The organism is Bacteroides sp. AF20-13LB (assembly GCF_003603065.1).
Taxonomy (GTDB): Bacteria; Bacteroidota; Bacteroidia; order Bacteroidales; family Bacteroidaceae; genus Bacteroides; species Bacteroides uniformis.
Window position 1 is genome coordinate 173,014 of record NZ_QTMH01000003.1, and the last position, 115,343, is coordinate 288,356.

The 115,343-nt window shown below is 45.3% G+C and carries 96 protein-coding genes and 1 tRNA gene (1 of these 97 running past the window's edge); 60 read left to right on the top strand and 37 right to left on the bottom strand.

Annotated elements, in window-relative coordinates:
• The 3 genes from DWX62_RS04295 to DWX62_RS04305 form a co-directional block, all read right to left on the bottom strand.
• Nucleotides 1-135 carry the 5' portion of a sulfatase-like hydrolase/transferase gene (locus DWX62_RS04295; protein WP_008662067.1) on the bottom strand. 1,719 nt of this gene lie to the left of the window's left edge, so the window shows 135 of its 1,854 coding nt (coding positions 1-135); its start codon is at nt 133-135; its stop codon lies beyond the left edge, outside the window.
• Between the two features lie 116 nt (nt 136-251).
• Nucleotides 252-1,295, bottom strand: coding sequence for a 4-phosphoerythronate dehydrogenase PdxB (gene pdxB / locus DWX62_RS04300; protein ID WP_005825977.1), 1,044 nt, complete (start codon nt 1,293-1,295; stop codon nt 252-254).
• A gap of 46 nt (nt 1,296-1,341) precedes the next feature.
• Entirely contained in the window at nt 1,342-1,557 is a 216-nt protein-coding gene (locus DWX62_RS04305; RefSeq protein WP_227201678.1) for a hypothetical protein, read from the bottom strand.
• A gap of 367 nt (nt 1,558-1,924) precedes the next feature.
• On the opposite strand from DWX62_RS04305, the gene DWX62_RS04315 reads away from it, so the two are divergent.
• Genes DWX62_RS04315 through DWX62_RS04330 form a run of 4 tightly spaced genes read left to right on the top strand, consistent with a single transcriptional unit; the run spans nt 1,925 to nt 5,684 of the window.
• Complete coding sequence (locus DWX62_RS04315) at nt 1,925-3,070, top strand: glycosyltransferase family 1 protein (RefSeq protein WP_005825968.1); 1,146 nt, start codon at nt 1,925-1,927, stop codon at nt 3,068-3,070.
• 3 nt (nt 3,071-3,073) lie between these two features.
• Nucleotides 3,074-4,111 (top strand): histidinol-phosphate transaminase, encoded by a 1,038-nt coding sequence (locus tag DWX62_RS04320; protein ID WP_005825966.1) that lies wholly within the window; start codon nt 3,074-3,076, stop codon nt 4,109-4,111.
• Nucleotides 4,108-4,839 (top strand): phosphocholine cytidylyltransferase family protein, encoded by a 732-nt coding sequence (locus tag DWX62_RS04325; RefSeq protein ID WP_005825963.1) that lies wholly within the window; start codon nt 4,108-4,110, stop codon nt 4,837-4,839. The genes DWX62_RS04320 and DWX62_RS04325 overlap by 4 nt, the downstream gene beginning before the upstream one ends.
• Before the next feature lie 17 nt (nt 4,840-4,856).
• Nucleotides 4,857-5,684: a LicD family protein gene (locus DWX62_RS04330; RefSeq protein ID WP_005833794.1), complete on the top strand. Its 828-nt coding sequence runs from the start codon at nt 4,857-4,859 to the stop codon at nt 5,682-5,684.
• A 21-nt stretch (nt 5,685-5,705) separates the two neighbouring features.
• Here the strand turns inward: DWX62_RS04330 and DWX62_RS04335 are convergent, their stop codons facing one another.
• Nucleotides 5,706-6,623 (bottom strand): glycosyltransferase family 2 protein, encoded by a 918-nt coding sequence (locus tag DWX62_RS04335; protein WP_120172610.1) that lies wholly within the window; start codon nt 6,621-6,623, stop codon nt 5,706-5,708.
• A 308-nt stretch (nt 6,624-6,931) separates the two neighbouring features.
• Between DWX62_RS04335 and DWX62_RS04340 the strand changes: the two genes are divergently transcribed.
• Entirely contained in the window at nt 6,932-7,930 is a 999-nt protein-coding gene (locus DWX62_RS04340) for a glycosyltransferase family 9 protein (protein WP_008662059.1), read from the top strand.
• Here DWX62_RS04340 and hldE read toward each other — a convergent pair.
• From hldE to DWX62_RS04365, 5 genes are all read right to left on the bottom strand, one after another.
• A complete protein-coding gene (gene hldE / locus DWX62_RS04345; RefSeq protein WP_008662058.1) occupies nt 7,911-9,341 on the bottom strand; it encodes a bifunctional D-glycero-beta-D-manno-heptose-7-phosphate kinase/D-glycero-beta-D-manno-heptose 1-phosphate adenylyltransferase HldE in 1,431 nt (476 codons plus the stop codon). The genes DWX62_RS04340 and hldE overlap by 20 nt on opposite strands.
• Nucleotides 9,338-9,826, bottom strand: a complete 489-nt coding sequence (locus DWX62_RS04350) for an HAD family hydrolase (protein WP_008662057.1) — start codon at nt 9,824-9,826, stop codon at nt 9,338-9,340. Before DWX62_RS04350 ends, hldE begins: the two co-directional genes overlap by 4 nt.
• On the bottom strand, nt 9,819-10,400 hold the full coding sequence (gene gmhA, locus DWX62_RS04355) for a D-sedoheptulose 7-phosphate isomerase (protein WP_008662056.1): 582 nt from the start codon (nt 10,398-10,400) through the stop codon (nt 9,819-9,821). The genes DWX62_RS04350 and gmhA overlap by 8 nt, the downstream gene beginning before the upstream one ends.
• A 36-nt stretch (nt 10,401-10,436) precedes the next feature.
• The gene (locus DWX62_RS04360) at nt 10,437-11,186 is read right to left on the bottom strand and encodes a lipopolysaccharide kinase InaA family protein (protein WP_005825949.1); all 750 of its coding nucleotides are present in this window, start codon (nt 11,184-11,186) and stop codon (nt 10,437-10,439) included.
• 83 nt (nt 11,187-11,269) lie between these two features.
• Nucleotides 11,270-13,084, bottom strand: coding sequence for an LTA synthase family protein (locus DWX62_RS04365; protein ID WP_008662055.1), 1,815 nt, complete (start codon nt 13,082-13,084; stop codon nt 11,270-11,272).
• A gap of 261 nt (nt 13,085-13,345) precedes the next feature.
• On the opposite strand from DWX62_RS04365, the gene DWX62_RS04370 reads away from it, so the two are divergent.
• From DWX62_RS04370 to DWX62_RS04410, 9 genes are read left to right on the top strand one after another with little or no spacing between them, the layout of a single operon-like run.
• A complete protein-coding gene (locus DWX62_RS04370; RefSeq protein WP_005825943.1) occupies nt 13,346-14,410 on the top strand; it encodes a CDP-glycerol glycerophosphotransferase family protein in 1,065 nt (354 codons plus the stop codon).
• Nucleotides 14,411-14,422: 12 nt separating this feature from the next.
• Entirely contained in the window at nt 14,423-15,433 is a 1,011-nt protein-coding gene (locus tag DWX62_RS04375; RefSeq protein WP_005825941.1) for a glycosyltransferase, read from the top strand.
• 19 nt (nt 15,434-15,452) lie between these two features.
• On the top strand, nt 15,453-16,529 hold the full coding sequence (locus tag DWX62_RS04380; RefSeq protein ID WP_005825939.1) for a glycoside hydrolase family 99-like domain-containing protein: 1,077 nt from the start codon (nt 15,453-15,455) through the stop codon (nt 16,527-16,529).
• Nucleotides 16,526-17,470, top strand: a complete 945-nt coding sequence (locus tag DWX62_RS04385) for a glycosyltransferase family 2 protein (protein WP_005825937.1) — start codon at nt 16,526-16,528, stop codon at nt 17,468-17,470. Before DWX62_RS04380 ends, DWX62_RS04385 begins: the two co-directional genes overlap by 4 nt.
• Nucleotides 17,470-18,753, top strand: coding sequence for a glycosyltransferase family 4 protein (locus DWX62_RS04390; RefSeq protein ID WP_005825933.1), 1,284 nt, complete (start codon nt 17,470-17,472; stop codon nt 18,751-18,753). The genes DWX62_RS04385 and DWX62_RS04390 overlap by 1 nt, the downstream gene beginning before the upstream one ends.
• A 12-nt stretch (nt 18,754-18,765) precedes the next feature.
• Nucleotides 18,766-19,641, top strand: coding sequence for a glycosyltransferase (locus DWX62_RS04395; RefSeq protein WP_005825931.1), 876 nt, complete (start codon nt 18,766-18,768; stop codon nt 19,639-19,641).
• Nucleotides 19,642-19,652: 11 nt separating this feature from the next.
• Nucleotides 19,653-20,792 carry a glycosyltransferase gene (locus DWX62_RS04400; protein WP_005825928.1) on the top strand — a complete coding sequence of 380 codons (1,140 nt, stop codon included), beginning with the start codon at nt 19,653-19,655 and terminating at the stop codon, nt 20,790-20,792.
• A gap of 15 nt (nt 20,793-20,807) precedes the next feature.
• A complete protein-coding gene (locus DWX62_RS04405; RefSeq protein ID WP_005825925.1) occupies nt 20,808-21,782 on the top strand; it encodes a glycosyltransferase in 975 nt (324 codons plus the stop codon).
• Nucleotides 21,783-21,786: 4 nt separating this feature from the next.
• Nucleotides 21,787-22,698 (top strand): alpha-1,2-fucosyltransferase, encoded by a 912-nt coding sequence (locus DWX62_RS04410; RefSeq protein ID WP_008662048.1) that lies wholly within the window; start codon nt 21,787-21,789, stop codon nt 22,696-22,698.
• Between the two features lie 130 nt (nt 22,699-22,828).
• Here the strand turns inward: DWX62_RS04410 and DWX62_RS04415 are convergent, their stop codons facing one another.
• The 4 genes from DWX62_RS04415 to DWX62_RS04430 all read right to left on the bottom strand — a co-directional run bounded on the left by DWX62_RS04415 (nt 22,829) and on the right by DWX62_RS04430 (nt 27,702).
• On the bottom strand, nt 22,829-23,452 hold the full coding sequence (locus DWX62_RS04415; RefSeq protein ID WP_120172611.1) for a porin family protein: 624 nt from the start codon (nt 23,450-23,452) through the stop codon (nt 22,829-22,831).
• 121 nt (nt 23,453-23,573) lie between these two features.
• Nucleotides 23,574-25,550, bottom strand: coding sequence for an MAC/perforin domain-containing protein (locus DWX62_RS04420; RefSeq protein ID WP_008662046.1), 1,977 nt, complete (start codon nt 25,548-25,550; stop codon nt 23,574-23,576).
• A 44-nt stretch (nt 25,551-25,594) separates the two neighbouring features.
• Nucleotides 25,595-25,993, bottom strand: coding sequence for a DUF3244 domain-containing protein (locus DWX62_RS04425; protein ID WP_005825909.1), 399 nt, complete (start codon nt 25,991-25,993; stop codon nt 25,595-25,597).
• A gap of 128 nt (nt 25,994-26,121) precedes the next feature.
• Complete coding sequence (locus DWX62_RS04430) at nt 26,122-27,702, bottom strand: hypothetical protein (protein ID WP_117588599.1); 1,581 nt, start codon at nt 27,700-27,702, stop codon at nt 26,122-26,124.
• 308 nt (nt 27,703-28,010) lie between these two features.
• On the opposite strand from DWX62_RS04430, the gene DWX62_RS04435 reads away from it, so the two are divergent.
• The 5 genes from DWX62_RS04435 to DWX62_RS04455 all read left to right on the top strand — a co-directional run bounded on the left by DWX62_RS04435 (nt 28,011) and on the right by DWX62_RS04455 (nt 34,778).
• Nucleotides 28,011-29,849, top strand: coding sequence for an ABC transporter ATP-binding protein (locus tag DWX62_RS04435; protein WP_009037389.1), 1,839 nt, complete (start codon nt 28,011-28,013; stop codon nt 29,847-29,849).
• Nucleotides 29,850-30,272: 423 nt separating this feature from the next.
• On the top strand, nt 30,273-31,352 hold the full coding sequence (locus DWX62_RS04440) for a Gfo/Idh/MocA family oxidoreductase (protein ID WP_009037388.1): 1,080 nt from the start codon (nt 30,273-30,275) through the stop codon (nt 31,350-31,352).
• Nucleotides 31,353-31,418: 66 nt separating this feature from the next.
• Nucleotides 31,419-32,906, top strand: a complete 1,488-nt coding sequence (locus tag DWX62_RS04445; RefSeq protein ID WP_005825899.1) for a Gfo/Idh/MocA family oxidoreductase — start codon at nt 31,419-31,421, stop codon at nt 32,904-32,906.
• Nucleotides 32,907-32,977: 71 nt separating this feature from the next.
• The gene (locus tag DWX62_RS04450) at nt 32,978-33,853 is read left to right on the top strand and encodes a DUF1080 domain-containing protein (RefSeq protein ID WP_005825897.1); all 876 of its coding nucleotides are present in this window, start codon (nt 32,978-32,980) and stop codon (nt 33,851-33,853) included.
• Nucleotides 33,854-33,875: 22 nt separating this feature from the next.
• Nucleotides 33,876-34,778, top strand: a complete 903-nt coding sequence (locus DWX62_RS04455; RefSeq protein WP_005825894.1) for a sugar phosphate isomerase/epimerase — start codon at nt 33,876-33,878, stop codon at nt 34,776-34,778.
• Between the two features lie 93 nt (nt 34,779-34,871).
• Here DWX62_RS04455 and DWX62_RS04460 read toward each other — a convergent pair whose 3' ends face one another.
• Nucleotides 34,872-35,507, bottom strand: a complete 636-nt coding sequence (locus DWX62_RS04460; protein ID WP_044468422.1) for a ribonuclease H family protein — start codon at nt 35,505-35,507, stop codon at nt 34,872-34,874.
• Between the two features lie 117 nt (nt 35,508-35,624).
• On the opposite strand from DWX62_RS04460, the gene DWX62_RS04465 reads away from it, so the two are divergent.
• The 9 genes from DWX62_RS04465 to DWX62_RS04505 all read left to right on the top strand — a co-directional run bounded on the left by DWX62_RS04465 (nt 35,625) and on the right by DWX62_RS04505 (nt 45,526).
• On the top strand, nt 35,625-36,227 hold the full coding sequence (locus DWX62_RS04465; RefSeq protein ID WP_005833749.1) for a nitroreductase family protein: 603 nt from the start codon (nt 35,625-35,627) through the stop codon (nt 36,225-36,227).
• A gap of 62 nt (nt 36,228-36,289) precedes the next feature.
• Nucleotides 36,290-36,817, top strand: coding sequence for a shikimate kinase (locus DWX62_RS04470; RefSeq protein WP_005825881.1), 528 nt, complete (start codon nt 36,290-36,292; stop codon nt 36,815-36,817).
• A 135-nt stretch (nt 36,818-36,952) separates the two neighbouring features.
• Nucleotides 36,953-38,845 carry a biosynthetic arginine decarboxylase gene (gene speA / locus DWX62_RS04475; protein ID WP_005825878.1) on the top strand — a complete coding sequence of 631 codons (1,893 nt, stop codon included), beginning with the start codon at nt 36,953-36,955 and terminating at the stop codon, nt 38,843-38,845.
• A gap of 1 nt (nt 38,846) precedes the next feature.
• A complete protein-coding gene (argB, locus tag DWX62_RS04480; protein WP_008662034.1) occupies nt 38,847-39,617 on the top strand; it encodes an acetylglutamate kinase in 771 nt (256 codons plus the stop codon).
• 60 nt (nt 39,618-39,677) lie between these two features.
• Entirely contained in the window at nt 39,678-40,187 is a 510-nt protein-coding gene (locus DWX62_RS04485; protein WP_008662032.1) for a sigma-70 family RNA polymerase sigma factor, read from the top strand.
• Complete coding sequence (locus DWX62_RS04490) at nt 40,177-40,659, top strand: hypothetical protein (RefSeq protein WP_057253887.1); 483 nt, start codon at nt 40,177-40,179, stop codon at nt 40,657-40,659. Before DWX62_RS04485 ends, DWX62_RS04490 begins: the two co-directional genes overlap by 11 nt.
• A 288-nt stretch (nt 40,660-40,947) precedes the next feature.
• A complete protein-coding gene (locus tag DWX62_RS04495; protein ID WP_009037383.1) occupies nt 40,948-42,618 on the top strand; it encodes a LuxR C-terminal-related transcriptional regulator in 1,671 nt (556 codons plus the stop codon).
• Between the two features lie 154 nt (nt 42,619-42,772).
• Nucleotides 42,773-43,177 (top strand): hypothetical protein, encoded by a 405-nt coding sequence (locus DWX62_RS04500; protein WP_005825870.1) that lies wholly within the window; start codon nt 42,773-42,775, stop codon nt 43,175-43,177.
• 12 nt (nt 43,178-43,189) lie between these two features.
• Nucleotides 43,190-45,526, top strand: a complete 2,337-nt coding sequence (locus DWX62_RS04505) for a carboxypeptidase-like regulatory domain-containing protein (protein ID WP_009037382.1) — start codon at nt 43,190-43,192, stop codon at nt 45,524-45,526.
• 148 nt (nt 45,527-45,674) lie between these two features.
• On the opposite strand, the gene DWX62_RS04510 is transcribed toward DWX62_RS04505, so the two are convergent.
• A complete protein-coding gene (locus DWX62_RS04510) occupies nt 45,675-46,535 on the bottom strand; it encodes a head GIN domain-containing protein (protein WP_009037381.1) in 861 nt (286 codons plus the stop codon).
• Between the two features lie 287 nt (nt 46,536-46,822).
• On the opposite strand from DWX62_RS04510, the gene DWX62_RS04515 reads away from it, so the two are divergent.
• Nucleotides 46,823-47,533 (top strand): SprT family zinc-dependent metalloprotease, encoded by a 711-nt coding sequence (locus tag DWX62_RS04515; protein WP_035447697.1) that lies wholly within the window; start codon nt 46,823-46,825, stop codon nt 47,531-47,533.
• Nucleotides 47,534-47,847: 314 nt separating this feature from the next.
• On the opposite strand, the gene DWX62_RS04520 is transcribed toward DWX62_RS04515, so the two are convergent.
• Nucleotides 47,848-48,246 (bottom strand): hypothetical protein, encoded by a 399-nt coding sequence (locus tag DWX62_RS04520; protein ID WP_005825862.1) that lies wholly within the window; start codon nt 48,244-48,246, stop codon nt 47,848-47,850.
• A 62-nt stretch (nt 48,247-48,308) separates the two neighbouring features.
• Nucleotides 48,309-52,361, bottom strand: a complete 4,053-nt coding sequence (locus DWX62_RS04525) for a hybrid sensor histidine kinase/response regulator transcription factor (protein ID WP_005825860.1) — start codon at nt 52,359-52,361, stop codon at nt 48,309-48,311.
• A 259-nt stretch (nt 52,362-52,620) separates the two neighbouring features.
• Between DWX62_RS04525 and DWX62_RS04530 the strand changes: the two genes are divergently transcribed.
• The 18 genes from DWX62_RS04530 (at nt 52,621) to DWX62_RS04615 (ending at nt 81,373) form a co-directional block, all read left to right on the top strand.
• A complete protein-coding gene (locus DWX62_RS04530; RefSeq protein WP_005825859.1) occupies nt 52,621-54,276 on the top strand; it encodes a carboxylesterase/lipase family protein in 1,656 nt (551 codons plus the stop codon).
• 49 nt (nt 54,277-54,325) lie between these two features.
• The gene (locus DWX62_RS04535) at nt 54,326-57,457 is read left to right on the top strand and encodes a TonB-dependent receptor (protein WP_005825858.1); all 3,132 of its coding nucleotides are present in this window, start codon (nt 54,326-54,328) and stop codon (nt 57,455-57,457) included.
• A 30-nt stretch (nt 57,458-57,487) separates the two neighbouring features.
• Nucleotides 57,488-59,059: a RagB/SusD family nutrient uptake outer membrane protein gene (locus DWX62_RS04540; RefSeq protein ID WP_035447699.1), complete on the top strand. Its 1,572-nt coding sequence runs from the start codon at nt 57,488-57,490 to the stop codon at nt 59,057-59,059.
• 153 nt (nt 59,060-59,212) lie between these two features.
• The gene (locus DWX62_RS04545; RefSeq protein ID WP_117922907.1) at nt 59,213-61,579 is read left to right on the top strand and encodes a glycoside hydrolase family 3 N-terminal domain-containing protein; all 2,367 of its coding nucleotides are present in this window, start codon (nt 59,213-59,215) and stop codon (nt 61,577-61,579) included.
• Nucleotides 61,580-61,666: 87 nt separating this feature from the next.
• Nucleotides 61,667-62,551, top strand: coding sequence for an alpha/beta hydrolase-fold protein (locus tag DWX62_RS04550; protein ID WP_008661995.1), 885 nt, complete (start codon nt 61,667-61,669; stop codon nt 62,549-62,551).
• A gap of 31 nt (nt 62,552-62,582) precedes the next feature.
• Nucleotides 62,583-63,788, top strand: a complete 1,206-nt coding sequence (locus DWX62_RS04555; protein WP_008661994.1) for an esterase — start codon at nt 62,583-62,585, stop codon at nt 63,786-63,788.
• Between the two features lie 45 nt (nt 63,789-63,833).
• Nucleotides 63,834-65,030, top strand: coding sequence for an esterase (locus DWX62_RS04560; protein WP_120172612.1), 1,197 nt, complete (start codon nt 63,834-63,836; stop codon nt 65,028-65,030).
• A gap of 4 nt (nt 65,031-65,034) precedes the next feature.
• Nucleotides 65,035-67,359: a glycoside hydrolase family 3 C-terminal domain-containing protein gene (locus tag DWX62_RS04565; protein WP_120172613.1), complete on the top strand. Its 2,325-nt coding sequence runs from the start codon at nt 65,035-65,037 to the stop codon at nt 67,357-67,359.
• Between the two features lie 136 nt (nt 67,360-67,495).
• A complete protein-coding gene (locus DWX62_RS04570; RefSeq protein WP_008661991.1) occupies nt 67,496-69,985 on the top strand; it encodes a glycoside hydrolase family 3 N-terminal domain-containing protein in 2,490 nt (829 codons plus the stop codon).
• 470 nt (nt 69,986-70,455) lie between these two features.
• Nucleotides 70,456-70,923 carry a ribosome assembly cofactor RimP gene (gene rimP, locus DWX62_RS04575; protein ID WP_005824352.1) on the top strand — a complete coding sequence of 156 codons (468 nt, stop codon included), beginning with the start codon at nt 70,456-70,458 and terminating at the stop codon, nt 70,921-70,923.
• Nucleotides 70,924-70,927: 4 nt separating this feature from the next.
• Nucleotides 70,928-72,193, top strand: coding sequence for a transcription termination factor NusA (gene nusA, locus DWX62_RS04580; RefSeq protein WP_005824354.1), 1,266 nt, complete (start codon nt 70,928-70,930; stop codon nt 72,191-72,193).
• A 123-nt stretch (nt 72,194-72,316) separates the two neighbouring features.
• Nucleotides 72,317-75,364, top strand: a complete 3,048-nt coding sequence (gene infB / locus DWX62_RS04585; RefSeq protein WP_057281899.1) for a translation initiation factor IF-2 — start codon at nt 72,317-72,319, stop codon at nt 75,362-75,364.
• A 153-nt stretch (nt 75,365-75,517) separates the two neighbouring features.
• Nucleotides 75,518-76,030: a CvpA family protein gene (locus tag DWX62_RS04590; RefSeq protein ID WP_055288449.1), complete on the top strand. Its 513-nt coding sequence runs from the start codon at nt 75,518-75,520 to the stop codon at nt 76,028-76,030.
• Nucleotides 76,031-76,078: 48 nt separating this feature from the next.
• Nucleotides 76,079-77,533 carry a Fe-S cluster assembly protein SufB gene (gene sufB / locus DWX62_RS04595; RefSeq protein WP_005824359.1) on the top strand — a complete coding sequence of 485 codons (1,455 nt, stop codon included), beginning with the start codon at nt 76,079-76,081 and terminating at the stop codon, nt 77,531-77,533.
• Nucleotides 77,534-77,577: 44 nt separating this feature from the next.
• Nucleotides 77,578-78,333: a Fe-S cluster assembly ATPase SufC gene (gene sufC / locus DWX62_RS04600; protein WP_005824362.1), complete on the top strand. Its 756-nt coding sequence runs from the start codon at nt 77,578-77,580 to the stop codon at nt 78,331-78,333.
• Between the two features lie 17 nt (nt 78,334-78,350).
• The gene (sufD, locus tag DWX62_RS04605) at nt 78,351-79,694 is read left to right on the top strand and encodes a Fe-S cluster assembly protein SufD (RefSeq protein ID WP_120172614.1); all 1,344 of its coding nucleotides are present in this window, start codon (nt 78,351-78,353) and stop codon (nt 79,692-79,694) included.
• A 67-nt stretch (nt 79,695-79,761) separates the two neighbouring features.
• Nucleotides 79,762-80,982, top strand: a complete 1,221-nt coding sequence (locus tag DWX62_RS04610; protein ID WP_050756854.1) for a cysteine desulfurase — start codon at nt 79,762-79,764, stop codon at nt 80,980-80,982.
• A gap of 70 nt (nt 80,983-81,052) precedes the next feature.
• Complete coding sequence (locus DWX62_RS04615) at nt 81,053-81,373, top strand: heavy metal-binding domain-containing protein (RefSeq protein ID WP_005824368.1); 321 nt, start codon at nt 81,053-81,055, stop codon at nt 81,371-81,373.
• 93 nt (nt 81,374-81,466) lie between these two features.
• Here DWX62_RS04615 and DWX62_RS04620 read toward each other — a convergent pair whose 3' ends face one another.
• The gene (locus DWX62_RS04620) at nt 81,467-83,548 is read right to left on the bottom strand and encodes an LruC domain-containing protein (protein ID WP_120172615.1); all 2,082 of its coding nucleotides are present in this window, start codon (nt 83,546-83,548) and stop codon (nt 81,467-81,469) included.
• Between the two features lie 66 nt (nt 83,549-83,614).
• On the opposite strand from DWX62_RS04620, the gene DWX62_RS04625 reads away from it, so the two are divergent.
• The gene (locus tag DWX62_RS04625; RefSeq protein ID WP_009037367.1) at nt 83,615-85,819 is read left to right on the top strand and encodes a sodium-translocating pyrophosphatase; all 2,205 of its coding nucleotides are present in this window, start codon (nt 83,615-83,617) and stop codon (nt 85,817-85,819) included.
• On the opposite strand, the gene DWX62_RS04630 is transcribed toward DWX62_RS04625, so the two are convergent.
• The 5 genes from DWX62_RS04630 to pnp form a co-directional block, all read right to left on the bottom strand.
• The gene (locus tag DWX62_RS04630) at nt 85,816-87,417 is read right to left on the bottom strand and encodes a SusD/RagB family nutrient-binding outer membrane lipoprotein (RefSeq protein WP_005824376.1); all 1,602 of its coding nucleotides are present in this window, start codon (nt 87,415-87,417) and stop codon (nt 85,816-85,818) included. The genes DWX62_RS04625 and DWX62_RS04630 overlap by 4 nt on opposite strands.
• A gap of 12 nt (nt 87,418-87,429) precedes the next feature.
• Nucleotides 87,430-90,777 (bottom strand): SusC/RagA family TonB-linked outer membrane protein, encoded by a 3,348-nt coding sequence (locus DWX62_RS04635; RefSeq protein ID WP_117680859.1) that lies wholly within the window; start codon nt 90,775-90,777, stop codon nt 87,430-87,432.
• A 165-nt stretch (nt 90,778-90,942) separates the two neighbouring features.
• Complete coding sequence (locus DWX62_RS04640; RefSeq protein WP_005824380.1) at nt 90,943-91,878, bottom strand: FecR family protein; 936 nt, start codon at nt 91,876-91,878, stop codon at nt 90,943-90,945.
• Nucleotides 91,879-91,974: 96 nt separating this feature from the next.
• Nucleotides 91,975-92,547 (bottom strand): RNA polymerase sigma-70 factor, encoded by a 573-nt coding sequence (locus DWX62_RS04645; protein ID WP_005833682.1) that lies wholly within the window; start codon nt 92,545-92,547, stop codon nt 91,975-91,977.
• 172 nt (nt 92,548-92,719) lie between these two features.
• Nucleotides 92,720-94,864: a polyribonucleotide nucleotidyltransferase gene (pnp, locus tag DWX62_RS04650; protein ID WP_005824386.1), complete on the bottom strand. Its 2,145-nt coding sequence runs from the start codon at nt 94,862-94,864 to the stop codon at nt 92,720-92,722.
• A gap of 207 nt (nt 94,865-95,071) precedes the next feature.
• Between pnp and DWX62_RS04655 the strand changes: the two genes are divergently transcribed.
• The 3 genes from DWX62_RS04655 to DWX62_RS04665 all read left to right on the top strand — a co-directional run bounded on the left by DWX62_RS04655 (nt 95,072) and on the right by DWX62_RS04665 (nt 97,320).
• The gene (locus DWX62_RS04655; protein ID WP_120172616.1) at nt 95,072-96,223 is read left to right on the top strand and encodes a thioredoxin-like domain-containing protein; all 1,152 of its coding nucleotides are present in this window, start codon (nt 95,072-95,074) and stop codon (nt 96,221-96,223) included.
• Between the two features lie 190 nt (nt 96,224-96,413).
• A complete protein-coding gene (gene greA, locus DWX62_RS04660) occupies nt 96,414-96,878 on the top strand; it encodes a transcription elongation factor GreA (protein WP_005824394.1) in 465 nt (154 codons plus the stop codon).
• Nucleotides 96,879-96,927: 49 nt separating this feature from the next.
• Nucleotides 96,928-97,320 carry an HIT family protein gene (locus DWX62_RS04665; RefSeq protein ID WP_005824396.1) on the top strand — a complete coding sequence of 131 codons (393 nt, stop codon included), beginning with the start codon at nt 96,928-96,930 and terminating at the stop codon, nt 97,318-97,320.
• A 100-nt stretch (nt 97,321-97,420) separates the two neighbouring features.
• Here the strand turns inward: DWX62_RS04665 and DWX62_RS04670 are convergent, their stop codons facing one another.
• Nucleotides 97,421-98,506 carry a mannose-1-phosphate guanylyltransferase gene (locus DWX62_RS04670; RefSeq protein ID WP_005824399.1) on the bottom strand — a complete coding sequence of 362 codons (1,086 nt, stop codon included), beginning with the start codon at nt 98,504-98,506 and terminating at the stop codon, nt 97,421-97,423.
• 157 nt (nt 98,507-98,663) lie between these two features.
• On the opposite strand from DWX62_RS04670, the gene DWX62_RS04675 reads away from it, so the two are divergent.
• The 8 genes from DWX62_RS04675 (at nt 98,664) to DWX62_RS04710 (ending at nt 104,653) form a co-directional block, all read left to right on the top strand.
• Nucleotides 98,664-98,747: transfer RNA gene (locus DWX62_RS04675), tRNA-Leu, on the top strand.
• A gap of 236 nt (nt 98,748-98,983) precedes the next feature.
• Entirely contained in the window at nt 98,984-99,892 is a 909-nt protein-coding gene (locus tag DWX62_RS04680) for a hypothetical protein (protein ID WP_007479974.1), read from the top strand.
• A gap of 124 nt (nt 99,893-100,016) precedes the next feature.
• On the top strand, nt 100,017-100,304 hold the full coding sequence (locus DWX62_RS04685) for a helix-turn-helix domain-containing protein (protein WP_005944327.1): 288 nt from the start codon (nt 100,017-100,019) through the stop codon (nt 100,302-100,304).
• Nucleotides 100,305-100,309: 5 nt separating this feature from the next.
• Complete coding sequence (locus DWX62_RS04690) at nt 100,310-101,383, top strand: AAA family ATPase (protein ID WP_004323659.1); 1,074 nt, start codon at nt 100,310-100,312, stop codon at nt 101,381-101,383.
• A gap of 163 nt (nt 101,384-101,546) precedes the next feature.
• Nucleotides 101,547-102,512: a toprim domain-containing protein gene (locus DWX62_RS04695; protein WP_005944329.1), complete on the top strand. Its 966-nt coding sequence runs from the start codon at nt 101,547-101,549 to the stop codon at nt 102,510-102,512.
• Nucleotides 102,513-102,659: 147 nt separating this feature from the next.
• The gene (locus tag DWX62_RS04700; protein WP_004310825.1) at nt 102,660-103,043 is read left to right on the top strand and encodes a MobC family plasmid mobilization relaxosome protein; all 384 of its coding nucleotides are present in this window, start codon (nt 102,660-102,662) and stop codon (nt 103,041-103,043) included.
• Nucleotides 103,009-103,929 carry a relaxase/mobilization nuclease domain-containing protein gene (locus DWX62_RS04705; RefSeq protein WP_008642636.1) on the top strand — a complete coding sequence of 307 codons (921 nt, stop codon included), beginning with the start codon at nt 103,009-103,011 and terminating at the stop codon, nt 103,927-103,929. The genes DWX62_RS04700 and DWX62_RS04705 overlap by 35 nt, the downstream gene beginning before the upstream one ends.
• A 4-nt stretch (nt 103,930-103,933) precedes the next feature.
• The gene (locus DWX62_RS04710) at nt 103,934-104,653 is read left to right on the top strand and encodes a hypothetical protein (RefSeq protein ID WP_005944331.1); all 720 of its coding nucleotides are present in this window, start codon (nt 103,934-103,936) and stop codon (nt 104,651-104,653) included.
• A 52-nt stretch (nt 104,654-104,705) separates the two neighbouring features.
• Here DWX62_RS04710 and DWX62_RS04715 read toward each other — a convergent pair whose 3' ends face one another.
• From DWX62_RS04715 to DWX62_RS04770, 12 genes are all read right to left on the bottom strand, one after another.
• Nucleotides 104,706-105,038 carry a helix-turn-helix domain-containing protein gene (locus DWX62_RS04715; RefSeq protein WP_004323655.1) on the bottom strand — a complete coding sequence of 111 codons (333 nt, stop codon included), beginning with the start codon at nt 105,036-105,038 and terminating at the stop codon, nt 104,706-104,708.
• A gap of 129 nt (nt 105,039-105,167) precedes the next feature.
• A complete protein-coding gene (locus DWX62_RS04720) occupies nt 105,168-105,587 on the bottom strand; it encodes a hypothetical protein (RefSeq protein ID WP_004323654.1) in 420 nt (139 codons plus the stop codon).
• On the bottom strand, nt 105,541-105,792 hold the full coding sequence (locus tag DWX62_RS04725) for a hypothetical protein (RefSeq protein ID WP_004323653.1): 252 nt from the start codon (nt 105,790-105,792) through the stop codon (nt 105,541-105,543). The genes DWX62_RS04720 and DWX62_RS04725 overlap by 47 nt, the downstream gene beginning before the upstream one ends.
• Before the next feature lie 86 nt (nt 105,793-105,878).
• Nucleotides 105,879-106,169 (bottom strand): hypothetical protein, encoded by a 291-nt coding sequence (locus DWX62_RS04730; protein WP_004323652.1) that lies wholly within the window; start codon nt 106,167-106,169, stop codon nt 105,879-105,881.
• Between the two features lie 14 nt (nt 106,170-106,183).
• On the bottom strand, nt 106,184-106,606 hold the full coding sequence (locus DWX62_RS04735) for a hypothetical protein (RefSeq protein WP_005944333.1): 423 nt from the start codon (nt 106,604-106,606) through the stop codon (nt 106,184-106,186).
• A gap of 16 nt (nt 106,607-106,622) precedes the next feature.
• Nucleotides 106,623-107,036: a hypothetical protein gene (locus DWX62_RS04740; RefSeq protein ID WP_005944336.1), complete on the bottom strand. Its 414-nt coding sequence runs from the start codon at nt 107,034-107,036 to the stop codon at nt 106,623-106,625.
• Nucleotides 107,037-107,066: 30 nt separating this feature from the next.
• The gene (locus tag DWX62_RS04745; protein WP_005944338.1) at nt 107,067-107,498 is read right to left on the bottom strand and encodes a GNAT family N-acetyltransferase; all 432 of its coding nucleotides are present in this window, start codon (nt 107,496-107,498) and stop codon (nt 107,067-107,069) included.
• A 100-nt stretch (nt 107,499-107,598) separates the two neighbouring features.
• A complete protein-coding gene (locus DWX62_RS04750) occupies nt 107,599-108,162 on the bottom strand; it encodes a Crp/Fnr family transcriptional regulator (RefSeq protein ID WP_005944341.1) in 564 nt (187 codons plus the stop codon).
• 9 nt (nt 108,163-108,171) lie between these two features.
• Nucleotides 108,172-108,744, bottom strand: coding sequence for a Crp/Fnr family transcriptional regulator (locus DWX62_RS04755; RefSeq protein ID WP_005944344.1), 573 nt, complete (start codon nt 108,742-108,744; stop codon nt 108,172-108,174).
• Nucleotides 108,745-108,977: 233 nt separating this feature from the next.
• Entirely contained in the window at nt 108,978-110,132 is a 1,155-nt protein-coding gene (locus tag DWX62_RS04760) for a PDDEXK nuclease domain-containing protein (RefSeq protein WP_005944347.1), read from the bottom strand.
• Between the two features lie 25 nt (nt 110,133-110,157).
• On the bottom strand, nt 110,158-111,381 hold the full coding sequence (locus DWX62_RS04765; protein ID WP_005944350.1) for a site-specific integrase: 1,224 nt from the start codon (nt 111,379-111,381) through the stop codon (nt 110,158-110,160).
• A 370-nt stretch (nt 111,382-111,751) separates the two neighbouring features.
• The gene (locus DWX62_RS04770) at nt 111,752-112,414 is read right to left on the bottom strand and encodes an Abi family protein (RefSeq protein WP_117682179.1); all 663 of its coding nucleotides are present in this window, start codon (nt 112,412-112,414) and stop codon (nt 111,752-111,754) included.
• A 187-nt stretch (nt 112,415-112,601) separates the two neighbouring features.
• Here DWX62_RS04770 and DWX62_RS22215 point away from each other — a divergent pair, with 187 nt between their 5' ends.
• Nucleotides 112,602-113,438 carry a hypothetical protein gene (locus DWX62_RS22215; RefSeq protein WP_233519591.1) on the top strand — a complete coding sequence of 279 codons (837 nt, stop codon included), beginning with the start codon at nt 112,602-112,604 and terminating at the stop codon, nt 113,436-113,438.
• Nucleotides 113,439-113,758: 320 nt separating this feature from the next.
• Here DWX62_RS22215 and DWX62_RS04780 read toward each other — a convergent pair whose 3' ends face one another.
• Nucleotides 113,759-115,162: a mobilization protein gene (locus tag DWX62_RS04780; RefSeq protein WP_117682178.1), complete on the bottom strand. Its 1,404-nt coding sequence runs from the start codon at nt 115,160-115,162 to the stop codon at nt 113,759-113,761.
• Nucleotides 115,163-115,343 lie beyond the last annotated feature (181 nt).

Below are 115,343 nucleotides of genomic sequence, written 5' to 3' on the forward strand. Positions count from 1 at the left end.
GCCTCCCACGTCCATCATGGCGAGCCGGGGACTGTGAATCAGATAAAACAGAAATTGTATGGCAATCGTCAGAGTTGAAATTGCATAAAAAATAAATCCTTCACTGAGTGATTTCTCTAACTGTATTTTTTGCATTGATATTGTAATGTTTTGCCTATAGTTTCCTCTGATTCGGCATTGATAGTAAAGGCGTGAGGAGCTTATATAGTGACGTCTTTTGTATTATCGGGCTGTATCTCTAAATGTATGTGCTACTTTGGGATATAAGTGTAAGCATCTTTTTCTCTTCGTAGCGGGTAGTCTCCCCGCAATTTTTCAAATTGTTCGGGATGTGTTTTCAGTGTTTCGCTGTCCCTTCTCGGGTCATACATTTGCAGATATGCTTCTGCCAGGCTGTCGGCGGTAATAATCGGGTTCCGGGGTTGGGGGGGAGCGATGCGGTAGTCGGCTTTGATGTGAAAGAAACGGCAAAGGGCATCCAGGGACATACGGGTGGCATTGGCTTTTCCGTCGGCTGAATAACCGGCTATATGGGGAGTTCCAAGGAACACTCTATTTAATAAGGTAAGATTGATATCAGGCTCGTTCTCCCATACATCAATGATGGCATCGGAAATCAGTCCGTCTTCTAAGGCATTCAGGAGCGCATTGGTTTCAATCACCTCTCCACGTGAGGTATTGATAATGACGGGACAGCGTTTTAATGACCGGAAGAAAGTATGGTCTGCCAAATGGAATGTTTTGTATGGCCCTTCCTTATATAAAGGTACGTGGAAGGTGAGGATATCACATTCTGCTGCGAGTGCTTGCAAGGAACTGAAATCTCTCTCTCCTTCCTTGTCTTGCCGGGGCAGGTCATTCTTCAGGACACGCATGCCTAGTTCTTGCCCTACTTGGGCTATTTTGCTACCCACATTGCCTACGCCGATGATGCCTAATGTCAATTCGGACAGTTGTACTCCTTTGAGTTGTTGCAATAATAGTAAGGCTGATTGCACGTATTGGGCTACGGATGCTGAATTGCATCCGGGGGCATTGGTCCAAGCGATGCCTGCTTCACGGCAATATTCCGTATCTATATGGTCGAAGCCTATGGTGGCGGTAGCAATGAAGCGGACTTTACTGCCTTCCAGCAATTCCTTGTTGCAGCGGGTGCGGGTACGTATAATCAGTGCATCGGCATCTTTTACCAACTCCGGAGTGAAGTCTCTGCCGGGAGTATAAATCACGCTGTCGGCTATTTTTTCGATGGCTTCTTTAATGAAAGGTATTTTGTTGTCAACAATGACTCTCATAATGCTGCTGTTCTTTTCGACGATTTTCCATCGTGCGAAGATACGACTAATCCGTCAAAGTGGCTAAGTAATGCCCGGAAAATAATTTGACTCTTTCCGTTTTTAAGTTTGCATTTCTGCCCTCACCGCTCTCACTCTTTTCTTCAACTTCCCTATTCAACGGCATTGCAGGGGTGGGTGAGAGCAATCGAAAAGGGTGAGGGTAAATTTTGCTCTCACCCGTGTTTTCTTCCGTTCCGCATCCTTCTTTCTTCTGTTGCATCCTTTTCATTCTTTCGTTTTACTTTTGGATTCTTCAGCAGCCCACGTTAGTGAGCCGTGATGTTCACTTGAGTGAACTAAACAGCTCACTAGTGTGGTTGAATTGGTTCATAACAGTGGGCCGATGATGAATAAAGTAGTTTTCGGGAAGGAGATAAGGTGTTTGAAGGATAAAACAATGGGCCAGTACGGATTGAACAATGGGGATGTGCCCGATTCCGTACTTGGTTTTTGTAACAGACAGCAAGTGATTGCTCATCTCTATCTTATGTTTTATAGGTGAATTTGTGTTTTTGTCAAAAAAGGAAAGCGAAATAGACTGCTATATGAGGATTATCTTGTACATTTGCAGCTGAAACTTTTTAGAGATGAGAATAGGATACGACGGAAAACGGGCTGTGCAGAATTTTACGGGATTGGGCAATTACAGCCGGTATGTGGTGCAGTCATTGTCAGCCTTTGCTCCGGAAAACGAGTATTGGTTGTATGCTCCGGTACACCGTGAAAATCAGCAACTCTCGTCGATGGTGGCCGAAAGCCGGGGAACGGTATCGGTACATTATCCATCTTATTGGCTCTGGAGAGGAATGACTTCGTTGTGGCGCGTGGGAGGTATACGCAGGACTTTGAAACGGGACAACATACGGCTGTTCCACGGATTGAGTAACGAACTTCCCCTGACCATCCATCGGGTACGGGAAGTAAAGAGTGTGGTGACTGTTCACGACCTTATTTTCCTGAGACTTTCACATTGTTTTTCGTTGGTCGACCGCTTGATTTATAACTACAAATGCCGCTATGCATGCAAGCATGCAGACCACATCATTGCTGTGAGTGAGTGTACCAAGCGTGACATCATACATTATTATGGAATTCCTGCGGATAAAATTTCCGTTATTTACCAAGGGTGTAGTTCTCTGTATGCCTGTCGTGTCGGTAAGGATAAGCGCAAGGAGGTGATGCGGAGTTATCGGTTGCCCGAACGCTATATCTTGTCGGTGGGCACCATTGAGGAGCGTAAAAATGCGCTGGCCATTGTGAAGGCTTTGGAGTATCTGCCCGATGAACTGCATTTTGTTCTGGTAGGGAGACCCACAGCCTATATCCATCAGCTGAAAGAGTTTATGACAAAAGCCGGATTGCAAGACAGAGTACATTTTCTGCATGGTATCCCTTCGGACGATTTACCTGCCATTTATCAGTCGGCCGAGACTTTTGTATACCCATCCGTTTACGAAGGTTTTGGCATCCCTATTCTTGAGGCTTTGCATTCCGGCATTCCGGTGGTAGCAGCAACCGGCTCTTGTCTTGAAGAAGCGGGGGGGGAGCATTCATTGTATGTGCGTCCCTATGATGTGGAGGGATTGGCGGCAGCGATTGCCCGTACACAAGAGCCTTCTTTGCGTGCCACCATGATTGAGGAGGGGCTGAAGTGGGCACAGCGTTTCACGGAGGAGCAGATGGCGCGTGAGACGATGGAGTGTTATCGGAAAGTATTAACAAAAGAAACCTAAGATATGAATTATTTGGACCGCAATGAGTTTAACTACGCACCTTCGCAAGAGGTGGTGGAGGCTCTAAAGAATTTTGATATAAACAAACTCTGTTTCTATACCCGTATCTACGACGAAGGCAAGAAGAGTATTCTGTCTGTTTATCTATCTGAATCTTACGGAATTGATGAACCGCAGGTACTGTTGGGTTATGGTGGAGAAGATATATTGAAACAAGCAGTCCACTATTTCCTGACCCAAGAGGATGGGAACAAGACGATGCTCATTCCTAAATTCTCGTGGTGGTACTATAAATCCATTGCTGATGAAGTGGACGGGCATACGTTGCAGTATCCATTGTATGAGGATGGCAATACCTTTAAATATGATTTCGCTGCCATGAAAGAGATGGTACAGCGTGAGAATCCCAAGGTCTTATTAATCGCTTCGCCCAATAATCCCACCGGTAACGGTCTGACCCCCGCAGAATTGGACGCTTTGTTGGCTGAGTTGCCCGTAACAACCATCGTTTTGGTGGACGAAGCCTATGCCTCTTTCGTATCTACTGATACGGACTATATTAAAATGCTGGTTGATAAATATCCCAACCTGATTATTTCACGCACGCTTTCCAAGTTCTACGGATTGCCCGGATTGCGCATGGGGTTTGGGTTTATGAGTAAGGAGTTGGCCAGCTTTGGCAAATACAGCAACAAATATCTGGGTTATAACCGTATCTCTGAGGATATTGCTATTGCCGCACTGAAATCGGATGCGCATTACCGGAATATAGCACGGCTGATGAATGAGAGTCGCGCCTGCTTTGAAGCGGAGATAGGGACGTTGCCTGGTTTCAAGGTATATGAGTCGGTGGCGAACTTTGTCCTTATAAAATATCCGATTGTCTTGAAAGAACGCTTACAGAAAGCTTTTGCCGACGAGGATTATAAGGTGAAGTTCATGAATGAACCAGACATCAATACCCATTTGCGTATTACCTTGGGGCGTCCTGAACAGAACCGTATTGTCATTGACACCATTAAAAAAATTGCATTACAATGAAAGCGGTTATATTGGCTGCAGGGATAGCTTCGCGTTTGCGTCCGTTGACTGATACCACTCCAAAATGTCTGTTGAAAGTTGGAGAGCGTTGTTTGCTGCAAAGAGCCTTTGATGCATTGCTGCAGAATGGCTTTCGGGAGTTTGTCATTGTCACCGGTTATAGACAGCAGCAGATTGTGAACTTTCTGGAAGCTCATTATCCGGCATTGGAGGTTACGTTTATCTATAATGAGAAATATGCTTCTACCAATAATATCTACTCTTTATGGCTTACACGGCCTTATGTAGATAAAGAGGACATTCTGTTGCTGGACAGCGATATCCTTTTTGACCCGCAGATTGTAGCCAAGTTGCTTGGATATGGTCAAGCGGATGCGTTGGCTCTGAACCATCATACATTGGGGGAAGAGGAAATCAAGGTAATAGCGGACAATGATGGCAAGGTGTTGGAAATCAGTAAGACGTGCTCCATATCCCGAGCTATTGGCGAGTCTATTGGCATCGAGAAGATGTCTGCCGCTTATACAGAAGCGCTTTTCCGGGAATTGGAGGTTATGATTACCAAAGAAGGTTTGGATAATATCTTCTATGAACGTGCTTTTGAGCGTCTCATACCGCAAGGACACTCTTTCTATGCGCTTGACACTACCGAATATTTTTCTGTGGAGCTTGATACGGTGAATGACTTTGAACAAGCACAGCGGTTGATTCCTTCACAACTTTATTAATTAATGGGCTGATTTTTATGGCAGATTATGATATACGTCCTTTGCAGCTTCGTATTTTGAAGATATTGCTTGCTGTGGATAAAGTTTGTAAAGAACATGGTTTGCGCTATTATATAATGGCCGGTACTATGCTTGGTGCAGTCCGTCATAAGGGATTTATCCCTTGGGACGATGATTTGGATATCGGTATGCCGAGGGCTGATTATGATTTGTTGATGTCTCATTCCAAGGAATGGCTTCCCAAGCCTTATGAGGCTGTCTGCGCAGAAAATGATCCGAATTATCCATTACCTTTTGCCAAGATACAAGATGCGGATACGACTCTTATCGAGCGTATGCATTTGAAATACTTGGGAGGTATCTACTTGGACGTATTTCCATTGGACGGTGTACCGCAAAGCAACCTGAAACAGAGGATTCATTTTGCCCGGTATGAATTTTACAAGCGGGTGCTCTATTTTATCTACCGCGACCCTTATAAACATGGAAAAGGTCCCGGCTCATGGTTGCCGCTGCTGTGCCGGAGACTTTTTACTACTGCCGGCGTACAGAGGAGTATCAGAAATGTGATGACCACCTATGACTTTGACAAGTCTTCTTTAGTCTGTGATTATGACGACGGTATGCGCGGTATTATGCCCAAGGCAGAGCTGGGAGCTCCGACTCCCGTTTCGTTTGAGGGCGAAACAGTGTGGGGAGTACAAGATTATGACGCCTATCTGACCCGAAAATATGGAGACTACATGGTTATACCGAAACAAAGCGGGCAGAGACAGCATAATTTCCACTATTTGGATTTGGATAAGCCCTATTCTTCACAAGAAAGTTCCAATTCTATTTTATAATTTTGCTCTTTTAGGGAAATGTTAGACAAATGTTTTTTTCCAAAATTTCCATAAGGGACCGAAATCTTTGGTTAATAAATAAAATATGGCTTTTAGGCGGCCGCGTATTAGGCTTATTTTGAATCTATTTCCTGTTTTGAAAGTTCCTATCTTTTGGGATTTGAAATCTTTTCCTTTGTAAGTGAAAACTTTGCGGAATGTGGATGAAGTCATGCCCCATTTTAATAGAAATTGCATTTGACCACAATTCTTGCGTATGCGGGTAGTTGATTTTGTTTCAAAATGATAGATGCGACTGGCTTGTAGCCCTTTCATGAATCTGACTCCACACATATATAATTTTGCGGTGAAATCTGGGTCGCTGTACATTCCGGGTGAGTATTCTATACTATAACCGCCTACTAAATCCCAAATGTCCCGGTGTACGATATTGGGAGGAATGGTAGCTCCCATCCAGTCGTTTATTTTGTAGTTCATGTATTCTTTCAGTAATTTATATTCTTGAAAAGTTTCGATACTGTCTCCATAATTGGCTAAGATGGTTGATGCGCTTTGTGTATGTGGTTGTATTGATGTAGCTGAAAGAAAGAAATAATTGTCAGACAGTTTTTCTATTTCGTCATAGAGAACCTTGTCCCAAAAAGGGAGTACATACATATCATCATTCAAAAATAGAATATAATCAGTTTTGACTTTAGTGCGCATCATATTCATAGCAAAACATACTCCGATATTCTGCTCAGAATGTGTGTAATCAATACCTGCTTTTTTTATCCACTCTAAGGTTCCGTCACTTCCATCGTTTACGTGTACAATGATTTGGTGATTGTAGTAAGAGTTTCTTTGGATACTTTGTATGCATAGTTTTAGGAAAGCAAGGTTATTCCATGTAGGTATAACGATTGAAAATAATCTGTTTTGAGATTTTATAGCTGTCATCTTTTGCTAATTGAGAAAATAAGTACAAAGATATTTATATAAATGGAGTTTTTGATTATAATTACTTGAAAACATTTATATTTTATAATATGCAAAAACAATATTGGTGTGAAATATACTGTTTTATGAGTGATATATAATACCTCTAGATTTCTTGTAGACAATAGTTTGGACTTGGATTGAATTTTTATGTTTGTGTTTTGTGTAGGCTGATGTTCTATATTGTATGATTAGCCTATATCGCTATTTGCGAAACTTGAATTAAGTTATTACTTTTGTGCCGAATCAGCAATTCTAATAAATTTGTTATGACCAAATTCTTAATTATCCGTTTCAGTTCGATAGGGGATATTATCCAGTGTATGGGAATTATCGGTGGAATACGTGAACGGTTTGCAGATGTGGAAATTCATTGGATTACCCGGAAAGATATGGTGGGGACCTTGTCGATGGATGGCAGGATTGATAAAATCTGGGCGTTTGACAAGGAGACCGGACTTGCCGGGTTGTTGAAAATGGCGGCTGATTTGAGAAAAGAGCATTTCGACTACATTTATGACGCTCATAGTAATATCCGTTCCAACATATTGAAGCTGATAGTATCTCCATTGCCTTTTGTGAAACCTTACGTTGCTTTGCGGAGCAAAGAGAGAGGCAAACGCTTTTTGTTGTTTAAACTGGGAATCAATCATTTCGACAAGCCTTTCAGGGGGATGGTGTCTTTTCAGAAACCATTGAAGAAATGGGGAATTACGCATTTTCCGGACAACTATCACGACTGGCATTTCCCGGATGAAATACGTAGCAAGTATGAGAACTTTGTAACCAAAGATATGATTACGCTGGTGCCGTCTGCCAACTGGGAAATGAAACGCTGGCCCGTTTCCTATTGGAAAGAATTGGTTGCCCTTCTTCCTGAGTATAAATTTGTTATTCTGGCTGGTCCGAAGGATACTTTCTGTGAGGAAATCAGAAGTGCTGCACCGGAACGGGTAGTTAACCTTGCGGGACAAACCTCATTGATGGAATCTTCTTACATAGTGTTGCGTTCCAATCTGGTAATCAGCGCTGATACGGGTTTTATGCATGCCGCTGATTTGTTCCGTGTTCCTGCTTTTGCCTTGATGGGACCTACGGCCTTCGGTTTCCCTACGGGACCTACGGTGGAAATACTCGAAACAGCCCTGCCTTGCCGTCCGTGCACCAAAGACGGACGGGGTAAATGCAGGCTAGCTGTTTATCAGAAGTGTATGGTGGATATTACCCCCCAACAAGTCGCTGAAAAGATTATTGCTTCTCTTGGTTGATGGCGCCTATCGTCTTTGTAGTGGAATAACCGTCTACGAAGGGGATAGTTACTGTTTCTTGGGCGTACTCCCTGCCTACAATGTTTTCTATGGCATAGTCGCCACCTTTTACCAACACGTCCGGCGCTACTGTCCTGATGAGGTTCAGCGGGGTGTCTTCCGTAAAAATCACTACGTAGTCCACTGCTTCCAAGGCTGCCAGGACTGTGGAGCGGGCGCTTTCATCATTGATGGGGCGCGATTCCCCTTTCAAACGTTTTACTGAGCTGTCCGAATTCAATCCTACGATAAGTACGTCCCCCAGTCTTTTGGCCTTTTCCAGATAGCACACGTGTCCTTTGTGCAGAATGTCGAAGCAGCCGTTTGTGAATATGATTTTGCGCTCCTGCGCACGCAGTTGTTTTATAGTATCTGCAAGTTGGGGAATAGGAATAAGTTTGCTGGCCGGTTTCCCGATTTGTAGCTCGTCCTGCAACTCTTTGAACAGAATGGGGCTGGTGCCTATTTTCCCGACTACAATGCCGGCCGCTTTATTGGCAAGATAAATGGCATCTGCAATAGGGATACCGGCTGCCAGCGCAGCTGCTAAAGTTGCCACGACAGTATCGCCTGCACCTGAAACGTCATATACTTCCCTCGCTTCGGTAGGAATGTCCTGCGAGGCATCGGGAGCTATGTATGACATGCCTTTTTCGGAACGTGTCACTAATAGAGAAGTAAGGTTATACTCCTTCAGTATCCGGTCTGCTGCGCTATGGATTTCTTTATCCTCATTTCTCACATCCACTCCCGAAACAGCCGAAAGCTCTTTCAGGTTGGGGGTGATGATGGTTGCGGAACGGTATTTCTCCCAATTTGTCCCTTTGGGGTCTATAATGACCTTCTTCCCTTGCCCGGCAGAGGCGGATATAACCTGCTGGCATACTGTATCATTGCATACTCCCTTGCCATAATCCGAAATCACGACAATGTCCACTTCGGGGAGTGCACGCTTCACGGCATCCAGCAGTTTCTGCTCAGTCTCTTCGTTCAGGCATTCATTTTCTGTTTCAAAGTCCAGCCGTACTACTTGCTGGCTGTTGCCTATTACGCGGGTTTTGGTGATGGTTGGGTGTTCTGTATGAAACAGTTCGTTTCTGATACCCAAATCAGCGAACATCTCCTGCATTGTGTTTCCGTTGTGGTCGTTGCCAAGCAGGCTGACGACATACGGCGAGCAACCCAGTCCCAACAGATTTCTTGCAACATTGGCCGCTCCTCCCAATACATTGTAGGTACGGGTGACACGGACCACTGGTACGGGGGCTTCGGGAGAAATCCTTTTCACGTCCCCTATGTGGTAAGTATCCAGCATCACGTCTCCGATGACAAGCACCTTCTTTCCCTTTATACTGTTTAATTCTGCGTTCATAATAGGTTGTTTTTTAATTGGTTTGCCCAGTATATAAGCGGATGTTCCTCTGTGACCCGGAAAGACTTGACACCGCTTCGTTCGCCGCATTCCGTATCCGACTTCTTGTCTCCGAACATATAGGATTGGGACGGGTCGATGTCATACTTCTTCATCGCTTCCGTCACCATGAAAGGAGAAGGCTTACGGCATTCGCAATGTTCTTCCGGAGCGTGAGGGCAAGTATAGAAATCGTTCAGTATAACTCCATGTTTTTCCAGCTCTTGGGCGAGTGCCCGGTTGAACTGTTCGGCGTCCTCCAGTGTAAAGTAGCCACGTCCAATACCGGATTGGTTCGTGATGACAATCAGCAGATAACCCAATTCCTGAAAAATGCGGAGTGCTTCGGCTACACCGGGCAATAATTCAAGCTCTTGGGTCTTGTAAACGTAGCCGAAATCAACATTGATGGTACCGTCCCGATCAAGGAAAATCGCTTTATTCATGGGAGAACAGTTTATTGTCAACGATGCCGCACAAGATATGTCCGATGGTAATGTGCACTTCTTGAATCCTGGCAGATTCGGCGTGCTGTATAATCAACGGGTAATTGCAAAGTTCCTTGCACCTTCCTCCATCCCTTCCCAGGAGCCCTATGGTGGTGATGCCCATAGATTGTGCCTTCTGCAAGGCATGCTCTACGTTGGGAGAGTTGCCGCTGGTAGAAAGGCCTATCAGAATATCACCTTTCGTTCCCAAGGCTGCTGTCTGCCGTTCGAAGACGCGGTCGAAGCCATAATCATTGCTGACTGCGGTCAGGATGGAAGTGTCGGTTGTCATGGCGATGGCGGGCAGGCCTTCCCGTTCGGTCACGAAACGTCCGACGAGTTCGGCGGCGATATGCTGGGCATCGGCTGCACTGCCGCCGTTACCGCAAAGCAAGACTTTGTGCCCTTGTCGAAGGGCTTGTACTATCAGATTGCCGACAGTTTCGATGTCGGCAAGCATTTGCCGGTTGTTCAGGATATTTTCTTTGAGCCTGATACCTTCTTGGATGGACTGGGTGATATAATCTTGCATAATTTTCTAATCTCGTTGGTACAAAGATACGACATTTCAGAAATGAAGCTTGCTTTTGACGAAATTTTTAAATTGTCTTTGCTTTCTCCATTTCAGTCTGCTGAAGAGAGTGAAGAATATGCATTCTTCAATATCGAATCCTCTTTGCTCGGCATATAGAGGTATTATTTTCATGAAGTCATCGGCGGGAATACCCAGTTGGCTGAAGGCATTCATGGACATTCTGATACCGGGTACTTTACCGAGCTTCAGGCGGTTGATGTCAATGAGGGCGAAGTGATATTTGCCGTTTGTCTTCCGGTAAAATATATTCTTGGGATTATAGTCCAGTGGCAAGACCTTGTTCAGATGTAATTGGAGAGTGAAGTCTACGAGGTCATGTCTTAGCCGTTTTTTCTCTTCTTCCTCCATTTCCGTACCGAACATATCCGTAACAAGCGGGTAGGGGAGGTATTCGGAAATAAAGTATCCGGTGTGGAAGAAACCATTCTTTTTGATTTCTATATAAGCTACCGGAGGGGCGGTCTCTATTCCCCGTTGCAGAAAAAGTTCTGCATATTCAAAGGCGCGCTGCGCTTTGCTTTTGCGGAACCAAGTGTAAATGAGGCAGTTTATGAGGGCAGGTCTTTTGTATTTCTTGATTACGAAGTCCTTGTCTCCGAACCGCACTCTTTCGACTGTGTTCCTTCGGTTACAATAAACCTCTTCCCGTTCATATTCTTCCGATGGGATGGCTCGGATATAACTCTCGTAGGCGGCATAGTGCGGATGAATATGTACCTTCATTGCTTTTATTTACATTTTACTTCTTTTGAACGGTGCAAAGATAGTGCAAACCGAAAGCAGAACAAAATGAACTTGTTCATTTTTTATTTTGAGGTGCCGCCTATCTTCGCTTTTGAGCAAAGATAATCAAAATGTATCATCTGGTCGGAAATATCGTATGCTTTTTTAGCGAACTCGGCTTCTGCCGGGGTGGGCTCTTCACCTACCACCTCCATTTGGGGGCTGATGGCGAATCCTTTCTTGCATGGGTCGAGGATGCTTTGGCCCAATCCGCTCCAGTAGTAATCATCCAGTTGGAGCAGGTTCAGTAAGGTGGGGTACATATCGATTTGTCCCATCACTTTATCATAACGCATGCCTACCGGAGAGTTTACTATGATGAAAGGGGTGAATGTCTTGTCGGATACGATACCCTTGCCACCGGGGGCGTTACACAATTCTTCACGGTAGGTAGCCAGTCCTTCGTGGTCACCGGTGATGACGATAAGGGTCTCGTCGTATTGTGGGAGTGTTTTCAAGTACTCCACGAATTTTCCTATCGCCTTGTCCGTATAGCGTGCAGTGGTCATATAGTCATTCATTTTCTGTGGAATGGCCGGAGAGAAATGAATCTCTTTCAATTCTTCAGGCAATTTGAAGGGAGCATGGCCGGAGTAGGTCACCAGCTGCATGTAAACATTCTCCCCCTTCTTCCAGATTTCCCCCTTCTCTATTTTTTGGCGGCATTGCGCCAGGAAGGAGCCGTCTCCGGTACGTTTGTGCGTGCCAAAGGCCTCTGTCAGTTCAAAGTCATGATAAGCAATGATGGTGTCGGTCCCGAAACTGTAGGCTATGACGCCTTGGTTCCAGGTCGATACTTTATCAATGGTCAGGAGGTAGTTGCGCGAGTTCTTCTGCTGATGCATGGCTTTTTGCAGGGTTCCGTAGGTGTGGTCAGGATATTGGCTGCTGTATGTGCCGCTGTTGATAGGCAGCATACCGGCGCAAAGCAACAGCTGTGCATCAATGGAACGTCCTCCTTTCACTTGCGTCAGTACGTGGGGAGCGTATAAGGTGGTGGAGTCTTGCAGCAGTTTGTTGAGATATGGAGTAATCTCTTGCCTTTCCACTTCCCTTTCGAGTACCCAGCTTTCCAAAGATTCTGCCAGGATGACGATGCAGTTGTTGCGGATTCCGATACGTCCGGCCAAAGGGTGATGTCCGGGTTTCTGGCTCAGCCACTCCTTTATCTCTTGCTGTATCTGTGGGGTGGCCTCCTGCTTCTGGTTGATGAGGTCATAGCATAGGCTTCCGAAGACGGTATACATGGAAGTGGTGCTTGCACACAGATAGGCTTTCTGGCGGACGGTGTTGTATGCTTCCTTGAATCCTCCTTTGGCCAGGGTGGTGATGGTAAACAGCAGAATACCGATTCCCAAAGCTCCTCCGTAATACTTGTATGATGTTCTTCCGGCGGTATTTCTTTTGTAATGCCAATAAAGGGGGATACTGGCAATGGTAGATAGAGGGAAGAAGATGTCGTACCAGCGGAAGGAGTCGTAAACGCTTCCGGTGAAATCGGCGAGGTTTCCAGAAAGTCCATAGCTGTTAAGTGGGATGGCAGTATAGTAGGTGCGGAAATACATCAGGTTGACAATCAGTAGTATATCCAGCAAAAGCATGATGACTATCTCTGTTTTCCAGAGCCGGAAGAACTTATAGGGGACGAGAAGTACGAGGGTGGCTATTATTTTGGTCGCATAAAATTCGATGGTAGAGAATGAAGCGAATGTGGTGGGTATGCTCCAGATGAAATCGAATAGCAGGAATTTGAAAAAAATGGTGATTCCGAACAAAAGAGTCACTTTATCTGTTGCCCCTTGTTGGCTGTTGGAGCAATGAAAAAGATTTCTTCTCATAAAATAGTATTTTTAAAATATTGGGGTGCAAAGATAGATATTTTAGAGAAGAAAAAGCTTCATAAACAGCAACTTTTGGAGAAAAGTTGATAAAAGTCATTTTTTTTTCTGGATTGATGCAGTATATGCAGAATTCTTGTATTTACTTTGCAGACGTTTAAAGCAAAGAAAGCAAAACTGTTACAAACTAAGGGCTGGATTTTATTGTTCTATTGGTAATTTGAGGTGACGATTGTGTCGTTGCCGTGATATTTTGAGTGTATGAAGAAGCATTATTTATTTTTCGTTTCGGTAGCCTATTCCTATCCTATACTTCGCCCGCTTCAGGACGAAATCAGGCGTAGAGGGGATGAGGTCGCATGGTTTGTTGAACCAGACTGCCCGGTTCTGTTGGATCAAGATGAGAGGTGGCTTCAATCTGTTCAGGAAGTGATGGATTATCAGCCTATTGCCGTGTTTGCGCCGGGCAACTATATTTATGATTTCTTCCCGGGAGTGAAAGTTTCCCTTTTTCATGGCTACCCCATCAATAAGCGTGGCGATGAAAAGGACGACCATTTTTCTGTCCGCGGATGGTTCGATGTCTATTGCACGCAAGGAGAAACGAGCACTCTTCCTTTCAAGGAGCTTGAGAGGAAATACGGCTTCTTTAAGGTATACGAAACTGGCTGGTGCAAGGCGGATACTTTCGTGAAGGAACGTGCACATACTCCTCATAATGCACGTCCGGTAGTTTTGTACTCTTCTACGTTTACAAAAAATATAACTTCTGCTCCTCATCTGTTTGATACCATCAAGAGACTGGTGCGCGAGAAGAACTGGGATTGGATTATTTCGTTCCATCCGAAATTTTCGGATATGGAAGTCCTCAAGAAATACAAGGAACTGGCCGCTTCCTGTCCCAACATTACTTTCCACGAGGGTGGACTTGTTGATGCCAAGCTGCTAAACAGTGCAGATGTGTTGTTGTCCGATGCTTCGTCTGTGATTGTTGAGGCGATGATGTTGGACAAGCCGGTTGTGACCTATTGTAACACCATGCCAGGGGATCATTTGCTGAATGTCACTGAGACGGATGCTGTAGAAGGAGCTATTGAAAAGGCCATTTCCCGTCCGGCAGAACTGATGGAGCGGATGCGTGCTTATGTGCACAAGCATGAAGCCCATCTGGACGGTGAGTCCTCTTCACGGGTACTGGATGCCGTAAACAACTACATCTGGTATTTTCAGGGTAAGACCAGAACCAAGCCCTGGAATCTGGTGCGTAAGTTTAAATTGCGATGGCGGGTGGGCTATCCGTTGATGGCCACTTTGCGGTTGTGGTAATTGTCATAGCTTATGGAGAACACTGAGACACTACCTCTGATAAGTATTATTGTACCGGTCTATAATGTAAAGAATTACTTGGAGAAATGCCTGCAATCCATTTGCGGGCAGACTTATAAGAATCTGGAAATAATATTGATTGACGACGGCTCTTCCGATGGTTCGGGAGAGCTTTGTGATTTATTTGCCCAAAGGGATGGGCGGATAAAGGTTATCCACCAGACGAATGCAGGTCAGAGTGCAGCCAGAAACAGAGGTTTGGCGGTAGCTCAAGGTGAACTCCTTGGTTTCGTGGATAGCGACGACTGGATTGAACCGGATATGTACGAATTCTTGTATCACTTACTGAAAGAGAATGGGGCGGATATATCCATTTGCTCGCATTATATAGAAACTGCCGTAAAGACCAGAGTGAAGCACTCTTCTGGGCAATTCTCCAGCTTTTCTCGTGAAGAAGCTATCCGAACATTGGTAGAAGATAAGCGTATAAGAAATTATATGTGGGATAAGTTGTATAAGCGTCAATTATTTGCTGGAATATATTTTCCGGTAAATAGAGTTTTTGAAGATATTGCAGTTTCTTATCAGATATTTTATAAAACGCAGAAAGTCGTTATGCAAGACTGTCCTAAATATCATTATTTGAAACGTGAAGGAAGTACTACTCAAGGTAAATTGTATAATTACGAAAAGGAATATCTGCTCTTTCAAACTGTCTATGAACAAGTGAAATTTGTGCGAGAAAAAGAAATATGGGATAAAGCTCCTTATTGTGTACATGAACGGGGAATTCATTTGATTGACCATTTGATGATGCTTCCTCAATCTTCTTTGATAGATGATGTTATCAATGATGTATTAGCCAGAATGCAGGAGTTTGATAATGTGTCGTGGCCGCAATTGGATGTTATGCATATATTTAAGCGCCGTATGATGTATTGTCATCTAAAGGTTTATAGATGTATTTACCGTTTAGTGAGGACATTCTTCAAATCTAAACGGTATAAATTCCAAACATTATAACTTTAATTGAATCTCAATAATGAATAAAGCAAGGGTTATAGCTTTTTATCTACCTCAATTTCATCCAATACCAGAAAACGACAGATGGTGGATGAAAGGTTTTACGGAATGGACTAATGTAGGAAAAGCACGTCCATTGTTTCCAGGACATTATCAGCCTAAGGTGCCGGCAGATTTGGGATATTATGATTTGCGAGTGCCGGAAACACGTAAGGCGCAAGCTGACATGGCAAAAGAATATGGTATCGAAGGCTTTTGTTACTGGCATTATTGGTTTGGAAATGGAAAGAGACTCTTAGAGCGCCCGTTTAATGAAGTATTGTCTTCTGATGAACCGGATTTTCCTTTTTGTCTGGCTTGGGCTAATGAGTCATGGAGGGGCTTTTATCACGGCATAAAGAGCAAAGATACTTTGATAAATCAGCTTTATCCGGGAGAACAAGATTATATAGCTCATTTCCACGAGGTATTACCTGCTTTTAAAGACCATCGCTATATTACAGTGGATGAGAAACCGTTGTTTATGGTTTATCATCCTTTGGATCATCCGGAGATGAAAGAGTTCATTGAACTCTGGCGTACTTTAGCTGTGCAGAATGGCTTGAAGGGGGTTTATTTCATAGGACAAACCTATCATTTGAAAGAAGAAAAAGAGAGACTTATGAAAATGGGGTTTGATGCTATTAATGTTGTACGCTTGTTTGACTTTGAGAAGAAAGCTGCTCTGACTTATAAATATGCGAAATGGAAACATAAAATATTTCGTATTCCTAAGGTTGTGGAGTATAAGAAGGCCAGTTCTTTCTTTGTAGGTGATGAAGAATATGAAGAGAATATTATACCTACCATTATTCCTAACTGGGATCATTCTCCACGTTCCCGTGGTAAATCGTTGGTCTTGAATCACGCTGAACCTTCTTATTTTGCCCGACATATGAAAGAAGCGATAAAGCGTATTGAGAATAAGCCTTTAGACCATCGGCTTGCATTTGTAAAATCATGGAATGAATGGGCTGAAGGGAACTATCTGGAACCGGATTTACATTATGGAAAACGTTATCTGGAAGTGATAAAAAAGAATGTTGTAGAGGGATGATTTCTATGGAAGAAAAGATAGCAATTGTTATTCCGGCATATAAGTGCCGCTTCCTCCGACAGACATTGGATTCTATTGTCGTACAGACTTGTCGGAGTTTTACTGTTTACATAGGTGATGATGCAAGTCCTCAGAATCTGAAGGAAATTGTTTCTGATTATGCGGATAAAATGAATATTGTCTATCGACGTTTTGATACTAATCTGGGTGGAGTGGATTTGCCGGGGCATTGGGACCGTTGTATAGCACTTGCAAAAGAACCGGTTGTTTGGTTCTTTTCAGATGATGATTTGATGCCGCAGGACGGGGTAGAGCGTATTATAAAAGCATTAGAATGCTATGGTACGAGGCATGGGATGTTCCGTTTTCCCCTTGCTGTGATAGATGAAAATGGCAAGATAATACATAAAAATCCTTCATTGCAGGAATATCCGGTTTCGGGCTATCAGTTTTTGTTGGATAAATTGGAAGGAAGAATTTATTCGGCTGCTTGTGAATATGTTTTTACTCGTGATATATATGAACGGATAGGCGGTTTTGTGAAGTTTCCATTGGCGTGGTGTTCAGACGATGCAACGTGGACAAGCATAGGTGAAAATGCAGGTGGAATGATTCCTTTGCCGGGTAAGCCGGTTTGTTGGCGAAATGTGATGGGCGAGAATATAAGTTGTTCCTTCAATTATGATGAAGAGAAGATAGTAGCTACAAGGCAATTTATAAAATGGGTTTCAGTTTTTTACTCGGACAGACTTCAAGATAGAAAACTACAGCATGCGATAAAGAAATATGCCCATACGATATTGCATTATAGTTTGCAAGATCGTTATAAATTACATGATCTTATGGGTATTTGTCGTAGTTTATGGTATATTTGCCCTTCTGTATCATTAAGTGTGGCATTCCGCATGTGTAAGTTGAAACTTAGAAATCGAAAGAGATAATGAAGAAAATTCTTTTTATACTTCCTTGTGTGCCTTATCCGTTGACTGCTGGAGGTAATCAGGCCTTTTTCAATATGGTGGAATATATCCGGCACAAAATGTCTGTGTCTTTGTTGCTTTCTCCGGAAAATAAGGAGATGAATGATGTCGAAAGTTTAAGGGCTTTATGGACAAATGTTGATTTCTATCTTTTTAGGGAAGAAGATGCAGAACCTAAGACTCGTTGCCCCCGATATTACCGTTGGTTAAAAAAGATGTCTGAATCCATTTCCCGCAAGATGCAACGGCAACTGTATTCTTTTCAGCAAGAGCGTCCGTATAAGAATATGACGTTGAAGAATTCTTGTTTTAAACCTTTTCCCAAGGCATACGTAGAGTATGTGTCTGACATCTCACGTCGTGGATTTGATATTATTCAGGTTGAGTTCTATCCATTGATAACATTGGGGTATCTATTGCCAAAAGATGTACAAACAGTGTTTGTGCATCATGAACTGAGGTATATACGTAATGAAAATGAAATGGAATGCCTTACTCATGTAACAGATGAAGACAAGATGCTCTATGGCATTGCTAAGGATATGGAGAAAGCCGCTTTACGTCAATATAAGCATGTAATTGCATTGACGGATATTGACCGTTTATTGTTGGCAGACTTGGTTGGACAAGAATGCAAAATTTATGTTTCTCCGGCAGTGGTACAGATAGAGTCTGCTTATGACAGAATTGTGAAGCCGGCCTCTGTTCGTCTGACATTTGTTGGAAGTGAAAATCATTACCCGAACCAGGATGCAGTAGATTGGTTTTGTCATGAAGTAGCCCCTTGTTTGCGTGTTCAGGGTTTTAAATTTGTTTTTCAAGTGATTGGGACATGGAAGAGCCGTTACGTGAAAAGTCTTCAGGCAGTATGTCCGGAAATGGAGTTAGTGGGTTATGTGGAGGATTTGCGGGAATACTTGAATGGGAGTATCGTTCTGGTGCCAATTCGTATTGGTAGTGGTATGAGGATGAAAATATTGGATGCGGTTTCCTCTATGGCTTCTTTTGTAACTACGACAAAAGGAGTTGAGGGAATTGACCTACGTCACAATGAAGAGTGTTTGATTGCTGATAGCGCAACTGATTTTGCAGCAGCAGTCATTCGTTTGGAAGCGGATAAAAAATTGCAAGTCAGGCTGGCGACGCAAGCATTGAAGCGTTTGCGTGAACTTTATAATCCTCAGGAAATGTTGGAGAGAAGACTGGCTGTTTATGATGAGATATTGCAAAATAATACAAACTAATAGCATCAGATTATGCTTTCAATCATAATTTGTTCGGTATCTCCCGAACGTTTGGAGCAAGTAACCCGGAATATTCATGATACTATTGGTGTTGATTATGAAATCATTGCTATTGATAATCGTGAAAAACAATGGCCGATAGCGCGTGCGTATAATGAGGGAGCTTCTCGGGCACATTATCCCTTTCTGTTTTTTGTCCATGAGGATGTAAAGTTTCATTCGGTAGGCTGGGGAAAGTGCATTGAGAAGAAACTTAAGGAACCGGATTGTGGGGTGATAGGTTTTGCCGGTAGTAAGGTGAAATTGAAATGCTATTCGGGATGGGGAGATGTGTATAAGTGGGATGTTATATTCTATTATCAGAGCGTTGGAACTGAAACCCAATTTCGTGTAGCATCGGTTACTATGGAGCATCCTTTTAAGGAAGTGCTGGTATTGGATGGCTTTGCCATGTTTGTGCGTAAGGATGTATGGGCTAAATATCCTTTTGATGAGGAATTGTTGACGGGTTTCCATTGTTATGACTTGGATTTTACATTGCAAATAGCTGCGGATCGTTGTTATAAAAATTATGTATGTTGTTCTTCTGAGGTCTTGATAGAGCATTCTTCACAAGGGAATTTTAATCAAAGTTGGTATCAAGATACGATTAAAATGCACAAATTGAAGTGGAATAAGATGCTTCCAATGAAAATAGAGGGATTTGAATTGGGAGAAAAAGAAATGAGGAAGCAGGAAGAATATACCTTCAGTGTCTTTTTGCGTAAGTTATTGAAAGCGGGATATCCTGAGGCGAAGGTGGTGCTGAAGGACTTTTTAGCTTACCCTTATTCATGGAAACATTTACAGCACTGTATTAAATATGTGTACAAATATCTTGTAAGCTAATTGTGGTTGCTATGAAATTGGTTTTTTTATCACATGTTAGTGATTGTGCCGGAGGAGCACAAAGATGTTTATTGGATCTATTGCGGGGGCTTAAGCATATTCACCCTGATTGGCAACTCTATATGGTTCTTCCTGGTCCGGGAGATTTGCTTGATGCCTGCTCCCCTTATATTGATGGCTATAGGTTCTTACAAATGGAATGGTGGCTTGTAGGTAAGGACATGGATATCGGCACGAGAGAGAAGCTTTCTTATATTCGTAAACTATCGAAGTATTCCATTAAATTAACCCGTTACTTGAGAAGGATAAAGCCGGACTATGGAATGACAAATACTGTGGTTTTTCCTCATTTGGCAATATCATGTAAGATGTTAGGGATAAAGCACTGTTGGTTTATCCATGAGATACCTGATGTGACTTGGCTGAATCTTAATCCTGTTTTTGAATTTCGTTTTATCTTTAGAGCGATTGATAAATTATCAAATAAGATATTGGTAACTTCCAGATATGCAGAGTTTCATTATCAAAAGGTGATGACAAGCGCAAAAATAAGCAGCATCACCCAAGCTGTAGAATTGCCGATGACGGTTGGAGTGGATGTGAAATGTGATAGACATACGCGGTATACTATCTTGTTGGTCGGCGCTTTTGACTCTAATAAGGGACAGATGGAACTTTTGCAGGCGGTAAAGAGAATAGTGGCTGAAGGGAAGGATATTCTTTGTTATCTGGTTGGCCCGGATGTTGGCTTTATGCCCAAATGCCAAAAATATATTCAAGATAATGGTCTGGATAACAATGTAAAAATTGTCTCTTACACGCAACAGGTGGTTTCTTATTATGCTTTGGCTGACGTTGTGTTGGTTTGTTCCACTTTTGAAACTTTTGGTAGGGTTGCTGTAGAAGCTCAGAAATGCGGGTTGCCATTAATCCTTTCTGATGTGGGGGCAAATCCGGAACGCATTGAGGATGGAGTGAATGGGCTCCTTTACCAGAAAGGAAATATTGCGGAATTAGCAGAAAAGATAGAAATATTGCGGGATGAAAACGTTAGAAAAATGCTCTCCAAAAACATCGATTCCATTGCAATAGAGGAAAAGTATGGTATTGATAACTTTGCATCAAGTTTCTGTACTTTGTTGGGCTTGTAGAATGTAATTGTAAATATGATGAACGATACCCTTTCTCCCTTAGTCTCTATTATAATTTGTGTCTATAATGGTGAGAAATATTTAGAGAGATGCCTTCAAAGTGCTATGTCCCAATCCTACAAGAATATAGAGATCATCGTGGTCAATGATGGAAGTATGGATAATACTCCGGTCATTATAGAAAATTATGTAAAGTTGGATTGTCGTATTATTGTTATAAGCAAACAGAATGGAGGAATATCCGAAGCGAGAAGAATAGGTGTGAATCGGGCACGGGGGAAATATATACAGTATTTGGATTGTGATGATGTTTTGATGAGCAATGCGATAGGATGTTTGGTGAACCGTGCTGAGGAGACTCAAGCCGATGTTGTTGTTGCTCCTTTCTTTTTTTGTGAAGATGGCGGAAGAAAGGAATCGGACAGCATGGAGTTTGAACAAATGTCCGGGATTGAATATTTAAAATGTATCCTCTGTTCAAGGGCATATTGGGCTATGTGGACCAAGTTTCATTTACGTTCTTTATATGATGAGGGGATTGAAAGGCTCGGCATCTCGTTTGGAGAAGATGTTGCTTTGTCTACGCAGATTTTAGTTCGTTCGGGAAAAGTTGTTTCTATAAATACTCCGATTCTTGATTATTATGTTTATTCCTCTTCGGTATCTCACGATTTGGGAGAGAGAGCATATCTTGATTTCAATGTTTATGTGCGCTGGTTTGATGACTATATAGAACGGAACGGATTGCATGAGGAATTTGCAAGAGAATTAGCTTTGTTCCATATAAAGAATACTCAAGCGCGGCTCCATTGGAAAAAGGTAAAGGATGTTAATAAAGAAATGAATCGGTTGATGATAGGGCTTGGGGATTATCCGGAATTTTGGAAATTACTGTCACGCCGTGAGAAGAAGATAGTTACTACTTATAGGTTATCATCGTTGTTGGGATATTGGAGACTGTATTATTATAATTGGAAAAATAAATTATAGAGAAATGAAAATCATAGAAAGGTGGAAGAAAAGCCTGTATAGAAAGGCTGTAAAACATAGACTGATAGCCCCTCAAGTGATAGTACTTATGGATGGCGGAGTTTGTTCTCAGATGCACCAATATCTGCTGGGTAGAATTTTTGAAAATGGAGGACATAAAGTGCTCTATGATTTGTCTTTCTATGAAGAGTGGGGAACAGATATGGATTACCAGTTTGTACGTAACTTCGATTTGTTGAAGGCTTTTCCTTACTTAAAAGTGAAGTCCGCTTCTAAACTGGCTTTGTCTGTCTATAAGAAGAAATATTTTAATTTGGGTAATAATACTTATGGTAGGCAGGATGACTTCTCTTTTCTACAAAAGAAGCCTCCGGTCTATTTAGGTGGTTATTATCATGTTCCGGCTGATATTTGGCTTCCGGTATTCCGGTCGCTTTTTAGAGTAATGCCCGAGGTGCTGGATGCACAGAATAAATTGCTGTATTCAGAGATTGATTCACGTCCTTGTTCCGTAGCTGTTCACGTAAGGCGTGGGGACTTGAAAGTAGAAATTCCGGCTTACGGCAAACCTGCTTCATTGGAGTATTTCAAGTCGGCAGTGACTTATATGCAGGATAGGGATATGTCTTCTTTCTTCTATTTCTTTTCAGATGAGCCGGATTGGGTGAGGGATGAACTTATTCCGCAACTTTATCTTACGGAAGGTAATTGTAAGATTGTTGATATAAACGGTTCTGATAAGGGGTATATGGACTTGTTTCTGATAGCTCGTTGCAAGCATCAGATTACCAGTAAAGGGACTTTAGGTAAATATGGTGCTCTTTTAGGAGATAATTCAGAGAAAATGGTGGTGCTTTGTAATGATGAAGTGGAATATCCATGGAAAGAATTACTTCAAAATGCCATATTTTTATAGATTCGGCTCAGTGGTTGTCTCTGTTTTCGTAAGTAGTGATTTTATTTCTATGTTGAACAGTTTGTTTCTTGTATATCGGCAATAAAAAGTGTGGAGAGGGTTTTCGTGCCCTTTTCCACACTATTAAATCTTAGAAGAAATACCCCACGGAGAGCATCAAGTTGCGGTTTTTGTTTCCGCTATCTTCTATATTGTCCAGTAATCCCCAGTCATATCCGATAGAGACTTGATATTTTTGAAAGAATTCGACTCCTGCTTTGAGTCCGAGACCAAAGTCGAAACGTTTCATGGCATTGCTTCCGAATACTTTGGCAGAATCATGAATGCTTGTCAATCCTTCCACTTCATCAATCAAATATCCCGTTGCCTTCATTTTACCGAAGAGACCGACTGCAAAGTAAGGACCGAAATTGCCAAAGATACAAAAATTGTCATTGATGGCATATTTGTAGCCCATGTGTATAGGTATTTCTAAATAGTAGGGATTGAATTTCAGAGATGCATCATTCCCATTTATTTGTGTACCTTTTAAGGACAGCAGTGCAGCCATGTCGAGATAAACACCTTGGGCTATCTGGGGCAAGTCTTTCTCGGCCTTGATGCCGACATGGAAACCTACCTTGCTGTCAAAACCATTGGTGGAGAACTTGCTGGAATTCATACCTGCCATCGCTCCCCATTTGAGTCCTTCTTGCGCGTGGATGCCCATAACGCCGGTCATCAGTAATGCGAATAAAACTAAAATCTTTTTCATGTTGTTTTAATTTATATTGATATAAACATAATATATAGACCTGACATACTTCAATGCTTTTGAATAAATTACATGCAGAGAGTGGGTAATATAAACTCATATACAATAATTGGGTATTAAGTTATCTCCAACACATTGGTACACCTTGTTTATTCAAATTATGTCCTGTTACATATTTCCATGAGTTACTTTTCCCTTTAATATTTTCAATAGCAACAAAAATGGCATCTAAGAAACCATTATTGTCTAAATCATAAAGACAACATGCTGCTCCTTGTCCAGTGTCACACGGTGATAAAGAGTCAGGGAAACGAGGGGTATATATAGGTTTTGCATAAGAGTTACCATACTTATCTATATCAGGTAGTATTTCATATACGAATTTATCTTTACCAGAGGGAGCATCTAATGCCATAAATAGGATATCCAATGTACCATTATTGTCAATATCACCAACTGCAACTCCTGCTCCATCTCCATCATGACCTAATCCTGGAACTTCATATACGGGTGATAGACTCAAATAGTTGCCATTTGATTGTAGGTCGAAAGCAATTTGATATCGAAATGAATTTTCTCCTTCTGGGGCATCATAGACCATCATTAATAAATCAGGAGTTCCATTTTTATTTATGTCACATATATCAATACCTGCTCCATCGTAAAAAAATCCGAGTTCATCTAATGTATTTAGCGAAGATAATGAGTTATAGTGGCCATCAGGTTTGAGGTCATAAGCTACGTAATACCATCGGTAGGCACGACCTGCTGTAGTGGGCTTGTCTGTGCATAAAAGAACCATATCTAATATTCCATTATTATTCAAATCACAGAGGGCGATATCACCTCCAGAATTTTCCCAACCCTCAGCAGAAATTGAAAGAATAGATGATTCTTTTGAATAGTATCCATTTTCATCAATATCATATAAGACTTTATACCAAAAATTATTCTTTCCTTTAGGATTATCTATTCCCATCAATATCATATCAGGCCTTCCATTTTTATCAATATCACCGATAGCAACTCCTGCCCCTTGATTAATATGTCCTAGTCCGCTGACTTGACGTGTACCAGTAGTTGATGGATATAGGCTTATAGAACATACTTCTTTACTCTTTATGTAGTTGTCTATATATGCTTTGAGAGTTTGCTTTTTTGTGGGGTCTGTAACTAATTCATAAATGGGGATAAATGATTGTGAATTATTGTCGACATCAATAAATTTCGGTGTGGAAGATTTTACTGATGCCATCCATTTACCTATATCTATTGATGGTGAATTTTCTGGATTTAAAGAACCTTGCACTCCTACGGCGGGGTCACCTCCTATTGTGAAATAATATAAGGACTGCTCTTTATTAGTTATAGCTAAAGATTCATCATATTGGAATTTTCCATCCATCTTGAAAAGGCTAAAGAGTGAAGCGCCTAACCCAGCGTTTATACTTTCTTTTTTTGATGATGAGGTTGATTTAGCCATATAATACACTTCGAATTTTGCTCCTAAATATATATCCTTTAACACATGAGTTCCATACTCTTCAACAATTTGTTCTGGTGTATATGTAGAGAGTCTTTCAATAAACTGTTTTGTGAGACATGTCTTTAAAACATTAATGTCAGCTTCTGAAATTCGATACCTGCTATCTATATATTGCTGAGTACAGTATGCAAAAGAGTAGTCAGAATTATAATGAGAATTACCTCCGAATGCTATATTTAAAGAGGCGCCACCTATGACTTTTAGGATGCCGGGGGTGCTCATTTGTAATGAAGATGACATGTTGGTGGTAAAATCAATGACATCTTTCCCTGAAGAGTAACGGAACCGAGATTCTTCTAGTTTGTAGGGGGTAATCAGTCCTTTTTCTAATAGTTTATTAGTATCAAATACTATTGCACGACTGGACTTAGTATCTAAATATGGCCCAGTTATATCATAGCCGTACCCTAAAATATCATATACACCATCTCCTGCAGATCGGGTATTTACACTTTGTGGAAATGACGGGGAATTACGTTCGATGATATCTTCATCGGCACAACCGGATAATATAAGCATTACCCAACTCATAAATAGGAATAACTTTTTCATGGCTCTCTATCTTTTTAAATAATGTATTGTTTGTTGTATGATTGTTATAATGAGAAATAACCATATAAAAGAACTTCATCAGACTCTATTTTAATCAAATAGTTACCACTACTGTATCCTTCATCCAAAGTGATGTCAATGTTTGTGGGTTCATTGTATGCTTCTGAATGAATGAGTTTACTAGTTGATTCATTGATGAGGGTTATGGTGACGTTAGGTAATACCTCGTTGAAGTCGACACATACTGTGTTATTATATAAGTAGGCGTTGGCGGTTTGAATGATACTACGAGATATAGGGGTATCTCCTTTACTAATCGGATCTTTTCTTTTTGCTTGGGTTAGGGCAATTTCTGTAAAAGGATTGTTTTCTTTTTGTGCGTATGTCACAATATTGCTTAAAAAGAATGTCGCAATTAAGATAGACAATAGTTTTTTCATCATTATACACTTTTTTGATTATTGATGCCGCAAAGGTCGGTTTAATACGGCAGGATAAGTGTATAATATTGTATAATTTCGGTGTATAATGGCGTATAATATTGTATAATTGTTGTACTTGCTAATGATTGTTATGATTGGCTAGATGATTGGAGATTCTTTTTTAAAGCTTCCTTAAGAGATATCTCTTTGTGTGCAAAGCCCATTTTGTTTTCTAATATGCGGTCTGCCTTTTTGTAAATAGTATCCCGTTCGCAGCTCAATATATGGCAAAAGTGGCTTATCGGGAGGTTTGTCAGGTACAGACAACATAAGTAGATTTCGTCTTCTGTCAGGTGATATTTTGATTGTAGTTCCCGGGCAATATTATTCCAACATTTGTTGGTTTCTGCAATTAGTTGTAGCCAGTCACCTTGATGCATTATTTCTGATTCTGCCTTTTCTTTATGAGAGCGGATGATTAGAGTCATCTTGTTGTATACCTCAGATTGTTCGAACAGAACAAGTCCTGCCTTATACAGCATTTCTTTTTCGGTTCGGTTATTGGGCTTTTGCTTTCTTTTCTTATAGGATAGGATGATTACAGCTACAATGAGGGTTAATGTGATTATTGATATACTTATGATAGAGTAATGGGTGTGTTTGCTGATTATGTTTTGCTTGTTGCTTGGCATCCCTTGTTCTGCGCAGACAATGGCATCGGGCTGTCTGGACTTCTGCATGCTGTCCAAATAGGCAGAGTAGTTGCGTTCCATCTCTAAGGAAGTAGCTAAGTCTCCTTGCTCTTTGGCTATGTCTGCTAGATACATGTAAGCCCCGGCTTTGGTGGCATAGTCTGTTGTGAAAAGGGATTTTTGTAGGTAGTGGCGGGCAGAATCATATTGCAATATTAGGTAATATGCGCTTCCAAGTAGTTCGAAAGCTTTGTAGCATGTTGTGCGGTCTTTCTGTACGCCAAGATTCTGTTTGGCGAATTCTATAGCTTTCTCTCCGTTTTCCATCCAGTTGTATAGTTGGCATAGTGAGGAGAACACATTTTCTTTTAATTGTATGTTGGACTGTTTTTGGACGATAGCGAGTGCCTTCAACATCATTTTTTCGGCTTCGGGATAGAATTCCTCTCCTTTTTCCATTCGGATGAGTCCTCGTCGTGACAGAACTTCTGCTTGAAGAACAGAGTCCTTTAGCTGAATACCTATTTGTTGTGCCAATTGATAGCTGGAATCGGCTTGTGTATTTAGGTTTTGTGAATAGTATAGATAACCTATATTCAGGTAGATAAGACTTAATAGACGTCTTTCTCCTGCTTTTTCAGCCAAGGGCTTTGCTATGAGGTATTGAGTCATAGATTCTGTTCTTCTCTGTGAATCCCGGTAGACGCAGCCGGAATAGTAATGGGCCCTTGCCCGCTTTTCTATGTCGTTTGTGCCGTTGTAGTAGGTCAGGGCCGATTGTATCAGGGAATCATTGGTTTGGATAATGTAGTTCTTATCTCTTGCTTCTGTCATTAATAGGCCATAATAAGCACTGTCAGCTTGGGTCTGCAGGCTGTTTGTCGGGAATGCTTCGAGCATAGATAGGGCAGTGTCCGGTTGCTGAACGATGAGCGAGTCAATTGCAATCAGGTACTTATTATAGTTCACTCGGGTATTGCAAGCAATGGACAGAAGTACGATTAGGACAGATAGGGTTGTGATAATAGCTTTTCTCATGTGGTGAACAAAGTTCTCAGTTAAGTCGGGTGCAAAGGTACATCTTTTTCATTATTTACTCATATAATTGCTTGGGCATATTGAAGTTTGAAGAAAATTGTGTGGAAGTTAGGAGTAAAGATGGAAAATAAATGAGCCGGCTATTATTAAGATGACAATGTATGAGTGTACATGGTGCTGGAGAAGTATGCAAGGACACAAAAGAAAGTAGAGAATGTGGGCATTTAGGCAGAAATAACCTGAAACCCTTTTCCATTCCCTCGTTTTCTTGTATCTTTGCGACCTCATAATTCACTTAACTACAAGCAATGAAGGAATTCCTACAACTGATGCGGCGCTTTGTGTCGCCTTACAAGAGATATATCGGTTGGGCAATCGTGCTCAATGTGCTGTCCGCTATATTCAATGTCTTTTCATTCACACTGCTCATTCCTATTCTCAATATCCTTTTCAAGACGGGGGAGAACACCCAAGTGTATCACTTCATGGAGTGGGGAAGCGGTAGCTTGAAGGAAGTGGCGGTGAACAATTTCTATTATTACGTCACTCAGATGATTGAGACACACGGGCCACAGATGACATTGCTGTTCATGGGGCTTTTCCTTGCTTTCATGACCATGCTGAAGACTTCCTGCTATTTCGGTTCTTCCGCCATTATGATTCCCCTTCGTACGGGAGTGGTACGCGATATCCGCGTGATGGTTTATTCCAAAGTGATGCACTTGCCGCTCGGCTTTTTCTCTGAAGAAAGGAAAGGGGACATCATTGCACGTATGAGTGGTGACGTAGGCGAAATTGAAAACTCCATTACCAGCTCACTGGATATGCTGCTCAAGAATCCTATCCTGATTCTGCTTTATTTTTCCACTCTGATTGTAACCAGCTGGCAGCTGACTCTGTTTACTGTCCTGGTATTGCCGGGTATGGGCTGGCTGATGGGAAAAGTCGGCAAGAAACTGAAGCGTAAGTCGTTGGAAGCCCAAGGGAAATGGAGTGATACCATGTCGCAACTGGAAGAGACGCTTGGCGGACTGCGTATAATCAAGGCTTTTATAGCAGAAGACAAGATGGTGGACCGTTTTAAGCAATGCAGCGACGAGCTGCGTGATGCAACCAACAAGGTAGCCATCCGTCAGTCGTTGGCACATCCGATGAGTGAATTCCTCGGTACGCTGCTCATTGTATTGGTACTGTGGTTCGGTGGTCTGCTTATTCTGGGCGACGGCACTTCCATGGAAGCATCAACGTTCATCTTCTATATGGTGATTCTGTACAGTATCATCAATCCGTTGAAAGACTTTGCAAAGGCAGGATACAACATTCCAAAGGGTCTGGCATCCATGGAACGTGTGGACAAAATACTGAAAGCCGAGAACCCCATTAAGGAACCGGTAAACCCGTTGCCGCTGCACGGGATGAATGACCGGATTGAATTTAAGGACCTCTCCTTCAGTTACGACGGCAAGCGCGAAGTGTTGAAGCACGTCAATCTGATGGTGCCCAAAGGACAAACCATTGCACTTGTCGGCCAGTCCGGCTCCGGCAAATCTACATTGGTGGATTTGCTGCCGCGCTATCACGATGTGCAGTTAGGTGAGATTACAATTGACGGTGTGAATATTAAGAATTTTCGCATCCACGACCTGCGTGCGTTGATAGGAAACGTGAACCAGGAGGCCATCCTGTTCAATGACACCTTCTTCAACAACATTGCCTTCGGTGTGGAAAATGCAACTATGGAGCAGGTGATCGAAGCGGCAAAGATTGCCAATGCCCACGACTTCATCATGGAGACCGAACTCGGTTATCAGACCAACATTGGCGACCGTGGCGGCAAGCTTTCCGGCGGACAGCGCCAGCGTATCAGTATTGCCCGTGCCATCTTGAAGAATCCGCCTATCCTGATACTCGATGAGGCCACTTCAGCACTCGATACCGAAAGCGAACGACTGGTGCAGGAGGCTCTGGAACGGCTAATGAAGACCCGTACCACGATTGCCATCGCCCACCGCCTTTCCACCATCAAGAATGCGGATGAGATTTGTGTACTCTATGAAGGTGAAATCGTGGAACGTGGTAAGCACGAGGAACTTCTCGAGAAGAACGGCTATTATAAGAGACTGAATGATATGCAGTCTCTCTCATAGAAATAAAATTCTGCGTACTTTGCTTCCACCCGCTTGTGCTAGGCTGTTATGACTAAATAGGAAGTTAATTTCCTGCAAACAGCCTATTAATTCTTCTTTCTCTTCTATATTTCTTACGCAGAATCTATGATGCAGGTGGGTGTTGACGGCTGCCGGCAGAGTGTTTCACGGCTGTTAGGCGATGATGAATAAAGGGCGTTCTTTTGTCTTTTACGCTTTTTTAATATCTGCTTGCTTCCATTCTATCACTAATTATCCTATTTTTGCAAAGAACACATACATAAACATTGCAAATATCATGAAAAAATTATATCCAACGTCTACGACGACAGCTACTATGACTATCAGTCCAAGTACTCTTAATCATGTAATTCAATCGACCCCGATAATACTATAACTGTAAATATTTAATATTCGCCTACCATGAAAATAAAAGTTGGTTTGATAGGGTTCGGCAGAATGGGGCAAATGTATTGGGAGGAAATGCAGAAAAGCGGTCGATGGGACATCGCATATATCTGCGATACCGATCCGGCCTCCCGAGAATTGGCAAGAAACCTTTCCCCTTCATCCAGAATCATATCCGATGAACAAGAAATCTTTGATGACCAGAGTGTAGAAGCTGTTGGTCTTTTTGCATTGGCAAATTCCAGAAAAGAACAAATAGAGAAAGCTGTCCGGAGCAATAAGCATATCCTGACGGAGAAACCCATTGCCGATACCATTGATAAGGAATGGGAAATTGTGGACCTGATTGAAAAGTATGATCGCATTGCCGCTGTCAACCTTTATCTGCGGAACTCCTGGTATCACCAGGCTATGAAGCAGTTTATCGATGAAGGCGAGATTGGTGAACTGGCTATCTTGCGCATCTGCCACATGACTCCGGGATTGGCGCCGGGCGAGGGACACGAATATGAGGGTCCCGCCTACCACGACTGCGGCATGCACTACATAGACATCGCCCGCTGGTATGCCGACAGTGAATACAAGACCTGGCATGCCCAAGGCATGCGGATGTGGGACTACAAGGACCCTTGGTGGGTACAGTGCCACGGTACGTTCGAGAACGGCATCGCCTTCGATGTCACACAAGGCTTCGTCTACGGACAACTCTCCAGAAACCAGACTCATAATGCATATACGGACATTATCGGTACAAAAGGTATCGTGCGCATGACGCATGATTTCCGGACTGCCGTAGTGGAACTTCACGGCGTGAACCGTACGCTTCGCCTGGAGAAACCGTTTGGCGGAAAGAACCTGGACAAGCTCTGCAACATTATGGCAGACTCCATCGAGAGCGGGAAACGCGATCCGAGATTGCCGCAGATGCGAGACTCGGCCATTGCTTCCCAATACGGATGGACCTTCCTGGAGGATGCGCGCCGCCACGACCTGCCCGGCATAGGCGACTTGCAGACGCTGGAGGAAATCAAGGAGCGCCGGAGGCATATGAAAGAAGGTTACGGACTGCTCCGTCCGAAGAAAACGGTAGTCTGATGCCTACTGTAATTAAGGATTGTTTTAAAACTCATTATATTAACCGATTTTAAAATCTAAAGAACCATGTCGAAATTTACAAGAAGAGAATTTCTTAAGACCGGAGGTTTAGCTTTGGCGGGTCTTACCATTGCTCCAAGCAGCATTTTGGGTAAGAGCCACGGACACGTGCCTCCCAGTGACCGTTTGAACATTGCTGCCGTAGGTATCGGCGGTATGGGACACACCAACATCAACCATGTGAAGGCTACGGAAAATATCGTGGCGCTTTGTGACGTAGACTGGCGCTACGCGAAAGGTGTGTTCGATGAGCTTCCCAATGCGAAGAAGTATTGGGACTATCGTAAGATGTACGATGAGATGGGTAAGGACATCGATGCCGTTATCATCGCTACTGCCGACCATACACATGCCATCATTACTGCTGATGCCATGACGATGGGCAAACATGTATATTGCCAGAAACCGTTGACGCACTCCGTATATGAGTCCCGTCTGCTTACCCGCCTGGCCGCTTCTACGGGAGTAGTTACCCAGATGGGTAACCAGGGTTCTTCGGACGAGGGTACCGACTTGGTATGCGAGTGGATATGGAACGGCGAAATCGGTGACGTGACGAAGGTGGAATGTGCTACCGACCGTCCCATCTGGCCGCAAGGATTGAATGTTCCCGAAAAGGAAGACCGCATTCCCAAAACCCTGAACTGGGATTTGTTTACCGGTCCTGCCAAGATGAATCCATATAACGAAATCTATCATCCCTGGAACTGGCGCGGATGGTGGGATTATGGTACGGGTGCTTTGGGCGATATGGCTTGCCACATCCTGCACCAGCCGTTCAGAGCTTTGAAGTTGCTGTATCCTACCAAGGTAGAAGGTTCATCTACATTGTTGCTCAATGCCTGCGCTCCGCAAGCACAGCATGTGAAGCTGACTTTCCCCGCACGTGAGAATATGCCGAAGGTGGCTATGCCCGAAGTGGAAGTTCACTGGTATGATGGTGGCATGATGCCCGACCGTCCGAAAGGCTTCCCCGAAGGAAAGCAACTGATGCAGAGCGGTGGCGGTCTGACTATCTTCCACGGAACGAAGGATACGCTGATTTGCGGTTGCTACGGACAGAACCCGTGGTTACTTTCTGGCCGCGTGCCCAATGCACCGAAGGTTTGCCGCCGTGTGCCGAAGGCTATGAATGGCGGTCATGAGATGGATTGGGTACGTGCTTGTAAGGAAAGTCCTTCCAGCCGCGTGATGCCTAAGTCTGATTTCTCCGAAGCGGGACCGATGAACGAAATGGTGGCAATGGGTGTATTGGCCATCCGTCTGCAGGGCCTGAACAAGACACTGGAATGGGACGGAGCCAACATGCGCTTCACCAATATCGGCGACGACGAGACATTGCGTACAGTCATCAAGGACGGCTTCAAGATACACAACGGCCATCCGAGCTTCGACAAGACATGGACAGATCCGGTAAATGCCAAGGCTTTTGCAGAAGAGCTCATCAAGCATAACTACCGTGAAGGCTGGAAGTTGCCCGATATGCCCAGATAAACATTAAAAAGAGTATCGGAACCAGGTTCCGATGCTCATAAACGAATACTAATCATTTAATTTTTCAGATTATGAAGAAAATATATTATTCTTTGGCTTGTTGCCTTATCGGAGGTATGCTCGCCTCTTGCGGTGGCGGTGCAAAGAAATCGAACGCTACGGAGGAAGCTGCAGCTCCTACTACTACTGCGGTGTCTTATTCCAAGTCTCTGAAAGCGCCTGAAACGGACAGCTTGAACCTGCCGATTGATGCGGACGGTTATATCACTATCTTTGATGGAAAGAGCCTGGACGGATGGCGTGGATACGGTAAGGACAAAGTGCCTTCCAGATGGATTATTGAGGATGGTTGCCTCAAATTCTGTGGAACCGGTACCGGCGAAGGACAGACCGGTGAGGGCGGTGACTTGATTTTCGCCCATAAGTTCAAGAACTTTGAGCTGGAACTGGAATGGAAGATTTCCAAAGGTGGTAACTCCGGTATCTTCTATCTGGCTCAGGAAGTTACTTCAAAGGACAAGGACGGCAACGAAGTGTTGGAACCCATCTATATCTCTGCTCCCGAGTTCCAGGTGCTGGATAACGCCAATCATCCGGATGCCAAACTGGGTAAGGACAACAACCGTCAGGCTGCTTCCTTGTACGACATGATACCGGCTGTTCCGCAGAACGCCAAACCTTTCGGCGAATGGAACAAGGCAAAGATTATGGTATACAAAGGTACTGTAGTTCACGGACAGAACGATGAAAACGTACTGGAATATCACTTGTGGACTAAGCAATGGACTGAAATGTTGCAGGCAAGCAAGTTCAGCGAAGAGAAGTGGCCCTTGGCTTTCGAACTGTTGAACAACTGTGGCGGCGAAAACCACGAAGGCTTTATCGGTGTGCAGGATCATGGCGACGATGTTTGGTACCGCAACATCCGTGTAAAGGTTCTCGACTAATTCCTTCTAAAAAGATAGTACTATGAGAATCAAACATATGATGATTTTGTCAGCACTGTGCTTATCCATGATGGCCACAAGCTGCAGCAGCCACAGCACGGAAACGGCGCCGGAAACGACGAAAAAGGAAGTAGCCATCCAGCTCTACTCTGTAAGAGACTTGGTGAAGGACGGCAGTAACCTCGACCAGATTCTGAAGGATTTGGCTGATATGGGCTATACCAGTGTGGAGGCCGCCAACTACAATGACGGTAAGTTCTACGGCAAGACTCCCCAGGAGTTCAAACAGATGGTGGAAAAGAGCGGTATGACCGTGCTTTCTTCGCACACTACCCACGGGTTGTCGGACGAGGAACTGGCTTCGGGCGACTTTACGGAAGCCTTGAAATGGTGGGATCAGTGCATTGCTGCCCATAAGGAGGCCGGTATGGAGTATATCGTGACTCCGTATCTCTCCGTTCCCAAGACATTGAAAGACTTGCAGACCTACTGCGACTATTACAATGAAGTGGGCAAGCGCTGCCAGGCTGCCGGTTTGAAATACGGTTACCACAATCATGCCCATGAATTCCAGAAAGTGGAAGACAAGGAGCTGATGCTGGACTACATGCTGCAACACACCAATCCCGAATATGTATTCTTCCAGATGGACGTTTACTGGGTAGTGCGCGGCCAGAACAGCCCGGTGGATTACTTCAACAAGTATCCCGGACGCTTCACCATGCTCCATATCAAGGATCACCGCGAGATTGGGCAGAGTGGTATGGTAGGTTATGATGCTATCTTCAAGAATACGGATACTGCTGGCGTGCGCCACATCGTAGCTGAGATTGAGAAATACAGCTGCCCCGTAGAAGAGAGTGTGAAGCAGAGTCTTGACTACTTGCTTGATGCTCCTTTCGTGAAGGCATCGTATAGCAAATAAAACATGATGGCGGCTATTCATTCATAAGCTCGGCCGCATCATTTTCTTGACGCGGGCACAACCGGATGAAGAATCCGGGGTGCCCGCGTTTTTTTACTTCCTTCCGAAGTCGGCCGGAATTTCCCCCCATTGCTTTGTCTCCCATTTTAGGATGCGGGTGGTGTAGGTGTTTTCGCGCAACCACTTCTCCGCACGTTCTATTAGGTGGAAAAGCTCTTCGGTCTTGGCGTCGCGCGGCAGTTTGGTCTTGCATTTTTTCTGTTTTATCCAGTTGATGGCGTTCACGCTGTCACTGTAGATGGGCATGTCGAAACCTTTCTGTTTCAACAAGGCAAGTCCGTGGACAATGGCGAGGAATTCGCCGATATTGTTGGTTCCATACATCGGCCCGAAGTGAAAGATTTCCTGACGGCTGGCGACGTGTACTCCCCGGTACTCCATGGCACCGGGATTTCCGCTGCAGGCTGCGTCTACGGCAAGGCTGTTTTCCGCGACGGCGGTGGGAAGGGGAGCGTCGGCGCCGGGAATAGTCTTGGCAGGAGAGGGAGCCGACCGCTTGATGTACGTGTACGGCGAAGAGGCAAAGGCTTTTTCCGCTTCCTCGCGTGATTCGAATGACTTGTATTTTGCTCCTTCGTAGCCTTTGGTCTGCAGTTGGCAGTCTGTCCAGGAAGTGTAGATACCCGGGCTGACTCCCGCCCATACGACGTAATATTTTTCTTTCTTCATAACTGCGGACAAAGGTAAAAAAGAAAATCCGAACAACTTAACTCTTTCATTTGTTTCTTTGTATGGCGGATATAAAATAAAGAAGAGAAGTCTCAATAAAAAAAGAAAGGACAAAAAATGAAGAGAACATTTGCAGAAGCCATGGCGCATCGCCGTAGTTATTACTCTATCGGCAGCGATTCGCCAGTACTGGATGAAGAAATAGTACACATTATTCGTGAAGCCGTAAAGAATGTGCCGTCAGCTTTCAATTCACAGTCTACAAGAATTGTATTGTTGCTGGGCGACGAACATAAGAAATTGTGGAACATTGTGAAGGAAACCCTGAAAGCACGCATCTCTGCCGAGGCTTTTGCCAAGACGGAAGCCAAGATTGACGGCTGTTTTGCCAGCGGACACGGTACTGTGCTCTATTTTGAAGATACTTCTGTAGTCAAGAAGCTGCAGGAAACATTCCCTTCCTATAAGGATAATTTCCCCACTTGGTCACAGCACACCTCCGCTATGCACCAGTTTGCCATCTGGACTATGCTGGAAGATATGGGGTTGGGCGCCTCCCTGCAACACTATAACCCCTTGATTGACGACGAGGTACGTCGCACCTGGAACCTGCCCGACAACTGGATGATGATTGCACAGATGCCCTTCGGTACACCCACTGGTGAACCGGGAGAAAAGGAATTCGAAGATTTAAGCAAGCGTATCAAAATTTTTCTCTGATACAGAGGCGTTTTCAGCTTGGAATTGCTACCTTTGCAGGAAACCTGTAACTCGTAGCAGATATGATACGTATTTTCTTGACCGGCTACATGGGAGCCGGTAAAACTACTTTAGGAAAGGCTTTTGCCCGCGAAATGAATGTGCCGTTCATTGATTTGGACTGGTACATCGAAGAACGTTTTCACAAATCAATCCGTGAATTGTTCACCGAGCGGGGAGAAGCCTCTTTTCGTGAATTGGAGCGAAACATGCTGCATGAAGTAGGGGAATTTGAGGATGTCGTGGTCTCTACCGGTGGCGGTACTCCTTGTTTTTTTGACAATATGGAGTATATGAACGGTTGCGGGCAGACGGTGTTTCTGGATGTACACCCCGATATTCTGTTCCGCCGGCTCCGGGTGGCGAAGCAGCAACGCCCCATCCTGCAAGGCAAGACGGACGAAGATTTGCGCACCTTCATTGTGGAGGCGCTGGATAAGCGTGAGCCTTTCTACTCGCAGGCCCGTTATCGCTTTGATGCCGGTTATCTGGAAAGCCGCAGCCAGATTAGCGAATCCGTGCAACGGTTACGCCAACTTTTAGGACTTTAATCCCTTGTAAATGTGTATTTTTCAGTCCGAGGAGCTGGATATATTAGATTTATGTGTATTTTTGTCGCCCCCTTTATAAGACACACTATAGTGGGAAAATAGTAAATTGTAAATAGTCTAATAGTAAATGTACTGATGAGAAAATGGCGTATTGAAGATTCAGAAGAGCTGTACAACGTAACTGGTTGGGGCACTTCGTACTTTGGTATCAATGACAAAGGTCATGTTGTGGTGACACCGCGTAAGGATGGGGTTGCCGTCGATTTAAAAGAGTTGGTGGACGAGTTGCAGTTGCGCGATGTAGCGGCTCCGGTATTGGTGCGTTTTCCCGATATTCTGGACAACCGCATCGAGAAGGTGTCCTGCTGCTTCAGACAGGCAGCCGACGAGTACGGGTATAAAGGAGAGAACTTTATTATCTATCCCATTAAAGTGAATCAGATGCGTCCCGTGGTAGAAGAGATGATTAACCATGGGAAGAAGTTCAATCTGGGGCTGGAAGCGGGTTCAAAGCCGGAGTTGCATGCTGTGATAGGGGTCAATACAGACCCGGGTTCCCTCGTGGTTTGTAACGGATATAAGGACGAGAGCTTCATTGAACTGGCACTGTTGGCACAGAAAATGGGCAAACGCATTTTTCTTGTTGTAGAGAAACTTAATGAGTTGAATCTTATTGCCAAGATGGCGAAGCAATTGAAGGTGAAACCTAATATCGGCATTCGCATTAAATTGGCTTCCAGTGGAAGTGGCAAATGGGAAGAAAGCGGAGGAGATGCCAGCAAGTTCGGACTGACATCCAGTGAACTGCTCGAAGCGCTGGACTTCTTGGAGAAAAAAGATATGAAGGACTGTCTGAAGCTGATACATTTCCATATCGGCAGTCAGATAACCAAGATACGCCGCATCAAGAATGCCTTGCGTGAAGCTTCGCAATTCTTTGTGCAGCTGAACAAGATGGGCTTCAACATCGAATTCGTGGATACCGGTGGCGGTATGGGAGTTGATTATGACGGTACACGCTCTTCAAGTAGCGAAAGCTCCGTCAACTATTCCATCCAGGAATATGTCAACGATGTGGTGTCGACTTTCGTCGATGTTGCCGACAAACACGGGTTCCCTCATCCCAATATCATTACCGAAACGGGACGCAGCCTGACTGCCCATCACTCCGTGCTTATCTTCGAAGTGCTGGAAACGGCTTCCCTGCCCGAAATGGACGACGACTGGGAACCGGGAGAGGATGCTCACGAACTGGTGAAGGAACTGTATGACATCTGGGATAATCTGAGCCAGCGCAGTATGCTGGAACCTTGGCACGATGCGCAGCAGATACGCGAAGAGGCACTCGACCTTTTCAGCCATGGCATCGTCGACCTGAATACGCGTGCACAAATAGAGAAACTCTACTGGAGTATCTGCCGCGAAATCAACTCCATTGCCAGCGGCATGAAGCACTGCCCCGAGGAATTCCGCAAGTTGAGCAAGCTGCTTGCCGACAAGTATTTCTGTAACTTCTCGCTGTTCCAGTCATTGCCCGATTCCTGGGCCATCGACCAGATGTTCCCCATCATGCCCATACAACGGCTGGATGAAAGACCCGACCGCGAGGCTACCTTGCAGGATATGACTTGCGACTCGGACGGCAAAATTGCCAATTTCGTCAGCTCGCGTGCCGATACGACCACCCTGCCGCTGCACTCGTTGCGCGACAAGGAACACTACTATCTGGCGGTTTTTCTGGTCGGAGCTTATCAAGAGATTCTGGGAGATATGCACAATCTGTTTGGTGATACGAATGCCGTGCATGTGTCTGTCAATTCCAAAGGCTACACCATCGACCAACTGATTGACGGCGAGACGGTGGCTGAGGTGTTGGACTACGTGCAATATAATCCTAAAAAACTGGTACGTACGCTGGAAACTTGGGTGACGCAGTCCGTCAAGGAAGGGCGTATCTCTGTGGAAGAAGGGAAGGAATTCTTGTCTAATTACCGTTCCGGACTGTACGGATATACTTATTTGGAATAAAATGGAGAAACTGACTGTAATAAAGGTGGGTGGCAAGATTGTAGAAGAGGAAGCCACCCTCTATAAGTTATTGGATGACTTTGCAGCCATCGAAGGCTACAAGGTCTTGGTACACGGAGGCGGACGCTCGGCCACGAAGCTCGCTGCCCAACTGGGTATTGAAAGTAAAATGGTGAATGGCCGCCGCATCACTGATGCCGAAACGCTGAAGGTGGTGACCATGGTGTATGGCGGACTGGTGAATAAGAATATCGTTGCCGGCTTGCAGGCGCGTGGTGTCAATGCACTGGGCTTGACGGGAGCCGATATGGATGTAATCCGTTCGGTAAAGCGTCCCGTGAAGGAGGTGGATTATGGGTTTGTGGGCGATGTGAAGCAGCTGAATGATGCTTTCTTGGCAGACCTCATTCATAAGGGTGTGGTTCCCGTGATGGCTCCGTTGACACACGATGGAGACGGGCACATGCTGAATACGAATGCCGACACTATTGCCGGAGAGACCGCCAAGGCTTTGGCGGGTTTGTTCGATGTAACTTTGGTGTTCTGCTTTGAGAAGAAAGGGGTGCTGCGTGACGAGAACGACGATGATAGCGTGATTCCACAGATAACGCCGGAGGAATTCAAGCAATATGTGGCAGATGGTGTGATTCAAGGTGGCATGATTCCAAAATTGGAGAACTCTTTCGAGGCGTTGGATGCCGGTGTATCCGAAGTCGTAATCACTTTAGCATCAGCCATCAACGGGAACGGTGGAACCCGTATTAGAAAATAATTCAAAAAAAACGGCAATAGGCTGTAACTTTCTGAATACTTAACCGTCAATTTATTAGAGATGCAAGAACTCAGCTTTCGCAATGACATTCTCCCGCTGAAGGATAAGCTCTTTCGGTTAGCCCTAAGAATTACGTTCGATAGGGCAGAGGCAGAGGATGTTGTGCAGGAAACGCTGATAAGGGTTTGGAACAAGCGTGACGAGTGGTCGCAGTTTGGTTCTATCGAGGCCTATTGCTTGACAGTGGCAAGGAATTTGGCAATAGACCGTAGCGAGCGAAAAGACTCCCGCACCGTGGAGTTGACCCTTGAAATGGAGCAGGCCTCCGATGCATCGAGCCCTTACGAAAAGCTGGTGAACAAGGAACGAATGACGTTGATACACCGGCTGATGAACAAGCTTCCCGAAAAACAACGGTTGATTATGCTGCTTAGGGATGTGGAAGGTAAGAGCTATAAAGAAATAGCAGCAGTCCTGAACTTGACCGAGGAGCAGGTAAAAGTGAACCTCTTCAGGGCGCGGCAAAAAGTGAAACAAACGTTTATTGATATAGAAGGTTATGGACTCTAAATATATAGAACAACTCTTGGAACGCTACTGGCAGTGCGAAACTTCTTTGGAAGAGGAGGCTGAATTGCGTGCTTTCTTTAGCGGAAGCGATGTGCCCAAGCACTTGCTTCGCTACAAGGATTTGTTCGTATATCAGCAGCTTCAGCAGGAAGTGCATCTGGGTGAGGATTTTGATGCCCGGGTGCTTGCCGAAGTGGAAGTTCCGGTGGTCAAGGCAAAGCGCCTGACATTGACTGCACGCTTCATGCCGCTGTTCAAAGCCGCCGCAGTAGTAGCAGTGGTCCTTTCGATGGGAAATGTGATGCAGCATTCATTCTTTTCGGATGTAGAGGAAGTAGCCGCAACCGATACTATCGGTAAACAGATTTCCGCACCGTCGGTAGCTCTTTCGGGAGATGTGCCCGTGTCTCATGAGAAGCAGGTGATGGACAGCCTGCGCCGGGTGAACAAGGAGCTGGAAATCAAGGAATAGATATTTTCATTTGCTTTTAAAATAACATTTTTATTTGCTTTAAACATAATAATAGTTAGTGTGCTTTATTAAAACAACTTGAGGCTGTGAAGTTTCAATTCTCTCAAAATCTTATAAAAACTAACTAAAATAGAAGGGACGCCGCGTGATGCAGCGTCCCTTTGTTGTTCTTGCCTGTGGGTTACAAGGCTTTTTATTTAAGGGAGTTATTATTTACAGTATATATAGTTTGGAGTCTGCCGTTTTTTTTCTCAACTTTACTCACTGCAAATATATACAATGGAGAAGATGAGAAACATACTATACATCTGTATTATGCTTTTAGGCATTATGTGCTTTGTAGGCTGTAATGACTGTCATGGCAACAAAAAACTTTTGGCGCAGACCGACTCTTTGTTGCAGAGCCGTCCGGACAGTGCGCTGAAGTTGCTTAATTCCATAGAAAAGGATGTCGGGTTTTCAGAAGCGGAGTGGATGCAGTTCGTTTGGAACTGTGCGCAGGCCCGCTACCGTATGGGTATGTCATTGGCGGAAGATTCGCTGCTTCCTGAAGCGATACACTACTATCGTGAGCGGAAAGACTCTTCCCGTATGCTTGATGGCTACCTGCTTGAAGCCTCCTATTATAAATGGATGAAGCAGGAGGAACGCATGGATGAAGCGATTGAGAATGGCTTGGACTATGCCATAGCCCGGAAAGACACCTTCTGGCTTCTTCTTTTTTATCGGGGAAAGGCAGAGATAGCTTATCTGAGAAATGACCACTCCCAGGCGATAGAGTTGATGGAAAAGATATTGCAATATGCTGATAAGCTATCTGTCCGGGAACATTGCTCCATACTCTATGACCTGGGACTCAATATGGCGCTTGCCAACCACCCTTCTTCTTCGGATTACCTGGAACAGAGTATTGACATGGCATTGGCGGCAGCCGATACAGCTTCGGCCTGTCACTATCTGAGGAATTATGCCGCTTTTCTTGCCAACAGCCATGAATATACCAAGTCCAATGAACTGCTTCACCGGGTTAGACGGCTGATGCCTATGACCGACAACTATCCCATTCTGCAGGTAATCTTTGCTGAAAACTTCCTGAACCTTCATCAGTTGGATTCTGCCCGTTACTATTGGGAGCAGGCGTGGAACAATGAATTGAAGCAGGAAGAAAAGAGAGCCGAGGGCTTTTCTGTACGCAGTGCGCTGGCACAGTTGAAAACAATTCTGGACTATACTTCCGGGGCACCTTTGGACATTGTCACTTTCGGTAGGTTTGCTGATTCTGTCAGGAATGAGATGAGGGACCAGAATAGCGTGATAGAGCAACAGCTGGTGACCAGGAACAAGCTTCAACAGTTGAACTATGAGTTGATAATCAAACGGCAGAAGACACGGATGTATTCGATGCTGGTTGTTGTTGTGTTTGTCGGGGTACTTGTTTCCCTTACCTTTTATATCCGTAACAGACGGAAGCGCCTTGCCGAAGCCGAGGAACGTATTGATGCACTGACCCGCCTGCTGGAAGATGCCCAGAAGGTATCGGACAATCAGGAAGAGAATAGCGGTGCTTTCTTCAAGAAGCTGCTTCTTCAGCAGCTGGGTATCATACGGCTTGTTGCCAATACGCCTACCTCACAGAACCAGGCGTTGCTGAAACTTATTTCGGGCATCGGCAATAAGGAGATTCCGGTGGAAGGACTTCTTGCCTGGGCAGACCTTTATCCGGTAATTGATAAACTATACGATGGCTTTTATTCCCGCATGATGGAAAAGTTCGGACAGGTATTGTCTGATAAGGAAGTGCAGATATGCTGTCTGCTCTGTGCCGGTTTCTCCACGAAAGAAATCGGTGTGGTCACCCAACAGACAAGTGCAACCATCTACGTGCGTAAGACTTCCATCCGAAAGAAGATAAATGCAGGCGAAAAACAGGATATTGTGGAGTGCATAAGAGGCATTTAGACCGGAAGAGGCCGGATTAAGACTTTTATAATATGTCATTGTTGATAATCAGTGCTTTATGTGCTAAGTATTAAGACTTTTAATAGTGCGATTTAGTAGGAGTTAAGAGACTTCTTGCCTTAACTTTGCATCAAATCAAAAAACAGAAAGTCTTATGAAAAGTACATTCAGAACAATGGCAATCGCAGCGTGTTTCGCACTTGTATCTCTTACTTCATGTTACTTCCCCGGAAGCGACCAGTATAAAATAAAGTCGGCAACTAAGGAATATGTTAAGTCGCAGTTAGGCGAAGGTGAGAAATTCCGTTACGGATACCTGGAGCGTAAATGTGGTCGTAACGTAGACGGCAAATTTTGCAAGTATGCCGAAGTGCACTATGAGGTAATAAGCGCGTCGGGCGAAACTTCAGAGAAAATGCTCTTTCTGCTGATGTCGGAACATTGCGATTCCGTATTGGATATCTCGGAGGAGAGAGACAAGGAGTGGACCAATAAAGAAACTCTTTCGTCAGAAGAGATAAAGGCAATCATCGAGTCAGCTTTAAAAGACAAACTCTAAACACCGGCATTTATGAAAAAGATTCTTGTTATAGCTATCGTATGCCTGTTGGGTAGCTTTGCCGCAGCGGCACAAACAGTGAAAGTAAACGGTACAATTGTAGATGAACAGAACCGTCCGGTGGAATTTGTCAATGTAGCCCTGATTTCCTTGCCCGACTCTTCATTCGTTACGGAAAGCACCACTGATGGCAAAGGTAAATTTGCTTTGAGAGCCACTGCCGGTTCGGATTTCCTGTTAAGACTCTCTTATATCGGTTACGTCGGCGAACAGATTGTCATCAGGACTCCCCAAGGCACTGTGCAGATGGGAGACATTATCTTGAAAGAACAGTCGGTAGCACTGGACGAGGTGGTAATATCGGGCAGCAATATCACGCAGAAGGTAGACCGCATGGTTGTAGTACCCACCGCTACTGCCATGAAGAATTCCTATAATCCCTACGACCTGATGCTGAACCTTGCCATTCCGCACTTGAAGGTGGATGCTCTTGGTAAAGGCCTGGAAGCCAATGGCGGCAGCGTACAGACACGTATCAACGGTATTGTGGCTACCTCCACCGAAGTGGCAGCCCTCCTGCCCAAGGAGATTGTAAGAATAGAATTCATCGAAAATCCGGGAGAACGCTATGGCGACAGCAGCCTGGGCGCTGTGGTGGACATCATTGTCCGCCGCCGCGAAACGGGTGGACTGGTCAATATACAAGCCACTAATGCTCCCCACATGTTGTTTAGCGAGGACAATGTGGTGGCAAAGTTCAATCATAACAAGTCACAATGGGGATTGTTCTATAACTTGTCTGCCCGTAACTTCAAAAAAACATATACGGATATAGACGAGACATATGTGTTGGAAAATAAGACGATACATCGTGTGCAGGAGGGGCTTCACGACCAAAACAAGCACTTTACCCACAATATCGACCTCTCTTACAATCTGACGGAGCAGGATAAGTACGTATTCAACGTCGTGTTCCGCAACAGTGTCTATGATGCCCCTTGCCTGAACCAGTCGAACAAGTTGTATGATGCTGCGGATGCCGATAACTATATCTTCTCCAGACTGAAGAACAAGCAGTCCAGCTACACTCCTTCGCTCGACCTTTATTACCAGCGTACATTACCGAAGAATCAGATGCTTACGATGAGCGTGACCGGTACGCTGATGCACACCGACAATAATAGGCTCTACCACGAATATACGCCTCAAGCCGAAGACCTGGCGATGATTGAAACAGATGTGACGGGGAATAAGCGTTCCATTATCGGTGAAGCCATCTACGACAAGCGTTTCAAGTTCCTCGTATTCAGCGCCGGATTGCGCCACTACCAGATGTATGCCAGGAACGAGTATGCAGGCTCTTCACCCGTCGTATCGGAAATGAACCAGGCAAAGACAGCGGCGTTTGCCGAGGTGCAGGGTAATATCAGGAAAGTGAGCTATGGTGTGAGTGCCGGACTGACCCGCTCTTATTTCAAGGAAGGAGGGGAGGAACATACCTACTATACCTTTACTCCCACTGTCCGTCTGAACTTCTCTCCGCACAAGAACGGCAACATCAACTATCGGTTCAATGTCGAACCCAAGATTCCTTCGCTCAGTGCATTGACCAATGTGGAGCAGGCGATAGATACCATCCAGATAGTACGCGGTAACCCGGCATTGGAGACTTACAGCGTTTTCAACAATACGTTGAACTATTCCTATATGAAGAAGAAGTTCGTCTTCATGCTGAATGTGACACATGGCTATCACAAGAATATCATCATGGAGAGTGTGTTTGCCGAGGGAGACAAGTTGGTTTCGATGAACGAGAACCAGCGTTCTGCACAGTTTCTGCGCTTTGGCCCTTCTTTCACATTCCGCGGACTGAACATTGGTAGTCTGAAGAATTTCCTGACGCTGAGTATAGATGGTGGATTTACACGTTACTGGTCTAACGGCAATACCTATACCCATACGTATAATGATTTCTATTACAACCTGGGTGCCGTGTTCAATTATAAGCAGTTCTCTCTGTTGGGACAATTCAGTAAAAGGGCGAACGAGCTGATGGGCGAAACGATTTATAAGGGTGAAAACCAGGCTGCTGTTTTAGCCACTTATACCCACAAGCGGCTGCAATTAGGAGCAGGGATGATGTTCCCGTTCACCAACAACTACAAGACGGGCAAGGAACGGGTGAGCAAAGTGGCGCCCTATACCTCGTGGAGTCATGCGAAAGAAATAGGACAGATGGCGGTTATCAAGCTGAGTTATAACTTCGAGTTTGGTAAGCGTTACAAATCATCCGGCAGACGCATCAATAACAGCGACAATGAATCGGGCATTCTGAATATAGATAAATGACAACTGTTCCCGTGCTTCGGAGGTGTGGGGTGATAAAAGAACGAAGGGCTTCCTCGCGGGAGTCCTTCGTTCTTTTTGCAGGTAATTATTTGAGAGAGAATTTAGTTTAGGTTTATAGTCATCAATCTGAGAATCTATGTTTTCTATGTTAGAGTTTATACAGTCCTTTCTTGGGATAGTCCAGTTCCGGATTACCCTTGTAGCCTACACTGCCGCTTCCGCTGGTGCGTACTTTCAGGAAATCTGTGGCATGGCACTTGATGTCGCCTGAACCGGCAACACTGGCAGATGCTTTCTTGGCAACGAAATCGGAAGCAAGCAAATCACCCGAACCTGCCACGCTGTATTCAGCTTCTTGGGTACTGCCGCTCAGGATGGCGGTACCCGAACCGGCAACGGATGCTCTGGTGAAGTTGGCGGTTACGTTATTCAGCTTCATGTCACCTGAACCTGCAACGGATACTTGGAGGTCATTGCAAGTGATGTTGCTGCTATTGATGTCTCCCGAGCCTGCGATGGAAATATCGAGGTCTGTGCAGGAGATGTTGTTTCCACTGATGTCACCCGAACCAGCCACAGAGATTTTGATGTCATCCGTCTTCAGTCCGTTTTTCAGTTCCACGTCTCCCGAACCTGCCACGGCAATGCCGTTCAGCTTTTCTGCGGACACACGTACTTCCAGTTTATTATAGGATACGCTGACGTTCTTCTTGAAGCCGATGTAGAGGGTATTGTCCTTGACACGGATATCCAGTAAGTCTACAATGTTGTCCGAGGTGTATACTTCCACTGTCGGTTTGCCGGACTTCTGCGTGTAGGTCACGTCGGGGCTGCCGGCTACACTCAGCTTGGTGAAGTTGTCCACTTTTATGTCTTTGGTTACATAATTCTTGCTTGCCTTGACCGTCTTGCTGCCGAAGCCTCCGGAACGGTATGTGTGTTGTTGTGAACAAGCGGTTGTACTGAATGCCAATAAGGCGATTGCGATAAATGTTGTTAGAGCTTTCATATTCTTTTGTTTTTTGTGATTCAGTATTTATTAGTTAGACGTGATCTGCCTTGAAAAAGTTGCATATAAAAATGCTTTTTTCAAAGGACGCTCGGTCATCATACTTTAATCAATTATTGTGCCATAAGTGTAAAATGTTGATTATTAAAGGATAGTCGCTTTTGTGTAGTGTTCATTATCGGACACTCCGTCCGCTTTTGTCAGGTATTTGCTTGCGTTTTTGGACGATTCTTTGTTCATTTGCAAAGCCTCTTCCCGCCCCTTTCCTATGGGAGAGGCTTTGATTTATGACAGTAAACCGCATTATAGAAGATAAAGAGCTTGGTCCTTTGTTTGTCCGGGTCAATGCCCGGGCACGGCGCCTCACTTTCCGTACAAAGGAGGACGGAATTTACGTGACTGTGCCTCCCCGGACTTCCCTTGCCGAGATAGAGAATGCCATCGAGCAGCTTCGTCCGCGTCTGAAGGCTGCCATACAGAAGCAGGTCAGAAAGCTGATTGATTTGGATTACCGCATTGATACGGAGTTCTTTAAACTGACATTGGTCAGCGGACAACGGGAACGGTTCTTGTCCCGTTCGGAATTGGGGGAAATGCAGATAATCTGTCCTCCTGATGCCGATTTCTCGGATGAGAAGCTGCAGGCTTGGCTGCGCAATGTAATTGAGGAAGCTTTACGGCGAAATGCGAAAATTGTTCTTCCGCCCCGTCTGTATATGCTTTCCATGCAGCACAACCTTCCTTACAAGAGTGTGAAGATAAATTCCAGCAGCGGGCGTTGGGGAAGCTGTTCGGCACAAGGCAATATCAACCTTTCCTATTATCTGGTACTTCTTCCCAAGCATCTGATAGACTACGTGCTACTGCACGAACTGGCACATACCCGCGAGATGAATCACGGGGAGCGTTTCTGGGATTTGCTCGACCGGATGACTGATGGAAAGGCACAAGCATTGAGAGCGGAGCTTCGGAAATATCAAACGAAAATAAATGGTTAGAGATTAGTATGGACGGTAAGTAGTTCCTTGTTTTACAGACAGTGATACTGCAAAACTACTGCATACCTCTTGCACTGTCACTGCACTCCTTTTGCAGTGCTGCTGCAACACCTTTGCAGTGACACTGCAACTGTTTTGCAGTAACGCTGCAAAAGGAGTGCAGTATCGCTGCAGTGTCACTGCAGGAGTTGTGTAATGTCTTTGCAGTAGCACTGCAAAAGTTATGTGATGTCTTTGTAGTGGCTGTTGGTAAGCCAGGAAAAAGCTTGTTGACTCCGAAATATGAGAGCAAAATGCTTCACAACTTTTTATCCCTAATTTTTTGCCAGCTGCTTCACCTCTTCCCCTTCCTTCTCGAACCGGTATTCGCCCCCTTTTTCGCTTAGCTCAAATAAGGAAAGCTTTTCAGTTGCATTGTTTACAATCATGAGTGCGTTTTGCTCGGCAAAGCGTTTCACTTCGATGGTGAAAGGTTCTTCTGCAATGGTGCGGTTCACCAGCAGGCTGTCGTTGATGAATATGGAAGTGGAATCTCCGGCAAATCCTTTCGTCAGTGTGATGGTGTATGTCTCGATGAAGTTGCGTTCTCCTTCTTTCCGTTGTTGCAGCCTCATGCTCATGTAGACAAAGATGACAACTACAAAAATCACGGCGAAAGCAAGGATGCCGTTGCCTATCATAAACTGCTTGTTGGTATTCAGTCGGTGTGCCATGGATAAAAAGTTTTTTTAAGAATGGTACAAATGTAATGAATAAATTTGAACCGACTGGTTTTTTACTTGCTGTATTCGCTCGGCGTCGCCCCGAATTGTTTCTTGAAGCTGGTCGAGAAATGGGACAGTGTACTGAATCCCGTCATGTCCGCTATCTCTGAGATGGTATATTTCCCTTCCTTTATCAATTTGGCGGCACGGTTCAGCTTGTAGGTCTTGAAGAATACGCTGGGGTTCTCACCCGTCAGCCCCTTTACCTTGTAATAGAATTTGGTGCGGGAGATTTTCAGCAACTCGGTCATGCGCGCCACGTCCAGTTCCGGATTGGAGAGTTCGTTTTCCATCAGGTGGTAAAGTTCGGTCATGAAGGTGTTGTCTTGCGGGGAGAGCACGTTCTCCTCAATCTCATCCGTTTGGGTGGAACGGCTCAGGAGACTGCGCACTTTCTCACGGTTCTTCAGCTGGGATTTGATAAGCGCCAGCAGGTAGTTGGGCTCGAAAGGTTTCGTTACGTAGGCATCTGCACCGGTATTCAGACCTTCCACCTGGTTCTCTACAGTAGCTTTGGCTGTTACCAGTATCACGGGGATGTGGCATAGTTGCAAGTCTTCCTTTATCTGTCGGCAGAGGTCGTAACCGTTTCTTCCGGGCATCACTACATCGCTCAGTACGAGGTCGGGAGCTTCTTCGCTCATGGCTTTGAAGGCGCTGTCGGCATCGAAGCGGCAGACAACGTTGTAGACGGGAGAAAGCAGGGCCTTCAGGTAGTGGGCCACTTCCGTATCATCGTCTACCACCAGCAGGGTTTGCTTTTGTTGCCGGATGCTCTCTGTGTTTTCCAGTTGATACTGTTCTTCCGTTTGTATCGGAAACGCCTTGTTCTGTTCTTCTTCGGGGAGGGTACATTCTTCGGGGGTATAGGAGAGGTCATTCACCGGCAGCAGCAGGGTGAAGACGGCTCCGCTTCCTTCGGTACGGTTACCGGCTTTCAGGTAGCCGTGATGCAGCAGCGCCAGGCTGCGGGCGTAGTACAAGCCGATGCCGGTTCCCCAGTTATAGGTGCCTTTGGATTGATTGTCCAGTTGGTAGTAGCGTTCGAATACCTTCTCCAACTGTTCCTCGGGGATTCCGTTCCCGCTGTCGGCCACGGCAACTTTGACGTATTGCGTGTCGATGTCTTTGTCGGTCAGCGTAAAGAGACGCGCAGCCTCTTCGCGGGTAATGACGTCGAAGCACAGTTCCACTTTCCCACCGTTCGGAGTGAACTTCAAGGCGTTTGAAAGCAGGTTTCCTACAATCTTGTCCAGCTTGTCCACGTCCAGCCACATGAGGAAAGTATCCTCCAGGCCATAAGTGTTCAGTGCGATGCCTTTCTCGTTGGCGTTGATGCGGAAAATATCTACAAAGCGTTGCAGTTGCGAGATGATGTCAGTCCGTTTCACTCGCAGCTTCAGGGTGTCATTCTCCAGTTTGTTGAAGTCCATCAGCTGGTTCACCAGACGGAGCATGCGCCCCACACTGCGTTGTACGATGTAAAGCAGTTGTTTGTTTTCTCCCTCTATCTTGGGACTTTCGCAAAGTTGTGTCACCGGGCCCGAAATCATGGTGAGCGGGGTGCGGAACTCGTGCGAGATGTTGGCAAAGAAACTCATGTTCATGCGGTTCACCCGTTGTTCCTGCTCCTTCTCAAGTTTGGCACGCCGGGTGGTTTCTTTTTCCTGCTTGATACGTAGCCAGGCACGGATGAAGATACCGATGATGGCGGCGGCAATAAGCAGATAGATACACCATGCCCACCACGTTTGCCAAGGGGCGGGCTTTACGATGACGCGTATGGAATTCTCCCTTTCTACAATGCTCTTGTCGTTATTGGTTATTTTAACTTTGAAGGTGTAGGTACCGGCAGGCAGATTGGCATAGTAGGCCTCGCGGTTGTTGCGGGCATCAATCCAATATTTGTCGAAACCGTCCATCTTGTAATAATAATGTACGCGTTCATATTCGCAGTAGTCCAGTGCGGCAAAGGAGATGCTGAAACCATTCTGATTGTGGTCCAGGCAGATGTCCGGTCGGTAGGAGAGGTGCTTGTCTATACTTTCGCTGTCTTGTGGGCGTGCCAACCGGTTGTGTATCTTCAAATCCTCGAAGAGCAGTGGAATTTCCCGTTTGGTACTTACGTCCATAGGGTTGAAGAAAGTCAGCCCGTGCGTACCGCCAAAAACAAGTGTCCCGTCGGGCAGGCGGCATGAAGAACGGTCGTAAAACTGATTGCCGCCTATGCCGTCGGCGGCATAGTAGTTGGTAAATTTCCCTACGGTGCGGTCATATTTGCCCAGCCCGTATTGTGTGCCTGCCCATATATTGCCTTGTGCATCTTCCTCAATGCAAGAGATGTCCCGGCAGGGTGTACCCTCTATGGTCTCGATTTTTCCGGTGGCGGCAGAATAGTGCAGCAGTCCGTTGCTGACGGTCCCAATCCATACATCTCCACGACTGTCTTCGAAGATGTCGGTAGGGATGAATACTGAACGTTGGATACAAGCTTGCCAGTCGGTGTTCTCGAATGGTACTTCAGCGCTTTCCCAATTGTCGGGATTGATTTGCATGACTGGGTTCATGAAGGCAGTGGTCCACATCTTTCCGTTGTTGCGTGGAAGGAGTCCGGGTATGAAGGTTCCCGTCCAGGAAAATACTTTTGTTTGGACAAATTCTTTTTCTTTACGCTTTTTGGCATAAAGTTTAGGGCTGTATGTACCCACCCAAATTGTTCCACAACGATCTTGTGCAAACGACAGTGGTAGGAAGATGTCATGAATAGACTCTGTCTTCAGTATGCCGTTTTTATAGCTGCATTTCATCACCTTGCTCGCATAGAGGGCCGCCAGCCAGATGTAGCCCTCATCATCTACGAATACGCGTGTGATGTCCGGTTTGTCGGTAGCGCTTTTTCCCGGAAGTCCAGCCGAGTCCACTTCTTTCACTTCGTGGCTGTCCATGTTGTAAACGTACAGCCCGTCTATCATGGTGGCCATCCAGAGATTTCGCTCCTTGTCCACTGCCACGGACAGCACTGACTTTCGGTTCAGGTATGAGCTGAGATGATTATTGGTGTTGAAACGTTCTTTATAGTTGTAACGCACGACATAGCCTTGGTCTACAGAGCCTATCCACAGGTTTTTCTGTGAGTCGGTAAACATGGTGCTTATCTTGAAGTGAGGCACTTCGAAGGGAAAACCGTTTTCGCTCTGATGTATCACGTATCCTTCCACGTAGTTGTAGAGAAACATTCCTTGTTGGTCGGTATTCAGCAGCAGGCTGTTGCTGCCGTAAGGGTGGATGTAGTTGACGTTGGCATGCAGCAGCAACGGATGGCTCCGAAGGGCTTGGGGTGTTTCCTTGAATTTGTGCGTATGTGTGTCGAACAATGTTATCTGGCGGTTTCCCGCCAGCCATAGGATTCCGTTGGTGTGCATGAAGAAGTGGGTGGGAAAAATGCCTTGCATTGGAATGGAGTCTTCCAGCGCTAGTGTGGAGGAGTTGTAGCGGCGCAGAGACAGTGGGGTCACTGCCCACAGTTTGTTGCTCTGGTCTATGAAGCAGCGGTTGTTGAAGGTATAGTTTGGGTCAAATATCTTGATGGGTACGTCAAATTTGTGTGTTTGTGGATTATATACGGCAAGGTTGTGCATCATGTTCAGAAAAATCTTTCCGTCTTTGTTCTCGAGTATTTGGATGCCGTTTTTATTGGGGAAGTCCAGTGGGATATTTTGGAAATTATCTTTGTCTGTGTATAGGCTGGTTCCATTTACGGTGACTACCCACAACCGGCCTTGTGAATCACGGAAGAGGTCGTTGATTTGATTATCGGGTATATCCAGCGAGTCATCCGTACAGTAATACTGATGATATTCGTGTACATTATATTTGTTTACCCCTCGTGAAGTTCCTATCCAAATGTGTCCTTGTGCATCTTCGGCAAAGGCGGTGACCTTCTGATTGGAGAGGTCATTGGTGATGACGGGGCTTTCGATGCTGCCTTCCGGTGTGGGCTTTGTGTCCGACGGATTGCACGCGGTGATTAAACACAATAGAAGTAAGTATTTAATGTATTTCATAATATATAGTGTAGACTAAAAGCATTGGCATGTCATCCATTTGTTTTGTTCAACGAATCTCTGCATTACGATGCGAAAATACTCATAAAAATTGAGAGAGAGACTGCCGGAGAGCATGTTTTGAACAAATCTGCAAACATTTGAACATTGGAGAAAGCTGTTTTGAACATCGGGGAAAGCCGTTTGGATAACGTAGAAAATCCTTCTGGGGAGAATGTGCTAATATTGCAATCATAAAAACATAAAACTAATACATAATATGAAAAAGCAATTCTTGTCAGTGTTAGCATTCTCCGCCATCCTACTTTCCTCGTGCGGAGGGACAGCTAAAATAGAGAAAGCATCTGCTTGTGGGCAGGAGGGGGAGATTACGGCTTCTTCGGCAACCGCCATTGCCGAGACCGAATCAGGAAAAGTAGCCGGATATGTGGAAAATGGTATCTATATATATAAAGGTATCCCATATGCCAAAGCCGAACGTTTTATGCCGCCCGTGGCCGCTGATAAATGGGAAGGCGTCCGCAGCAGCCGTGCCTATGGCCCTACTTGTCCGCAAGGCAAGCGCATGGGATGGTACAGCGACGAGCAGGCGTTTGCCTTCAACTGGGATGACGGTTATCCTGACGAGAATTGTCTGCGGGTGAATATCTGGACACCGGGACTGAAAGACGGGAAGAAACGCCCCGTCATGGTGTGGCTGCATGGTGGAGGTTATTCCGCCGGCAGTGGTCAGGAGCTTCCCTCGTATGACGGAACAAATCTGGCAAAGAAAGGGGATGCAGTGGTTGTGACGCTGAATCATCGTCTCAACGTCCTGGGTTTTCTCGACCTTTCCGCCTATGGCGATAAATATGCAAAATCGGGCAATGCCGGACTGCTTGATCTGGTGGCGGCACTGCAATGGGTGAATAAGAATATAGAATCCTTCGGTGGAGATGCTCGGAATGTTACCATTTTCGGTCAATCCGGTGGAGGAGGCAAGGTCTCTACGCTACTTGCCACGCCATCGGCGAGAGGCTTGTTCCATAAAGCCATTGTACAAAGCGGATCTATGCTTCGCACGATGGAGCAAAAGTATTCTCGTCGCATTGGCAGTGCCGTGATGGAAGAACTTGGTCTGAAGGCTTCGCAGATAGACGAACTCTGCAAGATGCCGTATGACAAGGTGCTTGCCGCCGGTGACAAGGCGATAGCCAAAGTGCGTGCAGAGGCAGAGAAGGAGGGGGTGTCTTCCTTCATTTTTGGCTGGGCGCCTACGGTGGACGGCGATGTACTGCCCGTACAGCCTTTCGACCCTCAAGCTCCAGCACAAAGCAAGGGCATTCCGGTAATGATTGGCACTACTCTGCACGAATTTACCATGAGTACTTATGTCCCCGCTTTTCGTACCATTACCAAAGAAAAAGCGGTGGAATTCCTGCAAAAGAAATACGGCGAACGTACGGACGAGTTCCTTACCGCTTTCGAGAAAGCCTACCCCGGCTATCAGCCTAAAGATTTGGTGGATGTGGACTTCGTGTTCCGTCCCGGTGCTGTGGAGCAGGCTAAACTGAAAGCTGCGCAGCAGGGTGCTCCGGTCTATATGTACATGTTCGCGTGGGAATCGCCCGTACTTGACGGCATGTTTCGCAGCACGCACTGCATGGACATTCCCTTTGCCTTCAACAATGTAGTGCGCCACGCTTCCATGACCGGGGGTGGCGCTGAAGCACAAGCTTTGGGCGAAAAGATGAGCAGCGCGTGGTTGAACTTTGCCCGTACGGGCAATCCCAATGCCGAAGGGTTACCCGAGTGGGAACCTTATACCGCAGAAAAGGGAGCAACGATGATTTTCAATAACGATTGCCAAGTGAAGTATAACCATGACAAGGAACTGCTGGAGGTAGTGATGGCATTTCCTACACGTGGGTTCTGACACTTTCTTAAGAAACCTTTTATTATTAACATAAATCTAATTTAATCAAATGAAACAAAATCTGAAGCAAACAGCTCGGAAGAGACTTGCAGCTATGGCACTCTTCCTATTGATCTGTCTTCCTTTCAGTCTGGCACAAGCCCAGACTATAAAGGTGAACGGTAGGGTTACTGACGACCTGAATGAACCGATGATTGGCGTGAGTATCTTTGAGAAAGGCACTACCAACGGTGTCATTACGGATATGGACGGCAACTACTCTTTGTCTGTGAAAGAAGGAGCGACGATTGTCTATTCCTACATCGGCTACCTGACACAAGAAAAGAAAGCAGTGGCAGGAGTAATGAATGTGATATTGAAAGAAGACACTAAAACGCTGGATGAAGTGGTGGTGGTAGGTTATGGCGTGCAGAAGAAAAGTTCACTGACCGGTGCCGTATCTTCGGTAAAATCAGAAGATATGGAAGCACGTACCATTACCCGTGCTGAGCAGGCATTGCAGGGTAAAACTGCTGGTGTGCAAGTGCTCAGTGCATCTGCTAAACCGGGTGCTTCTCCACAGGTGCGTATCCGTGGAATAAGTTCTAACGGCTCTTGCGATCCGCTGTATGTAGTGGATGGACGTATTGCCAGCGATATTGGTGGTATTGACCCTAATGACATTGAGTCTATGGAAGTTTTGAAGGATGGTGCTTCTGCAGCTATCTATGGCGCTGCTGCCGGTAACGGTGTAGTATTGATTACTACAAAGAAAGGAAAAGGAAACGGTAAAATCACATACGATTTTCAATATACTTCACAGAGTTTGGGTAAAGTACCCGAAGTAATGAATGCTGCGCAGTATAAGGAATTCTTCTTGGAAAACAAGAAGCTTACCCAGAGTGCTTTTGATACCTATTGGGATGGAAAAACCGATACGGATTGGGTCGATGAGGCTTTTGAAAACAGTTCGATGGTACGTCATAATGTGACTTTCCAAGGTGGTAGCGACAGAGGTTCTTTCTATCTGTCATTGTCCCACCTTGATAACGACGGTATGATTGTCGGCAATGCCGATACTTATGAACGACTCACGGGAATGGTAAATGCCAGCTGGAAAATCAAACCTTGGCTGGAGGTAGGTACCAATAATCAGATTGAGCACTACAAAACTCAGTCCGTAGCCGAGGGCAATGAGTATGGTAGCATGATGCTTTCTGTATTACAATTAGACCCTCTGACCAAGCCTCTTTATCCTATTGATGACTTGCCGTTGAATATGGCTACCATCTATAAGGATCATAAGAATATGTTGGGCGATGGAAACGGCAACCTTTATGGTGTATCAGCTTTCACTGGCAATGCCGAAGCTATCAATCCTTTTGCCATGCGTGACAACTCTTATACCAAGAACAGAGGCTTTAATATCAATGGTTCTACTTATTTGAATTTTATGCCTATCAAGGGGCTTACCGTTACTTCTCGTCTTTCTTATCGTTTGGCTTCAACTTCCTCTTATGGCGTGGGGCAATCTTATTACTATACTGACAAGGCTAAACGTGATTGGGTGGAGGTTTCGGCTTCGGATTATAGCCCAACCTATTATCAGTGGGAGAACTTTTTGAACTACACCCGTTCTTTTGGCAAACACAACGCAACATTGATGTTGGGAACTTCTTATAGTCAGAGCCGTTCTTATGGCGTTAGCGGAAGTAAGAAGGGATATAATGAAGATACTACAGATATGTGGGGAAATGTGATTAACAGAGTTTCGCATTTGGGTTTCTTGCAGAATGATCCTAATTTCTTCTACTTTGCCTATGCTACATCTGATGCTGTAAAGGATGTAAGTGGTGGTGAGCCTACCTATACTCGTAAATTATCTTACTTCGGACGTTTGAATTATGACTATGCCGGAAAGTACATGGCTCAGTTCTCACTGCGTGCCGATGCTGCTGACCTCTCTGTGTTGCCAAAGAACAAACGTTGGGGCTATTTCCCGGCAGTTTCTTTGGGTTGGGTTCTTTCGGAGGAAAATTTTATGAAAGGAACTGAAGACTGGCTGTCACAATTAAAGCTCCGTGCCAGTTGGGGACAGAATGGTTCTACTGCATCATTGGGCGGTTATAAATGGAATGTATCAATTGGTGCTACCGGGCATTTGGCTGTAGGTGATAATAATAATTTCTCTTACATCAATGGTTATGCTCCCTCTGCTACCGGTAATGACGGACTTAAATGGGAAACTTCTGAACAAACCAATATAGGTATTGATGCCCGTTTCTTGAATAGCCGTTTGACTGTTACAGCCGATTATTTCCATAAAAAGACAAAAGACCTGATTGTTTCGGGCATTAAGGCTTCAACTGTAGTAGGTAACAGTTTCTCGCCAGTTAATGCCGGTAATATTACGAACAAGGGGTTTGAATTGGAACTGGGATGGCAAGATCGTATTGGTGACTTTGCTTATGGTGTCCGTGCCAACGTTGCTACATTGAAGAATAAAGTGACCAAGATGCATGAGTCTTTATCAAGTATTGATGGGGCTACTTATGTGACTTATGGAGCCATTACCCGTTTTGAGGTAGGTAAGCCCGCGTGGTATTTTTATGGTTATGATTTCATGGGTGTGGATTCAAAAACCGGTGAGCCAATCTTTAGAGATATTGATGGTGTAGAAGGTATTACGGATAATGATAAGACAGAAATTGGTAAGGGAATTGCCGACTATACTTATGGTATTACCTTGAATGCAGCTTGGAAGGGATTTGATTTTATCTTGTTTGGTACGGGTTCTCAAGGTAACGATGTGTTCTGTGGCTTGAACCGTGTGGATTACAATTTGAATCAGCTGACTTATTTTACAAAAAACCGTTGGACAGAAAGCAATCGCAATGGGAAGACTCCTGCATCAGGCGCTACAGATTATACCAAGTATCTGACTTCTTCCGGTTGTGTATTTGACGGTTCTTATTTTAAAATTAAACAGATTCAGTTAGGTTATTCTTTCCCGAAGCAACTGATTAAGAAGGTAGCAATTGAAAATCTACGTATATATGGCTCACTTGAGGACTTCTTTACTTTTACAGACTATCCTGGTTTTGACCCTGAAGTTACCGGTGTCGGAAATTCATTAGGTGTGGATAAAGGTAGTTATCCTAATTCAAAGAAGGTTGTTCTTGGTTTGAGTGTGACATTCTGATTTTTATGAACTTATTAAAATGAAAAACATATGAAATTAAGATATTCTTTAATGCTCGGAGCGCTCCTTATATTGGCTGGCACTTCGTGTGAAGACAAATTGGATATACCTCAAAAAGGTGTATTGGACTTTTCCACTTATTATAAAACTGACGAACAAGCTCAAGCAGCAGCTGATGCGCTTTATATACAACTCAAGGGTACATACTATAACTATACGATGATGAAGAATGCCCTTTCGGACGATGTTTGGGCAGGTGGTGGTGGTCGTAATGACAATGCAGAGCTGGAAGGCTGTAATGAATATTCATTTGGCTCAGACCAAAGTTTTATCGGAGGCGTATGGGAAAGCTACTATCAGCTTATTTATAAGGCGAATGTGATTCTGGGACGTGTTGAGCCTGATACTGATTTGAAGAAGAAGGCTTGTGCTGAAGCCAAGTTTTTCCGTGCTTTTGCTTATTTTGATTTAGTTTCTATGTGGGGTGATGTACCATTGGTAGACCATGAGCTTGATAAATCCGAATATCAGTTGGCTCGTTCGCCTAAGGCTGATATTTGGGCGTTGATAGAGCAGGACCTGACTGAAGCTATCAACTCAGGACTCTTGGAGGAAAAGAAGAGTGTAGATGATAAAACGACATGGCGTGTTACCAAGCAGTTGGCACAAGCTATATTGGGTAAAGCTTATTTATGGCAAGAAAAATTCCATGAAGCTGCTGTTGTCTTGAATGAAGTTAGAGCTAGCGGTAAGTATAAACTTTATGATGGAAATTATGAGGATATCTTGACCTACAAGGCTGAGTATAATTGTGAAAGTATGCTCGAAAGTAACCGTATTTTTGATGCAAGTAATTCCATGGATGAGTTCAGTTTCTTTGAGGTGATGAATCATTGGCGCACTGATAAGTTGGATATGTCTGGCTCTAACAATCAGTTTAATGGTACCGGATGGGGATTTATGGTTCCTCAGAAAAAGTTGTATGATGCATTTGTTCAGGAAGAGGGTGTAGATGGTTATCGGTTGAATCAGACAATGAAAACCTATGACCAAATTTCTCAATTGGGTGTCAAGGTTGCCAAAGGGCAGAGTTTGATTAATGAAGGTTATTTCATGTGGAAGCGTCGCTTCTCGAATGTAGAATCTCCTGCTGGGTTCTGGTGTTCATATAATAACTATCGTTGGATGCGTTATGCTGAAGTCTTGTTACTGGCAGCTGAAGCAAACCTGAAGGATGGCAATCAATCCGAAGCTGATGCTTGCTTGAATGAGGTGCGTCAGCGTGCAAGATTGGATGCAAAGACGGCTACCTTGGATGCCATTAAATTGGAAAAGAGACTGGAACTCTGTTCTGAATATACCCGTTATCAGGATATTATCCGTTGGAAAGATGCGGAGGCTTTGCTTAAGGATCAGGGTGAAAGAACACCTATCTTGTCAAATAAGGCAGGAAAAGATGAGCCGGATAATGTAGCGGTAGAATACATTCAGTATAACAAGGATAAAACGCGTTATGGTTTCAAGGAAAGACATTATTTGTTGCCTATTCCGGCAAAGGAAATCCGCTTGAATCCGAATATGGAACAAAATGCAGGTTGGTAAAGCGCATAAAGAATCAAAATCTAACTTCGTCATCTGATGCAGATAGACAAAATTAGATTTTTCTAACTGATTAATTGTTTGTAGAAGAAGTCCCCCGTGGAAATCATCTAATTGTACGGGGGCTTCTTTTGTGGCTTTTTAAATATAATATATATGAGAAGATTGTCAATTACTTTATTTTCACTCTGTCTGGCATCTGCCTTGACTGCACAGACGACCGGTTCGAATCAGTCAGTCAGACTGCGTGCCGATAATATCGACGAAGTAGTCAGTGCCATGACCCTCGAAGAGAAGGTACACCTCGTCATCGGTTGTGGGATGTCGATGGGAAGTGATACCAAGTTTCCCGGAACAGCGGGACGTACTTACGACATTCCCCGACTGGGTATCCCTTCCGCCTATCTTGCCGACGGACCGCACCGGTTGGCGATGGCTGCCAAGCGGGAATTCGACAGCCGTACTTATCATGCTACGGAATTTCCTTCCAGCACCACGGTGGCAGCAACTTTCAATCCGGATGCAGCCCACAAGGTGGGACGTACTTTGGGTACGGAGGTGAAGGATTATGGTTTGGATGTGTTGCTGGCACCGGGTGTCAACCTGATGCGAAATGTGCTCTGCGGACGTAACCATGAATATTATTCGGAAGATCCGGTGCTGACCGGCAAAATGGCTGCTGCTTATATCAACGGAATCCAGAGCCGGGGGACAGGTACCTGCCTGAAACACTTTGCCGTAAACAACCAGGAGACCAACCGCAATAACAACGACTCTCGCCTGACACAACGCCCCTTGCGCGAGCTGTATTTGAAGTGCTTTGAGATTGCTGTCAAAGAGTCTCAGCCCTGGAGCGTGATGACCGCCTACAATAAGGTGAACGGCAAATATACCTGCGAGGACCGCGAACTGACAGAGGACATCCTCCGCGACGAATGGGGATTCAAGGGACTGGTGATGTCCGACTGGAATGCCGGAAAAGATGCCGTGACCTCCATCGTAGCAGGAAACGATATGCTTCAACCGGGGCAGGACCGCCAGTATAAAGCTATTTTGAAAGCCGTAGAGAGTGGTACACTGGATTTGGCACTCCTCGACCGCAGCGTGAAGCGTGTGCTGGAGTTTGTGGTCAAGAGCCATACCTTTGCCGGCTACGAGTATCCCAATAAAACCGACTTGGAGGCTCATGCGCAAGTAGACCGTGAGATAGGTGCGGAAGGTATCGTGCTGCTGGATAACAAGCAGGCGCTACCCATGGCTGCCGGCATCAAAAAAGTGGCCCTTTATGGAACTACTTCCTATGACATGGTTCCTGCCGGCATGGGCTTTGGCAGTACGGGCATCGGTTATTACACGGTTTCTATGGTAGAAGGTTTGCGCAATGCGGGCTACACCGTGGACAAAGAATTGCTGAACCGCTACAAGAAGCATATGGCCGACGAGCAGAAACGGCTTTTTCCTCACGGAAAACCGCCTTTCGCCTTTACTCCGCTGCCCCGTGCCGAGGAGTTCCTGCCCACTGCCGAGGAACTGGCTGCACAAGTGAAAGCCAACGACATTGCCGTGCTTACGCTGGGGCGTGTCAGTGGCGAGGGCTGTGACCGCCGTGTGGAAGATTTCCTCCTGAAGGAGAACGAATTGGCTCTGATTAAGCAAGTGTCTGCCGCTTATCGTGCTGCAGGCAAGAAACTGGTGGTGGTTCTCAACATCTGCAGCCCGGTGGAGACTGCTTCTTGGAAGGGACTGGCAGATGCAGTGGTTTGTGCCTTCCAGCCGGGACAAGAGGTGGGTAATTGTATCACGGACATCCTGACCGGAAAGGTGAATCCTTCGGGCAAGTTACCCATGACGTTTGCCGTGAAATATGGCGATGCGCCGTCGGATGCTAACTTCCCTTTTGATTACGAGTTCAAGATGCTGTCGTTTGCTATGGGTACCGGCATGAACTTCAAGTCCGAAAAGAAAGAGGAGAAACCGAAGGAACCGGAGAAAAATGTGGATTTCACCAACTATGAAGAGGGAATCTATGTGGGTTATCGCTATTTCGACACTTTCGGTAAAGAGGTTTCCTATCCGTTCGGTCATGGTTTGAGCTATACTGCTTTTGACTATGCGGTAGAGAACGCCAAAATGGATGCCGACCGCTGTGAGTTGAAAGTGAGCGTGAAGAACATCGGCAAGGTGGCAGGGCGTGAAGCTGTACAACTCTATGTGAAAGCTCCGAATGGGGGACTTGACAAGCCTGCCAAGGAGTTGAAGGCCTTCGGCAAAACTGCCTTGCTCCAGCCGGGCGAGAGCCAGACACTGATTCTGACTTGGAACGTGATGGACATGGCTTCCTTTAATGAGAAAAACAGCTCTTGGGAGTTGGCTAAGGGTGAATATCAGTGGATGGTTGCCGCATCTTCGGCCGATGTGCGTTGTACAGCGGTACAGAGGGTGACAAAGGCACGCAAGCAGAAAGTGCATGATGCCATGCGGGCGCAAGTGCCTGTGGCTGTGTATCCGATGGTGAAGAGATGAGGGGGATATGCGTGAAAAAACTGATATATATCAATTAGTTTTAGAATGGAAAACGCTTATTTTGTAGTACATTTTTAAATCGATACCATGAAAAGATTGATACTCTCTCTTTTAGCCGTCTGCTTGCTGTGGATGGCAAATGCACAAAATCCTGCATGGGGACCGCAAAGCAAGGTAGTGACCGACAGCATCTACAGCCAGGTATTGAAAGCACACCGTGCCTACACCATCTATCTGCCGCAAAGCTATAGCAATGAAACGGATAGGAAATATCCTATCCTCTATTTGCTGCACGGCATGTCGGGGGTGAATACCAGTTGGTTTACAGACCAACGTGTGAAGGACGTGATGGACCAGTTGGTGGCATCGGGCGAGGCTTGCGAGATGATTATCGTCAGCCCCAATGCAGGAGGCAATCCGGCTACTTGCTGGAACGGCTACTTCAACATGCCGGGCTGGGCTTACGAAGATTTCTTCTATAAGGAGTTCCTTCCTTATATAGAGAAGACTTACCGGGTGAAAGGTGATAAGCGGCATCGTGCCATTGCCGGACTTTCTATGGGCGGAGGTGGAACGGCAAGCTATGCACAGCGCTATCCGGATATGTATTGTGCTGCTTATGCTATGAGTGCTTTGATGAACATCCCCGTTAGTGGTGAGGAGGTGGGAAGAGACCCCGACCCCACAAACAAGATGGCTGTACTGACGCGTTCTGTGCAGGAGCATAGTTGCATCAGGTATGTGGCTGAGGCAGATGTTGCGCGTAAGGCACAGCTTCGTACTGTACAGTGGTTTGTGGATTGCGGAGACGATGACTTTCTGCTGGACCGTAATATAGAGTTTTTCCAGGCGATGCGTAATGCCGGTATCCCTTGCCAGTTCCGTGTGCGGGATGGCGGACATACCAGCGAATATTGGCATTCGGCACTTTATATGTGCCTGCCTTTTGTAAGTCGCTGCTTTGCTAAATAACAAGAAGCTAATTCATTTAATATAAGAAATTATGAAAAGATTATTAAGTTTGGCAGCGATGCTGCTGGTCTGCTGTGTCACCCTTTTTGCACAGCAAGCTCTTTGGGGAGGTGCGGCAGTTGTCTCTCCTGATATTCATGACGACAACACGGTTACTTTTCGCTTGAAAGCTCCTAAGGCTGTAAGGGTGCAGATTACCGGTGATTTTCTGCCTCCACAAACTATTAAGACTCCTCGTGGCGATTATGATGCACCGGGCATTGCCGATTTGACAGAGGGGAAGGATGGCGTTTGGGAATTTACTACTCCCGAACCATTGAAGCCGGAACTTTATGGATACTCCTTTATTGTGGACGGATTGAGAATGATGGACCCGAGCAATGTTTACATGATTCGGGATGTGGCTACCGTGACCAATGTATTTATCATCGGTGGTGACCGTGCCGATTTGTATAAAGTGAATAAGGTACCCCATGGAACGGTAAGTCGCATGTGGTACAATAGTCCTTCGCTGGGAATGGACCGCCGTCTGACGATTTACACTCCGGCTGGTTATGAAACCAGCGGCAAGCGTTATCCGGTATTTTATCTGCTTCATGGTGCAGGTGGTGATGAGGAAGCTTGGATTGCTCTTGGCCGTACTTCGCAGATATTGGATAATCTCATTGCACAAGGCAAGGCTAAACCTATGATTGTGGTGATGACTAACGGCAATGCTTGGCAAGATGCTGCTGCAGGTGAATCTCCCAAGGGTTTTGTTGCCCCCTCCATGCGTCCCGACGAAAGAGCGAAGGTGGCGGAAGGTGCTTTTGAACTCTCGTTCCCCGAAATCGTGAAGTTCGTGGAGAAGAATTTCCGCACTCTTGCCAATAAGAAGAACCGTGCCATTGCCGGGCTTTCTATGGGTAGTTTCCACTCTTGCAATATTTCCAAGTATTACCCGGACATGTTCGACTATGTAGGTCTTTTCTCCGGTGCAAGTACCGGAAACGATAAATCGACTTGTCCGGTCTATACCGACTTCGAAGGTAAGCTGAAGACTCAGTTTGCCAAGAAACCGGCTCTTTACTTCATCGCATGCGGCAAGACGGACTTTGTTTATAAAGGTGTGGCCGATTTTCGCAAGTTGCTTGACGACAATGGTTATAAGTACGAGTATCTTGAAACGGGCGAGGGACATATCTGGAGGAACTGGCGAATCTATCTGACGGAGTTCGCGCCGAAGTTGTTCAAATAAGAGGATTTGGTATAACTAATTTAATAACAAAATAACATACGTATCATGAAAAGAATTTCTATTTTGTCAGCTCTGTTGCTGATGTGTGCGATGACTTTCGCGCAACAAGCTCTCTGGGGAGGCGCTCCCGTGGTCTCACCTGAGATACACGACAACAATACAGTAACTTTCCGCTTGAAGGCGCCGAAAGCCGTAAAGGTGCAAGTAACCGGCGACTTCCTGCCTACGCAGAAAATCAAGACTCCTTTTGGTGAGTTTGATGGTCCGGGTGTGGCAGATTTGAAAGAGAACAAGGACGGTGTGTGGGAATTCACTACTCCCGAACCGCTGAAACCAGAACTCTACAGCTACACTTTCCTGGTAGACGGACTGAAGATTAACGACCCTGCCAACGTCTATATGATTCGAGACGTGGCAAGCGTGACGAATGTATTCATCATCGGTGGTGACGAGCGCATCGATCTCTACAAAGTGAATAAGGTTCCTCATGGAACGGTATCTAAGGTATGGTACAACAGCCCTACGCTGGGTATGGACCGCCGCCTGACTGTCTATACGCCTGCCGGATATGAGACAAGCGGCAAGCGCTACCCCGTCTTCTACCTGCTACACGGCATGGGTGGCGACGAGAACGCATGGAGCGAACTGGGACGTACGGCACAGATTCTGGATAACCTCATCGCCCAAGGCAAGGCCAAGCCGATGATTGTAGTAATGACCAACGGTAACGCTGCGTTGGAGGCTGCTCCGGGTGAATCGTCACTGGGTTTTGCCGCTCCCAGCATGAATCTGCCCAAGACGATGGAAGGCTCTTTCGAGACTGCTTTCCCCGACGTGGTGAAGTTCATTGATAAGACTTACCGTACGCAGGCTAACAAGCGGGGTCGTGCCATTGCCGGATTGTCTATGGGCGGTTACCACTCCATGCACATCTCCAAGCAATATCCGGATATGTTCGACTATGTAGGTCTGTTCTCGGCAGCCATCATGCCCAACAAAGATGTGAAGTCTCCGATTTATGACAACCTTGAAGCCAAACTGAAAACCCAGTTTGCCAAGAAACCGGCACTCTATTACATCGCTATCGGTAATAAAGACTTCTTGTTCCAAGCCAACAGCGACTACCGCAAGATGTTGGACGAGAAGGGTTACAAATATGAATATTATGAAACCGGAGAAGGTCATATCTGGAAGAACTGGCGTATTTACCTGACAGAATTCGCACCGAAGATATTTAAATAAGATTATGAAGAAGAATATCATATCCATGGCAGCAGCAATGGCTGTTTTGTCAGCTTGCGGACCGGGTGTGCCGCAGCTTGGAAAGTCCTCTCTGGATGAGGTGATTGGCGCCATGACCTTGGAAGAAAAGGCGCATCTGGTAGTGGGTACCGGTATGGCAGGCTTCTCGGGTGACAGTGCCGTAATCGGTGCAACGAGAAAGCTGGTGCCGGGTGCGGCAGGAACCACATACCCGATTGAACGCCTCGGTATTCCCGCTGTGGTGCTGGCTGATGGTCCTGCCGGACTGCGTATCGACCCCAAGCGTGAGGGGGATTCGGCTACGTACTATTGTACTCATTTCCCTATCGGAACTTTGCTCGCCTCTACCTGGGACCAGGAACTGGTGGAAAGTGTAGGTCAGTCCATCGGTAACGAAGTGCTGGAATACGGTGCGGACGTGCTGTTGGCTCCGGCGCTGAACATTCACCGTAACCCGCTTTGCGGACGTAACTTCGAGTATTATTCCGAAGACCCGTTGGTGTCGGGTAAGATTGCCGCCGCCTACGTACGTGGTGTGCAGAGCAACGGTGTGGGTACCAGTATCAAGCACTTTGCTGTGAACAACCAGGAAACCAACCGTATGGCTACGGATGCGCATGTATCTCCACGCGCCTTGCGCGAAATCTACTTGAAAGGGTTCGAGATTGCCGTGAAGGAATCCGCTCCTTGGACCGTGATGTCCTCATACAACTACCTGAACGGTGTCTACACTTCGGAAAACAAGGAGTTGCAGACAACCATGTTGCGCGACGAATGGGGCTTCAAAGGCATGGTGATGACCGACTGGTTTGGCGGCAAGGATGCCGTGGCACAGATGGTGGCAGGCAACGACATGTTGCAGCCCGGTCTGCCCAAGCAGTACGAAGCCATCGTGAAGGGTGTGCAGGACGGAGCGTTAGATGAAGCCATCCTCAATCAGAATGTGAAGCGTATTCTGGAGATGATTCTCCAGACTCCCCACTTCAAGGGATATAAATACTCCAACAAGCCTGATTTGAAGGCGCATGCTGCCGTAACCCGCCAGTCGGCAACGGAAGGCATGGTATTGCTGAAGAACGATAACGGTGCTCTGCCGCTGGCTGCCGACGTGAAGAACGTGGCACTCTTCGGTTGCACTTCCTACGATTTCATTGCAGGCGGTACAGGTTCGGGCAACGTGAACCGCGCTTATACCGTTTCGCTATTGGACGGCTTGAAGAATGCCGGCTATGTGGTGGATGAAGCGCTGAAGAATAGCTATGAAGCTTACCTGAAAGCCGAGAAAGAACGTCTGTCCAAAGATAAGAAAGAGTGGTTCATGCCCGATACCCGTCCGGCTGAGATGGCTGTTTCCGCACAAGTCATCCGCGAGCAGGCTGCCAAGGCCGATGTGGCACTGGTGACGCTGGGACGTACCTCCGGTGAGTTCCTTGACCGTATGGTAGCCGACTTCAACCTCACCAAAGAGGAACAGAACATGTTGAAAGCTGTGTCCGATGCTTTCCACGCTGCCGGAAAGAAGGTAGTGGTAGTGCTCAATATCGGTGGTGTGATTGAAACTGCTTCTTGGAAATCTGCTCCCGATGCCATTCTTTGTGCATGGCAGGCAGGCCAGGAGGGAGGAAACAGTGTGGCTGACGTGCTGAGTGGCAAGGCTTCTCCTTCGGGCAAGCTGACAATGACTTTCCCGGTGAAGTTTGAAGATGCCGCTTCTTCCGACAACTTCCCGATAGACATGCGTGTGAGCACCGACCTCATGAACAAAGGCGGGAAGAAGAACGACGTGAAGAACGTGGACTATACCAATTACGAAGAGGACATTTACGTGGGTTACCGTTACTTCGACACCTTTGGCAAGCAGGTTTCCTATCCTTTCGGTTACGGTCTTTCCTATACCACTTTTGCTTACGACAAGGCTGCTGTCAAGGCAGACAACGGTGTCTATACCGTGTCTGTAGAAGTGAAGAACACCGGTAAGGTAGCAGGCAAGGAAGTGGTTCAGCTTTATGTATCCGCTCCCGATGTTGCTGCCAACAAGCCCGAAAAGGAACTGAAGGCTTTTGCCAAGACCAAGGAGCTGAAACCGGGCGAAGCGGTTGTGGTGACGCTGAAAGTGAATGCTGATGACCTGGCTTCCTACGATGAGGCTGCATCGGCATGGGTGGTAACTCCCGGAAACTACAAGTTCCTCGTCGGGGCTTCCTCACGCGACATCAAGGCTACGCTGGAGGCTGAAGTAGCTGCCGCAACGCAGAAGACGAACAACATCCTGAAACTTCAGGAACCGATGAGCCTCTTGAAGAGATGAGAGTTGGATTGTCTGAAAAAATAACAAATCATACCCTAAAAAACATCCTGTTGTACCCTTTGGTATGGCAGGATGTTCTTATCTTTGTGCCTCGTATAAACAGATAGTGCAACTATTATAAACCAATATCACAACCATGAGTAAAAAGTTAATCTTATCTTTAGCCCTATCAGGGTTAGTACTTACTTCTACGGCGCAGACCACTGTTGCGCCTGCCATTCCAAGAGACGAGAAAATAGAACAGCAGATTGAGACTTTGCTGAAGAAGATGACGCTTGACGAGAAAGTCGGTCAGATGTGCGAACTCACCATAGACCTCCTGCAGAAACGCGCCAATCCTTTTGCCGGTCTCAATCCGAAAGATATAACTGTAGATGATTTGAAGAAAATCGTCAAGAGGTATAAGTTAGAGAAAGAGTTCAAGCTGGGTAAGGAGATGCCTTCGCAAGAAGTGATGATGCAGCTCTATATGCGTATCCAGGGTATTGAGAATGCCAAGGGCTTCCAGTTGGACGAGGCGATGCTCGACTCTGTCATCGGAAAATACAAAGTAGGCTCCATCTTGAACGTGCCTAACGGTGTGGCACAAAGCGTGGAGAAGTGGCAGGAAATCATCAAACGCATTCAGGAGAAATCCATGGAGGTGATGGGTATTCCTTGTGTGTACGGTGTAGACCAGATACACGGAACTACCTATACGCTGGGTGGTACTTTCTTCCCGCAAGGCGTCAATATGGGAGCTACCTTCAACCGTGAACTGACACGTGAAGGTGCACGCATCTCCGCTTATGAAACAAAGGCGGGAAGCATTCCCTGGACGTATGCCCCGGTGACCGACCTCGGACGTGACCCGCGCTGGCCTCGTATGTGGGAAAATTATGGTGAAGACGCCTACGTCAATGCCGAAATGGGACGTGAAGCAGTTATCGGTTTCCAGGGCGAGAACCCCAACCTGATTGGCGAGAACAACGTTGCCGCTTGTATGAAGCACTATATGGGTTATGGTGTTCCCGTTTCCGGTAAGGACCGTACGCCGTCTTCCATCACCGAGCAGGATATGCGTGAGAAGCATTTCGCTCCTTATCTGGAAATGGTGAAAGCAGGTGCCCTCTCCGTGATGGTGAACTCCGCCATGAACAACGGTCTGCCTTTCCATGCCAACTATGAGCTGCTGACCAAGTGGCTGAAAGAAGACCTCAACTGGGACGGTATGATTGTGACTGACTGGGCGGACATCAACAACCTTTATAGCCGCGACCACATAGCCAAGGATAAGAAGGAAGCCATCAAGCTCGCCATCAATGCCGGCATCGACATGTCGATGGACCCGTACGACTGGAAGTTCTGCACACTCCTGAAGGAGCTGGTGGAAGAAGGCGAAGTCCCCATGAGCCGCATTGACGATGCGGTGCGCCGCGTATTGCGCCTGAAGTACCGCCTCAATCTGTTTGAGAAACCCTATTATGATTTGAAAGACTTCCCGCTGTTCGGCAGTGCGGAACATGCCGCCGCCGCACTCCAGGCTGCCGAAGAGTCTTTGGTACTCCTGAAGAACACAGACGGCATACTGCCGCTGGCAAAAGGCAAGAAACTGCTGGTTACCGGTCCGAATGCCAACTCCATGCGTTGCCTCAACGGCGGCTGGTCCTACTCTTGGCAGGGTGACAAGGCAGACGAGCATGCAGGCCAATATAATACCATCCTCGAGGCTTTCACCAATAAATTCGGTGCGGACAACATCATCTACGAAGCCGGTGTCACTTATAAGCAAGGTGGCAACTGGTGGGAAGAGAATGCTCCTGAGATAGAGAAAGCCGTAGCTGCCGCTGCCGGTGCCGACTACATCGTTGCCTGCATCGGTGAGAACTCTTACTGCGAGACTCCGGGTAACCTGACGAACCTCTTCCTCTCACAGAACCAGCTCGACCTGGTGAAGGCTCTTGCCAAGACCGGCAAGCCCGTCATTCTGGTGCTGAACGAGGGCCGTCCACGCCTGATAGCCGACATCGAGCCTTTGGCAAAGGCTGTGGTCAACACCATGCTTCCGGGCAACTACGGCGGCGATGCGTTGGCAAACCTCATTGCCGGCGACGCCAACTTCAGCGGAAAGATGCCTTTCACTTATCCGAAGGAAATCAACTCGCTGATTACGTACGACTACAAACCGTGCGAACACATCGGCAAGCAGATGGAAGGCGCTTATAACTACGACGCGCAGGTGTCCGTACAGTGGGCGTTCGGCTACGGTTTGAGCTATACCACCTTTGCGTACAGCAACCTCAAGGTGGATAAGTCGGACTTTACCGCTGATGATGTGCTTACTTTCACCGTTGATGTGAAGAATACCGGTGACCGTGTCGGCAAGGAGAGCGTGTTGCTCTTCAGCAGTGACCTCGTTGCCTCCCTTACTCCCGATACCCGCCGTCTTCGCGCTTTCGAGAAAGTGGAACTGAAACCGGGCGAGACAAAGACCGTGACTCTGAAACTGAAAGGCTCCGACCTTGCTTTCGTAGGCTATGATGGCAAGTGGATTTTGGAGAAAGGTGACTTCCGCATCCAGACGGGTGACCAAACGGTGAACGTGGTTTGTACGGATACCAAGAAGTGGGAGACTCCGAATAAGTGATACGACAAGGTCTTTTAGACCTTTAGAACCATAGTAAAAGGGCCGATAGCATGAAACAAGCTATCGGCCTTTTATTTTTCCGCGTTGTCTTTCAACAGTATCTTCTTTCCGTTTGTATCTCCTTACTTCTTTTCCTGAAACAATAGAGATTGTATGCTTGAGATGTACATCTCATGTTGTCCGAGATGCACATCTCGTTGTGCTTGACATGTGCATCTCATGCAGTATGGAACGTGATAATTCATTTCATAAAGTATAAGCTTCTGTCTCATAAGATTATATGTTTTACCCCTTATCTTGAAGTGTTGAAAGGGTGTGTTTGTAATATAATTCCCGTTTGAACCGTTAAATCAATCTTTTTTTCTCTAATATTTTGTAGTCGAACAGATTATTTATATCTTTGCAACCGAAAACGGATGAAAGGTGGAGGGGCGATTAAGCTCCTCTTTTTTGTTCCTAATGGTTAATCTATGATAGAAAAGAAAACTGTTTGTCAGATTGTTGACGAGTGGCTGGCAGGAAAGGACTACTTCCTTGTGGAGGTGACAATCAGCCCGGATGACAAGATTTTGGTGGAAATAGACCACAAAGAAGGTGTTTGGATTGAGGACTGCGTAGAGCTGAGCCGCTACATCGAGTCCAAGTTGAACCGTGAGGATGAGGATTATGAGTTGGAAGTCGGTTCGGCCGGCATCGGACAGCCCTTCAAGGTACTGCAGCAGTACATTAACCACATCGGCAAGGAAGTGGAAGTGCTGGCAAAGGACGGCCGCAAGCTCAGCGGCGTGTTGAAGGAAGCCGACGAACAGCATTTCGTCGTGACCATTCAGAAGAAAGTGAAAGAGGAAGGTGCCAAGCGTCCCAAGCTGGTGGACGAGGACTTGACCTTTACGTATGAAGAGATAAAATACACTAAATACTTAATCAGTTTTAAATAAGACTATGGCCAAAAAAGTAGAAACTGTCAGCTTGATAGATACATTTTCGGAATTTAAGGAACTGAAGAATATCGACAGAACCACGATGGTAAGCGTACTCGAGGAGTCGTTCCGTAGTGTGATTGCGAAAATGTTCGGTACCGATGAGAATTACGACGTAATTGTAAACCCGGACAAGGGTGACTTCGAAATATGGCGTAACCGTGAGGTAGTGGCAGACGAGGATTTGGAAAACCCGAACCTGCAGATTGCATTGTCCGAAGCACAAAAGATTGATGCTTCTTATGAAGTGGGCGAGGAAGTGACGGATGAAGTTATCTTCGCGAACTTCGGTCGCCGTGCCATCTTGAACTTGCGCCAGACACTGGCCTCCAAGATATTGGAACTGGAGAAAGATAGTATTTACAACAAATACATTGATAAAGTGGGTACCATCATCAATGCGGAAGTCTACCAGATTTGGAAGAAAGAGATGCTGCTGCTCGATGATGAAGGCAACGAACTGTTGCTGCCCAAGACCGAACAGATACCGAGTGACTTCTACCGCAAGGGCGAGACCGCCCGCGCCGTAGTGGCACGTGTGGACAACAAGAATAATAATCCGAAGATTATCCTAAGCCGTACGTCGCCCGTCTTCCTGCAACGTCTGTTCGAAATGGAAGTACCCGAAATCAATGACGGACTGATTACCATCAAGAAGATTGCCCGCATCCCCGGCGAGCGTGCCAAGATTGCCGTTGAGAGCTACGATGACCGTATCGACCCGGTAGGTGCCTGCGTGGGTGTGAAGGGTAGCCGTATTCATGGTATTGTCCGCGAGCTTCGCAACGAGAATATCGACGTTATCAACTATACGTCCAATATCCAGTTGTTTATACAGCGTGCCTTGAGCCCTGCCAAAATTTCTTCCATCCGCTTGAACGAGGAAGAACGCAAGGCTGAAGTGTTCTTGAAACCCGAAGAGGTGTCGCTGGCTATCGGTAAAGGCGGTTTGAATATCAAGCTTGCCAGTATGTTGACTGAGTACACCATCGACGTGTTCCGTGAGTTGGATGAGGCCATAGAGGATGAAGACATCTACTTGGACGAATTCCGTGATGAAATAGACGGTTGGGTTATCGATGCCATCAAGGCTATCGGTATCGATACGGCTAAGGCTGTGTTGAACGCTCCCCGTGAGATGTTGATTGAGAAGACGGACCTCGAAGAAGAGACGGTGGACGAGGTATTGCGCATTTTGAAACAGGAGTTTGAAGAGGAGGAGCAGTAATGTGGTAATGTGGGTAATATGCTAATGTGCCAATGCAGATAGCATATCGGATGAAGTGCACACTCCTTTTTTCTCAGCCAATTAGCACATTAGCATATTGGCACATTAATTCATTAAATTAGTATGACGATAAGGTTAAACAAAGTAACAAGAGATTTAAATGTAGGGATTACGACGGCTGTCGAGTTCCTGCAAAAGAAGGGATTTACCGTTGAGGCAAATCCGAACACAAAAATTACGGATGAACAGTTCGAACTGCTCAAAAAGGAGTTTAGTACAGATAAGGACCTTAAGATAAAGTCGGAGCGTTTCAGCCAGGAACGTCAGAGCAAGGACCGCAACAAGGCGTCCGTGTCTATTGACGGCTATAGGGAAACGCAGGAGAAAGCGAAGCCCGAGGAGATTAAGACGGTTGTTCCGGAAGACGCACGTCCGAAGTTCAAGCCGGTAGGCAAGATTGATTTGGACAAACTGAACCGTAGACCTGCTCCTGCTCAGGAAAAAGAGAAAGAAGCGGAAAAAGCGGTAGAGGAGAAGAAGGTGGAGGAACCGGCAGTTGTAGAAACGCCGAAACCGGAACCTGCTCCTGCTCCCCAACCGGAACCACAGTCGCAACCGGAGGTACAGCCGGCATCTGAGCCCGAGCCGCAGCCCGTTTCGGAACCGCAGCCACAACCCGTTGTCAAGGAAGAGCCTGCTCCGGTTGTAGAGGCTCAACAAGAATCTAAAAAGGAAGAAATGATAGAAGCGCCTGCTCCCGCACCGGCAGCTGAAGAAGCACCGGTTGAAAAAGAGGGGAAAGAAGAAGGAGAAGAAATCTTCAAGATACATCAGCCTGAGTTTGTTTCGAAGATTAATGTTATCGGACAGATAGACTTGGCGGCCCTGAACCAATCCACACGCCCAAAGAAGAAATCGAAAGAGGAGAAACGCAAGGAGCGTGAAGAGAAGGAAAAGATTCGCCAGGATCAGAAGAAGCAGATGAAGGAAGCTATCATCAAGGAAATCCGCCGTGATGACAGCAAGTTGAAGGATACCGCTGCCGGCGATGCCAACGGCAAGAAGAAACGTGTCCGTATCAATAAGGAGAAAGTGGACATCAACAATGCTTCCAACTTCCAGCGTGGTGGCAACGACCGTGGACACGCAGGTGCCCAGCAAGGTCAGGGTGCCCGCCCGCAAGGTGGAAACCAGCCTGGTGGAAACAATGCCAATAATAACCGCAACCGCAATAAGGACCGCTTCAAGAAGCCGGTCATCAAGCAGGAGGTTAGCGAGGAAGATGTAGCAAAGCAGGTAAAGGAAACTTTGGCACGCCTCACTTCCAAAGGAAAGAACAAAGGTGCCAAGTATCGTAAGGAAAAACGTGACATGGCTTCCAGCCGTATGCAGGAATTGGAAGACATGGAAATGGCAGAAAGCAAGGTACTGAAGATTACGGAATTCGTGACGGCCAACGAGTTGGCAAGCATGATGGATGTTTCTGTTACTCAGGTCATCGCCACTTGTATGAGCATTGGTATGATGGTATCCATCAACCAGCGTCTGGATGCCGAGACCATCAACTTGGTGGCTGAGGAATTCGGCTTCAAGACAGAATATGTAAGCGCAGAAGTGGCGCAGGCCATCGTAGAGGAAGAGGATGATGAGGAAGATTTGGAACCTCGCGCTCCGATTGTAACGGTGATGGGTCACGTAGACCACGGTAAGACTTCATTGCTCGACTATATCCGTAAGGCGAATGTGATTGCCGGTGAAGCGGGTGGTATCACACAGCACATCGGTGCCTACCACGTGTCGCTGGACGACGGACGTAAGATTACATTCCTCGATACTCCGGGCCACGAGGCGTTTACCGCCATGCGTGCCCGTGGTGCCAAAGCTACGGATATTGCCATCATCATTGTGGCTGCTGACGACAACGTGATGCCGCAGACAAAGGAAGCCATCAACCATGCCATGGCTGCGGGTGTTCCTATTGTATTTGCAATCAATAAGATTGATAAACCGACTGCCAACCCCGACAAGATTAAGGAAGAGCTGGCTGCCATGAACTTCTTGGTGGAAGAGTGGGGCGGTAAGTATCAGTCGCAAGATATCTCTGCCAAAAAGGGTATCGGTGTACCCGAGTTGATGGAGAAAGTGCTGCTCGAAGCAGAAATGCTGGAGCTGAAAGCAAACCCGAACCGCCGTGCTACCGGTTCCATTATCGAGTCCTCATTGGATAAGGGTCGTGGCTATGTGGCTACGGTACTCGTTTCCAACGGTACCTTGAAAATGGGCGACATCGTGCTGGCGGGTACCAGCTACGGTAAGGTGAAGGCTATGTTCAATGAGCGTAACCAACGCATGCAGGAGGCTGGTCCTTCTACACCTGCCCTGATATTGGGCTTGAACGGTGCACCTGCTGCTGGCGACACGTTCCACGTAATCGAAACGGAGCAGGAAGCACGCGAGATTGCCAACAAACGCGAACAGTTGCAGCGTGAACAAGGTTTGCGTACGCAGAAGATGCTGACGCTCGACGAAGTGGGCCGCCGTCTGGCGCTGGGTGACTTCCATGAGCTGAACGTGATTGTGAAGGGTGACGTGGACGGTTCTGTGGAAGCGTTGAGCGACTCTTTAATCAAGCTGTCTACGGAGCAGGTGCAGGTAAACGTAATCCACAAGGGTGTCGGTCAGATTTCCGAATCGGATGTCTCGCTGGCTGCCGCTTCGGATGCGATTATCGTCGGTTTCCAGGTACGTCCTTCGGGTGCTGCCGCCAAGATGGCAGAGCAGGAGGGTGTGGATATCCGCAAGTACTCCGTCATCTACGATGCCATCGAAGAGGTGAAGGCTGCCATGGAAGGTATGCTGGCACCGACATTGAAGGAGCAGATAACGGCAACCATCGAGGTGCGCGAAGTGTTCAACATCACGAAGGTGGGACTGGTGGCAGGTGCCATGGTCAAGACCGGAAAGGTGAAACGCAGCGACAAGGCCCGTTTGATACGCGACGGTATCGTAATCTTTACGGGTGCCATCAATGCCCTGAAGCGCTTCAAGGACGACGTGAAGGAGGTAGGTACCAATTTCGAGTGCGGTATCAGCCTGACAAACTGCAACGACATCAAGGTGGGCGATATTATCGAATCTTACGAAGAAATAGAAGTGAAGCAAACATTATAATTGAATAATGTGCAAATATGCTAATGTGCCAATTGGCTGCGCGTACAGAAAATGCCGCAGGGCAATTGGCACATTTTGCATATTAGTTATTTGCTCATTGACCCATTAGCATATTGGCACATTAGCATATTGTCACATTGGTACATTAATTTTATGGCAATTATAGATATCATCATATTGGCTGCTTTCGGCTTGGGCGCAATCATCGGCTTCATGAAAGGTTTCGTGAAGCAATTGGCCTCTCTGCTGGGGCTGATTGTCGGTCTGCTGGCGGCAAGGGCTTTGTATGCCTCGTTGGCAGTGAAGCTGTGCCCCACGTTGACAGACTCTATGACAGTGGCGCAAGTACTGGCATTTGTCCTCATCTGGCTGGCTGTTCCTTTGCTCTTCTCCCTGGTGGCTTCTCTGCTGACCCGGGCAATGGAGGCCGTCTCGCTGGGCTGGCTCAATCATTGGTTGGGGGCTGGTCTAGGGGCTTTGAAGTACCTCCTGCTGACGAGCCTGCTGATTGGTGTCATCGAATTTATAGACGGAGACAATACGCTGATTAGCAAAACAAAAAAGAAAGAATCAGTGTTATATTATCCTATGGAAGAGTTTGCCGGGATATTCTTTCCCGCGGCAAAGGCGGTTACGGAGCAGATTGTAAACGGAGACTTTGACTGATACCGTGAACCGTGATTTTGTAATTCATAATTTGTAATTATAGAAGTGATGCAACAAGAAGAACCCAATAAATATGTAAAGGAACTCACTCAGGAGAAGTATAAGTACGGTTTCACGACCGACGTGCATACAGACATCATTGAGCGCGGGCTGAATGAAGATGTAGTGCGGCTTATCTCTGAGAAGAAGGGAGAACCGGAATGGTTGCTGGAGTTCCGCCTGAAGGCATATCGCCACTGGCTGACATTGGAGATGCCTACATGGGCACATCTCCGCATTCCCGAAATAGATTATCAGGCCATATCCTACTATGCCGACCCTACGAAGAAGAAGGAAGGACCGAAAAGTATGGATGAGGTGGACCCTGAGTTGATAAAGACTTTCAATAAGCTGGGCATTCCGCTGGAAGAGCAGATGGCGTTAAGCGGTATGGCTGTGGATGCCGTTATGGACTCGGTGTCTGTAAAGACTACCTTCAAGGAGACGCTGATGGAGAAAGGAATCATCTTCTGCTCATTCAGCGAGGCTGTACGCGAGCATCCCGACTTGGTACAGAAATATCTCGGTTCGGTGGTGCCTTATCGTGACAACTTCTTTGCGGCACTGAACTCGGCGGTGTTCTCCGACGGTTCTTTTGTCTATATCCCGAAGGGGGTACGCTGTCCGATGGAGTTGTCCACCTATTTCCGCATCAATGCCCGCAATACGGGGCAGTTCGAAAGAACCTTGATTGTGGCGGATGATGATTCGTACGTTTCTTATCTGGAAGGGTGTACGGCTCCGATGCGTGACGAGAACCAGTTGCACGCGGCCATTGTGGAAATTGTGGTGCACGACCGTGCAGAAGTGAAATACAGCACCGTGCAGAACTGGTATCCCGGTGATGCCGAGGGCCGGGGTGGTGTCTATAACTTTGTGACGAAGCGTGGCCATTGTAAAGGGGTGGACAGTAAACTGTCTTGGACACAAGTGGAAACAGGTTCGGCCATTACCTGGAAGTATCCGTCTTGCATCCTTTCCGGCGACAATTCGACAGCGGAGTTCTATAGTGTGGCAGTAACCAATAACCATCAGCAGGCAGACACGGGAACAAAGATGATTCATCTGGGCAAGAATACCCGGAGCACCATTGTGAGCAAAGGCATTTCTGCCGGAAAGAGCGAAAACTCTTACCGCGGCTTGGTGCGCGTGGCACAGAAAGCGGACAATGCTCGTAATTACAGCCAGTGCGACTCCTTGCTACTTGGTGACAAATGCGGCGCGCATACTTTCCCCTACATGGATATTCACAATGAAACGGCCATCGTGGAGCATGAGGCCACTACCAGCAAAATCAGTGAGGACCAGATATTCTACTGCAATCAGCGCGGTATTTCTACGGAAGATGCCGTGGGGCTGATTGTGAACGGTTATGCCAAAGAAGTTTTGAATAAACTTCCGATGGAGTTTGCCGTAGAAGCGCAGAAATTGCTTGCCATTTCGCTGGAAGGAAGCGTGGGGTGATTTATAAATAGTAAATTGTAAATAGTCAAATAGTAAATATAAAGATGTTAGAGATAAAAGACCTGCATGCCAGCATCAATGGCAAAGAAATATTGAAAGGCATCAACTTGACCATACGTGATGGAGAAGTACATGCACTGATGGGACAGAACGGTGCTGGTAAAAGTACGTTGAGTAATGTGTTGGTTGGCCATCCTGCTTACGAAGTGACGCGCGGCTCAATTACCTTTAATGGCAAGGACTTGCTTGCCATGAGTCCTGAGGACCGTGCACATGAAGGAATCTTTCTTTCTTTCCAGGCTCCGGTAGAGATTCCGGGCGTGTCGATGGTGAACTTCATGCGTGCGGCTGTGAATGAGCAACGCAAGTACCGCCATCTGCCTGCTTTGTCGGCCAGTGAGTTCCTGAAGCTGATGCGCGAGAAGCGTGCCATTGTGGAGTTGGACAACAAGCTGGCCAACCGTAGCGTGAACGAAGGTTTCAGCGGCGGTGAAAAGAAGCGTAACGAGATATTCCAGATGGCGATGTTGGAACCGACTTTTGCTATTTTGGACGAGACGGATTCCGGATTGGATGTGGATGCTTTGCGTATTGTGGCCGACGGTTTCAACAAACTCAAGACTGCGGAAACCAGTGCTATGGTCATTACCCACTACCAGCGGTTGTTGGACTATATCAAACCCGATACGGTACATGTACTGCTGGGTGGACGTATCGTAAAGACCGGTGGACCGGAATTGGCGAAGGAGATTGAAACACGTGGCTTCGATTGGATAAGGAAAGAAGCAGGTGAATTATAAACTCATAATCTGAAAACATGAGTGTAGAGCAACAATACATAGACCTTTTCTCCCAAACGGAGGCGATGATATGCCGGCATAGTGCCGAGGTGCTGAATGCGCCGCGTGCCGTTGCTTTTGCTGACTTTGAGCGCTTGGGCTTTCCCACCCGTAAGGAGGAGAAATACAAATATACGGATATCAGCAAGTTCTTTGAGCCGGATTATGGCTTGAACTTGAACCGGTTGGAAATTCCGGTGAACCCTTATGAAGTGTTCAAGTGCGATGTTCCCAATATGAGCACTGCTCTTTATTTTGTGGTGAACGATGCTTTTTATGGCAGGGCTTTGCCCAAGTCCCATCTGCCTGAAGGGGTTATCTTCGACAGCCTGAAGGAGGTGGCCGGGAAACATCCCGATTTGGTGAAGAAATATTATGGCAAGTTGGCTGATACGGCAGAGGATGGGGTGACGGCGTTCAACACCGCTTTTGCACAAGACGGCGTTCTGTTTTATGTTCCTAAGAACGTGGTGGTAGAGAAACCTATTCAGCTGGTGAATATCCTGCGTGGTGACGTCAATTTTATGGTGAACCGCCGTGTGCTGATTATTCTGGAGGAGGGTGCACAAGCCCGCTTGTTGGTGTGTGATCATGCGATGGACGGCGTGAACTTCCTGGCAACGCAGGTGATAGAAATCTTTGCCGGTGAGAATGCCATTTTCGATTTTTATGAACTCGAAGAGACACACACCAGTACGGTACGTATCAGCAATATGTATGTAAAGCAGGAAGCCAATAGTAATGTATTGCTGAATGGTATGACCTTGCACAACGGAACTACACGGAATACAACCCGTGTGACGCTTGTCGGTGAACATGCGGAGCTGAATCTGTGCGGTATGGCCATTGCAGACAAGAATCAGCATGTGGACAATCATACGACAATCGACCATGCCGTGCCCAACTGTACCAGCAATGAGCTTTATAAGTATGTCCTTGACGAGCAGGCTGTAGGTGCCTTTGCCGGTCTGGTTTTAGTGCGCCCTGACGCACAGCACACCAGTTCGCAACAGACCAACCGCAATCTTTGTGCCACCCGAGATGCACATATGTACACCCAGCCTCAGCTGGAGATTTATGCAGATGACGTGAAGTGCAGTCACGGCGCTACGGTGGGGCAGCTCGATGAAAGCGCTCTCTTCTATATGCGGCAGCGTGGTATCCCGGTGCGCGAGGCGCGCCTGTTGCTGATGTTCGCTTTTGTCAACGAAGTTATCGACACCATCCGTTTGGATGCTTTGAAAGACCGTCTGCATCTGCTGGTAGAGAAGCGTTTCCGGGGGGAACTGAACAAATGCCAGGGGTGCGCCATCTGCAAGTGATAGCTTATAATTTCGATTCATTATGAACAACGATATAAATAAGAGTAGTATCTTGGCTCCCCTCCCTATGGGAGAGGGGCTGGGGGAGAGGCTTCGAGCTGATTTCCCTATCCTTTCCCGTGAGGTATATGGCAAGCCGTTGGTCTATCTGGACAACGGCGCGACTACGCAGAAACCTCGCCAGGTAGTAAATGCCATTACGGACGAATATTATTCGGTGAATGCCAATGTGCATCGCGGAGTGCACTTCCTGTCGCAGCAGGCTACAGAGCTGCACGAGGCCTCGCGTGAGACGGTGAGACGTTTCATCAATGCTCGCAGCACGAATGAGATTGTCTTCACCCGTGGTACGACGGAGAGTATCAACCTGCTTGTCTCCAGCTTTGGTGAGGAATTTATGCAGGAGGGGGATGAGGTGATTCTTTCTGTGATGGAACACCATAGCAACATTGTTCCCTGGCAGCTGCTTGCCGCCAAGCGTGGAATTACCATCAAGGTGATTCCGATGAATGACAAGGGCGAACTCTTATTGGACGAATATAGGCAGTTGTTCTCCGAACGTACCAGGATTGTCAGTGTGGCGCATGTTTCCAATGTGCTGGGTACGGTCAATCCCGTCAAGGAGATGATTGCTTTTGCCCATGAGCAGGGTGTTCCGGTGCTTGTGGACGGTGCCCAGTCCATTCCCCACATGCCGGTAGATGTGCAGGATCTGGATGCCGATTTCTTCGTTTTCTCTGCGCACAAGGTGTATGGTCCTACGGGGGTAGGGGTGCTTTATGGTAAAGAGGAGTGGCTGGATAGAATACCTCCCTATCAGGGCGGTGGAGAGATGATTCAGCATGTATCTTTTGAAAAGACTACCTTCAATGAATTGCCCTTCAAGTTTGAAGCCGGTACGCCGGATTATATCGGTACTACCGGACTTGCCAAAGCTTTGGACTACGTTTCGCTGGTTGGGATGGACAAGATTGCCGCCTATGAACACGAATTGACCCAGTATGCCATGCAACGGCTGAAAGAGATTCCCGGTATGCGTATCTTCGGCGAGGCAGAAGACAAGGGTAGTGTCATATCGTTTCTGGTAGGTGATATCCATCATTTTGATATGGGTACATTGCTCGACCGTCTTGGCATTGCCGTACGCACGGGACATCACTGTGCCCAACCATTGATGCAGCGTCTTGGCATCGAAGGAACAGTGCGTGCATCTTTCGGGCTTTACAATACCCGGGAGGAGATAGATGTGCTGGTGGCAGGTATAGTTCGTGTCAGCCGGATGTTCTGACCAAAGCAAAGCTTTGCAACCTTTCTTTCATTCCTTGCGTCTAATATGTCAACAACTAAAAAAATGAATTATGTTAGTAACAACAACCCCGACTATTGAGGGTGGACGTATCACCCGCTATTATGGCATCGTTTCCGGTGAAACGATTATCGGTGCCAATGTATTCCGCGATTTCTTTGCCAGCATCCGCGACGTGGTGGGTGGGCGAAGTGGCTCTTATGAAGAAGTGCTGCGCGAAGCTAAAGATATAGCCTTGCGCGAGATGCAAGAACATGCCCGTGCTATGGGTGCCAATGCCGTGATTGGTGTAGACTTGGACTATGAAACGGTAGGAGGCAGTGGCAGCATGTTGATGGTTACGGCATGCGGTACGGCTGTAACGGTGGAATAAGTTCGCTCTACTATATTACAACATAGGAAGATATAAGAAATGGCAACCCTGTGAATGGTTGCCATTTTCTTTATAAGGAGTATCTTTTATCGGTTATTTGTACCAATCCTTATAATCTGTTCCATTGGAATTGACCCAATCCATAAAATGTTCAAAGCTCTTGTCTATCGGGTGGGTTTCAGGAGTATTGAAGTTTGTGGCTCCACTTAGATGAATGGCAAAAGGATAGTTGCCATTGGCTACATAATAGCTTGTCGGTACAGAGGACAAATCCTCTTCGGTATGGAATAGAGCCATGTCTGCCTTTTCAGTAGGAGGATAGTTGACCAAATGCACTTCGATGCGTGATTCTTTCAATTCGTCATGTACCATGATGAATGGATTATAAGGGGGAATTCCAAGCGTTTCGTGTGATAGTGGAGTCTTGAAGGTGTTCTTTATCTTATATGTAGCGGTTTTTGTATTTCTCTCTGTTACATCGAGCGCACTTAGAAATACATTGACGGTAGCTTTGGAAAGGTCTGTATCCAGTCCTTGTCCGTTGAAAGTTGTGGGGGCTTCCAATATTTCAGTTGACATATTGCTGCGTTCTGTATTCAGTTGGTAAGCGAAACCATTTTTGAAAGTGGCACCGGACCAAAGCAACTCATAGGTGTCTTCTGTAGAAAGGGCCTGATTGGCATCATTGAAGTTCAATACGGACTGGTATTTTACAATAACATCATTCAAGTCATAGTCACCCTTTCTGGGCCAATTATCTTCGAAAGCGATGATTCCTTTGTATTCCAGACTGTATTTCTTATCCTCGTTGCCACCGTCAGGTTTGATATCAGGAATATCCGGATTGATGATGGCTTCGATGGGGTTGGACCATACGTTGAATTGTATATCATTATAGTCTTGGTCTGTCCAATCTTCAAAGGACAATACGACAAAATCATCGATGCGGAATGCGGCTGTATGTGTACGGCCGTCCCCATTCAGCTTTGTAGTAGAGTAGAAAGGCTTATTGTTTCCGCCATAGAAGCTGTCATTCAATAGGAACCATCCGATTTTTACTCCATTGGGAAATACGGTGCCTTGGTCCACTCCGTCGGGGTCTATGTAATGAAGCTTTACACTTTCACCGCCTTGTAGTCCGGAAGCCTTTTTATTATAATAATTATCCATCAGAGTGTTTGGAAAAACAATGCATTTGGGGGCTTTTTTAATTTCACTTAAAGATGCGTCTGCCCTATAGCAATAATAGCCAAAGGCGCTCGCTGCACCGCTGGTTCCTCCAATTATCCGGATGGATACTTCCGCATTGCGCCCTTCCGGATCATTGATTTCAAAATCTATGGCTTGTCGGTATTGCTTAGGGCATGTGCCTCCTTCCTTCAAGGTCGTATTGATGATTGTCAATACATCACCGGGAATTGTGATTTTGTTGTCTGTGTCTAAATAATGAGGATATCCTTTGGAGCTCCATGTTCCTAATACATGGTATCCTTTGGGTGCCTGCCATCCCTCCGCCCGTGTTTGCGGATTATCATCGGTGGAATCCCATTTGATGTCGGCAGTAATGGCATCTCCTGCAATAACTGTTTTGAAGAGGGTGGGGACCCCTATATAAGAAGTATAGATATATGCTTCGTCCCCATGGTCCGAATTGATGATTTCCTTGCCGCTATATGCACCGTTACCGTCTGTCATGCGTCTGATGACCGGTTCCAGGTCTGTGCGTTTTATAATCTGGCCATCTTTGTCAATCGTGAACGGGTCTTCAAGATAGATTTCAAAAAGTACTTTATAGCCTTCGGGGACATCATACTTTACGTTTACTTGGATGGAAGATGTCGTAGAAAAATCAAAAGAGTTGTGAGTCTTCTCATCGTCTTTTCCATTATCGGGATTGTAGACGTCATGTTCGCATCCTATGGATAGGAATGCCAGCATAATGCTGCATAATGTCAAAGCCAGCATCTTGCATGTCAGGTTAGAATAGATTGGTTTCATAATGCCTTTGTTTTTAGCTTGTTTACTTGTTGCAAAGGTACTATAAAAGTTGTAATATATATCTATATGTGCTCTGTTCTTCTCATTAAATACAAAAAATAGGTAAAAAAGGGTACTGCTTGTTGTTTTATTCGCCAGTATAAATACATGCTTGCTTGGATTTCTTTTCTTTTTCATTTGCTTATTTCGTTTCAAATCAATATTTTTAGGCTTTCGTTCAACCTTTTAATACGAATAAATGCTATGGACCAAATCCTATTCTGGCTGGTTCCAGCCGCTTCTATTATGGCACTTTGTTTTGCCTGGTATTTCCATCGTCAGATGATGAAAGAGAGTGAGGGTACGCCTCAGATGATTAAGATTGCCGCTGCTGTGCGCAAAGGTGCTATGTCTTACCTTCGCCAACAATACAAGATTGTGGGCTGGGTATTTCTGGGGCTGGTTATCCTTTTCTCCATTATGGCATACGGTTTCGGAGTGCAGAACTCCTGGGTGCCGATTGCTTTCCTTACCGGAGGATTCTTTTCCGGACTTTCCGGCTTTTTGGGTATGAAGACGGCCACCTACGCATCGGCTCGCACTGCCAATGCGGCACGCACATCGCTGAATGCCGGACTACGCGTGGCTTTCCGTAGCGGTGCGGTGATGGGACTGGTAGTGGTTGGCCTTGGCTTGCTTGATATATCTTTCTGGTATCTGTTGCTGAATGCTGTAATTCCGGAAGATGTAATGACTCCCACCCATAAACTCTGCATCATTACCACTACCATGCTGACTTTCGGTATGGGCGCTTCCACGCAGGCATTGTTTGCACGCGTAGGTGGCGGTATCTATACAAAAGCTGCCGATGTAGGTGCCGACCTTGTGGGAAAGGTGGAAGCCGGTATTCCCGAAGACGACCCGCGTAATCCTGCCACGATTGCGGATAATGTAGGCGACAATGTAGGCGACGTGGCAGGTATGGGGGCTGATTTGTACGAAAGTTATTGCGGTTCTATCCTTGCTACGGCTGCCCTCGGTGCTGCGGCTTTTATCCACTCGGGTGATACGCTGATGCAGTTCAAGGCCGTAATCGCCCCGATGCTGATTGCAGCCGTCGGAATATTGCTTTCCATTATCGGTATCTTCTCCGTGCGTACCAAAGAGAATGCGAAGATGAAGGACTTGCTGAACTCACTGGCTTTCGGTACTAATCTCAGCTCTATTTTGATAGTTGTCGCCACTTTCTTTATCCTGTGGCTGCTGAAGTTGGACAACTGGCTGTGGATTTCCTGCTCCGTGATAGTGGGTTTGATAGTAGGTATCATCATCGGGCGGTCTACGGAGTACTATACTTCCCAATCCTACCGTCCTACCCAAAAGCTGAGTGAAAGCGGAAAGACCGGTCCGGCGACAGTCATAATTTCCGGTATAGGCTTGGGAATGCTTTCTACGGCTATTCCGGTGATTGCCGTGGTGATAGGTATCATTGCTTCTTATCTCTTTGCTTCGGGCTTCGACTTCTCTAATGTGGGTCTGGGGCTCTATGGTATTGGCATTGCCGCAGTAGGTATGCTTTCTACATTGGGCATCACGCTTGCTACAGATGCTTACGGACCGATAGCTGACAACGCGGGTGGCAATGCGGAAATGTCCGGTCTGGGTGAAGAGGTGCGTAAGCGTACCGATGCGCTTGACTCCTTGGGCAATACTACAGCCGCTACGGGCAAAGGCTTTGCCATCGGTTCCGCCGCTTTGACGGGATTGGCTTTGCTGGCCTCTTATGTCGAGGAAATCCGTATCGGGCTGACCCGCCTCGGGACTACCGAACTGTCGCTTCCTCATGGCGATGCCGTGGCTCTTCAAGATGCCACTTTCTTCGACTTTATGCATCACTACGATGTGACGCTGATGAATCCGAAAGTTCTTTCCGGTATGTTTCTGGGCTCGATGATGGCATTTCTTTTCTGTGGATTGACGATGAATGCGGTAGGGCGTGCAGCGGCCCATATGGTAGACGAAGTGCGCCGCCAGTTCCGCGAAATCAAGGGAATCCTTACGGGAGAAACGGAGCCTGATTATGAGCGTTGTGTGGCAATCTCGACGAAAGGGGCGCAACGCGAGATGGTGATTCCGTCACTGATAGCTATCATTGCTCCGATTGCGACGGGACTTATTTTCGGTGTTCCCGGTGTGCTCGGCCTGCTGATTGGCGGATTGAGCAGTGGTTTCGTGCTTGCCATCTTCATGGCAAATGCCGGTGGTGCATGGGATAATGCCAAAAAGTATGTGGAAGAAGGCAACTTTGGCGGCAAAGGCAGTGAAGTCCACAAGGCTACAGTCGTGGGTGACACCGTAGGAGACCCGTTCAAGGACACATCCGGTCCGAGCTTGAATATCCTAATCAAGCTGATGAGCATGGTAGCCATTGTGATGGCAGGGCTTACGGTTGCGTGGAGTCTGTTCTAGAAAGAGTTTTTCCCCGTATCCCACCAAAGGCGGGTGGCGCCGTTATCTGCGCCACCCAGTTTTTCCGTGAGGGTGGCGTATTGTGCCGGGTCGGCAGTGGCAGCGTCCGTCGAGAACGGAAGGCGGCGGATCATGATATCCGTATCAATCACTTTTCCGGTGTTGTTTTGGACCTTGAAAAGTTTGGGGTATCCGGTACGGCGTTGCTCAGCCCATGCCTCATAACTTTCGGGCCAGCATGCCAGCCACTTCTGGGTAATAATCTTTTCGAGTTTCGTCTCTATGTCTGCATCTTCTTCCCATTTGGGGGATATGGTAATCAAGGCTTTCATGTCCTTGCCTACCTTGCCGCCCGAGACTACATCTTTATAATCGGCAGGGGTTTTGTCGCTTTCCAGATATTCGGAGGCACCAGCACAGTCCCACTGTGTAAATGAAGTACTTACCCCGTATTCATAGCATGTGCGGGGATTCTCTTTGGTATAGCCACGGAGGGCTGCTTCGGCCCTGAGCAGCCAGACTTCTGCCGCACTCATCAATACGGCTCCGGTCTTTTCGCCGATGGTACTTGTGTTGAGGGAAGAGCAAAAACTGTAAATGTTGGCGTCACCGTCTTTCATGGGTAACCCGATGGGAATGCCTAACAACTGTTTTTGATAACCTTCGAGAAGGGCGGTGTTATACCATTTCTTGCCACGCGGGTCCTCATAACCGTTGACAATGGATTCCATCGAGGCATTCATGTAGACTTCACCCCAACCGGCAACGGCACACAAAGGATTGATATAGTTCTTGCCCATTACAGCGATGGTTTCCCTTGCACCTTCCAGTACACCTTGATTGTCATTCAGTGCTTTGGTTGCTTGGTCTTTGGCAAGTGTTGCATCTACATTGGAGATGCGCATGGCAAGGCGCAAACGTAGTGAGTTGGCAAACTTTAACCACTCCTTCAAGGTCTTGCCGTTGGTCAGCATATCATACTCTTTGAATTTGTTGTTGTCACCGCCCTCGTCCAGGTATTCCCTTATCAATTGCTGCCCTTCGTCCAGGTCTGCAAAGAAGCGTGTATAGGCTTCTTGCTGTCCGTAAACCCGGGGTGTCTCACCCAGTTGATGGTAGACCAGCGGACCGTATGTATCGGCAATGCGGTGCATCAGTTCCACTTTCAAAATTTCGGTAATGCCGAGGTAGCCTTTCAAGTTGTCATTGCCATAAAAGTTCTTTTCTGCCTTCTGCACCTCCGTGTAGACATATCCGTAAGTACATTGCCATGCGGCATTGGTCCAGCCTGAGTTCAGGTTGTAGCAGGCGTTGGATTTCATGAATTTAGGAATAGGGTCCATGAAGTAGCCGGAGAACATGTCATGGTTCAGGGATTGTGTCATCTGCCATACCCAATTTAAGCCAACAGAACCTATATTGAAGTAGATACCCGACTGTATGGGTTCGAATGGAGCAGTTAGGTTCTGGAAATCTATTTCCTTTTTGTCGTCCGAGAAACCTCCCTTGATTTCGTTGTCGTTCTCAAAACCGCCGGTGCAAGCTGCAAGCAGCAATATGCTATGGCAGAAAAGGAATATGATGCACTTGTTTTTCATAAGGTATTCATTTTAAAAGGTTAATCTTAGGTTAAAGCCGATATTCCGGGTAGTAGGCATGCCAAACACGTCTACTCCTTGATTGTTGTTGCCTACGGACATTACTGCATCGGGGTCGAACGGTGCTTCCTTCTTTAAGAAACACAAGTTGCGCGCTGCCAATGATACGTCGATTCCCTTTATGAATCTACTGTTTTCCAGTATCGTTTTCGGGAAAGAATAGCTCAGTGATACTTCACGGAGTCTGATGCAGGTTGCGTCGTACATATAATATTCGGAGATGGCATTTCTGCCGCCTACTGCGCTGTAAAATGCTCTCGGGTCGTTGAACTTCTGTCCCTGGTATTCTACATATCCCCGGGTGCGGGCATCTTCGGTGACTTTGGTCACGCCGTTGGCATCCAACTCAGACTGTGTCAGTGACATGACTTCGCCGCCAAAGCGGAAATCTATCAGGAAATAGAGCTCCAGGTTCTTGTAGGTAAGTGTGTTGCTCCATCCCATGGTGAAGTCTGGATTGGCATTCCCAAGCAAATCCTTGTTTCCGGTATTTCCTAAAGGCCTTTTGCTGGTTTCATCAACCATGATGCTGCCATCCTCGTTACGGCGGAAAGCATTTCCATAAATATCCCCCAGGCTGCCTCCTTCTTTGACGCGCATCTGATAGCCTGCGTTGAAACCTTCTTCGTAGTAGGAAAATTCTGGATAGTCAGGATGCAGGGTCACTACTTTGTTCTTGTTGGCGGACATGTTGATGAGACTCTTCCACGAAAAGTTTCTGTATAGTAGCGGAGTGGCGTCTACCGTCAGCTCAAAACCCTGGTTACGTATTTTTCCGGCATTGACATACCGGTATTTATAGGTGGAGCCCGTAGGATTGTCCATTCTCAACAACTGGTTCTTGGTATTGGTCTGATACCAAGTGAAGTCTATCCCGAAGCGGTGATGGAAGAAGCGCCATTCTGTACCGAATTCGATGGAGCTGCTGATTTCCGGTTTTAGGTCACCGCGCTGTTCTACGGTATTTACATTGATACTGCCGCCTACCATGATGATGTCTACCGGATTGGTGATTCCTATCGGGAGGTCATTACCGACTTCCGCCCATGAAGCGCGCACTTTTGCAAAACTTATCCATTTGGGCAGGGAGCAGGTTTTGTTAAGAATCCAGGTAGCTCCTATGGAGGGATAGAAGAATCCGGTATTCTTGCTGTCTGTGTGGGCTAATGTGGATGACCAGTCGTTACGTGCGGTAATGTCCAAGTATAGTAGTCCTTTCCAGCCCCACTGCATGGTGGCAAATACTGATTGGAGCGTGCGTTTGCTGTCGATGCTCTGATTTACGGCTGCTTTGGAGTCCATCACTACATTGGGGACGGTAAATACATTCGGTTTGTAGAGGGAAGCAAGCCTTGAGTCTATCGTCAGTGAATTGACTTTACTCATGTTGATGCTGGCTCCCAGTGCCGTATTGAGGGAAAAGTCATCAAATTCCTTGTTGAACAAGACCATTGCGTCACCGTAGACTTGGATTTCCTGGCTGTCCGACCAGATGTAACGTCCGTTTTCCTTGTCCTCGTATTTGCCGGCGATGTTGGGAGCTGTAGTGGCATACATCTTATTGTCGAATTTATCACTGATATAATCCACATTACCCCGTACCTGCAGGCTGAAGTAGTCCGTAATGTGCAGATTGGCTCTGGCCGATGCCACAGCGCGATAACGCTTGTAGCCACTGAGCACGCGGTTTTTCAGCCAGTAGGGATTCTGTCCCCATTCACTGACGGTACCATCTCCATTCTTTTCAATCCAGTTTTGTGTCATCATATTGCGGTCGGCATTCCACGTTTCAAAGTTTTCTCTGTAAGTGCTCATGTCTACGCCACGTGGGAAACTGTACAAGCTGACCAGCGGATTCAGATAATAGCCGCCGGTAGCAGGGGAGTTCTTGACGGTTTGGGTCATTAGTGTTGCAATGCCGTCCAGTTTCAGCTTGTTGTTGAAGAGGCTGGCCGTTTCGTGTAGGTTCAGGTTATTCTTCTGTAGTTTGTTATTGTCCACAATTCCTTTAGCCGTGGTGTTGGCGTATGAGAAATAAGTTTGTACCTTTTCATTTCCGGTAGTGATAGCCAGCGAATTGAAAGTGGTGATGCCATTGCTGAAGAACTCGCCTATGTTGTCATAGTCCGTTACATTGCCTTTTGTACCCCAGCTTGCCGTACCGCCATCTTCGTTCCGGCCGTATGTATTTTGGAATTCGGGGGTACTGATGGCGTGACTTACGGTCAGGTTGGAGGAGAATGTAACGCGCTGCAGTCCGGCCTTTCCCTTTTTAGTGGTGATCAGAATGACGCCATTAGCTGCCTGCGAACCATAAAGCGCGGCGGCAGAAGAACCTTTCAGGATGTTGATGCTTTCTATGTCGTCCGGATTCAAGTTGGAAATCCCGTCACCGGCATCACGGTTCAATCCATCGTAGTTACCGCCGATTACGGTGGAGGTGGATTCTGTTGAGCTGTTCAGCATAGGAACACCGTCAATTACGTACAAGGGCTGGTTGTTGCCGCTGGCAAATGCAGAGCGTGCACCGCGAATGACGACTTTGGCAGAACCTCCTAAATTGGCGGTTTTATTGATTTGTACTCCGGCCGTCTTTCCTGCCAGTGTATTAATCATGTTCGGCTCTTTGGCACGGGTCAGCTCATTGCTGCTTATCTGTTGGGTAGAATAGGTCAATGAGGACATTTTCTTCTGGATACCCATGGCGGTTACCACTACTTGCTCCAGGGCGAGGTTCTTTTCTTCCATCCGGATGTGGAGATTATTTCTACCGTTCAGGGCAATGGTTTGCGGCTCATAACTGATGTAGGATACGACAATAGTGGCATAAGGAGGGATATTCATACTAAATTCTCCTTCGGTATTGGTGATAACACCATTGGCGGTCCCTTTTTCAAGAATGTTGGCACCGATAATCGGTTCGCCTTTGGAGTCCGTCACCTTTCCTCTTACAGTAGCCATTTCCTGCAGAGTGTCTGTCTTATCCTCAGCACTCCTGCTGTTTTTGGTTAAAACGATGTTTTTGCCTTCCATCACATACTTGATGTCTGTCCCTTTGAACATTTGGTCAAGTACTTCGGAAACAGTTTGGTTGCTTGCATTGATGTCGACGGTACGGCGTACATCGACGTTCTGTTTGTTATATACAAATAAGTATTCTGTTTGCGATTCAATTTGCTCGAGAACTTGCCCTACCCTCAGCCGGGCATTTTGAATGCTGACCCTGGCATTCTGAGAGTAGCAGTTCCCGCTGTACACCTGAAATATAACAAGCAGGAGAAGGAATAATGTGATTTTCATAGGTTTGCAATAATTGCTTAAAATCTAATTTTTTTAGATAAAAAAGCCTCATCAACAAAATTTTTCTCATATCTTTGTCACTGTGTTAAGTTAATAAATTGATTAAGGTCGATTTTTGACTGTTTCGGATCGGAAAGTATGGGGGTACTTTCCGATCTTTTTTTCTTACTCATATATAACAATTGAATCCTTTTCTTCGTTGATGCGGAACTTGAAAGGATGGTCTTTCGAGATGGTCCGCAGTATATGTTCGATGCCGTCCTGCTCTCTGAACTTGCCGGTAAAGCTGCCGTAGTTCAGCAGTTGAGGACTGGCAACGGTTATCTTTACATTATAGTATTTCTCCAGTCTACCGAGGATACCGCTGAATGGAGCGTCGTCAAAACAGTATAGTCCCTCTTTCCAGCGTAGATATTCATAGGAAGGAAGGACGGCCTTTCTACATTTTCCGTTTTCATTGAGAAATACCTCGTCTTTCTGCAACCTGGTGATTATCTGGCTGCTGTTGGCCGGATAGATATCGACGATACCTTCCACCAATGTGGTTCCGAACTCATGGCTCCCACTGTAGGCACAGACGTTGAAACTCGTTCCTACAACTTTTACCTTGTTCGTTTCTGTATGTACATAGAATGGGATATTCTTGTTTTTGGCTACTTCAAAGTAGGCCTCTCCGTCCAATTCCACATTTCGTTCGTTGCGTCCGAAGTTGGCGGCATATTTCATGGTGGACTTGGAGTTCAGCCATACGCGTGTTCCATCGGCAAGGATAATTTGGGCCCGTTGTCCGGCAGGCACAGTGACTGTTTGCAACTGCACCTCCTTGTTATATAAAAAGTCGGAGGTGATGAAATAACCGGCAATGGCGACAATGGTGACGGCGGCTATACGGGCCGCCCAGCGGAGCATCGGCATGATGTGCACCGTTTTCTTTTCATTGTTTCCCTGCTTGTCCGAGAACAAGGAAATGTCGTATATCATGCGCTCTTTCAGGAAGATGTCCCGGTTTTCATCCGAGGCGTCTATCCAGTCGAGTATCATCTTTTCTTCTTCAACGGAAGTAATACCTTTGAAATATTTATATAATAGCTCTTGGTTCATTGTCAATAATTTATTTCTTTTCTAAAACGTGCTCTTTTTACCTTTTGTATATATAACCGGAAAGTGGGCGGTAACCCTATTCCGTAGAAGCATTTTTTAGGATATTAATATTATGAGTATGGTAACAAGATAATCTTTCAGTCTCAGCCGGAGAATCCGCAGCACTTTGGTGATGTGTGCCTCTACGGTTTTAAGTGATATGTCCAGACTATCGGCAATCTGCTTGTTTGCCAGGTTCTGGTATCGGCTCAACATGAATATCTTCCGGCTTTGCTCGGGCATTTCCTGTAAGGTCTTATTTACGATATGCTGTATTTCCGTGTTGAATATCTGGTCCGGTTCGCAGGCTTTCAAGGTGGAGATGCGTAAGTCCAGTTCGCGCAGGTTGTGGCTGCTGATGGTTTCTTCCGCTCGCAGACGCACCTGCTTGTGCTCGAGTACGTGCAGGGCTTTGTTCTTTATGATGGTCAGCAGCAGGGCATGCAGGTTACTGTTTTCTTCCCAGCGGTCTCGGTTTTCCCATAAGGCAATCATGGATTCCATCACAACGTCTTCCGCTTCTGCTTTATCCCTGAGATAAGAATAAGCAAAAGCCAAAAACTTTTCTTGGTTTTCCTGGAAAAAGCGTGAGAAAAGATTCATAGTATGTAGGCTCCTTAAACCGGACATTAATTGAGGTTCTTTATGGAATATAAGGCTTTACATAGCAAAAAAACATAATCTTTTTGGAATATGCAAGCATTATGCCTTGTTTTTTCAGAGCCATTTCTGGCAGTATTGACAAAAAGAAAGCCTGATGGGGTTCCACCAGGCTTTATATACTTAAAGAATAAGAAATTTCTTATTTCTTTTCCGGTCTTTCTTGTCTTTCCGGTCTCGGAAGCAATACTTTGCGTGACAGCTTAAATTTTCCGGTCTTCGGGTCGATGTCGAGAAGTTTTACGTCAATTTCATCACCTTCCTTGATACCGGCTTCTTCTACTGTTTCCAGACGTTTCCAGTCGATTTCGGAGATATGGAGCAAGCCGTCCTTACCCGGCAGGAATTCAACGAATGCACCGTAAGGCATAATGGAGCGTACCTTGCCTTTGTAGACTTCGCCTACTTCGGGGACAGCTACAATCCCTTTGATGATACGCATAGCATCATCGATGCTCTTCTTGTTGGTACCGGCGATTTCGATTCTACCGATGTTGTCCACTTCTTCAATAGTAATGGTAGCACCGGTTTCTTCCTGCATACCTTGGATAATCTTTCCACCAGGGCCGATGACAGCACCGATGAATTCCTTGGGAATGGTCATTGTCTCGATACGCGGAGCGTGAGGTTTCAGGTCTTCGCGAGGCTCGGCAATGCACTCGGTGATTTTGCCCAAGATATATTCACGGCCTTCTTTAGCCTGCAGCAATGCCTTTTCGAGGATTTCGTATGACAGACCGTCCACTTTGATGTCCATCTGAGTGGCGGTGATACCGTCTTTTGTTCCGGTCACCTTGAAGTCCATGTCGCCCAAGTGGTCCTCATCACCGAGGATATCGGACAATACGGCATATTTGTCTTCGCCTGCATTCTTAATCAATCCCATGGCGATACCTGATACCGGTTTCTTGATTTTCACACCTGCATCCATCAATGCCAGAGTTCCGGCACATACGGTAGCCATGGAAGAAGAACCGTTTGATTCGAGGATATCGGATACCACGCGTACTACATACGGATAGTTTGCAGGAATCTGACCCTTCAATGCACGCCATGCCAGATGGCCGTGGCCGATTTCACGACGGCCTACACCGCGCTGTGCCTTGGCTTCGCCCGTAGAGAACGGAGGGAAGTTGTAGTGCAGAAGGAAACGTTCTTTTCCGTGTTCCAATACGTCGTCGATAATCTTCTCGTCCAACTTGGTGCCTAAAGTCACAGTAGACAAAGACTGTGTTTCGCCACGTGTAAAGATAGCGGAACCGTGAGGGCCGGGCAGGTAGCTGGTCTCACACCAGATAGGACGGATTTCGGTCGTCTTACGTCCGTCAAGGCGCTTGCCTTCGTCCAGAATGGAACGGCGCATCGCCTCTTTTTCCACATCGTGATAGTAACGGTCGATGAGGGCTGCCTTTTCTTCCAGTTCTTCTTCGGAGAACTGTGCCTTGAATTCTTCGCGGATGGCATCGAAAGCATCCATGCGTTCGTGCTTGTTCTTGTTTCCGGAAGCGGCAATGGCATAAGCCTTGTCGTAGCAAGCGTCGTGAACGGCCTTACGGAGTTCTTCGTCGTTCACTTCGTGGCAATATTCGCGTTTCACGGTAGAGCCTACTTCTTCTGCCAGTTCCATCTGTGCCTTGCACTGAATCTTAATGGCTTCGTGTGCGGCCTTCATCGCTTCCAGCAAGTCCTGCTCGGAAACCTCGTCCATTTCGCCTTCCACCATCATGATGTTTTCGTAAGTGGCGCCCACCATCAAGTCCATATCGGCTTGTTCTAGTTGTTCGAAGGTAGGGTTGATGACGAATTGTCCGTTGATGCGTGCTACGCGTACTTCGGAAATAGGTCCGTTGAAGGGGATATCTGAAACTGCAAGTGCGGCAGAAGCTGCGAGTCCGGCCAGAGCGTCGGGCATATCTACGCCGTCTGCTGAGAAAAGAATGATGTTTACGTATACCTCTGCATGGAAATTATCAGGGAATAAGGGGCGGAGAGCACGGTCAACGAGGCGGCAAGTGAGGATTTCGTAGTCAGAAGCGCGTCCTTCGCGCTTTGTGAAACCGCCGGGGAAACGTCCGAATGCGGAGAATTTTTCTTTGTACTCTACCTGTAATGGCATGAAATCTGTTCCGGGAACTGCGTCCTTGGCGGCACAAACAGTAGCTAAAAGCATGGTGTTGCCCATACGAAGCATTACAGAACCGTCTGCCTGTTTTGCCAGCTTTCCCGTTTCGAGCGTGATGGTTCTGCCATCAGGAAGCTCGATCGTCTTAACAATTGGGTTAATCATAAAAAATGTTTTATATCTAATTTTCTTTCAAAATTCGTGCAAAGATACATAATTTATTCATGTAAAATGGTGGGAATGAGATAAAAAGTTTGTATTTAGTTGTTTTTTGCAGTTTTCTATATGGAAGAACGAGGGAAAATGCTTTGACTGAACTTGAAAAGAAGTATATTTGCAGGCACGTTTGCAAAACAAAACTGAAGATACGATATGAAGAAAATCTTTTTTATGGTACTTGCTGCAATAGCATTGGGTGCATGTAATTCCGAACCGAAATTCAAAGTAGAGGGTGAAGTGTCTGGTGCCGACGGCAAGATGCTTTATTTGGAAGCCTCGGCATTGGAAGGTATTGTTCCTTTGGATTCTGTAAAACTGGAAGGGGATGGCTCTTTCCACTTCAAGCAGGTACGTCCGGTGTCTCCGGAATTTTACCGTCTGCGGGTAGACGACAAGGTTATTAATTTCTCGGTAGATTCGACGGAAACGGTTTTGGTAAAGGCACCTTATACCGATTTCGCCACTGCCTATACAGTGGAAGGTTCTCCGAATAGCTCGAAGATAAAGGACTTGACGCTGAAGCAGATGAAGCTTCAGGATAATGTGAATGCATTGCTGCAGTCGGTGCAGGCACATAAGATAGGTGCCGATGTTTTTGAGGACAGTCTTGCCTCTTTATTGAAGAACTATAAGGATGAAGTGAAAATCAGCTATATTTTTGCCGCTCCCAATACGGCTGCTGCCTATTTCGCCTTGTTCCAGAAGTTGAATAATTATTTGATTTTCGACCCTCTGAACAATAAGGAAGACATTAAGTGTTTTGCAGCCGTGGCAACCAGCCTGAACAATTATTATCCGGATGCCGACCGCTCCAAGAACCTCTACAATATTGTGATAAAGGGAATGAAGAATACCCGTACTCCGCAGCAGAAGGTGGTGGAAATCCCCGAAGAGGCAATTTCCGAAACCGGCATCATCGACATTAACCTGCGTGACATGAAGGGCAATACACGTAAGTTGAGCGAACTGAAGGGCAAGGCTGTTATTGTGGACTTCACTGTTTATCAGAGTGCCGTTTCTGCTACACATAATTATATGTTGCGCGACTTGTACGACAAGTATGCCGCCCAGGGATTGGAAATCTATCAGGTTTCTCTGGATGCAGACGAGCACTATTGGAAAACAACTGCCGACAATCTGCCTTGGATTTGTGTGCGCGACGGCAATGGAATTTATTCGTCTATAGCGGCTTCTTATAATGTGAAGAATGTGCCTTCTGTGTTCCTGGTCAACAAGAACAATGAGTTGAGTGCCCGTGGAGAGAGCATTAAAGACCTGGAGGCGGCAGTGAAAGCATTGCTGTAACATGTTATAAATAAGAAGTTTTCGTTTAAATATGTTACAAAGCAGCCTTTTATGCTTGACACGCATTGTATAAAAGGCTATCTTTGCAAAGGAAAATCGGAAAGAGGGTTCCAGCATGCTGACCATGTTGGAATTCTTTTTTGTTTATAGTACCATTAAAAACTAACATAACATTTAAGGAGGAAAAAGTATGGCTTATATGTCAGAAGACGGCTACAAGAAATTGATGGCCGAATTGAAACACCTGGAGACGGTGGAACGTCCCAAAATATCGGCTGCCATTGCCGAAGCGCGTGACAAAGGTGATTTGTCGGAAAATGCAGAGTATGACGCTGCCAAGGAAGCTCAAGGTATGCTTGAGATGAAAATTAACAACTTGAAGCTGACCATTGCCGACGCTAAGATTATTGATGAGTCGAAGTTGAAAACCGATTCTGTACAGATTCTCAATAAGGTAGAGCTTAAGAACGTGAAGAATGGCATGAAGATGGTTTATACTATCGTTTCCGAAAGTGAAGCCAATCTGAAGGAAGGAAAGATTTCCGTCAATACTCCGATTGCACAAGGTCTGCTTGGCAAGAAAGTAGGTGACATCGCAGAAATTAAAGTTCCGCAGGGCATGATTAACCTGGAAGTAGTGAACATATCCTTTTAAAGGAAGGCAGGTCCGCATACGGGCTTGCCTTATTTTATAATTTATAGCTATGGCAACAATATTCAGTAGAATTATCGCAGGTGAAATACCTTGCTACAAGGTGGCGGAGGATGACAGATTCTTTGCGTTCCTTGACATCAATCCGTTGGTAAAAGGTCATACATTGGTCATTCCCAAGCAGGAAGTGGATTATATCTTCGATTTGAACGATGAGGATTTGGCGGCGATGCATGTTTTCGCCAAGAGAGTGGCACTTGCCATCGGCAAGGCCTTTCCGTGTAGAAAGGTAGGAGAAGCGGTATTGGGGCTGGAAGTGCCTCATGCGCACATACATTTGATTCCTATGCAGAACGAAAAAGATATGCTTTTCTCCAATCCCAAACTGAAACTGACGGACGAAGAATTCAAGGCTGTGGCAGAAGCTATCCGTGCAGTGCTTTAATCGGTTTATTTTCCTCCCCTAAATAAACGGAAGCGGGAGTTGGACTTCATCCAGCTCCCGCTATTTTTTTGCCTTCGGCACTTATCCTTTAATTTTTAATTTAAATGTATTCCTCTCCCAGTTTTATCTGGGCATCATTCACATATTTGCGGATGGTATGTTCTTCATCTTTCTTGCAAATCAGTAATACATTGTCCGACTCGGCTATGAGATAACCTTCCAAACCGTCGATAACTGCAAGTTTGTTGTCGGGCAGCACCACGATATTGTCTTTGCTATTATAGATGAGGGATTTACATTTTAAGGCTACATTGCCTGCTTCATCTTTGGGAGACAAATCATACAAAGACCCCCAGGTTCCTAAATCAGACCAGCCGAAATCGCCTAATGACACATATACATTGTCTGCCTTTTCCATGATGCCGAAGTCTATGGAGACATTGGGGCAAGCAGGGAAGTTCTCATCAATGAATTGTTTCTCTTGGACTGTTCCATACACATCTTTGCCGGGGGCCAGTTTGGAAGTCAGCTCGGGCAGCAGGGCTTCGTTTGCCTTGATGATGGTATTTACGTTCCACATGAACAGACCAGAGTTCCAATAGAATTCTCCACTTTCCACGAATACTTTTGCCAGTTCCAGTTCGGGCTTTTCAGTGAAGGTTTTTACCTTGTAGAAATTATCACCGGCGGCTTCGGCTATTTGTATATAGCCATATCCGGTTTCCGGACGGTTGGGCTTGATGCCGAGTGTCAGCAGATTGTCCGATTGGGAAACGAAGTCCAGCCCTTTTTCGATAGCTGCCAGAAATTCGCCTTCCTTCAGGATTAAGTGGTCCGAAGGAGCTACCACTATATTGGCGTTCGGATTCAAGGCGCGGATATGATAGGAAGCCCACGCAATGCAGGGGGCTGTATTCCTGCGTGTCGGCTCCAGTAGAATCTGTTCGGGTTTAAGTTCGGGAAGCTGTTCTTTTACAAGGTCGGCATACAAGTCATTTGTTACGATAAGTATATTTTCCATGGGGATTACCTGCTTGAAGCGGTCGAAGGTTTGCTGCAGCAAGGAACGTCCTGTACCGAAGAAATCCAGAAACTGTTTTGGAAGTGTCTTGCGGCTGAATGGCCAGAAACGGCTGCCGATTCCTCCGCCCATAATTACACAGAAATTATCCTTATTGGTTACCATGCTATTGATTTTAAAAGTTTCTGCTAATGTACTGCATATTTTACAAACAAGGAATGATTCAAGCAGGTTTTATCGTTTTTTTCGCCTTTTTTTAGGAAAAGTATTGCAGGTTTAGAAAAAAGCTGTATCTTTGCACCGCATTTGAGAAGTCAAACATGCCCAGATGGCGGAATCGGTAGACGCGCTGGTCTCAAACACCAGTGGATTCACTTCCATCCCGGTTCGACCCCGGGTCTGGGTACGAATAAACCCTGATAATCACCTGATTATCAGGGTTTTCTGCTTTTATAGGGCGTACTAAATGTGTACTGAATGACGAATACAAAGAAAAGGTGTACTTTAATAGTTTTCTTCCCCATATCTTTATAATTTCTTAACGCTTATCCTATCTTTTCTTCCTTATTATTGCCGATGTTTTCGGGAAAAGTGAGATTCTTACCTTATATTTGTAGTAAGAACGTTTAAAGGCACACGATTATGGAAAATCATATAGAAACCAATTTCAGAGAAATACAGAAGATATTAGATAGTTGTATAGCTCATGACTATAAAACTAAAGTAGATGCACTATTTTTAAAACGTGAATATTTGACGCAAGCCCAGCTAAAGGATTATTTGCGACAAGAAATTTTCCGTGTGACTGAAAATATTGTAGCCATCCAACAAAAATACCGTGTCGTGCGTAACATTGTATTGGACATGGATATTCCCGATTTTTTGTGGGAAAGTGGTTATTTTGAGGACTTGAATTCTGATGAAAGAAAAAAGTATATCGGTTTCCGCTGCTCTGATTTTGATATGGATGCATATTTGCATGAACCGTCCTGTTATGATGGGCGGCTTCCTTATTTGTCCATTATCGTTAATCTTGTCGTGCTTTCCAAATATTTGCGCTATCTGCAAGAACAGGAAAGCAATTACCATACAGATGCGGTTGCCATCCAAGAGCAAGCCTTGCCAAAAGAGAAAGAGGAAAGTGCAGATACTAATCCAACCAAGATTGTGGGCAAAAGCAATCCTTTCAAGTCCACGTTGAAAGCTAATGAAATCAAACTTCTGACCGACTGTGTGAATGAAGCGAATATGTTTACTACTACCGTCAGTGCCAAAATACTTACCGATTTTTTCAACTGCAAACTGAATGGGGTATTGAAAGTTAATAATACCCGTCTGTTAGCCTATCTTATGATGCAACTTAGCTGTTATAATTACATCGTTTATGAATGGCAGTCTGTCATAGCAAACAATAAACTGATATTGAAGAAGATAAAAGGTGAACCGCTTACACGTACTGACCTGTCGAGTGCGACAGACCAAGCGAAAAACATCTATCCGAAAGGATATGAAATCATAGACAAATACATCAAACAACTGCAAAAAGGTTGAGCATAGATTGAACGCTCAAACAAAGGTCAATTAGACTTCATTTTCAAGCTCTTAACTTTGCCCCCGTTAACAAAAAAACGAGGGTGCGCACCTTCATATTGTTTCACCTAAATTCCTAAACAATATGGAAAAAAATTTAGAGTTAAGAGTTTCCGAACTCGAAAAGATGTTGTTCCTTTCAAAGAACGTGCTTAGCTTCGATGAAGCGAGCAAGTTCTTGAACCTTTCTAAAAGTTACCTGTACAAGCTGACTTCGGGTAACTTGATACCCCATTACAAGCCGCAGGGCAAAATGCTTTATTTTGAGAAAGCGGAGTTGGAAGCATGGTTGCGTCAGAACCCGGTCAAGACGCAGGCGCAGATAGAGCAGGAAGCGCAGAAGTATATCCTTAACCGTCCTCTAAAGAAATAACGGCTATGGAAAATAGAAAAGCGACAGAAGCCGGGCAGGACATCACCATGCAGAAAGAGGATTTCGCAGCCCTTTGGAAAACCATTCATCTAAAGGTGACGGACACTTACGAAGTGCCGCCCGAAATACTCTGGGTGAACGGCTCTACCATTGGCACGTTGGGTAATTTCAGTGCATCCACGGGTAAAGCCAAGAGCAAAAAGACATTCAACATTTCCGCTATCGTTGCGGCAGCGTTGAAGAATGACGAGGTATTGAAGTATTCGGCATACCTGCCACCGAACAAACGGAAAATCCTCTATGTAGATACCGAGCAGAGCAAATACCATTGCCACAAGGTCATGGAGCGTATTTTGCGGCTTGCCGGACTGCCTACCGACAAGGACAGGGACGATTTTGTTTTCATCGTGCTAAGGGAGCAGACACCCGATAAGCGGAAACAGATTATCGGTTATATGCTTGAAAATATGCCCGATGTGGGGTTGCTCATCATTGACGGAATCCGTGACTTGATGTATGACATCAACAGCCCCAGCGAATCGACTGACCTAATCAACCTCTTGATGCGCTGGTCAAGCGGATATAACCTGCATATCCATACCGTACTGCATTTGAACAAGGGGGATGACAACACAAGGGGGCATATCGGTACGGAACTGAACAATAAGGCTGAAACCGTCCTGCAAATTACCAAAAGTACGCAGGACGGCAACATAAGCGAGGTAAAGGCGATGCACATACGTGACCGGGAGTTTGACCCGTTCGCATTCCGTATCAACGACAGCGCATTGCCCGAAGCCGTGGACGGTTATGTATTCAAGCAACCCAGCCAAGACAGGGGCTTTCCACTGGCAGAACTGACGGAGCAACAGCACAGGACAGCTTTGGAAAACGGTTTTGGCAAACAGGTCATATATGGTTACGAGAATGTCCTAAAGACCTTGAAACAGGGTTATGCAAGTATCGGCTACAAGCGTGGACGCAATATCCATGTGGATTTGAACAAGTTCCTTGTGAACAAGCGCATGATTGTGAAAGAGGGCAAGGGCTACCGCTATAATCCCGATTTCCATTATTAAAAGTCAGTTTGGTTTAGTCCGGGTGTATATATAAGAGGAACGGACTTACTATTTCCCTGTATCGGAACAGGCAGGTTTAGTATGGTACGGGTATATATATAACGGACTAAACAGGACTGGCGCACTTTTCAACTATTTTTTAATCCCCAAAAAAGAAAATGTTATGAACATCGAAGATGTGAAACAAATACCCATCGCAGACTATCTGCATAGTTTAGGTTACTCTCCTGTCAAGCAGCAGGGTAACGGCTTATGGTACAAATCACCGTTAAGGGAGGAACACGAACCGTCTTTCAAGGTGAACACTGACCGCAACCTTTGGTATGACTTTGGCGCAGGCAAGGGCGGCAACATCATCGCACTGGCAAAGGAACTCTATTGCTCCGACAGCCTGCCATACCTGTTAAACCGGATAGCGGAACAGACACCGCACGTCCGCCCGGTCAGTTTTTCTTTTCCCCAGCGTAGGACAGAACCGAGTTTCCAACATTTGGAAGTCCGTGACTTGACCCATCCGGCATTGCTCCGTTACTTGGAGGGACGGGGTATCAATATCGAACTGGCAAAAAGAGAATGTAAGGAACTCCATTTTACCAATAACGGCAGACCGTTCTTTGCTATCGGTTTCCCGAACATAGCAGGAGGTTACGAGGTTCGCAATTCCTTTTTCAAAGGCTGCATCGCCCCGAAAGACATCACCCATATACGGCAGCAGGGAGAGCCGAGAGAGAAGTGTTTGGTATTCGAGGGTTTTATGGACTATCTTTCTTTCCTCACGCTCCGGATGAAGAACTGCCCGACCATGCCCGACCTTGACAGGCAGGATTATGTCATACTCAACTCTACTGTCAATGTGCCGAAAGCTATTGACGTGCTGTACCCGTATGAACGCATCCACTGTATGCTTGACAATGACAAGGCAGGATATGAAGCGACACGGGCTATCGAATTGGAATACTCCTACCGTGTGCGTGACTTCTCGGGCAATTACAGGGGGTATTCGGACTTGAACGATTACCTGTGCGGCAGGAAGCAGGAACAGAAGAACAGCACCAGCCAAGCGCAGGAGATAAAGCAGGAAACCGGACAACGTGCCGCCCCAAGACAGAAAAGGGGCAGGGGCATTTAGTCCGGCAGGATTACCAGCGACAGGCGGTTTAATTTGGAGAGCAAGGTTATGTTTCGGTAAACCGAAACTACCTTGCTTTGCTTGACAGCAAAGAAAATTTCTCCCGTTGGTCGCAATTTTTAAGATACCATTTAAATGTAAAAACCTATGACGAATATAAAGGATAAGCCGGGGGGACGTCCGGCAAAGAAACGGATAGAGAAGCAGCAACGGGTAGTCAGCACGAAGCTGACCGAGTTGCAGTATTATGCCATCAGGAAGCGAGCCGGGGAAGCCGGGTTGCGTGTCAGTGAGTATGTCCGGCAGGCGGTTGTTTCGGCAGAGGTCATACCCCGGCTGAATAGGCAGGATGCGGACACCATCCGCAAGCTGGCAGGGGAAGCCAACAACATCAACCAACTGGCGCACCGAGCGAATGCCGGAGGTTTCGCACTGGTGGCGGTGGAACTGGTGAAACTCAAAAACAGGATTGTCGAAATTATAAATCAGTTGTCGGATGATTGGAAAAATAAAAAAGGGAAGCGGGTTTAAGGGCTGTGTGAACTATGTGCTTGGTAAGGAGCAGGCGGTTTTGCTTCATGCGGACGGGGTTCTGACTGAAAGCCGGGGCGATATAATCCGCAGCTTCTGTATGCAGACCGGGATGAATCCCGATTTGAAGAAGCCTGTCGGACATATTGCGTTAAGTTATTCGGCAGTGGATGCACCCAAATTGACAGACGAGAAGATGGTACAGCTTGCGCAGGAGTATATGCGTGAAATGAAAATCACCGATACGCAGTATATCATCGTGCGCCATCAAGACCGGGAACACCCACATGTGCATATCGTGTTCAACCGCATAGACAACAACGGCAAGACCATTTCGGACAGGAACGATATGTACCGTAACGAGCAGGTATGCAAGAAGCTGAAAACCAAACACGGGCTTTATTTTGCTGGTGGAAAAGAACAGGTAAAGCAGCACCGCTTGAAAGAGCCGGACAAGTCGAAATACGAGATTTACACGGCTGTAAAGAACGAAATCGGGAAGTTCAAGAACTGGCGGCAGTTACAGGAGCGGTTAGCGGAAAAGGGTATTACTGTCCGGTTCAAGTACAAGGGGCAGACGGGCGAGATACAGGGCGTTTCCTTTTCCAAAGGCGAATACACGTTCAAGGGTTCGGAGATAGACCGCAATTTTAGTTTCTCCAAACTGGATAAATGTTTCGGGGATGCAGGACTGAATACGGTCGGAAATCAACGGCAGACAGCTTTTACACCCGTTCGGGAGCCATTGCCGACACAGGGAAAGACTGACAGTCCGTTGATAACTGGCTCACTCGGTCTGTTCACCGCTTCATCACCCCCTGCGGATGAAGAACCAAACTTGAATTTAAGAAAGAAGAAGAAAAAGAAAAAACAACTTAATTTGTAAACACATGGAGAAAAATTTGATTTTAGAGGGGCTTCTCTCAATGGTTACTGAATTGAAAGAGAAGCAGGAAGCACAGGTAACGCCAGCCAGTCGGGAGGAAACTCTTGAAAGACTGAACGCAATCGAACAGGCATTGTCGGAATTGCACAGTAACCCGGCTGTTCCCGAAAAGGATTTGCAGGCTATCCGAAGCCAGCTTGACGAGATAAGGAATAGGATGCAAGGTCAGCAGAAACATATCGAGGACACCAAGAAAATAGTATTGGAAACCTACCGTTGTTTCAAGGTAATGCTTGATGCTTTGGGCTCTTGCAAGACGGATAAAGAGGAAGCTATACCCTTACCGCTCTATCAACGGATTTGCAACAAGGTCGCTTCTTGGATTCGTCCGGGATTGTTCCTTTTTTCGGCAGTGCTGGTTATCTGTTCCGTTTCCATATTCTTGAATATCCGTTTGGCTGAACGTATGCAGCAGTTACAGGACAACGATATGAAATACCGCTATTTGCTGATGCAAGGACAGGCAGACGGGGAAACTTTTGATATACTGGAAAACAAGTTCAAATGGCAACGGGATAACGGCTTTATCCGAAGTCTGACCGATTCAGTGATGGATTTTGAATACCGCATCCAAAAGCAGGCGGAAGCACTGGAACGTGCAAGGCTGTTGAACGAGCAAGCCGAACAGCTAAAGAAAGAAGCTGATAAGCTGGGTAAGCCATAAACGGGGAAAGCCGGGATGGATGAAGCACATTCACCGTTCCGGCTTTTCAGATTCACTTCTTTTTCTTCGTACAGTGTTCTTTCTCGAACTGGCGTAGCGTGGTGACGCTGAACCTTTCCTTGATGAACTCCCGGACATCGGAAGCCTTGTAATACACTTTTCCGCTGATAGTGAAGTATGGCAACGCACCGATAGCCCGGTAGCGTTGCAGGGTTTTGATGCTTACTTTGAACAGCAGGCACAAGTCTTGATTATCCAATAGGTTATCATCTTCGGGCAGTACCCTGTCTGCATTGCGTAGTACCCGTACATCTTTGCAGAGTTCTTCCAGTTTGGCATACAGCTTCTGCATCCATCCACCAAATTCGTCATTGTCTATATACATAATTGCTTCATTTTTCAGATTATACATTTTGTTTGTCAATCGATTGATGAAGCAAAGTTCTAAAAACGGATACAAAGAAATTACAGGAGAACTAATGGAGTCCCCTATAAATAAATCATAAGTTGCTGATTATCTATATCCTTTCTTATCATGTTCATTTTTGATTAGGTTTGCCAGTCCATTAAGAAATTCGGTGAGTTTGCCCGGCTTCCGTTTTATCACGTCCTCATGTTTTTGGTGGCAGTCGCTTATCTTAATGTTAAACAACCATTCAAAACCTTTGGATAAGTCCACTAAATAGGCAGGTTTACCGTTCTGATAAACGATGTCTTTGGAGAGGAATAAGCCGCTTACCACTTCCATGATATTGATAAGGGTTGTTTTGTCGGCGAGGTAGAGAGGGGAAAGGGGCTGTTTATTGATGCGTTGCTGTAGTTGTTCCGGGTATTTGATGCGCCATTCAATAAGGCGTATTTCAGTGTTCAAAAGTCCTATCGCTTCATCAATTAAATGCAAATAGGGCATTTTTTTCTTGCTCAAACCGTACACGATACGATTTAAGACGGTGTAAACCAAAGGAAAAATAGCGAAGTAAAATACTGTAATCCTGTTCGTTGATACCAAAATCGGCTACATGCGTAGCCAATTCCTCAATAGCTTCTGTAAACTCCGATGCAGAAACTTTACGTTGTGAATATTCCGACAATAAGCGGAAAAATCGCTGTTCTAAAATTAGATTCATGTATGTATTCATATAAAAAATAAGCCTTAGCGAGACTTAGGAAAAGGCTTATTTCAATTCATAATATTGTAATCCGCAAGTTGTTGTTTTGGGGGAATTTAGAAAAATAGTTTATAGCAAAGTAATCCCAATAAAAATAGCACTAAAAGGCATATTGTAAGAAATATATATATCCTAAACATATATATTTGGTCTGATTGCTCCTTTTCTATGGTTTTTTTACGGATTTCTTCTATCTTTTCAATGGAAACATTGGATAAATCAGCATTTTTACCTTTGCCTACAAGATATTTGTGATGTTCTTTCATCCTGTCTCTATTCAACTTGCGAAGCTCACGGTTCTCTTTGTCCCGTTGTAGCATATCATTTATGCAACCTAATGTTCCCATTTTCCAGTTAACATTTAATTTCCAAACCTTGATATATCAATTTCTTTTTGTAGTTCCCTAAAGATACGTTCCAAATCATATCCATGCGGATTGGAAATTTGGAAACATCCGCTTTCTATGGGGCTATTAACCTGAGGAGCAGTTATCACCGTGTCATTGAAAACGAAAGCGATGTACTTTCCTACACTCTTTGTTGTGGCTTCTCTCCATATAGGCAATTTATCTTGGAGGAAGACACCGGTAATGACCGAGTGTCCAAAAGCATCAGTTTCCAAACGTAAAGAATCGAAATCCATAACAGTAAGGAAAGGTGTTTGTGAAAGGCTGTCTGTAGTCTGTGATGTTACGTAGTACCAGCCGTTTGTCCGGTGAAAGGATTTTGTCTGCATACAAGCTGTCATTAGTAGGCAGAAAAAGAGAATTGTTGAAATCTTCATATCCGCTATTTTTAGGTTAATACATCTTCTCCAACGTCCACACCATCTTATTGGGATTATAGGCTTCCATTACGAGATGTGTTCCTGTGTATTCCATCACTGTCCACGGACCTGCTATGTTGTCGAACGTGATGATTTTTCCATTTACTTGATAAGTAAAATCTGTGTTCCACATATATCCGTCTTCTTCGTTCGTCCTTGTATAAATGCCTTCTGATTCGTTAGTAAACTGAAGAATGGATTGTTTTGTGTAGTCTATCTCATCTTCGATATTGTACACGGTCATTTGCGCTTGCCAAGTAGTTTGCTTCAGGGCTTCGGGGGTGAAGACAGAAGTAGGGGCATCATCGTTACTACAATTTGTCAGACATAACATGGCGCAAATAATGAATGTGGAAAGCACCATACATAAAGTAATTTTCTTTTTCATCTTATCTCTATTTTAAGTGATTGACAATAATTATATATTTCTCTTCATAGGGATACTAACAATACCTTTATTAATCTCTTTTTTACCCACTTTTTTGAAGCCTAAAGATGTATAAAAAGTTTCTGCATAGGTTGAAGAATTAACTGTTATATAAGTAAAATTACAATTGCTCATCATATAGTCAAATAACGATTTTCCTATTCCTTGCCGATGATAGTGTGGCAAGACAAAGAAGAGGGATATATGTTGCCTTTCCCGATGTACACCGATTATTCCTATCAATAAATGATTGTCAAAAGCCCCATATATGTCAAGCGTATTCATCAACGATGTGTCATACACGAAACTTTTAAAGGTTTCAATCCCTTCTTCCGTAAAATCGTTAATGCCACACTCTATACATACTTGATAGGATAAGTTTATAGCATTTTTATATTCTTCTTTCATTAATTTCCGTATCATACTAATAGTTTTTAATCAATGTGTGCAAAGTAATGAAAGGTGGAGGAAAAAGGTCTTGACAATTATCAAGACCCCAATATAACAATTGTTAAAAGGTGAGTTATATCTCTAACTTGCGGCGTATGCGGCTAATGGTTTCCGGTGTAACCCCTAAGAATGAAGCGATGCTTTTCAAAGGAACTACTTCTTTCAAGTTAGGACAACGTTCCATCAAGTTCCTGTATCGTATTTCAGGCGTACAATATGAATCAAGTAATCGTTCATATACCATTTCAAATAGACTCTCTGCCACATGCCTTCCGAATCGTTGAGTTTTCATATCCGTTTCCCAATATTCAATAATGTCATGACGGGATATTTCATATACAGAACACTCTGTTATGGCTTGAATATTTACTAACGATAAGCCACTTCTCATTAAAGAAGAATAGTCACATACAAACTCGTTGGTGAAAGCGTATCCAACAATGTGTTCTTCACCCTCTCCATCAATATATGTATATTGGAATGTACCGTTTTCTACCCATTCGGCAAAACGTGATATTTCATTCTGACGAATAAAGAAATCTTTTTTGTGGTATATACGTTGCTTCCCTTTTTCATGAAATAAATCTTTTACGAGGGAATAGTCTAAATTGTCGAGGTATGAATTAAAATCTTTCATTGTCGTAAGCTATTTATTCAGTCCACGGCGTATGCGACTGATTGTTTCCGGTGTGACTTGCAAGAAAGAGGCAATCTCCTTTAACGTAATGTACTCTTGAATATCGGGGCATCTATTCAATAAGTCAAGATACAGTTCTGCCGTAGTCTTGCAGTACATATCTATTAATCTATGATACATTAATAAGTATGATTGTTCAATAAGAGTACATTTTACTTGCATGGTTTCTACATTTGTGGCAAAGAATTCCTCTACTTTTAAATAGGGTATATAACAAATCTTTGTATCGCAAACGGCTTCAATTGTTACTAATGACGGTTGATTAGGCTCTATAAGTGTGCATAAACTTCCTGTAAACTCTCCGGAGAAAGTATATCCTACTATATGTATATTCCCTTTTTCATCCACACGAGTATATCTCAATAAGCCGTGTTCGATATAAGCTCCCCGATGATTCACTTTGCCTTGAATAGTGAATTGTTCACCCTTTTTGAGTTCGATATAAGTACCATGTTCCAAAATGAACTGCTTTAGCTGTTCTAATTTCGAATGGTTGGCATATTGTGAGTTAAAATCTTCCATACTATAAACTAATTGCAATTAAAATATAGAATAACCTCGTGAGTTGTTCTCTTAAAAAGGGAAAATAGATTCCTGACTTTATCAAAACATCTTCTCTTTTTTTTAATCTACTTTATTGTGAGTTTAGTTTGTGCTTTTGTATATATATCCAAAACGTACCAAACTAACTTTTGTAGCCTGCAAAATATATGTGCTGGCGAAAGAAGAAACAATCTTTTTTCTTTTCGCCAATTTTAAAGTTTGTAACTCTCATAGTTTGAGGAAGAAATGAATACTTTTATTTCTTCTTCTGTTGGAAGTTCTATCCTATACTTTTGCACAAAAATATTTGGGTCTAACCCGGCAGTGGCATACTTAACCAAGGTATCTCCCTTTTCGGTGCAGAGCAAAATGCCGATAGGTGGGTTATCATCCGGCTGCATCACTTCCGCTTTAAAATAGTTCAGATACATATTTAGTTGCGAAGCGTACTCATGGCGGAACTTATCTATCTTCAATTCTACAATAACATGGCATTTCAAAATGCGGTGATAGAACACAAGGTCGGCAAAGAAATAATCCTCGTCTATCAAGATACGTTTTTGCCGGGCTTCAAAACAGAAGCCATGTCCCATTTCTAACAGGAAGTGTTGCAGGTTGTCAAGAATGGCTTGTTCCAAATCAGTTTCTGTCACCAATGCACGTTCATTCAACTCTAAGAACTCCAAAGTAACAGGGGTGTTGATAACATCTTTAGGTTGTAATAAGGTTGCTTGTTGCTGGACTAAAGCGGAGAGGGCTTCTTTGTTTTTGGATAGTCCGCTACGTTCGTAATATAAAGATGCGATTTGTCGCTCCAACTCCTTTACAGACCAGCAGCCACGAATGGTTTCCATTTCATAGAAAGCACGTTTTACCGGGTTCTCAATTCCCGATATAGTGTTTAAATGGGTGGAAGATAATCTATTGAATAATCTATCAGCCGGAATCATCCATGTTTCGGTTTGTGGGTATTCTGTTGATAGTTTCCAAACTCCATTTTCAGATTCGGCGGTCACCAACCGCCGAATTGGTTCAGTGAATTCGGCGGTCAATGACTGCCGAATTTGAATTTGTGATGCAATGTATTGTGTAACAGGTTCTTTTAGTTGTGGATAAACAAGGTACAACCGTCTAAATTCCCTGAATCTACGTTCATTCAGACCTTTTGTTTTCAGTCGTTGTTCCAGCTTCTTCAACAGTTGTTCACCGTAGGCGGCACGGTCTTCTCCGTTCTGCTCAAATTCTACAATATAGCAACCCATAAGCCAGTTACGGGAAGTAAGGGCAAGGTTTACAGCATGTGCGGCTTGTGCCTGCAACGTGTTCTGTATCGTGCTGATATGTTTTACTAATGCTTCAAAGTTCATAGTTACAAAGATAAGTCTTTTATGGTTAAAACTTTAGTTCGGGCAAGCTGTTTATTGCTTCCTCTTTCAATTTATCCACCGCACGGGTGTACTTCTCCGTATGCTTCAATCCGCTATGCCCTAAAAGGCTGGCTACGGTTTTGATATTTGCCCCATTGTTCAGAATGTTCACGGCAAACGAATGCCGGGCACAATGCCAGCTTATATGTTTGTCTATCCCGGCTCTCTTTACCCAACGCTTTACTGATTTACAGCAACTTTCGTAAGTAGGTAAATCGAATATCAAACAGTTTTTATCTGCCGGGGCTTCACCAATGATAGACAATAGACCATCATTCAGGGGAATAACCACACCACTACTGGCAGAATGTCCCTTTGTCTTGCTTTGTTCAAATTTCAATAACCGATTAGCGTAATCCACATTCTTATAGGTAAGGTCTTTTACATCACAGAAACGCAAACCACTGTATAAACAGAAGATAAAAGCCCGTCTGACATTCGGGTTCTCGTTGTCATAATGGCAAGCCGCCAACTTTTGTATTTCTTCGGGAGAAAGAACATCTTTTCGAAGCATTTGGCTATCCACTTTACAGGTAACACTTTTACATGGGTCTTTCAACATTACATCGTGGTCAATCGCATATCGAATAACTTTCTTGAAACGCTGGTAAATGCTTTTAGCACCTTCACCCACACTTCGGGATTGCAAATAGGCTACAAACTGCTCCATCATTTCTTTGGTGATAAGTTCCGGTTTGATACTAAACTCATTCATGGGGTATTGCTCTTTTAAGAAGTCCTTAAAACGGCTAAGCGCAATTTGTACCATGCGAATATCTTTCTTGGTATAACTGTTGATATAGGCTTGGAAATAGTCTAAGAAATTGACCGTTCTATCTTTTTTCAACCGATAGCCCAACATACTTTCTTTAAATTCCTGCTCACGCTCCGCACGTATCTTTGTGGCAAGCTCCAATGTTTCTTTGTTCTGCTGGCGTTCCGCAGGGGTACGGGGCTTATCTATCAGATACAGACTAAGGTTTTCTTTTCGCCTGTTATGCTTTACTGCAAACTTGGGCTTACCTTGCATCTTTCCACTATCATAGTACACTTGATTGCCGTTTTCATCTAATACGGGCTTTTCCTCTCTACCTAAATAATACTCTAAGTAAAGGCTGATTCTACCATCCGAGAGCTTATTTTGCTCTAACTTGGGGTTTTCTTTCGTTTTATTTTCTAACTTTGCCATTGTTTAGAGGTTTTATCCCGATTTAGGTACCATAACCGGGTGATTACGCTAAATAGTTGATTTTCTTTTGTTTTCCAATATTGCAAAGGTACAAAAGAAAATGATATTTCAAAGTGTACTAAAAGTGTACTGAATAACGGAAAATGGGCAAAATATGGCAAAAATAGAGAAAATAGGAAATATTCAAATAGTTGATAATAAGGAAGATAAATTCTTTTATTTTCCTATGATTTCTATGGCTTGTACCGGGTCTGGGTACAAAGATAAAAGCTAAGTGATTGATAGTTCGATACTTAGCTTTTTCTTTTTATCGGAGATGTTCCCAAATTGTTCCCAATCATCCTTATGTATCCCACCAAAGATGGGGCATTTACTTCATGCCATCTATTACTTTTAGTATAGAATCGGGCTTTTCTACCATTCGCAATACAGAATCCGAATCAAATCCCATATATTCTATATAGGTTCGTATTAACTCATAATGCTCTTTGGCATATTTTGTATCTATCGCACGTGTAGCGTTGAAGCAGATAGGTTCATGATGTGCTATTCTGTTACGAAATTCACGGATGGCAGTCAGTTGTTTGTAGATGTCTGTTTGCTTTAAACCATGCGCTTTGTTGGGGAATATTTGAAGAAGTGTTTTTCCTCCTATGCGGTAATTGCGTCTTGTAAACAGATAAGTCCAGAAGCCAAATGTAAAGGAAGCTACCATCTTATCGTTATTGTACACTCCCATATTGGTATAAGTGCGCTGTATGCGTACTATTTCGGAAGCTTCCTGTTCAAGTAATCCATTGGGTCTTGCTTGGTTGATTATCCAATTATCATCATTGAAATATTGTTTGTAGTGAGCGTTTATGGCATTGCGTAGCATTATCTCAAACATACCGATAACTCCATAAAAACGTTGGCTCAACTTGATGTTATATTGGTATAGGCGCAAGGTTTTGGCTTTTTCATTACCACTTGCTTGTGCGTATTTATTTAATCTTGCCGGGGATAGTACCTGCAAACATTCGTCATATTTCATTTGGTATAAGTTTAAAAACAAGACTTTTCTTGCAAAAATAGAAATTAATAGCTATATTTGCAAACGTAAGACCCTGTTGTCCCTGCTGAACAAGCAAACTTCAGGGTTATTGTTTTTTTTATGTGGGTTCTATTATACGTTTTTGATTTTAAAACAATTTGATTATAAGTTAATTAGATGTTTGTTTATGAGGATAGTAAATAATATTATTTTTATTGTCATTATACTAAGTGTGCTTGGTATGACAAGTTGCAACGAAGAAAAGCTAGAAGTTTTACCTTTTCATTTGGATAAAAAATCTTATGAGGTAATGTTAATGGGATGGAATGATATTCCTATTACAAACGGTAGTGGTATTCTGAGTGTTACTACTGAAGACAAAGAGATTGTTTCTGTATCATGTATTACTTTAGGAAATGATGGAGTTACTGCTGTACTCCGTATTACAGGACTTGAAAAGGGAAATATAAATCTGATAGTTAAGGATGATGTTACAAATGAAACGGAAAGAATATCTGTAAAGGTTACAGACAGCTATTTGGTTTATAGTGTAGATGAGAGTAAACACCCGTCTTTGCCTAATGGAACGATTATGTATTTGATAAATAATGAAGCTAAGGATTGTTATTTCTTTACATATAATTATATAAAGCATGAAGTATATAGCGATTTTATTACCAAGGGTTCTTATTCATTTTCAGTAGAAAAAAATAGTGATCCAAATCTATCGTATGAAACATTGCCATATTTAACATTAACGTATAAGACGGATGAGAATGATATTCTGACTGATGAAAATGTGCCTGCAAAGGAACATAAATTCAATTTAATAGGTTCTTCTGCATTGACTTATACCGCCATCAATAAGTTTTTGGGAGTTGATTGGGATGAGTTGGCAAAAACTCATAGTTTGCGTTCAGAAAGTATTGTTACCTTCATGAAAATGCAAGAGGATGGCACAAACTATTTGTTGCATGGAGAAATAACACAGTTTCCTCAAATACCTGAGGGGGTTTTGAAATAGGTGTCATTTTTTTGATATGATAATACAAACATAGGTGAGGTGTTGTTTTAGTTAGTAAGGTTTATGATATGGGCAATAAGCAGAGTTACTGCTTGTTCGTTCTGTACAATTAGGATATGCACATTTTCTGTTTCCTGTTATTATTTCTAATATAGTTGAACAAGAAGAAGATAGCATCGAAATGCTTAGACTAATTAATATATTTTTTATTTTTTGCCCATTGTGGTTGATTTATGTGCCTTAACTTTTTAAATGATTTGTAAATATAGGGAATTAAAGTGTAATTCATCATTGAATTACACTTTTTTGCTTATTGTTGGTTATAATTTGAATCCTCTATTTTTTCTTGGTTCTTCTGCTGATTGTCGCAAACCATGCCTTAATTTTTCCCATTGCTCTTTGAACCATTCACCTATCGGCTGCCTGTTTATAGTTAGCACTAATTTATTTTCATCAACCGAACTCTTCTCTATCTTGAAAATATCGTTCTTGATTTCAAATCTTCGTTTATGTTCTTCGGAATAGATTTTTCCGCTGCACCTGATTGCTTCCCTTTTGTATAAAAGAGAATCAACCATCCCCTTGGTAAAGCCAATGACATAACATAATTTTTCCATTCTCAGCATTTCTTTGAGCAATGGGAACCAGCAGAATGCTTTTTCGAGAATGGTACTCAATCGTGAAATTTCCTTGTCTTTGGCTTCAAGTTCTTGATTATGTATTCCTTGAAGATTACGAATTTGTCTGCCATGCTGCTCCTGTATTTGTTGCATCTGAACTTTTAAGTCATCAATGCTTTTGTCACGCTTGGAAATTTCATAGCGTAAACTTTCGTTGGCGTGTTCCAAATCTTTTAATTTACCACTTCCGAAAAGAGAACCTACACCACTGGTTATGGCAGTGGCTACATCGGTAGCTGCACTTTTGAGTTTGTCCGTGCGTATCTCTGCTTTTACTTGTTTGAGTTCTTGTTCGGCAAGGCTTACCTGTTGCTCCTTGTGTCGTTTGGTTTCCTCTATACGTTGCAGTTCGGCTTTCTGTTTTTTTATGATGAAATCGTTTCGCTCCAAGTGCTCCTTACCAGTGACAGCTTTTGCCTGCCCACGTTCCATCAGAAGTATATTGGAAGCCAAGGTCTGCATGGTTGCCATATCCTCATCATTGAGCTTTCGGCTCTTTCCAGTTTCGTGGTTCATCCAGTCGAATACGATATGAGCATGATAGTTCGGCTTGAACCATCTGCCTTCAATTTGAAAGCTTTCTTTGTCTTCCGCTTCCGGCTGACCGTTCAGCCAATGCCCTTCGTCTTTGTGCAGGAAAATTTGTAGTGGAGTGATGCCCCAGCGCCTTTGACACTCTTCACCGAATTTGTGTACATCAGCCAGTGTGGTATCCGGTCTAATGAGCAATACTCCTTCACGGATGGGTGAACATCCCGCCACCTTGATAATTTTTCCATTCTTTCCCTTGCGTTCCCTTTCCTTTTCCTGCATGGCACGTCCGGTCTTTTCCTTGACCATTTGCTTGATATTGTCATAATGAGTTCGCAGTTCGGGAGTGCTGAAGTCGGGATTTATCCACTGTTCGTTGTTGGTGGAAAGTTCGGGAACGACATAGATTCTGGACTCCCCGATATTACGCATATACTCGGCAGTTCTTCGGTTGTGTGCCTCGCTCGATGCGATGTTGCAAGGCTTGATATGTATGCTTGATTTTGTTGCCATAGCTTCTTTTCTTTGTTTGCAATTGATTATTCTGCTCGCTTTCGCAGAGGGGTTCTTAGGGGTAACCCATAAGCGGAGATTGCAAAGAGAGGGTCACTCTTTGCTCGGGGTTCTCAGGGGTGAAACGCCCTGAGTGGGTCATTAGGGCAAAGCCCTAATCCCCTCGGGAGAGCCCACAACT

Bases quoted from the DNA above. Each gene is read 5' to 3' on its own strand.
- argB (WP_008662034.1), top strand. From the start codon at position 38,847: ATGGAGAAACTGACTGTAATAAAGGTGGGTGGCAAGATTGTAGAAGAG.
- DWX62_RS04645 (WP_005833682.1), bottom strand. From the start codon at position 92,547: ATGTCCGGTTTAAGGAGCCTACATACTATGAATCTTTTCTCACGCTTT.
- DWX62_RS04560 (WP_120172612.1), top strand. From the start codon at position 63,834: ATGAAAAGAATTTCTATTTTGTCAGCTCTGTTGCTGATGTGTGCGATG.
- DWX62_RS04470 (WP_005825881.1), top strand. From the start codon at position 36,290: ATGATACGTATTTTCTTGACCGGCTACATGGGAGCCGGTAAAACTACT.
- DWX62_RS04385 (WP_005825937.1), top strand. From the start codon at position 16,526: ATGATTTCTATGGAAGAAAAGATAGCAATTGTTATTCCGGCATATAAG.
- DWX62_RS04390 (WP_005825933.1), top strand. From the start codon at position 17,470: ATGAAGAAAATTCTTTTTATACTTCCTTGTGTGCCTTATCCGTTGACT.
- DWX62_RS04735 (WP_005944333.1), bottom strand. From the start codon at position 106,606: ATGAAGATTTCAACAATTCTCTTTTTCTGCCTACTAATGACAGCTTGT.
- DWX62_RS04565 (WP_120172613.1), top strand. From the start codon at position 65,035: ATGAAGAAGAATATCATATCCATGGCAGCAGCAATGGCTGTTTTGTCA.
- DWX62_RS04380 (WP_005825939.1), top strand. From the start codon at position 15,453: ATGAATAAAGCAAGGGTTATAGCTTTTTATCTACCTCAATTTCATCCA.
- DWX62_RS04395 (WP_005825931.1), top strand. From the start codon at position 18,766: ATGCTTTCAATCATAATTTGTTCGGTATCTCCCGAACGTTTGGAGCAA.
- DWX62_RS04625 (WP_009037367.1), top strand. From the start codon at position 83,615: ATGGACCAAATCCTATTCTGGCTGGTTCCAGCCGCTTCTATTATGGCA.
- DWX62_RS04725 (WP_004323653.1), bottom strand. From the start codon at position 105,792: ATGAATACATACATGAATCTAATTTTAGAACAGCGATTTTTCCGCTTA.
- DWX62_RS04445 (WP_005825899.1), top strand. From the start codon at position 31,419: ATGTCGAAATTTACAAGAAGAGAATTTCTTAAGACCGGAGGTTTAGCT.
- DWX62_RS04745 (WP_005944338.1), bottom strand. From the start codon at position 107,498: ATGATACGGAAATTAATGAAAGAAGAATATAAAAATGCTATAAACTTA.
- DWX62_RS04685 (WP_005944327.1), top strand. From the start codon at position 100,017: ATGGAAAAAAATTTAGAGTTAAGAGTTTCCGAACTCGAAAAGATGTTG.
- DWX62_RS04500 (WP_005825870.1), top strand. From the start codon at position 42,773: ATGAAAAGTACATTCAGAACAATGGCAATCGCAGCGTGTTTCGCACTT.
- hldE (WP_008662058.1), bottom strand. From the start codon at position 9,341: ATGAACGCAGAATTAAACAGTATAAAGGGAAAGAAGGTGCTTGTCATC.
- DWX62_RS04620 (WP_120172615.1), bottom strand. From the start codon at position 83,548: ATGAAAAAGAAAAGAAATCCAAGCAAGCATGTATTTATACTGGCGAAT.
- DWX62_RS04550 (WP_008661995.1), top strand. From the start codon at position 61,667: ATGAAAAGATTGATACTCTCTCTTTTAGCCGTCTGCTTGCTGTGGATG.
- DWX62_RS04655 (WP_120172616.1), top strand. From the start codon at position 95,072: ATGAAGAAAATCTTTTTTATGGTACTTGCTGCAATAGCATTGGGTGCA.
- DWX62_RS04335 (WP_120172610.1), bottom strand. From the start codon at position 6,623: ATGACAGCTATAAAATCTCAAAACAGATTATTTTCAATCGTTATACCT.
- DWX62_RS04375 (WP_005825941.1), top strand. From the start codon at position 14,423: ATGGAGAACACTGAGACACTACCTCTGATAAGTATTATTGTACCGGTC.
- nusA (WP_005824354.1), top strand. From the start codon at position 70,928: ATGGCCAAAAAAGTAGAAACTGTCAGCTTGATAGATACATTTTCGGAA.
- DWX62_RS04510 (WP_009037381.1), bottom strand. From the start codon at position 46,535: ATGAAAGCTCTAACAACATTTATCGCAATCGCCTTATTGGCATTCAGT.
- DWX62_RS04570 (WP_008661991.1), top strand. From the start codon at position 67,496: ATGAGTAAAAAGTTAATCTTATCTTTAGCCCTATCAGGGTTAGTACTT.
- DWX62_RS04680 (WP_007479974.1), top strand. From the start codon at position 98,984: ATGGAAAATCATATAGAAACCAATTTCAGAGAAATACAGAAGATATTA.
- DWX62_RS04615 (WP_005824368.1), top strand. From the start codon at position 81,053: ATGTTAGTAACAACAACCCCGACTATTGAGGGTGGACGTATCACCCGC.
- DWX62_RS04400 (WP_005825928.1), top strand. From the start codon at position 19,653: ATGAAATTGGTTTTTTTATCACATGTTAGTGATTGTGCCGGAGGAGCA.
- DWX62_RS04520 (WP_005825862.1), bottom strand. From the start codon at position 48,246: ATGGCACACCGACTGAATACCAACAAGCAGTTTATGATAGGCAACGGC.
- DWX62_RS04730 (WP_004323652.1), bottom strand. From the start codon at position 106,169: ATGGGAACATTAGGTTGCATAAATGATATGCTACAACGGGACAAAGAG.
- DWX62_RS04505 (WP_009037382.1), top strand. From the start codon at position 43,190: ATGAAAAAGATTCTTGTTATAGCTATCGTATGCCTGTTGGGTAGCTTT.
- DWX62_RS04590 (WP_055288449.1), top strand. From the start codon at position 75,518: ATGGCAATTATAGATATCATCATATTGGCTGCTTTCGGCTTGGGCGCA.
- DWX62_RS04450 (WP_005825897.1), top strand. From the start codon at position 32,978: ATGAAGAAAATATATTATTCTTTGGCTTGTTGCCTTATCGGAGGTATG.
- rimP (WP_005824352.1), top strand. From the start codon at position 70,456: ATGATAGAAAAGAAAACTGTTTGTCAGATTGTTGACGAGTGGCTGGCA.
- DWX62_RS04610 (WP_050756854.1), top strand. From the start codon at position 79,762: ATGGGAGAGGGGCTGGGGGAGAGGCTTCGAGCTGATTTCCCTATCCTT.
- DWX62_RS04305 (WP_227201678.1), bottom strand. From the start codon at position 1,557: ATGCAACAGAAGAAAGAAGGATGCGGAACGGAAGAAAACACGGGTGAG.
- DWX62_RS04555 (WP_008661994.1), top strand. From the start codon at position 62,583: ATGAAAAGATTATTAAGTTTGGCAGCGATGCTGCTGGTCTGCTGTGTC.
- pnp (WP_005824386.1), bottom strand. From the start codon at position 94,864: ATGATTAACCCAATTGTTAAGACGATCGAGCTTCCTGATGGCAGAACC.
- DWX62_RS04360 (WP_005825949.1), bottom strand. From the start codon at position 11,186: ATGAAGGTACATATTCATCCGCACTATGCCGCCTACGAGAGTTATATC.
- DWX62_RS04410 (WP_008662048.1), top strand. From the start codon at position 21,787: ATGAAAATCATAGAAAGGTGGAAGAAAAGCCTGTATAGAAAGGCTGTA.
- DWX62_RS04530 (WP_005825859.1), top strand. From the start codon at position 52,621: ATGAAAAAGCAATTCTTGTCAGTGTTAGCATTCTCCGCCATCCTACTT.
- DWX62_RS04640 (WP_005824380.1), bottom strand. From the start codon at position 91,878: ATGAACCAAGAGCTATTATATAAATATTTCAAAGGTATTACTTCCGTT.
- DWX62_RS04495 (WP_009037383.1), top strand. From the start codon at position 40,948: ATGAGAAACATACTATACATCTGTATTATGCTTTTAGGCATTATGTGC.
- DWX62_RS04405 (WP_005825925.1), top strand. From the start codon at position 20,808: ATGATGAACGATACCCTTTCTCCCTTAGTCTCTATTATAATTTGTGTC.
- DWX62_RS04420 (WP_008662046.1), bottom strand. From the start codon at position 25,550: ATGAAAAAGTTATTCCTATTTATGAGTTGGGTAATGCTTATATTATCC.
- DWX62_RS04440 (WP_009037388.1), top strand. From the start codon at position 30,273: ATGAAAATAAAAGTTGGTTTGATAGGGTTCGGCAGAATGGGGCAAATG.
- speA (WP_005825878.1), top strand. From the start codon at position 36,953: ATGAGAAAATGGCGTATTGAAGATTCAGAAGAGCTGTACAACGTAACT.
- DWX62_RS04465 (WP_005833749.1), top strand. From the start codon at position 35,625: ATGAAGAGAACATTTGCAGAAGCCATGGCGCATCGCCGTAGTTATTAC.
- DWX62_RS04780 (WP_117682178.1), bottom strand. From the start codon at position 115,162: ATGGCAACAAAATCAAGCATACATATCAAGCCTTGCAACATCGCATCG.
- DWX62_RS04325 (WP_005825963.1), top strand. From the start codon at position 4,108: ATGAAAGCGGTTATATTGGCTGCAGGGATAGCTTCGCGTTTGCGTCCG.
- DWX62_RS04330 (WP_005833794.1), top strand. From the start codon at position 4,857: ATGGCAGATTATGATATACGTCCTTTGCAGCTTCGTATTTTGAAGATA.
- DWX62_RS04740 (WP_005944336.1), bottom strand. From the start codon at position 107,036: ATGAAAAAGAAAATTACTTTATGTATGGTGCTTTCCACATTCATTATT.
- DWX62_RS04545 (WP_117922907.1), top strand. From the start codon at position 59,213: ATGAGAAGATTGTCAATTACTTTATTTTCACTCTGTCTGGCATCTGCC.
- sufC (WP_005824362.1), top strand. From the start codon at position 77,578: ATGTTAGAGATAAAAGACCTGCATGCCAGCATCAATGGCAAAGAAATA.
- DWX62_RS04750 (WP_005944341.1), bottom strand. From the start codon at position 108,162: ATGAAAGATTTTAATTCATACCTCGACAATTTAGACTATTCCCTCGTA.
- sufB (WP_005824359.1), top strand. From the start codon at position 76,079: ATGCAACAAGAAGAACCCAATAAATATGTAAAGGAACTCACTCAGGAG.
- DWX62_RS04315 (WP_005825968.1), top strand. From the start codon at position 1,925: ATGAGAATAGGATACGACGGAAAACGGGCTGTGCAGAATTTTACGGGA.
- DWX62_RS04710 (WP_005944331.1), top strand. From the start codon at position 103,934: ATGGAGAAAAATTTGATTTTAGAGGGGCTTCTCTCAATGGTTACTGAA.
- DWX62_RS04715 (WP_004323655.1), bottom strand. From the start codon at position 105,038: ATGTATATAGACAATGACGAATTTGGTGGATGGATGCAGAAGCTGTAT.
- DWX62_RS04460 (WP_044468422.1), bottom strand. From the start codon at position 35,507: ATGAAGAAAGAAAAATATTACGTCGTATGGGCGGGAGTCAGCCCGGGT.
- DWX62_RS04665 (WP_005824396.1), top strand. From the start codon at position 96,928: ATGGCAACAATATTCAGTAGAATTATCGCAGGTGAAATACCTTGCTAC.
- DWX62_RS04430 (WP_117588599.1), bottom strand. From the start codon at position 27,702: ATGAGAAAAGCTATTATCACAACCCTATCTGTCCTAATCGTACTTCTG.
- DWX62_RS04435 (WP_009037389.1), top strand. From the start codon at position 28,011: ATGAAGGAATTCCTACAACTGATGCGGCGCTTTGTGTCGCCTTACAAG.
- DWX62_RS04770 (WP_117682179.1), bottom strand. From the start codon at position 112,414: ATGAAATATGACGAATGTTTGCAGGTACTATCCCCGGCAAGATTAAAT.
- greA (WP_005824394.1), top strand. From the start codon at position 96,414: ATGGCTTATATGTCAGAAGACGGCTACAAGAAATTGATGGCCGAATTG.
- infB (WP_057281899.1), top strand. From the start codon at position 72,317: ATGACGATAAGGTTAAACAAAGTAACAAGAGATTTAAATGTAGGGATT.
- DWX62_RS04425 (WP_005825909.1), bottom strand. From the start codon at position 25,993: ATGATGAAAAAACTATTGTCTATCTTAATTGCGACATTCTTTTTAAGC.
- DWX62_RS22215 (WP_233519591.1), top strand. From the start codon at position 112,602: ATGAGGATAGTAAATAATATTATTTTTATTGTCATTATACTAAGTGTG.
- DWX62_RS04540 (WP_035447699.1), top strand. From the start codon at position 57,488: ATGAAATTAAGATATTCTTTAATGCTCGGAGCGCTCCTTATATTGGCT.
- DWX62_RS04670 (WP_005824399.1), bottom strand. From the start codon at position 98,506: ATGGTAACCAATAAGGATAATTTCTGTGTAATTATGGGCGGAGGAATC.
- DWX62_RS04755 (WP_005944344.1), bottom strand. From the start codon at position 108,744: ATGGAAGATTTTAACTCACAATATGCCAACCATTCGAAATTAGAACAG.
- DWX62_RS04630 (WP_005824376.1), bottom strand. From the start codon at position 87,417: ATGAAAAACAAGTGCATCATATTCCTTTTCTGCCATAGCATATTGCTG.
- DWX62_RS04485 (WP_008662032.1), top strand. From the start codon at position 39,678: ATGCAAGAACTCAGCTTTCGCAATGACATTCTCCCGCTGAAGGATAAG.
- DWX62_RS04365 (WP_008662055.1), bottom strand. From the start codon at position 13,084: ATGAGAAGAAATCTTTTTCATTGCTCCAACAGCCAACAAGGGGCAACA.
- DWX62_RS04765 (WP_005944350.1), bottom strand. From the start codon at position 111,381: ATGGCAAAGTTAGAAAATAAAACGAAAGAAAACCCCAAGTTAGAGCAA.
- DWX62_RS04635 (WP_117680859.1), bottom strand. From the start codon at position 90,777: ATGAAAATCACATTATTCCTTCTCCTGCTTGTTATATTTCAGGTGTAC.
- gmhA (WP_008662056.1), bottom strand. From the start codon at position 10,400: ATGCAAGATTATATCACCCAGTCCATCCAAGAAGGTATCAGGCTCAAA.
- DWX62_RS04705 (WP_008642636.1), top strand. From the start codon at position 103,009: ATGATTGGAAAAATAAAAAAGGGAAGCGGGTTTAAGGGCTGTGTGAAC.
- DWX62_RS04455 (WP_005825894.1), top strand. From the start codon at position 33,876: ATGAGAATCAAACATATGATGATTTTGTCAGCACTGTGCTTATCCATG.
- pdxB (WP_005825977.1), bottom strand. From the start codon at position 1,295: ATGAGAGTCATTGTTGACAACAAAATACCTTTCATTAAAGAAGCCATC.
- DWX62_RS04340 (WP_008662059.1), top strand. From the start codon at position 6,932: ATGACCAAATTCTTAATTATCCGTTTCAGTTCGATAGGGGATATTATC.
- sufD (WP_120172614.1), top strand. From the start codon at position 78,351: ATGAGTGTAGAGCAACAATACATAGACCTTTTCTCCCAAACGGAGGCG.
- DWX62_RS04690 (WP_004323659.1), top strand. From the start codon at position 100,310: ATGGAAAATAGAAAAGCGACAGAAGCCGGGCAGGACATCACCATGCAG.
- DWX62_RS04760 (WP_005944347.1), bottom strand. From the start codon at position 110,132: ATGAACTTTGAAGCATTAGTAAAACATATCAGCACGATACAGAACACG.
- DWX62_RS04415 (WP_120172611.1), bottom strand. From the start codon at position 23,452: ATGAAAAAGATTTTAGTTTTATTCGCATTACTGATGACCGGCGTTATG.
- DWX62_RS04525 (WP_005825860.1), bottom strand. From the start codon at position 52,361: ATGAAATACATTAAATACTTACTTCTATTGTGTTTAATCACCGCGTGC.
- DWX62_RS04320 (WP_005825966.1), top strand. From the start codon at position 3,074: ATGAATTATTTGGACCGCAATGAGTTTAACTACGCACCTTCGCAAGAG.
- DWX62_RS04370 (WP_005825943.1), top strand. From the start codon at position 13,346: ATGAAGAAGCATTATTTATTTTTCGTTTCGGTAGCCTATTCCTATCCT.
- DWX62_RS04700 (WP_004310825.1), top strand. From the start codon at position 102,660: ATGACGAATATAAAGGATAAGCCGGGGGGACGTCCGGCAAAGAAACGG.
- DWX62_RS04515 (WP_035447697.1), top strand. From the start codon at position 46,823: ATGACAGTAAACCGCATTATAGAAGATAAAGAGCTTGGTCCTTTGTTT.
- DWX62_RS04350 (WP_008662057.1), bottom strand. From the start codon at position 9,826: ATGAATAAAGCGATTTTCCTTGATCGGGACGGTACCATCAATGTTGAT.
- DWX62_RS04695 (WP_005944329.1), top strand. From the start codon at position 101,547: ATGAACATCGAAGATGTGAAACAAATACCCATCGCAGACTATCTGCAT.
- DWX62_RS04535 (WP_005825858.1), top strand. From the start codon at position 54,326: ATGAAACAAAATCTGAAGCAAACAGCTCGGAAGAGACTTGCAGCTATG.
- DWX62_RS04490 (WP_057253887.1), top strand. From the start codon at position 40,177: ATGGACTCTAAATATATAGAACAACTCTTGGAACGCTACTGGCAGTGC.